Annotated in this window: 110 protein-coding genes and 8 tRNA genes (1 of these 118 cut by a window edge); 74 read left to right on the top strand and 44 right to left on the bottom strand. The window is 36.0% G+C overall.

Annotation, left to right across the window (positions count from 1 at the left end; genetic code table 11):
• Window positions 1-175: 175 nt before the first annotated feature.
• The 4 genes from EG339_RS05680 (at window position 176) to EG339_RS05665 (ending at window position 1759) form a co-directional block, all read left to right on the top strand.
• Window positions 176-1420: a bifunctional folylpolyglutamate synthase/dihydrofolate synthase gene (locus tag EG339_RS05680; protein ID WP_123869258.1), complete on the top strand. Its 1245-nt coding sequence runs from the start codon at window positions 176-178 to the stop codon at window positions 1418-1420.
• 49 nt (window positions 1421-1469) lie between these two features.
• A tRNA-Val gene (locus tag EG339_RS05675) sits at window positions 1470-1544 on the top strand.
• A 33-nt stretch (window positions 1545-1577) separates the two neighbouring features.
• Window positions 1578-1652: transfer RNA gene (locus tag EG339_RS05670), tRNA-Val, on the top strand.
• A 32-nt stretch (window positions 1653-1684) separates the two neighbouring features.
• Window positions 1685-1759 (top strand) — tRNA-Val (locus EG339_RS05665).
• 47 nt (window positions 1760-1806) lie between these two features.
• Here EG339_RS05665 and EG339_RS05660 read toward each other — a convergent pair.
• From EG339_RS05660 to EG339_RS05640, 5 genes are all read right to left on the bottom strand, one after another.
• Window positions 1807-2691 carry a glycosyltransferase family 2 protein gene (locus EG339_RS05660; RefSeq protein ID WP_123869257.1) on the bottom strand — a complete coding sequence of 295 codons (885 nt, stop codon included), beginning with the start codon at window positions 2689-2691 and terminating at the stop codon, window positions 1807-1809.
• A 4-nt stretch (window positions 2692-2695) separates the two neighbouring features.
• A complete protein-coding gene (locus EG339_RS05655; RefSeq protein ID WP_228458804.1) occupies window positions 2696-3661 on the bottom strand; it encodes a glycosyltransferase family 9 protein in 966 nt (321 codons plus the stop codon).
• 2 nt (window positions 3662-3663) lie between these two features.
• Window positions 3664-4083 carry a SufE family protein gene (locus EG339_RS05650; RefSeq protein WP_123869256.1) on the bottom strand — a complete coding sequence of 140 codons (420 nt, stop codon included), beginning with the start codon at window positions 4081-4083 and terminating at the stop codon, window positions 3664-3666.
• Window positions 4084-4179: 96 nt separating this feature from the next.
• Window positions 4180-5292, bottom strand: coding sequence for a glycosyltransferase family 4 protein (locus tag EG339_RS05645; protein WP_123869255.1), 1113 nt, complete (start codon window positions 5290-5292; stop codon window positions 4180-4182).
• Window positions 5292-5516: a uroporphyrinogen decarboxylase gene (locus tag EG339_RS05640; protein ID WP_123869254.1), complete on the bottom strand. Its 225-nt coding sequence runs from the start codon at window positions 5514-5516 to the stop codon at window positions 5292-5294. The genes EG339_RS05645 and EG339_RS05640 overlap by 1 nt, the downstream gene beginning before the upstream one ends.
• 215 nt (window positions 5517-5731) lie before the next feature.
• Between EG339_RS05640 and EG339_RS05635 the strand changes: the two genes are divergently transcribed.
• Complete coding sequence (locus tag EG339_RS05635) at window positions 5732-8266, top strand: ATP-dependent Clp protease ATP-binding subunit (protein WP_123869253.1); 2535 nt, start codon at window positions 5732-5734, stop codon at window positions 8264-8266.
• Window positions 8267-8581: 315 nt separating this feature from the next.
• Here EG339_RS05635 and EG339_RS05630 read toward each other — a convergent pair whose 3' ends face one another.
• A complete protein-coding gene (locus EG339_RS05630; RefSeq protein ID WP_123869252.1) occupies window positions 8582-9109 on the bottom strand; it encodes a hypothetical protein in 528 nt (175 codons plus the stop codon).
• 201 nt (window positions 9110-9310) lie between these two features.
• On the opposite strand from EG339_RS05630, the gene mnmA reads away from it, so the two are divergent.
• Window positions 9311-10498 carry a tRNA 2-thiouridine(34) synthase MnmA gene (gene mnmA, locus EG339_RS05625; RefSeq protein ID WP_123869251.1) on the top strand — a complete coding sequence of 396 codons (1188 nt, stop codon included), beginning with the start codon at window positions 9311-9313 and terminating at the stop codon, window positions 10496-10498.
• 84 nt (window positions 10499-10582) lie between these two features.
• Here the strand turns inward: mnmA and EG339_RS05620 are convergent, their stop codons facing one another.
• Both EG339_RS05620 and EG339_RS05615 read right to left on the bottom strand, forming a co-directional pair.
• Window positions 10583-10936 carry a hypothetical protein gene (locus tag EG339_RS05620; protein WP_123869250.1) on the bottom strand — a complete coding sequence of 118 codons (354 nt, stop codon included), beginning with the start codon at window positions 10934-10936 and terminating at the stop codon, window positions 10583-10585.
• Window positions 10937-10957: 21 nt separating this feature from the next.
• Window positions 10958-11665, bottom strand: coding sequence for a glycine-rich domain-containing protein (locus tag EG339_RS05615; protein WP_123869249.1), 708 nt, complete (start codon window positions 11663-11665; stop codon window positions 10958-10960).
• Between the two features lie 112 nt (window positions 11666-11777).
• Here EG339_RS05615 and EG339_RS05610 point away from each other — a divergent pair, with 112 nt between their 5' ends.
• Both EG339_RS05610 and EG339_RS05605 read left to right on the top strand, forming a co-directional pair.
• Window positions 11778-12674 (top strand): hypothetical protein, encoded by an 897-nt coding sequence (locus EG339_RS05610; protein WP_123869248.1) that lies wholly within the window; start codon window positions 11778-11780, stop codon window positions 12672-12674.
• Between the two features lie 135 nt (window positions 12675-12809).
• Window positions 12810-14078: a DUF6051 family protein gene (locus tag EG339_RS05605; RefSeq protein WP_123869247.1), complete on the top strand. Its 1269-nt coding sequence runs from the start codon at window positions 12810-12812 to the stop codon at window positions 14076-14078.
• A gap of 46 nt (window positions 14079-14124) precedes the next feature.
• On the opposite strand, the gene EG339_RS05600 is transcribed toward EG339_RS05605, so the two are convergent.
• From EG339_RS05600 to EG339_RS05560, 9 genes are all read right to left on the bottom strand, one after another.
• Window positions 14125-14868 (bottom strand): LytR/AlgR family response regulator transcription factor, encoded by a 744-nt coding sequence (locus EG339_RS05600; protein WP_123869246.1) that lies wholly within the window; start codon window positions 14866-14868, stop codon window positions 14125-14127.
• A gap of 56 nt (window positions 14869-14924) precedes the next feature.
• Window positions 14925-15197, bottom strand: coding sequence for a 2TM domain-containing protein (locus EG339_RS05595; RefSeq protein WP_123869245.1), 273 nt, complete (start codon window positions 15195-15197; stop codon window positions 14925-14927).
• 20 nt (window positions 15198-15217) lie between these two features.
• The gene (locus EG339_RS05590) at window positions 15218-15505 is read right to left on the bottom strand and encodes a 2TM domain-containing protein (protein ID WP_123869244.1); all 288 of its coding nucleotides are present in this window, start codon (window positions 15503-15505) and stop codon (window positions 15218-15220) included.
• A 326-nt stretch (window positions 15506-15831) separates the two neighbouring features.
• Complete coding sequence (locus EG339_RS05585; protein WP_123869243.1) at window positions 15832-16401, bottom strand: methyltransferase family protein; 570 nt, start codon at window positions 16399-16401, stop codon at window positions 15832-15834.
• A gap of 93 nt (window positions 16402-16494) precedes the next feature.
• Entirely contained in the window at window positions 16495-16803 is a 309-nt protein-coding gene (locus EG339_RS05580; protein WP_123869242.1) for a 2TM domain-containing protein, read from the bottom strand.
• Window positions 16790-18121: a 2TM domain-containing protein gene (locus EG339_RS05575; RefSeq protein ID WP_123869241.1), complete on the bottom strand. Its 1332-nt coding sequence runs from the start codon at window positions 18119-18121 to the stop codon at window positions 16790-16792. Before EG339_RS05575 ends, EG339_RS05580 begins: the two co-directional genes overlap by 14 nt.
• Before the next feature lie 196 nt (window positions 18122-18317).
• A complete protein-coding gene (locus EG339_RS05570; RefSeq protein WP_123869240.1) occupies window positions 18318-18974 on the bottom strand; it encodes a hypothetical protein in 657 nt (218 codons plus the stop codon).
• Window positions 18975-19021: 47 nt separating this feature from the next.
• A complete protein-coding gene (locus tag EG339_RS05565) occupies window positions 19022-21268 on the bottom strand; it encodes a TonB-dependent receptor (protein WP_123869239.1) in 2247 nt (748 codons plus the stop codon).
• Window positions 21269-21461: 193 nt separating this feature from the next.
• Window positions 21462-22364 (bottom strand): AraC family transcriptional regulator, encoded by a 903-nt coding sequence (locus EG339_RS05560; RefSeq protein WP_123869238.1) that lies wholly within the window; start codon window positions 22362-22364, stop codon window positions 21462-21464.
• 217 nt (window positions 22365-22581) lie between these two features.
• Between EG339_RS05560 and EG339_RS05555 the strand changes: the two genes are divergently transcribed.
• Window positions 22582-23085 carry a superoxide dismutase family protein gene (locus tag EG339_RS05555; protein ID WP_123869237.1) on the top strand — a complete coding sequence of 168 codons (504 nt, stop codon included), beginning with the start codon at window positions 22582-22584 and terminating at the stop codon, window positions 23083-23085.
• A 56-nt stretch (window positions 23086-23141) separates the two neighbouring features.
• On the opposite strand, the gene EG339_RS05550 is transcribed toward EG339_RS05555, so the two are convergent.
• Window positions 23142-25271, bottom strand: a complete 2130-nt coding sequence (locus tag EG339_RS05550) for a carboxy terminal-processing peptidase (RefSeq protein ID WP_123869236.1) — start codon at window positions 25269-25271, stop codon at window positions 23142-23144.
• Window positions 25272-25609: 338 nt separating this feature from the next.
• On the opposite strand from EG339_RS05550, the gene EG339_RS05545 reads away from it, so the two are divergent.
• On the top strand, window positions 25610-25780 hold the full coding sequence (locus EG339_RS05545; protein ID WP_117590580.1) for a lmo0937 family membrane protein: 171 nt from the start codon (window positions 25610-25612) through the stop codon (window positions 25778-25780).
• 315 nt (window positions 25781-26095) lie between these two features.
• Complete coding sequence (gene surE / locus EG339_RS05540; protein ID WP_123869235.1) at window positions 26096-26884, top strand: 5'/3'-nucleotidase SurE; 789 nt, start codon at window positions 26096-26098, stop codon at window positions 26882-26884.
• A 193-nt stretch (window positions 26885-27077) separates the two neighbouring features.
• On the opposite strand, the gene EG339_RS05535 is transcribed toward surE, so the two are convergent.
• From EG339_RS05535 to EG339_RS05525, 3 genes are read right to left on the bottom strand one after another with little or no spacing between them, the layout of a single operon-like run.
• Window positions 27078-28481: a radical SAM protein gene (locus tag EG339_RS05535; protein WP_123869234.1), complete on the bottom strand. Its 1404-nt coding sequence runs from the start codon at window positions 28479-28481 to the stop codon at window positions 27078-27080.
• Window positions 28482-28499: 18 nt separating this feature from the next.
• Window positions 28500-28727, bottom strand: coding sequence for a hypothetical protein (locus EG339_RS05530; protein ID WP_123869233.1), 228 nt, complete (start codon window positions 28725-28727; stop codon window positions 28500-28502).
• Window positions 28724-29479, bottom strand: coding sequence for a prolipoprotein diacylglyceryl transferase (locus EG339_RS05525; RefSeq protein ID WP_123869232.1), 756 nt, complete (start codon window positions 29477-29479; stop codon window positions 28724-28726). Before EG339_RS05525 ends, EG339_RS05530 begins: the two co-directional genes overlap by 4 nt.
• A gap of 61 nt (window positions 29480-29540) precedes the next feature.
• Here EG339_RS05525 and EG339_RS05520 point away from each other — a divergent pair, with 61 nt between their 5' ends.
• The gene (locus EG339_RS05520) at window positions 29541-30578 is read left to right on the top strand and encodes a GMP reductase (protein ID WP_123869231.1); all 1038 of its coding nucleotides are present in this window, start codon (window positions 29541-29543) and stop codon (window positions 30576-30578) included.
• Between the two features lie 81 nt (window positions 30579-30659).
• Here the strand turns inward: EG339_RS05520 and fabG are convergent, their stop codons facing one another.
• The 4 genes from fabG to EG339_RS05500 form a co-directional block, all read right to left on the bottom strand.
• Window positions 30660-31403, bottom strand: a complete 744-nt coding sequence (gene fabG / locus EG339_RS05515) for a 3-oxoacyl-[acyl-carrier-protein] reductase (protein WP_123869230.1) — start codon at window positions 31401-31403, stop codon at window positions 30660-30662.
• A 172-nt stretch (window positions 31404-31575) separates the two neighbouring features.
• The gene (locus tag EG339_RS05510; protein WP_123869229.1) at window positions 31576-33048 is read right to left on the bottom strand and encodes a WG repeat-containing protein; all 1473 of its coding nucleotides are present in this window, start codon (window positions 33046-33048) and stop codon (window positions 31576-31578) included.
• 45 nt (window positions 33049-33093) lie between these two features.
• The gene (gene rsmI, locus EG339_RS05505) at window positions 33094-33768 is read right to left on the bottom strand and encodes a 16S rRNA (cytidine(1402)-2'-O)-methyltransferase (RefSeq protein WP_123869228.1); all 675 of its coding nucleotides are present in this window, start codon (window positions 33766-33768) and stop codon (window positions 33094-33096) included.
• 2 nt (window positions 33769-33770) lie between these two features.
• Entirely contained in the window at window positions 33771-35252 is a 1482-nt protein-coding gene (locus EG339_RS05500; RefSeq protein WP_123869227.1) for a hypothetical protein, read from the bottom strand.
• Between the two features lie 61 nt (window positions 35253-35313).
• On the opposite strand from EG339_RS05500, the gene EG339_RS05495 reads away from it, so the two are divergent.
• From EG339_RS05495 to EG339_RS05470, 6 genes are all read left to right on the top strand, one after another.
• Window positions 35314-35901, top strand: a complete 588-nt coding sequence (locus tag EG339_RS05495; RefSeq protein ID WP_123869226.1) for a thymidine kinase — start codon at window positions 35314-35316, stop codon at window positions 35899-35901.
• 181 nt (window positions 35902-36082) lie between these two features.
• Window positions 36083-38527 carry a bifunctional UDP-N-acetylmuramoyl-tripeptide:D-alanyl-D-alanine ligase/alanine racemase gene (locus EG339_RS05490; RefSeq protein WP_123869225.1) on the top strand — a complete coding sequence of 815 codons (2445 nt, stop codon included), beginning with the start codon at window positions 36083-36085 and terminating at the stop codon, window positions 38525-38527.
• A gap of 2 nt (window positions 38528-38529) precedes the next feature.
• Window positions 38530-40686, top strand: a complete 2157-nt coding sequence (locus EG339_RS05485) for a patatin-like phospholipase family protein (RefSeq protein WP_123869224.1) — start codon at window positions 38530-38532, stop codon at window positions 40684-40686.
• Window positions 40687-40690: 4 nt separating this feature from the next.
• On the top strand, window positions 40691-41116 hold the full coding sequence (gene ybeY / locus EG339_RS05480) for an rRNA maturation RNase YbeY (protein ID WP_123869223.1): 426 nt from the start codon (window positions 40691-40693) through the stop codon (window positions 41114-41116).
• 141 nt (window positions 41117-41257) lie between these two features.
• Entirely contained in the window at window positions 41258-43120 is a 1863-nt protein-coding gene (gene mnmG, locus EG339_RS05475) for a tRNA uridine-5-carboxymethylaminomethyl(34) synthesis enzyme MnmG (protein ID WP_123869222.1), read from the top strand.
• Window positions 43121-43372: 252 nt separating this feature from the next.
• A complete protein-coding gene (locus tag EG339_RS05470; RefSeq protein WP_123869221.1) occupies window positions 43373-44194 on the top strand; it encodes a class I SAM-dependent methyltransferase in 822 nt (273 codons plus the stop codon).
• Between the two features lie 937 nt (window positions 44195-45131).
• Here EG339_RS05470 and EG339_RS05465 read toward each other — a convergent pair.
• The gene (locus EG339_RS05465) at window positions 45132-47030 is read right to left on the bottom strand and encodes a hypothetical protein (RefSeq protein WP_123869220.1); all 1899 of its coding nucleotides are present in this window, start codon (window positions 47028-47030) and stop codon (window positions 45132-45134) included.
• A 395-nt stretch (window positions 47031-47425) separates the two neighbouring features.
• Complete coding sequence (locus tag EG339_RS05460) at window positions 47426-48616, bottom strand: phosphoglycerate kinase (RefSeq protein ID WP_123869219.1); 1191 nt, start codon at window positions 48614-48616, stop codon at window positions 47426-47428.
• Window positions 48617-49257: 641 nt separating this feature from the next.
• Here EG339_RS05460 and rpiB point away from each other — a divergent pair.
• The 7 genes from rpiB (at window position 49258) to tsaB (ending at window position 56275) form a co-directional block, all read left to right on the top strand.
• The gene (rpiB, locus tag EG339_RS05455) at window positions 49258-49692 is read left to right on the top strand and encodes a ribose 5-phosphate isomerase B (RefSeq protein ID WP_045492160.1); all 435 of its coding nucleotides are present in this window, start codon (window positions 49258-49260) and stop codon (window positions 49690-49692) included.
• Window positions 49693-50218: 526 nt separating this feature from the next.
• Window positions 50219-52372: a ribonuclease R gene (gene rnr, locus EG339_RS05450; RefSeq protein ID WP_123869218.1), complete on the top strand. Its 2154-nt coding sequence runs from the start codon at window positions 50219-50221 to the stop codon at window positions 52370-52372.
• Between the two features lie 261 nt (window positions 52373-52633).
• On the top strand, window positions 52634-53320 hold the full coding sequence (locus EG339_RS05445; protein ID WP_123869217.1) for a LysE family translocator: 687 nt from the start codon (window positions 52634-52636) through the stop codon (window positions 53318-53320).
• On the top strand, window positions 53317-54246 hold the full coding sequence (locus EG339_RS05440; RefSeq protein WP_123869216.1) for a S66 peptidase family protein: 930 nt from the start codon (window positions 53317-53319) through the stop codon (window positions 54244-54246). The genes EG339_RS05445 and EG339_RS05440 overlap by 4 nt, the downstream gene beginning before the upstream one ends.
• A gap of 34 nt (window positions 54247-54280) precedes the next feature.
• Window positions 54281-54652: a YraN family protein gene (locus tag EG339_RS05435; RefSeq protein WP_123869215.1), complete on the top strand. Its 372-nt coding sequence runs from the start codon at window positions 54281-54283 to the stop codon at window positions 54650-54652.
• Between the two features lie 112 nt (window positions 54653-54764).
• Window positions 54765-55514: an SDR family NAD(P)-dependent oxidoreductase gene (locus EG339_RS05430; RefSeq protein WP_123869214.1), complete on the top strand. Its 750-nt coding sequence runs from the start codon at window positions 54765-54767 to the stop codon at window positions 55512-55514.
• 86 nt (window positions 55515-55600) lie between these two features.
• The gene (gene tsaB / locus EG339_RS05425) at window positions 55601-56275 is read left to right on the top strand and encodes a tRNA (adenosine(37)-N6)-threonylcarbamoyltransferase complex dimerization subunit type 1 TsaB (protein WP_123869213.1); all 675 of its coding nucleotides are present in this window, start codon (window positions 55601-55603) and stop codon (window positions 56273-56275) included.
• A gap of 52 nt (window positions 56276-56327) precedes the next feature.
• Here tsaB and porW read toward each other — a convergent pair whose 3' ends face one another.
• From porW to EG339_RS05405, 4 genes are all read right to left on the bottom strand, one after another.
• A complete protein-coding gene (porW, locus tag EG339_RS05420) occupies window positions 56328-58916 on the bottom strand; it encodes a type IX secretion system periplasmic lipoprotein PorW/SprE (protein ID WP_123869212.1) in 2589 nt (862 codons plus the stop codon).
• Between the two features lie 145 nt (window positions 58917-59061).
• Window positions 59062-59625, bottom strand: coding sequence for a Maf family protein (locus EG339_RS05415; RefSeq protein ID WP_123869211.1), 564 nt, complete (start codon window positions 59623-59625; stop codon window positions 59062-59064).
• A gap of 8 nt (window positions 59626-59633) precedes the next feature.
• A complete protein-coding gene (locus tag EG339_RS05410; RefSeq protein WP_076352872.1) occupies window positions 59634-60152 on the bottom strand; it encodes a KdsC family phosphatase in 519 nt (172 codons plus the stop codon).
• Window positions 60142-60894, bottom strand: a complete 753-nt coding sequence (locus tag EG339_RS05405; RefSeq protein ID WP_123869210.1) for a Rossmann-like and DUF2520 domain-containing protein — start codon at window positions 60892-60894, stop codon at window positions 60142-60144. The genes EG339_RS05410 and EG339_RS05405 overlap by 11 nt, the downstream gene beginning before the upstream one ends.
• Window positions 60895-61077: 183 nt before the next feature.
• On the opposite strand from EG339_RS05405, the gene EG339_RS05400 reads away from it, so the two are divergent.
• The 20 genes from EG339_RS05400 to EG339_RS05305 all read left to right on the top strand — a co-directional run bounded on the left by EG339_RS05400 (window position 61078) and on the right by EG339_RS05305 (window position 77069).
• On the top strand, window positions 61078-61629 hold the full coding sequence (locus EG339_RS05400; protein WP_123869209.1) for an RNA polymerase sigma factor: 552 nt from the start codon (window positions 61078-61080) through the stop codon (window positions 61627-61629).
• Between the two features lie 17 nt (window positions 61630-61646).
• The gene (locus tag EG339_RS05395) at window positions 61647-62195 is read left to right on the top strand and encodes a hypothetical protein (RefSeq protein WP_123869208.1); all 549 of its coding nucleotides are present in this window, start codon (window positions 61647-61649) and stop codon (window positions 62193-62195) included.
• 9 nt (window positions 62196-62204) lie between these two features.
• The gene (locus EG339_RS05390; RefSeq protein ID WP_123869207.1) at window positions 62205-62720 is read left to right on the top strand and encodes a hypothetical protein; all 516 of its coding nucleotides are present in this window, start codon (window positions 62205-62207) and stop codon (window positions 62718-62720) included.
• Window positions 62721-62817: 97 nt separating this feature from the next.
• The gene (locus tag EG339_RS05385) at window positions 62818-63834 is read left to right on the top strand and encodes a hypothetical protein (protein WP_123869206.1); all 1017 of its coding nucleotides are present in this window, start codon (window positions 62818-62820) and stop codon (window positions 63832-63834) included.
• A 114-nt stretch (window positions 63835-63948) separates the two neighbouring features.
• Window positions 63949-65745 (top strand): translation elongation factor 4, encoded by a 1797-nt coding sequence (lepA, locus tag EG339_RS05380; protein WP_123869205.1) that lies wholly within the window; start codon window positions 63949-63951, stop codon window positions 65743-65745.
• 140 nt (window positions 65746-65885) lie between these two features.
• Window positions 65886-66581: an NUDIX hydrolase gene (locus EG339_RS05375; RefSeq protein WP_123869204.1), complete on the top strand. Its 696-nt coding sequence runs from the start codon at window positions 65886-65888 to the stop codon at window positions 66579-66581.
• A gap of 234 nt (window positions 66582-66815) precedes the next feature.
• The gene (locus tag EG339_RS05370; RefSeq protein ID WP_123869203.1) at window positions 66816-67358 is read left to right on the top strand and encodes an NADAR family protein; all 543 of its coding nucleotides are present in this window, start codon (window positions 66816-66818) and stop codon (window positions 67356-67358) included.
• 30 nt (window positions 67359-67388) lie between these two features.
• Window positions 67389-67934 (top strand): prolyl hydroxylase family protein, encoded by a 546-nt coding sequence (locus tag EG339_RS05365; protein WP_123869202.1) that lies wholly within the window; start codon window positions 67389-67391, stop codon window positions 67932-67934.
• A 72-nt stretch (window positions 67935-68006) separates the two neighbouring features.
• Complete coding sequence (locus EG339_RS05360; RefSeq protein ID WP_123869201.1) at window positions 68007-68342, top strand: hypothetical protein; 336 nt, start codon at window positions 68007-68009, stop codon at window positions 68340-68342.
• Between the two features lie 2 nt (window positions 68343-68344).
• Window positions 68345-69199 carry a hypothetical protein gene (locus tag EG339_RS05355; protein WP_123869200.1) on the top strand — a complete coding sequence of 285 codons (855 nt, stop codon included), beginning with the start codon at window positions 68345-68347 and terminating at the stop codon, window positions 69197-69199.
• 45 nt (window positions 69200-69244) lie between these two features.
• A complete protein-coding gene (locus EG339_RS05350) occupies window positions 69245-70315 on the top strand; it encodes an adenylosuccinate synthetase (RefSeq protein WP_123869199.1) in 1071 nt (356 codons plus the stop codon).
• An 80-nt stretch (window positions 70316-70395) separates the two neighbouring features.
• Window positions 70396-70872 (top strand): macro domain-containing protein, encoded by a 477-nt coding sequence (locus EG339_RS05345; protein WP_123869198.1) that lies wholly within the window; start codon window positions 70396-70398, stop codon window positions 70870-70872.
• Between the two features lie 6 nt (window positions 70873-70878).
• A complete protein-coding gene (locus tag EG339_RS05340; RefSeq protein ID WP_123869197.1) occupies window positions 70879-71469 on the top strand; it encodes a DUF4291 domain-containing protein in 591 nt (196 codons plus the stop codon).
• A gap of 10 nt (window positions 71470-71479) precedes the next feature.
• Window positions 71480-71908: an ADP-ribosylation/crystallin J1 gene (locus tag EG339_RS05335; protein WP_123869196.1), complete on the top strand. Its 429-nt coding sequence runs from the start codon at window positions 71480-71482 to the stop codon at window positions 71906-71908.
• A 52-nt stretch (window positions 71909-71960) separates the two neighbouring features.
• A complete protein-coding gene (locus EG339_RS05330) occupies window positions 71961-72647 on the top strand; it encodes a Sir2 family NAD-dependent protein deacetylase (protein ID WP_123869195.1) in 687 nt (228 codons plus the stop codon).
• Window positions 72647-73618 carry an ADP-ribosylglycohydrolase family protein gene (locus EG339_RS05325; RefSeq protein WP_123869194.1) on the top strand — a complete coding sequence of 324 codons (972 nt, stop codon included), beginning with the start codon at window positions 72647-72649 and terminating at the stop codon, window positions 73616-73618. Before EG339_RS05330 ends, EG339_RS05325 begins: the two co-directional genes overlap by 1 nt.
• Entirely contained in the window at window positions 73590-74132 is a 543-nt protein-coding gene (locus EG339_RS05320; protein ID WP_123869193.1) for an RNA 2'-phosphotransferase, read from the top strand. Before EG339_RS05325 ends, EG339_RS05320 begins: the two co-directional genes overlap by 29 nt.
• 78 nt (window positions 74133-74210) lie before the next feature.
• A complete protein-coding gene (locus tag EG339_RS05315) occupies window positions 74211-74957 on the top strand; it encodes a metallophosphoesterase (protein WP_123869192.1) in 747 nt (248 codons plus the stop codon).
• 30 nt (window positions 74958-74987) lie between these two features.
• Window positions 74988-75245: a hypothetical protein gene (locus EG339_RS05310; protein ID WP_123869191.1), complete on the top strand. Its 258-nt coding sequence runs from the start codon at window positions 74988-74990 to the stop codon at window positions 75243-75245.
• Window positions 75246-75347: 102 nt separating this feature from the next.
• The gene (locus EG339_RS05305; protein ID WP_123869190.1) at window positions 75348-77069 is read left to right on the top strand and encodes a M14 family metallopeptidase; all 1722 of its coding nucleotides are present in this window, start codon (window positions 75348-75350) and stop codon (window positions 77067-77069) included.
• A gap of 59 nt (window positions 77070-77128) precedes the next feature.
• On the opposite strand, the gene EG339_RS05300 is transcribed toward EG339_RS05305, so the two are convergent.
• Window positions 77129-78010 (bottom strand): cupin-like domain-containing protein, encoded by an 882-nt coding sequence (locus EG339_RS05300; protein WP_123869189.1) that lies wholly within the window; start codon window positions 78008-78010, stop codon window positions 77129-77131.
• Window positions 78011-78506: 496 nt separating this feature from the next.
• On the opposite strand from EG339_RS05300, the gene EG339_RS05295 reads away from it, so the two are divergent.
• Complete coding sequence (locus EG339_RS05295) at window positions 78507-81284, top strand: TonB-dependent receptor (protein ID WP_123869188.1); 2778 nt, start codon at window positions 78507-78509, stop codon at window positions 81282-81284.
• A 53-nt stretch (window positions 81285-81337) separates the two neighbouring features.
• Here the strand turns inward: EG339_RS05295 and EG339_RS05290 are convergent, their stop codons facing one another.
• Entirely contained in the window at window positions 81338-81835 is a 498-nt protein-coding gene (locus EG339_RS05290; RefSeq protein WP_123869187.1) for a DinB family protein, read from the bottom strand.
• Between the two features lie 210 nt (window positions 81836-82045).
• Between EG339_RS05290 and EG339_RS05285 the strand changes: the two genes are divergently transcribed.
• The 7 genes from EG339_RS05285 to EG339_RS24450 all read left to right on the top strand — a co-directional run bounded on the left by EG339_RS05285 (window position 82046) and on the right by EG339_RS24450 (window position 88096).
• On the top strand, window positions 82046-82945 hold the full coding sequence (locus EG339_RS05285) for a GLPGLI family protein (protein ID WP_123869186.1): 900 nt from the start codon (window positions 82046-82048) through the stop codon (window positions 82943-82945).
• 183 nt (window positions 82946-83128) lie between these two features.
• On the top strand, window positions 83129-83335 hold the full coding sequence (locus EG339_RS05280; RefSeq protein ID WP_066694840.1) for a FeoA family protein: 207 nt from the start codon (window positions 83129-83131) through the stop codon (window positions 83333-83335).
• Window positions 83335-85368 carry a ferrous iron transport protein B gene (gene feoB / locus EG339_RS05275; protein ID WP_123869185.1) on the top strand — a complete coding sequence of 678 codons (2034 nt, stop codon included), beginning with the start codon at window positions 83335-83337 and terminating at the stop codon, window positions 85366-85368. Before EG339_RS05280 ends, feoB begins: the two co-directional genes overlap by 1 nt.
• A gap of 410 nt (window positions 85369-85778) precedes the next feature.
• Window positions 85779-86018, top strand: a complete 240-nt coding sequence (locus EG339_RS05270) for a DUF4421 domain-containing protein (protein WP_262706900.1) — start codon at window positions 85779-85781, stop codon at window positions 86016-86018.
• 70 nt (window positions 86019-86088) lie between these two features.
• Complete coding sequence (gene glmM / locus EG339_RS05265) at window positions 86089-87471, top strand: phosphoglucosamine mutase (RefSeq protein WP_123869183.1); 1383 nt, start codon at window positions 86089-86091, stop codon at window positions 87469-87471.
• A 43-nt stretch (window positions 87472-87514) separates the two neighbouring features.
• Window positions 87515-87916 (top strand): Crp/Fnr family transcriptional regulator, encoded by a 402-nt coding sequence (locus EG339_RS05260; protein ID WP_228459706.1) that lies wholly within the window; start codon window positions 87515-87517, stop codon window positions 87914-87916.
• Window positions 87917-88096 carry a cyclic nucleotide-binding domain-containing protein gene (locus EG339_RS24450; RefSeq protein WP_228459705.1) on the top strand — a complete coding sequence of 60 codons (180 nt, stop codon included), beginning with the start codon at window positions 87917-87919 and terminating at the stop codon, window positions 88094-88096. It begins immediately after the preceding gene.
• Between the two features lie 235 nt (window positions 88097-88331).
• On the opposite strand, the gene EG339_RS05255 is transcribed toward EG339_RS24450, so the two are convergent.
• Together EG339_RS05255 and EG339_RS05250 are read right to left on the bottom strand one after the other, a co-directional pair.
• The gene (locus EG339_RS05255) at window positions 88332-89252 is read right to left on the bottom strand and encodes an ISAon1 family transposase (RefSeq protein WP_228459753.1); all 921 of its coding nucleotides are present in this window, start codon (window positions 89250-89252) and stop codon (window positions 88332-88334) included.
• 37 nt (window positions 89253-89289) lie between these two features.
• On the bottom strand, window positions 89290-89643 hold the full coding sequence (locus EG339_RS05250; protein ID WP_123868712.1) for an ISAon1 family transposase N-terminal region protein: 354 nt from the start codon (window positions 89641-89643) through the stop codon (window positions 89290-89292).
• Between the two features lie 210 nt (window positions 89644-89853).
• Between EG339_RS05250 and EG339_RS05245 the strand changes: the two genes are divergently transcribed.
• Together EG339_RS05245 and EG339_RS05240 are read left to right on the top strand one after the other, a co-directional pair.
• Window positions 89854-90825, top strand: a complete 972-nt coding sequence (locus tag EG339_RS05245) for a quinone oxidoreductase family protein (protein ID WP_123869181.1) — start codon at window positions 89854-89856, stop codon at window positions 90823-90825.
• A gap of 209 nt (window positions 90826-91034) precedes the next feature.
• A complete protein-coding gene (locus EG339_RS05240) occupies window positions 91035-92417 on the top strand; it encodes a tetratricopeptide repeat protein (protein ID WP_123869180.1) in 1383 nt (460 codons plus the stop codon).
• Between the two features lie 55 nt (window positions 92418-92472).
• On the opposite strand, the gene EG339_RS05235 is transcribed toward EG339_RS05240, so the two are convergent.
• From EG339_RS05235 to EG339_RS05225, 3 genes are all read right to left on the bottom strand, one after another.
• On the bottom strand, window positions 92473-93351 hold the full coding sequence (locus tag EG339_RS05235) for a DMT family transporter (RefSeq protein WP_123869179.1): 879 nt from the start codon (window positions 93349-93351) through the stop codon (window positions 92473-92475).
• Entirely contained in the window at window positions 93338-93991 is a 654-nt protein-coding gene (gene aat / locus EG339_RS05230; RefSeq protein WP_123869178.1) for a leucyl/phenylalanyl-tRNA--protein transferase, read from the bottom strand. Before aat ends, EG339_RS05235 begins: the two co-directional genes overlap by 14 nt.
• Window positions 93992-94054: 63 nt before the next feature.
• On the bottom strand, window positions 94055-94432 hold the full coding sequence (locus EG339_RS05225; protein ID WP_123869177.1) for a DUF3127 domain-containing protein: 378 nt from the start codon (window positions 94430-94432) through the stop codon (window positions 94055-94057).
• A 178-nt stretch (window positions 94433-94610) separates the two neighbouring features.
• On the opposite strand from EG339_RS05225, the gene EG339_RS05220 reads away from it, so the two are divergent.
• From EG339_RS05220 to EG339_RS05195, 6 genes are all read left to right on the top strand, one after another.
• Window positions 94611-94692 (top strand) — tRNA-Leu (locus tag EG339_RS05220).
• A gap of 4 nt (window positions 94693-94696) precedes the next feature.
• Window positions 94697-94772 (top strand) — tRNA-Gly (locus EG339_RS05215).
• 6 nt (window positions 94773-94778) lie between these two features.
• Window positions 94779-94862, top strand: a tRNA-Leu gene (locus EG339_RS05210).
• A 124-nt stretch (window positions 94863-94986) separates the two neighbouring features.
• Window positions 94987-95071, top strand: a tRNA-Leu gene (locus EG339_RS05205).
• 48 nt (window positions 95072-95119) lie between these two features.
• A tRNA-Leu gene (locus tag EG339_RS05200) sits at window positions 95120-95203 on the top strand.
• 160 nt (window positions 95204-95363) lie between these two features.
• On the top strand, window positions 95364-96068 hold the full coding sequence (locus EG339_RS05195) for a hypothetical protein (RefSeq protein ID WP_123869176.1): 705 nt from the start codon (window positions 95364-95366) through the stop codon (window positions 96066-96068).
• A 21-nt stretch (window positions 96069-96089) separates the two neighbouring features.
• On the opposite strand, the gene EG339_RS05190 is transcribed toward EG339_RS05195, so the two are convergent.
• Window positions 96090-96755, bottom strand: a complete 666-nt coding sequence (locus tag EG339_RS05190; RefSeq protein ID WP_228459704.1) for a helix-turn-helix domain-containing protein — start codon at window positions 96753-96755, stop codon at window positions 96090-96092.
• A gap of 129 nt (window positions 96756-96884) precedes the next feature.
• On the opposite strand from EG339_RS05190, the gene EG339_RS05185 reads away from it, so the two are divergent.
• From EG339_RS05185 to EG339_RS05125, 13 genes are all read left to right on the top strand, one after another.
• Window positions 96885-97250 carry a hypothetical protein gene (locus EG339_RS05185; protein WP_123869175.1) on the top strand — a complete coding sequence of 122 codons (366 nt, stop codon included), beginning with the start codon at window positions 96885-96887 and terminating at the stop codon, window positions 97248-97250.
• 42 nt (window positions 97251-97292) lie between these two features.
• Window positions 97293-98708 carry an aminotransferase-like domain-containing protein gene (locus EG339_RS05180; protein ID WP_123869174.1) on the top strand — a complete coding sequence of 472 codons (1416 nt, stop codon included), beginning with the start codon at window positions 97293-97295 and terminating at the stop codon, window positions 98706-98708.
• Window positions 98709-98720: 12 nt separating this feature from the next.
• Window positions 98721-99206, top strand: coding sequence for a GNAT family N-acetyltransferase (locus EG339_RS05175; protein WP_123869173.1), 486 nt, complete (start codon window positions 98721-98723; stop codon window positions 99204-99206).
• A gap of 316 nt (window positions 99207-99522) precedes the next feature.
• Complete coding sequence (locus tag EG339_RS05170) at window positions 99523-100230, top strand: response regulator transcription factor (protein WP_123869172.1); 708 nt, start codon at window positions 99523-99525, stop codon at window positions 100228-100230.
• Window positions 100231-100233: 3 nt separating this feature from the next.
• On the top strand, window positions 100234-101637 hold the full coding sequence (locus EG339_RS05165; protein WP_123869171.1) for a sensor histidine kinase: 1404 nt from the start codon (window positions 100234-100236) through the stop codon (window positions 101635-101637).
• 516 nt (window positions 101638-102153) lie between these two features.
• Window positions 102154-102648 (top strand): hypothetical protein, encoded by a 495-nt coding sequence (locus tag EG339_RS05160; protein ID WP_123869170.1) that lies wholly within the window; start codon window positions 102154-102156, stop codon window positions 102646-102648.
• A gap of 30 nt (window positions 102649-102678) precedes the next feature.
• Complete coding sequence (locus tag EG339_RS05155) at window positions 102679-103506, top strand: YoaK family protein (protein ID WP_123869169.1); 828 nt, start codon at window positions 102679-102681, stop codon at window positions 103504-103506.
• 247 nt (window positions 103507-103753) lie between these two features.
• Window positions 103754-105550 carry a DNA mismatch repair endonuclease MutL gene (mutL, locus tag EG339_RS05150; RefSeq protein ID WP_123869168.1) on the top strand — a complete coding sequence of 599 codons (1797 nt, stop codon included), beginning with the start codon at window positions 103754-103756 and terminating at the stop codon, window positions 105548-105550.
• Between the two features lie 5 nt (window positions 105551-105555).
• A complete protein-coding gene (locus tag EG339_RS05145) occupies window positions 105556-106284 on the top strand; it encodes a rhomboid family intramembrane serine protease (protein WP_123869167.1) in 729 nt (242 codons plus the stop codon).
• A gap of 9 nt (window positions 106285-106293) precedes the next feature.
• Window positions 106294-107289, top strand: a complete 996-nt coding sequence (locus EG339_RS05140) for an endonuclease/exonuclease/phosphatase family protein (protein WP_228459703.1) — start codon at window positions 106294-106296, stop codon at window positions 107287-107289.
• Between the two features lie 74 nt (window positions 107290-107363).
• The gene (locus tag EG339_RS05135) at window positions 107364-108335 is read left to right on the top strand and encodes an endonuclease/exonuclease/phosphatase family protein (RefSeq protein WP_123869166.1); all 972 of its coding nucleotides are present in this window, start codon (window positions 107364-107366) and stop codon (window positions 108333-108335) included.
• Window positions 108336-108339: 4 nt separating this feature from the next.
• The gene (locus tag EG339_RS05130) at window positions 108340-108702 is read left to right on the top strand and encodes a hypothetical protein (protein ID WP_123869165.1); all 363 of its coding nucleotides are present in this window, start codon (window positions 108340-108342) and stop codon (window positions 108700-108702) included.
• Between the two features lie 27 nt (window positions 108703-108729).
• Window positions 108730-109140 carry a hypothetical protein gene (locus tag EG339_RS05125; RefSeq protein WP_123869164.1) on the top strand — a complete coding sequence of 137 codons (411 nt, stop codon included), beginning with the start codon at window positions 108730-108732 and terminating at the stop codon, window positions 109138-109140.
• 43 nt (window positions 109141-109183) lie between these two features.
• Here the strand turns inward: EG339_RS05125 and EG339_RS05120 are convergent, their stop codons facing one another.
• The 5 genes from EG339_RS05120 to ftsA all read right to left on the bottom strand — a co-directional run.
• Window positions 109184-110698 (bottom strand): GH3 auxin-responsive promoter family protein, encoded by a 1515-nt coding sequence (locus EG339_RS05120; RefSeq protein ID WP_123869163.1) that lies wholly within the window; start codon window positions 110696-110698, stop codon window positions 109184-109186.
• A gap of 105 nt (window positions 110699-110803) precedes the next feature.
• Window positions 110804-111214, bottom strand: coding sequence for a BrxA/BrxB family bacilliredoxin (locus EG339_RS05115; protein WP_123869162.1), 411 nt, complete (start codon window positions 111212-111214; stop codon window positions 110804-110806).
• Window positions 111215-111670: 456 nt separating this feature from the next.
• The gene (locus tag EG339_RS05110) at window positions 111671-112117 is read right to left on the bottom strand and encodes a GatB/YqeY domain-containing protein (protein ID WP_123869161.1); all 447 of its coding nucleotides are present in this window, start codon (window positions 112115-112117) and stop codon (window positions 111671-111673) included.
• A gap of 94 nt (window positions 112118-112211) precedes the next feature.
• Window positions 112212-114113, bottom strand: a complete 1902-nt coding sequence (gene ftsZ, locus EG339_RS05105) for a cell division protein FtsZ (RefSeq protein ID WP_123869160.1) — start codon at window positions 114111-114113, stop codon at window positions 112212-112214.
• Window positions 114114-114204: 91 nt separating this feature from the next.
• Window positions 114205-115343, bottom strand: partial view of a cell division protein FtsA gene (ftsA, locus tag EG339_RS05100; RefSeq protein WP_123869159.1) — the 3' portion only. The gene runs 247 nt beyond the window's last position; 1139 of the gene's 1386 nt are visible here — the last part of the coding sequence; its start codon lies beyond the right edge, outside the window — the gene reads right to left on this strand; its stop codon occupies window positions 114205-114207.

Raw genomic sequence — 115343 nt, 5'->3', positions numbered from 1 at the left:
GATGTTTATTTGTTTTTAATGGTCATATAGAATCGTGTGATGTCATCAGTATTTGTGATTGCAATCATGGCGATTTCATATTAAGATTTTTCCCTATTAGACGAAGTAAATATAAAAAAGTTACAGATTGAAAAAAATAGTTTCATTTTAATAAAACTTTTGAGAATTTTGTATCATGACAAACGAACAATATCAGGAAGCTATCGACTGGCTTTTCGTGCAGATGCCCAACTATCAGATAGATGGGCAGAAGGCTTATAAACCGGGACTTGACAATATTACAAAGCTTTGTGCTTACTTTGGGAACCCTCAGGATAAAATAAAATGTATCCACATTGGAGGTACCAATGGAAAGGGATCTTCCAGCAACATGCTGGCATCTGTCCTTCAGGAGGTAGGTTACAAAGTAGGCTTATATAATTCCCCGCACCTTATTGATTTTACAGAACGTATTAAGGTAAATGGTAAAAACTGTCATAAAGAGTTTGTCTTTGATTTTATTCAAAAACTTAAAAATATCCCGGAGGATATCCGTCCATCTTTTTTTGAATTCACCACCATTATGGCTTTTGAATATTTTTATCAGCAGCAGGTAGATTATGCCATTATTGAAGTGGGATTAGGCGGAAGGCTGGACTCTACAAATATTATAAAGCCTCTGGCTTCTGCAATTACAAACGTGCAGCTCGATCATCAGAATATATTAGGGGACACGATTGAAGAAATTGCAGCAGAAAAAGCCGGAATCATTAAAAAGAGTGTTCCAATTATTTCGGGAGATGAAAATGAAGCTGTAAAAGCAATCATCAGAGAAAAAGCAATGAAGGAAGAGGCTTCTTTTATAGATGCTACCCTTCTTCATACTGACCTTGCTTCTGACCTGAAAGGAAATTATCAGAGAAAAAACATCCGTGTGGTTCTGTCTATCATTGAGGAATTAAGAAAACAAGGCATCAATATTACAGATAAGAATGTTGAGAATGGTTTATTGAATGTTCACAAAAATACAGGATTCATTGGACGTTGGTTTGAGTTCTCAAAAGACCCGCTTACGATCTGTGATACGGGGCATAATCAGGCAGGATTAGAGTATGTTTTTTCTCAATTAAACTCTATTAACAGGCGCAAGCATGTCATTTTGGGATTTGTAAATGATAAAAAAATAGATGAAGTGATGAATTTACTTCCTGAAAATTCTGAGTTTTATTTTGCCAAACCATCTATTAACAGGGGAAGACACCCTGAAGATTACGAAAAACTTCTTCAGGAAGCGAAAATTTTTTATAAAATTTTTAATTCCGTACAGGAAGCGTATCTATCTGCAAAAGAACGATGTACAAGTGAAGAAATGATTTTTATTGGCGGAAGCAACTTCATTGTTGGAGATTTTTTAGAAAAAAATTTAGAGTTTAAAGAATAAGTTGTATATTTGCACCACTCTAAACGAGAAAACAACAAAAAAGTCTAGAGGGTTCTTAGCTCAGTTGGTTCAGAGCATCTGGTTTACACCCAGAGGGTCGGGGGTTCGAATCCCTCAGGACCCACAGAAAAGGAAACGAAACCTTTAAAAAAAATTCGGGTTCTTAGCTCAGTTGGTTCAGAGCATCTGGTTTACACCCAGAGGGTCGGGGGTTCGAATCCCTCAGGACCCACAGAAAGGAAACGAAACCTTTAAAAAAAATTCGGGTTCTTAGCTCAGTTGGTTCAGAGCATCTGGTTTACACCCAGAGGGTCAGGGGTTCGAATCCCTTAGGACCCACAAAATCTCTCAGATTTCTGGGAGATTTTTTTATTATTTTCTGTAATTTATTTCATCTTTCTTGCCAACACATTCAATTTATAGAAATCAAAATACCGTATATTCGGATTTCCTGAAAGAAGATTAGTTCTTATTTTTTCCTCCAAAATCTTGTAAATAGAGAGAAACAGAGGAATAAGCCCCAACCGCTTCAATATTACAGCAGCCTTATACACTTTAATATCTTTAATAAAGGCTTTGTTTATTGGATTTTTTGAAAGCCTGAATAAAGACTCCATCCCTATTTCTGCTTTACCCAGAAAAATGGCATTATTAGTATCATCAATATGAATAACAGGGTTAGCCATTGCCAGGAATTTTACTTCATTTTGTTCCAGGAGTTTGGCGAAAACGAAATCTTCGTATCCATATTCCGTCAGCGTTTCATCAAAAGGAAATTTTTCAAGAATTTTTTTTGAGATAATAAAATTCACGGTTTTAAATAGTGCAAAATCATAAGACCGGTTGCCAGAAAAGATTTCTCTTTCCACAGAATACCTGTTTCTGAGAGTTGATGCATATTTGGGATCAATTGTAAAACTGCCGTAAATAAGTTCTAAATCCGGATGTTTATTTATTTCAGATATGTAATTCCACAGAAATCTTTTTCCGGGAATTTTAACGTCGCAATCAAGGAATAAAAGATATTCCCCCAAAGAATATTGTAGAAAAAGATTGCGAATCCTGGAACGTCCGATATTTTTATTCAGGAAAACCAGCTTTTCCACCTGGTCCTGAAGTTCTTCGTTAATTGATTTAAAAGCGGCATCAGAAGCATCATCTATCAATATAATTTCAGCATCAATTTTCTGACTGTCAATTTCCTTTTTTAAATCAAAAACCAATTCACGGACATCAAAATTATAGACAGGAATGCAGATTGAAAGTTTCATGATGTCAGATTTTCTCAATAACCTTCTGAATAGTAAACTCTTCAAGACAAGCCCAGTCTCCTCTGTAACATTCTTTATCCCCAAAAACTGAACACGGCCTGCAGGAAAGATCTTTTACCTGCACCACATCCTCTTCACTCTGCCCGAATCCTAAAAAACCAGCGTAAGGATGCGTTTCACACCAGATAGAAACACATCGGGTTCCCATAAGGCTTGCCAAATGCATATTGGCGGAGTCCATAGAAATCATGACCTCCAGTTCTGAGATCTTCTGAAGTTCTTCTGTAAGGCTTAATTTTCCGGAAAGACTTTTGGTATTAGGGATTTTACTTTCCCAGGATTCAAGGGTTTCTGTTTCCTTTTTCCCGCCTCCAAAGAAGTATACTGTATGTTTTTGAGCCAACAGCCTTGCCAGTTCAAATGATTTCTCCAGCGGAAGCATCTTTCCTTTGTGCTGTGCGAAAGGCGCAAAACCAATTCCTGATTTATGCTCAGAAACCGGTCTGAGTTTTTGTGAAAGCTCCACTTTAAAGCCCATTTCCCGGAAAACATCTGCATACCGTTCAACTGTTTTCTTCAATTGAACCTTATTCAGATTCCAGACATCGGTAAGATGTTCTTTTTCTTCTTTTCCTTTATCTATTTTGAAGACCTTCAGCCCTTTTCTTCTATAAATCCTATCCAGAATCTTGGTTCTGATCACATCATGAAGATTGGCAATATAGTCCGGTTTGAATTCTTTAATTAACTCATCGCCCAATTTTCTCAGCCCAAAAAAGCCTTTATAGTCATCAACATTAATTCCTTTAAATATAACATTAGGAATACCTGCAAACAAAGCTTCAAAATTCTTTCTGGAAACCATGACGATCTCTACACCTGGATTTTGTTCTAAAAATTCCTTAAAAACAGGAACTGTCATGGCAACATCTCCAAATGCAGAAAAACGATATGCTAAAATTCTGGTCACGATTATGATTTCAGCTGGTAAGCTACTGCGTAAAATTTGATCTGTTTAGTCATGGCCATCAATCCATTAGCCCTGGATGGGGAAAGAAATTCCTGCAGTCCGATCTCTGAAATGAATTCAAAATCAGAATCTAAGATTTCCTGGGTAGAATGCCCACTGTAAATGCTCACCAGAAGAGAAACAATACCTTTTGGTAAAATTCCGTCTGAATCTGCATTAAAGAAAAGTTTACCATCTTTAAATTCAGCATCTATCCAAACCTTACTCTGGCAGCCTTTTATGAGATTTTCCTCTGTCTTCTTATCGTCCGGAAGTCCTTTCAGTTCTTTTCCAAGATCAATAATATACTCATACTTCTGCTCCCAGTCGTCAAGAAAAGCAAATTCGTCAATTATTTCCTGCTGTTTTTCCTTAATGGTCATTTTAATCAAATTTCTTGTGCAAAGATAGTAAATTATGCATTAGACCTAAAGCCGTAAACCATAAGTCATTTTCTGAATATTATATCATGAAACAGTCTATCCCTTAAAGCCTGATGCATTAGAAGCCTTCCGAAAAACCTGCAATAACTTTATTTCTTCATTTTCCCAGCGAAGCACCTTAGCTGCCTTTTCCAACTCCAGCTGATAATTACCCCTTCCTTTTGCCAATACTTTGTTTACAGCTGCGGCAATATTTTCCGGCTGGTGATCTTTGATTAGTTCACCAACATCAAACTGATCTTTAATATTCTTAAGTTCGGGAAGATTGGAAAGGATTAAAGGAACCCTGGCCTGAATACAATCCAAAACTTTATTAGGTAAAGAATACAGGTAGCTTTCTCCTCCATTTTCTTCAATGCTCATCCCACAGTCGGCAGTTAATGTTACCTTTCTTAAATCTTCAGGCTTTAATTTTCCCAGGAACTGAACTTTATGCTCAAGCTTCTCCCTTATCACAAGCTCTTCATATTCTTTTTTTCTTGGACCATCGCCTGCAATTTTCAACTGTACATGATCCAGATAATGCATGGCAAGGATTACTTTATCAATTCCCCTGAAAGGATTGACAGCACCTTGGTATAAAAGTATTTTAGGATTATTTTCAGGAAGATCATCAGTAAAACCTATCTCTCTCGGAGCATTTTGAACAATTACCGGATCTATGCCATATTTTTTTTCAAACCATTTTCCATAGCTTCCACTTGCGGTAATCATCCATTTTAGGTTTGGAATAACAGTCTTTTCAACATACCGCCACAGCTTTTGTGACATTTTACCCTGAACAGCAGGCATTTCCGAAAAAATTTCATGGCTGTCAAAAACCAATGGAATATTCAGTTTCCGCGCAATAAGATAATTAGGGTATAACGCGTCAATATCATTGGCATGAAGAATTGTATTCTGATCTGCTTTTTTTTTAAGTATGTGGTACAGCTTCCAGTTAAATTCAAGATAAGCTGTCTTCAGACTTTTTGAGGCCAGATGGATACGTGAGAATGAATATGGGCGCTGTATTTCTTCCGCTCCATTCCAGTCATTTCCTATCAAATCAATTTCATAGCCATTTTCATATAAAGTACGGCATATCTTTTCAATACGCTGGTCTGTATACAAATTACTGAAGGCGGATATGATGATTTTTTTCTTCATTAAGCTTTTTTCCCAAGCAATAAATGATAAACCTGAATAAAGCAGATAAGTCCGTTCGGAATGATAACCGGCCATAATGGTCCGCTAAAGAAGCCATAAATGACAAAACAGATACATCCGATCATGTTAACAACTCTGATCTTTCTTACATCTTTCAGAATGAAACTCAATACGATAAAAACTGAGGCTGAGTATCCGATATAAGTGGTAATTTCAGGATTCATTGAGATTTTTTAAGGATAACAAACTTAATCATTTTTAATAAGATAATAAATTTTTTTCTGCCAATAAAATCATTTAAGAATAACAAACTTAATCATTTTCAATAAGATAATAAAATTTTTTCTGCCATAAAGTCATTTATTGATTTTTGGTAAAATATTTGTAATTTAGATAATGAATAAATGGCAATGTTGCTTTTATTCTAATGAGATATATTATGGATTATAAGTTTTCACAAGGTTTGAGCCAGGTGTTCAAACAAAGCAAAAGCGAAGCTAAGAGGCTGAAAAGTGAATTTCTTAATACAGAACATCTACTTTTAGGTATTATAAAAACGGAAAACTCTGCAAAAGAAATCCTTCAAAACCTCAATGCGGATTTAACACAAATCAGAAGAAAAATTGAAACTCTAAATACAGCAAGTCTTAATCCTATTTCTGAGGAGGTTACCAATATTTCTTTCACCAAAATGGCAGATCATGCTATTAAACGTGCGGAGTTAGAATGCCGACAGTACAAAAGCAATGAAATTAATACCGTTCACCTGCTTTTAGGTATTCTATATAAATATGAGGATCCTACTTCAAATATTTTGGGAGCTTATGACATCGACTATGAAGGTGTTTCAAGAGAGTACCAGACTATGCTTAAAAATTCCGGGCAGTCACCACAAATGAGTGCTTATGATGACGATGATGAAAGAGAGGAATTTGAGCAAATGAGAAAGCCTACGGGAAATTTAGGCTCTGCAAAAAGCAAAACTCCTACATTAGACAACTTTGGTAGAGATTTAACATCTTTAGCAAGGGATGGAAAATTAGACCCTGTAATCGGACGTGAGAAAGAAATTGAGCGAGTATCTCAGATCTTATCCCGCAGAAAGAAAAACAACCCGCTCCTTATCGGAGAACCTGGAGTTGGTAAATCTGCGATTGCGGAAGGATTAGCTTTAAGAATTCAGCAGAAGAAAGTTTCCAGAGTTCTTTACGGAAAACGTGTTATTACATTAGATCTTGCCAGTTTAGTGGCAGGAACTAAGTATCGTGGCCAGTTTGAAGAAAGAATGAAGGCGATCATGACTGAACTTGAAAAAAATAGGGATGTTATCCTATTCATTGATGAGCTTCACACTATTGTAGGAGCTGGAAGTTCTACAGGAAGCTTAGATGCATCCAATATGTTCAAACCCGCGTTAGCAAGGGGCGAAATTCAATGCATCGGAGCTACTACTCTTGATGAATACCGTCAGTATATTGAAAAAGACGGAGCTTTAGAAAGAAGATTCCAGAAAGTAATGGTGGAACCTACTTCTATTGAAGAAACCATTCAGATTCTGAACCAGATCAAGGATAAGTATGAAGAGCACCACAATGTAATTTATACCCCTGAAGCTATTGCAGCGTGTGTCAATCTGACATCGAGATATATTACAGACCGTTTCTTGCCGGACAAAGCTATTGATGCAATGGACGAAGCAGGATCAAGAGTTTATATCAAAAACATGAAAGTTCCTACCGAGATCATTGATTTTGAAAAGAAAATTGAAGAGATCAAGGAATTGAAGCAAAAAGCTGTAAAAGCACAGGATTATCTGGAAGCAAGAAAGCTTAAGGATGAAGAAGAACGTCTTCAGATGGAGCTGAATGCCGCTCAGGAAAAGTGGGATAAGGATGTAAAAGAGAAAAAAGAAACCGTAACTGAAGAAAATGTAGCAGAAGTGGTTTCTATGATGAGTGGAGTTCCTGTAACAAAAGTTGGTAAGAATGAACTTGACAAACTAGCCAACATGGACGGAAAGCTGAACGGCAAAGTAATCGGCCAGGAAGACGCTGTGAAAAAAGTGGTTAAGGCAATTCAAAGAAACAGAGCCGGTCTTAAAGATCCAAACCGCCCTATCGGTACATTTATCTTCCTGGGTACAACCGGAGTTGGTAAAACTGAGCTGGCTAAGGTAATGGCCAGAGAATTATTTGATTCTGATGAAGCATTGATCAGAATTGATATGAGTGAATACATGGAAAAATTCGCTGTTTCAAGATTGGTAGGTGCTCCTCCGGGATATGTTGGATACGAAGAAGGTGGACAGTTAACTGAAGCTGTGAGAAGAAAGCCTTATGCTGTGGTTCTTTTAGATGAGATTGAAAAAGCTCATCCGGATGTATTCAATATCCTGTTACAGATCCTTGATGAAGGTCACGTTACAGACAGTTTAGGCAGAAAAATCGACTTTAGAAATACTATTATCATTCTTACTTCCAATATCGGAACAAGAGATCTTAAAGATTTCGGAGATGGTGTAGGATTCGGAACATCTGCTAAAAAGTCAACTTCAGATACAAGAGCAAGAAGTACCATTGAAAACGCCCTTAAAAAGGCATTTGCTCCGGAATTCTTAAACAGAATTGATGATATCATTATCTTCAACTCTCTTGTACAGGATGATATCAAGAAAATTATTGATATTGAACTGAATAAACTGTATGGCAGACTTGAAAAATTAGGGTATAAAGTGGAATTAACGGATGAAGCTAAAGACTTTATTTCTGAAAAAGGTTGGGATAAAGACTTCGGTGCAAGACCATTGAAACGAGCTATCCAGAAATACATTGAGGACTTATTGGCTGAAATGCTCGTAAATAAACAACTTAATGAAGGAGAAACTGTAGTTCTTGACCTTAATGAAGCGAAAGACGGATTGGTAGGAAAAACTTCCAAACCTAAGAAGTCTTCAGCTGCTGAGAAATCTTCTTAATATTAAATAAATAATTAAATTTCAATAAAAAACACCGGGAAATTCCCGGTGTTTTTGCTTTGATATAGGTTTGGACTAAAGCCAATTTGATGTTATCTTTTTTGTAAGATGAGCTAAATTCCATCTCTATGAATACTAACATTGTAATGGTTAACATTATCTGCGTTATCTGGAAAATCTGCGAGATTAATATTTAAACATAACAGTTTTTGTTTGAAACGCCAAGGCGCAAAGATTTTTAGATGCGCTACGTTTTTAAAGCGCGAGGATTTTATCTCCGATAAAATTTAATCCTGCTGAGTTTCTCAATAACGACTAAAGCCCTACCACAAACCCAATATTCGGGACTAAACCATTTGAAAATACACTTGAATTTTCTTTCCAGAGTACATTATACATTAAACCGATCTGCATAAAGGAATTATTCCCGATTCTCTGCATATATCCGCCACCAAGGTATAAGGCATTTTCTTCTCTGTTGTATTTATAATCGTAATATTTGTCTTTATAATTGATAAAATAATGCTGAAAATTGGCACTTAAATAAAATGAACGGGCAATATAATAATTGGCAAAAGGCCCAATTCCGAACATGGTGGATCTATAATAATCTGAAGTCTGCCAGGAAACACTTCCCACAGCTCCGGCTTCAAGATCTTCAGTAAGGCGGTAGCCCACTCTTGGTGAAGCCTGCAGATAGAAAGAACTGTTACTTCCGAATCCAAGACCTATTCCACCTCCAAAAGTCCATCTGTTATTTTCTTGTACCGGCGTTCCTATTGAAACCTGGGAAAATGCAGATCCGGAAACGATCAGCATTATGGAAATAATAAACTTTTTCATATTTAAATATTTTATTTTGTTCTAAAATACACCATTCGTATCATCCTATTTTTGATGTTGAAAACTTTATGATGCTGGTGTTTATATTAATATCGTTTTTATCAATGTTTAAAATTATGGTTTTTTTACGAATTTATTAGTTGTATTTTTGCCGCGTCAAACTAAGAACTCCCGTTAAGAGTTTCGTAAAATTGAAATATAATGAAAATAGTAGTAGGCCTCTCCGGAGGTGTAGACTCCAGTGTTACAGCATATTTGCTACAACAGCAAGGTCATGATGTGGTGGCTTTGTTTATGAGAAACTGGAATGATGCTTCGGTAACCCTGGAAGATGAATGTCCGTGGATCGAAGACAGTAATGACGCTTTGATGGTAGCCCAGAAATTGGGAATCCCATTTCAGGTAATTGATATGAGCGAACTTTACAAGGAACGTATTGTAGATTATATGTTCGCTGAATATGAAAAAGGACGCACCCCGAATCCCGATGTTTTGTGTAACAGAGAAGTAAAATTCGATGTTTTTATGAAGACAGCCATGTCTTTAGGAGCTGATAAAGTAGCTACAGGACATTATGCCAGAGTACATTCTACTATCGATGAAAATGGAAAAGAAATTTTCCATCTTCTGGCCGGAAAGGATAACAATAAAGACCAGTCTTATTTCCTTTGCCAGCTAAGCCAGGATCAGCTATCAAAAGCATTATTTCCTATCGGAGAACTTACCAAGCCTCAGGTGAGAGAGATTGCAAAAGAAATTGGGTTGGTAACGGCGGATAAAAAGGATTCTCAGGGATTATGTTTTATCGGAAAAGTTAGCCTGCCGCAGTTTTTACAACAGCAATTGAAGCCAAACGAAGGAGAAATTGTAGAAATTTTCAAAGATTCTCCTCTATTTGCTGAAGAAACTCCTGAATTTTCAACGAAAGAAGAAGAATTACAATTCTTATCAAGGAAAATCAATTATAAAAAAGCTGACGGAAAAGTCATTGGAAAGCATCAAGGTGCGCAATTTTTCACGATCGGTCAAAGTAAAGGATTAGGAATAGGCGGCCATAAAGAAAGTTGCTTTATCGTCTCCAGAGATATGGAAAACAATATTCTCTTTGTCGGAGAAGGAAGTCATTTTCCGGGGCTTTATAAAAAGGCCCTTAAAATAGACAATTCTGAGCTTCACTGGGTTCGTGAGGACCTTAGACTTCGAAATGGAGAAACTATGGAAGTAATGGCCAGATTCAGATACAGACAGCCTTTACAGAAAGCCACTCTTTATCAGTTTGAAGATGCTTTTTATATTGAATTTGAAGAGCCACAATCTGCTATTGCTGAAGGACAGTTTGCTTCATGGTATATTGATGAAGAACTGATTGGAAGCGGGGTGATTTCTTAATGCTAATTTATAAGAATCAGACAAAATAAAGAGTAATATTTAATGAATAATATAAGCCCGAAGCACTTTGTTTCGGGTTTATTTTTATTGCTTTATTTTATCATTTAATTTCCAACTCATCAGCAGAAATACAGCAATTGATTCCGCCATCAATATCATAACTAAAAAGCCAATTGGTTTTCCCAATATAATCCCACGTATCAGCTTTATGATCCCAACACCCAAAATAAGTATCGTAAAATAAATTGTAACCCGTGAAATTATTTCTTTCCGTGATTTTACAATAAAAATGGAGATGTAAAATCCTACAATCAAAATTGAATAAAATTTTAAAAATTCCGTCCCTTTCAATGGTATCGGATTGAATGTCTGAAATTCAGCAACAAGCCATATACAACTTATTACAACAGGGATAGAATGGATGATTAACTTTTTCATGATTTATTTTTTTTACTTATTTTACCCGCCACATCCTCCGCAACCGCCACACCCTCCACCGCAGCCCCCACCGCCACTACAACTGCTTCCACCACAGCTTGAATCAGAATTCCCATCATTCTTATCTTTAAACTTTTTAATGGATGCTATAACACCTCCAAAAACAAGAATTCCTACGAAGGAAAAGAAAATAGAACCAATAGTTGTTATCACCTCTCCAAGGCAGGACGTAAGCAGCAAGATCAGCATCAGGAACGGTATAAACTTCCCTATTCGCAACTTATTTTTTGTTTTATCAATAGTATTTCTATTCAGCCAAATATCCCTGGGAGCTTCAGCCTGAAAGATATCCTGATAACTTTTCAAGGTGTCTGTAAACCAATTCTGATGTTTAAGCTTTTCATTGAACCCTCCTTTTGAAGGATGATGATGTAATGGCCTTTTTAAAATTTTCGGGCAGAACTCTTCCCAGTAATTCTGAGTATAAATCAAATGCAGATGCCAGACTTTATCTACGATTTCACTTGGAGAAGCTCCTTTGGGAAGAATGCAGCAGAGGTAGACAAACTTTTTATATTCTTCTATGGCCTTTCGGGTAAATTCCAGACTCCAGTTCTCTTCTTTTGCCAGTTTTTTCGAAAAAGGGAAATCAGCATCAGAAGCATCCAGCGAAAACCCCTGAATTCTGTTCCAAAGGGATTCATCTTTTAATAACATTTTTGTTTCCATTGTTTTCTTTTGTTTTTCTACTCAAATATCAATGGATTTTGCAATATAAAAGTCTTTCAAAAATCTTATTTAGACTGATAAAAATCTTAAATTAGTCTTAGAAAATCTAAATATGAAAAAAGATGATATTCTACATCTGGAGAAACTGATGAATTTCTTAAGCCGGCAGTTTTTAAAGAAAAATCATTGGGAAGATGTTACCAAAACCGAGTGGTCATACATTTGTGCTGAGCTTAATGAGCTTATTATCACGGAATATTCAGAAAAAGAAATAAAAAAGAAACCTGATCTTCTGGGAAACAATTATCTTTATGAACATCTGATTATCAATAAGCTTAAAAAATTCAGACAGAATGAAAATGCTGTTCTAAGCCGCCCTAATCTTGCCAAACTCAGTCTGATTGTTAAGGTGTTAGGATACTCAAATTATATTGATTTCATCAATTCCAATACGGAATCATTCAACTTTAATGATCTTAAAATTGATATGAATAATGTGAAGCCGAATATAACTCTCTTAGAACGTCTTGTAGGCTGTTGGTACTCATATAACAGGAATCTTCCGGAAAATCCGACTCAGGCCCGGGAAGACAGGATCTGGCGTTCTGCTATGGAAATTTACAAGTCTGAAACTACCGGCGAATATTTCATCGAAAGAAGCGGCGGAGATCACCATAAGTATTTCGGAAAGGTAACTGCATATTCAGATTATGTATTTATCATTATGAACAGCAATACTTTTATCAGACAGAGGCATTTTATATCAAGAATAAAAGATAGTAAGGAAAAGCTCAAAAATCCGGATTATAAACTGCATGAGCTCCATTTCATCAGCACCTGTATCAGTTTTAATCAGGAACCGATTGCCCTGTTTGAAATATTCCTGAAAGCTGACAGAAAAAACTTTATCTCAGATTCCATAAGCTTTCCTATTGACAGTGATGAAATTCCGGAATCTATCCTTAAGCAGCTTGAGGATACCGAATCCAACAGAATTGATTACAGATAGTATATGGTTTTTTCATATCATCCGAAGCAAATTGAATCTTATGCCTAGGATACTTTTAACCTTTAAAAACCAATACTTTACCACAATAATTGATTAATTTCAATGTTTTAAATATGAACCCTCAATGATTTTGCTATGGAATATTATGAATTGTATGATGTTTTGAAAAGTCATTTTGATTCCAGAAAAGGGATTGTGAAAATCAAGGACCTGAACGTAACCATTGAGTCTATTCCTTTTGAATCCAGAGTATGTCATCTTGCATATGGTTCCGATAATACGGATTGTACTGAACATCATCATCCACTGAAGATTAATGAAAATGCTTATCTGATATATCATCAGCCATCAATAGACATCAAGGATTTTGATATTGAATGCAATAAAAGGTTTGAGTACCATATTCTGAAAAGAGCTGATGTAGAAACTGCCAATGGCTGTATTATCTTTTTCCATGGGCTGAATGAAAAGAAATGGGACAAATATCTTCCATGGGCTTATGAACTGGCTCAAAAAACCGGAAAAGCGGTTATATTGTTTCCTATCGCCTTTCATATGGACCGTGCGGAAGCAATTTGGAGTGACCGCCATCAAATGACAGAAATTGTTAAGTTCAGAAAGGAAAAATACCCGGAAAACACTCATTTTTCTTATGTAAATGCTGCCACAAGTTCCAGGCTGGAAGCTCATCCTCAAAGAGTCTTCTGGTCAGGACTGCAAACTTATTCAGACATCATTGAAGTAGTGAAAGATATTAAAAGCGATAAGATTAAGGGTATTTCTCCGGACGCAAGTCTGGATCTTTTTGGATATTCCATTGGCTCATTTCTTTCCATGATTATTAAAATGGCCGATCCACATGGCTTTTTCACCCAATCTAAAGTTTTTTGTTTTTGTGGCGGCATGACCATTGACCGGATGTTTCCGATTTCCAAGTATATTATGGATTCTCAGGCTACCATTAAAATGCAGTCTGTTTTTACAGAGCTGTTAAGTTCTGACTTTAAGTATGATAACAGGCTGAAACATTATCAGGATGATGAGCTTCATCCACAGGAAAGCTGGTTTAAAAAGATGCTCAGGTACAATTATTTCCAAAAAGAAAGGGAAGAAAGAATTCATGAGATTCAATCCCAGATAAAAGCTTATGTATTGGAAAAAGACAGCATTGCGCCTCCCATGGAAGCTTTAAATACTTTGCGGGGCGGTTACCGAAACATCAATGTAGATGTTGAAATAAGGGATTTCCCCTTTGATTATTCCCACATGGTTCCATTTCCTCTGACGCATAAACACAAAACCGAAATAACGGAAGCATTCCATCAGTTTATAAAATCGGCCAGTGATTTTTATTCCCGGCCATCAGGAGTAGAAAATGGAGAGGAGAAGCCTGAAAAGAAGTAGAATAAGATCCATGGTTATATTTTTTGGATACAAAATATGAGCTGTTTTAACTTACAAGCCAGTCTTTAAAGTCTTTAACACGGTCACGGCTTACCGTAATTTCTTCCTGGGGTTGAAATTCAAGGTCTACTTTATAATACGGTGAAGTATGGATATTTTTGATATAATCAGAATTAATGATAAACTGCCTGTTAACACGGAAAAATTTTTTATCATCCAGAATATCCGCCAGTTCGTCCAAAGTAAAATCTGATGGATAAGAACGTTCATCTGTCTGAAGGTATACGATCTTATTCTCACTGAAAAAGCAACTTATTTCCTGGGTCTGGACAATTTTCAGATTGTATCCTATTTTCACCAAAACCCTTGAAAGAATAGATTTTTCTTTTCTTATCAGCTGTTTGATATCCTGCGACCCGATATCGCTATTGGAAGGCAGAAAAGACTTAAACTTCTCAATAGCTCCGGAGAGATCTTCTTCAAGGATTGGTTTCAGCAGATAATCTATACTATTCAGTTTAAAGGCTTTTAGGGTATACTGATCAAAAGCTGTTGTATAAATAATAAAGCCTTTGGTGGGCACTTTTTCAAAGATATCGAATGACAAACCGTCTCCAAGAACAATATCAGAAAAAATCAGCTGCGGATGTTCATTTTCAGAAAACCAGGCTACTCCCTCTTCTACCGATTCTATTTTAGCAACCACCTCAATATCAGGAAAACTACCTAACATTCTCTCTAATTTCCTTGAAGCAGGTTTTTCATCTTCAATAATTACAGTCTTGATCATTGAGCTAATAGTTTTAGTTTTAAAATTGGAAATAAAATTAGATAAAATAATCAGATTTAAAAGTCTATTGCTTTTTTATTTTTTTGAGTTTCTTTTCTCATCATTTCTTTTTCCCATTCATCATTAAAAATAAATAGAGAGACCGCTTTTATTCCCAGGAAAAGTGCCCAGATAGCTAAAAATAAATGACCTCCAAATATTCTGTAATGCAATTCATCATTAAACCAGTCATTTCCAATAATAATTGCTGATACTATTCCGAACCATATCAGGTTTTTATAGAATTTTTTTAATTGCTGAACTCTGTTATATGCGTTGTTATAATCCATGATATATTGTTTTTAGATTGTTATAATGTTTTTGTTTTCCCTTTCTCTTCAGCCATCAATTCTCTGATCTTCTTCTCTTCCCAATTTTTTCCAATTCCGAAAACATTCACTGCGTGAAATACAATTCCTATTCCCCATCCAAACATTGGCCATAAGAACCATAAATATCCAGGGGCAGTCATAAGGTTTAAAAAAGCAAGAAACGGAATAACAATACAGAAGGACGTAAGGTTTCCGTAGAATTCTTTCAGATCTTTTACTCTTTTAGATGCTCTTTCGTAAGCTGTTGTTTCTTTAAAAGTTTCCATTTTTTTATTTTTTAAAGGATTAATTGTTTTTTCTTGATTCAAATGTATGGCGGAAAAGCACCTCAAATCAATTTTATATGACCGAACGGTAGATTAAGCTTCCCGAATGGTAAAAAATATAGGAGCAATGAATTCTCTGAATTTAAATAGTATTGAATTTTGATTTTACCTGTTGCTAAATGCAAGGATGTAATAGAATTTAATGATATATGGATATACACGAAATCAAAGATTTTATGACAGCCAGAACTGGTTTTTGCTAAAAATGCACAAACAAAATTATTTGTGCATTCCTCGTATTAAAGCAATTCTTACGCGTAAGAAATTTAGTAGATAAACGGGATGAGTTTCTTTGTTGTTTTCCTGTATTCAATATATTCTTCCCCAAATTGTTCTATGAGAGCCTGTTCTTCAATTTTAATTCTGTAAGCAAAGGCTAAAAACGGCGGAACAAAAGCTAAAATAAGTGACAGCCAGTTATTGAGATACAATCCTAAGCCCAATGAGGTAAGCAGGGAAAAAGCATAGGAAGGATGTCTCAAATACTTATAAAAACCTTCTTTTTTGATCTGATGATCTTCTTTAATAGTTACATCTACGGTAAAATATTTCCCTAAGGATCTAATGATAATAAACCTGAAAATAATACCCATAAGAATAAACATTTCTCCTACATACATGATCCAGTTTTCATGAATAATGGGTAAAATGGTAAGATTGGAAATGGTTACAGCTGCTGCAATGGAAAAAGGAATGGCCAGCCAAAGAATATTAAGAGTAGACCTGTCTTTTCCTTTTTTGTCATTCTTGCCGGATTTCAGGACGTTTTTATAAAGAAACTCACTGAGAAACCATGCAATCATGGATATTATATAAAGAATCTGTAAAGCTTTCATCTTGATTAATATTTAAATTGTTTCAGAAAAAAACAGGAAAACAAAAGGCTCCAATACCATCTTTGAACAAAAGCAGTTTTTACTCTCTTTATCCTACAAGTTTTTTTTCTCTTTTTCCATCAGTTCTCGGATCTTTTTTTCTTCCCAATTCTGCAGGTAACCGTTTTTTGAAAGGAAAACGGTAGCAGCATGGGCCAATAAGCCAACACCCCAGAATGTGAGTGTAAAGAAATTTTTGAACTCAAAATAGCTTTCTCCAGGCTTTAAATGGCTATAATTGTAAAAAACAATCATTACATTCACCGCAATGTAGACAAATAAATGAGCATAAAAACCTCTTAACTTTTCAACATATCTCCTGGCTTTCTGATATTGAATATCATTTTCGTCAAATCTTTCCATCGTTATTATTTTTTTGATTGTTCATAATTTCACGGATCTTCTTTTCCTGCCATGATTCTCCAACACCAAAAACCTGAAATGCATGAGAAGCCACCCCAATCCCCCACCCGAACACCGGAAACCAAAACCAGTGAAATGAGCTTTTGGTGAAAATATTAATAAAGATCAGGAAAGGGATCACTATACAGTAAGAAATCAGATTAATATAAAAATCTTTGATCTCTTTCATTCTCTTCTGGGCTTTCTTATAAGCTTTAATATCATCATCCTGTTTTTCACTGACAATATTAGGCTTATCAACAAGCATTGGAAGCTTTACTTTAAAATAGTCTTCAGATTTTTCTATAAAAACATTCCTTTTTGTAAGCAGAGAATAGCGTTGTACAATATTTGCCAATCCGATCCCGGAACTTTCTTTGATCTGTTCCCTGACCTGTAAATTGTTTTCAATGCAAAGGATATCATTTTCTGCGAATATTCTGATGACCAGTGGTTTTGATGATGTAGCAAAATTATGTTTAATACAGTTCTCCAAAAGAAGCTGCAAAGATAAAGGCACAACAAATTTCCGATAATCCTCTTTCTTAACGTCAAAAATAAAATCAACACTGTCTTCAAACCTTGTTTTTAAAAGATCACAATAGGTTTTGGCAAACTCTATTTCATCTTCCACCGTTACCATTTCTTTATCCTTTTGTTCAAGTACATATCGGTAAATCTTTGACATTGAAGCTGTAAACTTCTGGGCCTGATTGGGATTTTCATCAATCAATGAGCTTAGAACGTTTAAAGAATTAAAAAGAAAATGAGGGTCCAGTTGGTTTTTTAAGCTTTCAAATTGGGCATTCGCTGATTTGGCAATCAGTTTCTGCTCTACCACTTCTTTTCTGGAAGTCTTTTTTAGTTCCTGCATAAAACTTTTTGCATGAAGGAAGGAAGAAATAAGCAATGCAACATTAATGGTAAACCAATTGGCAAAGTTATATTTTCCGGAAAAATATTCTTCAGTAGTAGCGGCTTTCTGGATCAGCACAAAATTGATGTAATTACAAAAATAGACCAATATGACATTGACAATAATAACAGAAATAATACTGATTACCGCCCTTTTGGATGTTTCTTCAGACCAGGGAAGTTTTTTATTGAGAAAACTGTTCAGCAATCCATTTCCTCCTCCCAATATAAAAGTGTACAACAGGGAAATAAATATGGTTAATACAAAGTTTTCCAGATTTTTCTCTTCCGTAAAAGCAAAAAAGAAAAACATGGAGACAATGAATGAGATCCAAAACATGGTTTTAATATCCTTACGTTTCATGATGGGTTTTCTTGATTCAAAAATAGTTTTTATTAAAGGTATCAAAAATTATTTCTTACCGAAGGGTTGGTTTTTATTACTGAACTGCATCATTAGACAAAACTTTAAAAAATTATCATATAATCCTGATTCTTTTTGTTTTTAAAGTATGAGTTAAAGACATAAAAAACCTCCATTTTGTGAAGGTTTATTTCTATTATTTCTTTTCCTCAGATAAGCTTAAAAAATATTCAGCTTCTCCTCTGCCCCAATTTGGATCTATAGCAGTTTTAGGTTTATAGGCATTAAATTTTGAGAGTGCTTCTTTAAACATTTCTATTCCTTTACTTTTACTTCCTCCGTACTGTTCCGGGGTAAAATAAGTGTCTTCTGCTTTAATAAGAGCAATTCTAGGGTTAGCTGGATCCAGCTTTTCAGCTCTGATAAGTTCTTCAGATGCTCTTGCCCCGTCTGTCATAAAACGTTGCTGAGGATTCACCATCATTCTAAGTGAATATGCCATTTTTTTTAACAGATGGATCTCTGCATTATCTGCTCCGGCAAGATTTTGAGCAGTTCCCAGGTATTTTTCTGCCTGTGAAGCCACCGCATCCAGATCCTGGGTATTTCCATTTCTCATCATTATCCTTCCTTTTTGGATCTGAGCTAATGCTGCATAATAAGGTGGAAGCCATTGTGAACTTTCCTTACTTCCTATTCTCTGGAAGTCATTAGACAAGGTCTGGAAATCCTCCGGGGTTTTACAGGTTTCAATTTTTGCGACTTTTTCAGTCATTATTTTTTCATAATCTGCCTGTGCAAAAGCTGTTAAACTCATTAAACCTAAAGCGAAACTTAAAATGTATTTTTTCATGATATTAAATTTTAAAAGTTAGTTGTTGTTTATTCGAAGTTATGTTTTTATAAGTTATTATTAATTGCGTCCTCTGTTTTATCTACTCCAAAGCTTATAAATGCTCCTATAAAAACAAAGGTGTTTACTGGTGGAACTACAGCGGAACTTCTTGATCCGTTGGCTGAAAAGTTATATCCGTATACATTTTTAGATCCCAGCACATTTGAAATACTCAATACAAATACGGGAAATGCTTTTGCGTCTTTTTTTCCAATAGCAGGAAGATAATTAAAACTGATATTCAAAGCGTTATAATCTTTTAACTTCCCTTCATTTCTGGTATAATTATATGCTTTTCCATCTTTGATTTCAGTGGCAATATCATAATAAGGACGGCCTTTCGCATAAGTATAAGATAGGTTTACTCCTAATTTCCATTCCGGAATGAATCTTTTAACTACTGCAGAAAGGGTATGTTCTGCTGCAAAACCAGGTTTTAAACTTGCAGGATAATTGATAAAATCTCTTTTTGAATCCAGATAGGAATATGTTAACCAGTAATCTATATTTTTAAATGTTTTTTTATTGTCTCTCCAAAACACCTCCAGCCCTTTTGCGTAGCCGTATCCGTCATTATTCAATGCTGTCTGAACCTGCTGATTCTGCTCTTTTCCGGGAAGAATATTAACTGTTTTGATTAGCTGGTCATATTTTTTATAAAATGCCTCAAAACGCAGACTTTTTCCTTCCGAACTTCTCTGAAGCTGAAAAATATAATGCTGTGACTTTTGAAAATCCAGTTTTGCAGGCCCATTGATGTACTTGCTTTCAGGATTCTGATAAAAGATTCCATAAGCTACGTTAGCGGTCCATTGATCTGCAAGACGGTATGCCAGCGCAAAACGGGGTGCTATATTACTTCTCCCCAGATAAGAGGAGTTTTCTGCCCTTAATCCGATCTTTGCAGATAATGCATTACTGAACCCAAGGTCTGTTTCTACGAATGCTGCAGAAATTAAATCTTTGTAATTCTTCTGAATGTTCTCAAAGTTTAGATTTTCATCGGTATTATTCAGTTCAAAACCACCCCTTAAAGCACTGATTTTATTAATTTTTCTTTCAAGAACCGTTTTAAAATTAATATAGTTTCCATCATTCAGTAGTCTGCTGTTTCCACTTTCCACTCCGTTGGTTTCTCTAGAAAAGTTAAGGTCTGACTGATTATACGAATAGGAACCATTAACGTTGAGAAGATATTTTCCGAACTTTTGCCTGAAGGACAGATTATGATAAGTAGTTTTGCCTTTTAATCTTACCAGTCCGAACTTATATTCAGGCTCCAGGCTTTCTGTTTTCACTCCCATTTTATTGGAATTATACATACCATAATATTTAAAAAATCCTCCTGATTTTGTTTTGAATCTAAAATTGAAATCACTGTTGAATCCCTGAGGAGCATCAATAAAATCGGTATTAAAATTAAAAACCTTCTGCATCAGGCTTAAAAGCGAGTATCCGGCTGAGGCTCCAAAGGAATAATTTTTCTGAGCTACTAATTTTTGAAATCCTGCATCTAAAAAGATGGGAGAAACCCCAATATTATATGAGCTTTCGTCCGGAAGATCCACACTTTCCAGCATCAATACTCCGGAAAGAGCCTGCCCATAAAGTGCAGAATAACCGCCACTTGAGAATATATTCCCTTTGAAAAGTGAAGTATTAAATTGATCTCTTCCCGCAATTCCGGGTACGGAATTAGAAAAATAGTTATTGATAAGGCTTCCATCCATAAAGATTCTAGACTCTGCTCCTGTACCTCCCCGGATGAAAAGTCCTCCGGACTCTCCTACCTTCTGAACACCCGGAAGATAATTTAATGCAGAAGATATCTGACCGTCAGATCCGGCTGTAGTATAAATATCAATGGGACTCAATAATGCAGTTGCCCTCTTTCTGTCACTTGCTTCAATTGAACCCGCAGAAACCACAACTGCTTCAATTTCACTGATCTGTTCTTTAAGGTCTGCATCAACAATAATATTTTGATTTTCAATATTTACTATTTTTACCACTTCTTCATATCTGGGATGGGTAAAAGTGATCTGGTGGCTTCCTTTTTCTAAGGTTTCGAATGAAAAATTACCCTGCGCATCAGTAGTAGCCCCATCATAAGTATCTTTCAATGTAACGTTTACTTCACTTACTCCTTTGCTTTTAAACATAACCCTTCCTGAAATCTTTGTCTGGGAATATCCCAATGCAAAGGCAATTAATGCTATCAGAAAAAGTATCTTATGTCCTTGTGTTTTCATGGTTATTAATTTCTGGATCAAAAGTAATCTGAAAAATGCCCTTGTGTAAAAAAATTATTACTGAAGGGCATACTTTTGTTACTGAATGGTAAAAAGAATGAAATTCAGAAGAAGACTGGAAGTCACTCTAAGTTACACACATTCATTTTGCTTCTTTCTTCAGCTCTTGGCAAGCCTTTTATTGAGTATTTAATTACTGGATCGGGATACAAAAATCCACGAGCATTTTTCCTTCAGGGTGATCTTTAAAGTTGGAATGATAGATTTCAAACGGGAAGGTTCTCCTCATGGAATAGTTATGCTCATTCATCCATAGAAACAATGAAACCCAGCATTGTTCAAAATCGTTGAGTGTAACTTCGCCACTTCCGACAATAAATTTTCCGGCTTCTATGGTTTCCGAAAAAATTTCTCCTGCCGGATCTTTCAGTTTGTCATCTAACAGCATACAGGCATGAATTCTTACCTTATCAGCTGGTGTTACTTTAAAGCTGTCATGATATACAGAGATCATTTTTACATGGTCTGCAGGAAACAGTTTCTTCTTTTTTGCCCAGTCTACAAGTACATTGTAAGCCGGCTCTACTCCGGCAATACCCAGGCTCATTACTGCAGCCAGATTCATTTCCGGCATTTCTTTTATTTCAATTTTTAAATTCATTGTTGTCCAATTTAACAGGTTTTCAATAGTGCAAATATATTGGCTGAAAACCGTATCAATTTGTCCGTTCTTGCTTTGTGTTTGTAAAATTTTGTGAAAGACTTCGGGAGCCGTTTTACGGAATTCTGAAGGTGATAAACCGTAGTATTTTTTAAAGGTTTTACTGAAAACAGAAGGATTGGAAAAACCAAGGTTAAAGTAGATTTCCTTCATTTCCATATCCTTACGGACAGCCAGAAGAAAAGCACTTTTTTCGGTTTTTTTCCTGATAATATAATTCTGAAGGGTTTCTCCTGTAAGAAGCTTGAATATCCTGTGAAAATGAAAAGGTGAATAGGCACTGATCTCTGCAATTTTTTCCAGAGACAGATCAGCATCAAGATTTGCATCAATGAATTGTATGGCTTTTACAATCCGTTTTTTGTATTCTTCCAAAATAAAAAATGTAGAGTTCCAAAGGTACTGATCCTAAGTATATGTAAGTTGTCTATTATTGCTTTTTTGCAGATTAGAGGTTTCTTATTTTTGTTGAGTGTAATAATGCTTTAAAAGCACCACACCAGATATTCTTACAGAAAAAAGGTATGATCATAAAGTGTTTTGGAAAATCTTTTTTAAATTTAGCATAAATATCACTTTAAATCATTTAAAAATGAAAGTACAAACACTAGCATTATTGGCAGGATTTGCATTTTTGGCAGCTTCATGCGGAACTACAAAGACGTATGCCGTAAATGCCAAAAGCGGAACTCAGACAGGTGGAACAGCTAAGTTTACCCAACAGGGAAATGATGTTATCATGAAACTGAATGTAACGAATCTTACCCCTGGAATCCATGCAGTACACATTCATGAAAAAGGAGACTGTTCTGCAGCAGACGGAACCTCTACAGGCGGCCACTGGAACCCATCTAAGAACGATCACGGAAAATGGGGGGCTGAACATTTCCACATGGGAGATATAGGAAATTTAGTAGCTGATCAGAACGGAACGGCAGTTTTAACCTTTAAGACAGATAAATGGTGTCTTGGGTGTACAGATGAATCTAAAAACATCATTGGAAAAGGCCTTATTGTACATGCAGCAGCTGATGATTTCCATACCCAGCCTACCGGAAATGCAGGCGGAAGAGTGGGATGTGTAGAAATTAAGTAATTAGCATTTTACACAATAAAAAAACCGATAATTTTCATTATCGGTTTTTTTATGTTTTATGATTTAACTCCCATATCTGATACAATATTCATTGCTTCCTGCAGATAAAGGTCTTTTTTAAGATTCTTGATCCACATTTCGGATTTCTTTTTGAAAGCTTCATCTTTTTTCTCTCTTTCAATCTCACTTGGATACATGATAAACAGCAATCCGTTCTCAAATTTAGTCAGTACTTTGAATTTCTCAATCTGAGATTTTCTGTGTTTCATCACATCATTGAATTTATTGATGTTCAGCGTAATGGTTTCCTCTTTATCCAGCTTTTCTCTCCATTGGGCAGATTCTAGCAGAAGCTGGTAGTTTTTATTCTTAGCCATTCTGTCTGCGCTTGCTTTTTCAAGAGCCTGAATATTAAAGTAGTTCAGTTTTTCAAATTTAGTAGCCGGAATTTTATCCCAAGCCAAAGCAAAATCGTCATAACGCTCTCCTACTTCTGCATATGTAAAGAAATCTTTCATCTGAATATCTGAAACAATTCCTTTTCTCTGTGTAGATTCCCCTGTAATTCTATAGAACTTCTGAATCGTCAGTTTTAAAGATCCGAAATCATCTTCAGTATTCAGGAATCTGTTCAGGTCAACAAAAGTTTGAACGGTTCCTTTTCCAAAAGACTGTGGAGAACCGATCACCATTGCTCTTCCATAATCCTGCATTACACCTGCCAAGATCTCAGAAGCTGAAGCAGAAAGTTCGTTCTGCATAATCACAAGCGGACCGGTCCAGATCGGAGTTTCATATTTATTCTTCAGGGTCTGTATTTTTCCGTTTCCGTCTTTCACCTGTACATAAGGTCCGGCATCCATGAAAAGCCCCATAATATCCCCTACTTCCGTTAGCGATCCACCACCATTGTTTCTAAGGTCAAGAATAATTCCTTCTATATTCTGAGCTTTAAGTTTAATAATCTCATTTTTAATATCATCAGAAGCATTTCTTCCTTTTGAGTTTTCAAAATCTGCGTTAAAGCTTGGAAGATTGATAAATCCGTATTTCTTACCATTAGGAGCATTTACAACAATACTTCTTGCAAAAGTATCTTCAATGGCAACCTCTTCACGGATCATAGTTACATCCTTAATTGTTCCGTCTTTTTTCTGAACCGTTAAAGTAACAGGAGTTCCTTTTTCTCCTCTGATTAATCTTACGGCTTCATCAGAAAGCATTCCTACTACATTTACAGCATCATCCTTTGGTTTAGATTTTACTTTCAGGATCTTATCTCCTTCAGAAAGCTGCTTGGATTTCCATGCCGGAGCGCCAATAGTGAGGGCTCCAAGATAAAGGTTCCCTTTTTTCTCCTGAATCAAGGCTCCGATACCAATCACTTTTCCGGTAAACTGAGTATCAAAGTCTTCCTTATCTTTTGGAGAATAGTAGTTGGTGTGCGGATCAAATACTTCGGTATAGGCATTCATATACACAGTAAACCAATCCATTTTCTTTCTCTTTTTGAATCTTGTGAAGGTTTCTTTCACAAGGTCTTTTACCTCATCCGTTGCTTTTTTGATCTTCTCATCCTGAGTAAGGATTTTCAGCTTGATGGTATCATTTAATTTGTACTTCTGAACAGAATCTTTCTTCTCTTTCTGAGCTTCTTCTTTACTGTTCATTGATTCAACTTCCTGAAGGATGTTGTATTTGATGAACTTTTTCCATTCGTTATACTGTTCCTGCTTATTGGCAGGTACTTTTTTAAGTTTTGGCTCCAGGGTAAGGGTTTCTTCTTCCTGAAGGTTAATGGGCTTGCTGAAAATGTCCTGAGTAATCTTATCGATCTCGTCCACTCTTTGGTAAAGCCTGTCAATCGTAAGTTTATAGAAACTCAGATCACCCTGATTGATATAGTCGTCAAGCTTGGTTTCATGCTTGCTGAATTCATCCATATCAGACTGCAGGAAGTATCTTTTGGCAGGATCTACCAATTCGAAATAGTGCTTATAAACATCTTTTGAGTAGGCATCATTGATAGGCTTCGGACTATAATGCAGGTAAGAAAGAGTGTTTTTTACGCTCACCATTATTGTCTGCATCTTTTCATCATCGTTCTTCGGCGAGTTGAAGCAAAACATTAGACTGGTTAATGGAATTAGGAGTAAAAATTTATTCAGTTTGAAATTTTTCCACATAAACTGTCTTTATTTATTAATTTTTTGAAAAATAAGTATTGTAATAAGTAGCAATAATTTGCAGACTGTTACAAACGATCAAATTTAATACCTTATTTACAAATATCGGGCAGTTTTAAGAATTTTTATTCAATAAGACCATTATAATTTACCCACTGAACTCTTCCCCCATCATAAAACACGGAGTGAATAGGCTTTATTCCTTCCACCTTCAAAAAAAATAATCTTCGAAAAAGTCTTCTTAAAAATTCATAAAGAGATACCACAAAAAATAATTTCAGTGCATAAAGGCACAGAATATGCTGATATTTAAACAAATCACTTTAAAAAATATTATTATGAGAAGCTTATTATGGTTAATCGCAGTCATCTGTATCGTTGTATGGCTTTTAGGAATGCTGGGGATTGTCCCTGGAATCAGTACAGGGTATTTAATACATATCTTACTGGTAATTGCTATTGTTGTTATTCTTTATAACATTATTACAGGCAGAAAACCGCTGGAATAATTAAAAAATGAATAATAACTGATAATGATGTTGATATCTTATCTTTAATTTCAATGCTGGATCATTGAAATGAGGAAAGATTTATGTTAACTTCAAATGTAAATTTAATCTTCAAAACTTTTTTCTTCCGGTACCCAGTTTTCTTTTCTACCTAAAATACAGATTGTTTGTTGATTAAATTTAATCAGCCAATCATAGTTATTGTGTTTTATTGCGTCTTATTTTTAACTACATTTGATGTGTTGAAAAGTTCTCTGTGTTCAATTCTCAAATGAACAGATTGTACTGCATTTGTATAAAAAATTAAGATAATATATGGAAAGACCGCTTATTCTGGTTACTAATGATGATGGAATTACAGCACCCGGTATCAGAAATTTGATCAGTTTTATGAACGAAATCGGAGAAGTAGTGGTGGTAGCCCCTAACTCTCCCCAAAGTGGTAAAGGCCACGCTATCACCATTAATTCTACGCTAAGCTACGAAGAAGTTACCCTTGATGGTCCGCAAACAGATTATTCCTGCAGTGGAACGCCAGTAGACTGCGTAAAAATGGCCCTTGATAAAATTCTGAAAAGGAGACCTGACATTGTGGTTTCAGGGATTAATCATGGTGCTAATTCGTCTATTAATGTAATTTATTCAGGAACCATGTCTGCTGCTGTAGAAGCAGGAGTGGAAGGAATTCCCGCCATTGGCTTCTCATTGCTGGATTTCAGTTGGGAAGCAGATTTTACCCAAGCTAAAGAGTTTATTCAGAATATTGTAAGAAGAACTCTTGAAAACCCAATGCCGAAAGGAATTGTTCTGAATGTGAACATTCCTAAGCTTCCTGCATCTGAAATAAAAGGGGTAAAAGTCTGCAAACAGGCCCACGCGAAATGGGAAGAAAGCTTTGATGAAAGGATAAACCCACATGGGAAAAAGTATTACTGGCTAACTGGTTACTTCAACAATATGGATGATTCTGAAGATGCTGATGAAACAGCTCTTGCTAACGGATACATTTCTATAGTTCCCGTAAAGTTTGACCTTACTGCGTATGAATACATGAAAACGTTGGAAGAAGTCATGGTTTTTGACACTGTAAAAGAGTCTAAATAATACTGTTATTTAAAAATAGAAAAGCGTGAAATTTCATTTCACGCTTTTGCTTTTTTATCTCTCGCAGATAGATAGGGCAGATAACTCAGATTTCATTTATACGTAATCATCTGTGAAGATCTGTGTCATCTGTGGGAAAATTAAATTCTCTGATTAACCACAGATTTTCGCAGATGAGCACAGATAATTATGCTTAAAACAGCACTTTATCTTCCTTCCTTAGTTCTTCTAAATAGCTTTTCTTATCATCACGGTAGAAAAGGTTCATGGTTTCAAACGGAATTAATTTCAAGTCTTTATTAACAATATGGACACAAGATTTCTTCACTGCTCTTACATCAAAATCATGGGCATCCATAAAGTTCATAATAATAATCCTAAACAGATTATCATAATCCAGATTCGGGGCAGATACTTCCGGAAGACAGCAAAGTAACTGATTAACCTTAGGTTTTACTTTATCTACAGAAATACCGGTACTGAAGATATCCAGTAATTGCATATGGAGGCCTGTATCCTGTTCGTAAACGATGGTATTTTTGGATTCATTATTCAAAAGATCGGCAGGATTGATATACCTTGTTAAAGGAATAATTTCTCCCTGAAGCTTTAAGATATATCCCATCGCCAAAGCATCCGGATTACACGGAACCGGAATAATATCATCAGAGTTTAAAAGCGGAAACTGATTCAGGATTTCCTGTCTTACTTCAGTTAAAGTGATCTTCTCATGGGCAGAATCTTCCCTGTTTCTTCCTGCAATTTCTACCGGCTGGAAGGTAATTCCTCTTACACATTTCTGTTTTAAAGCAAATTCAATGATCTTTCCGATCTCATCAATATTTTTATCTTTTTGAAGAACAATTACCAGGGTGGTAGAAAGATTCAGCTCATTCAGTTTTTCCAAAGCTTTCATTCTTACAGATGTCAGGTCTTTTCCTCTGAAATCTTCCAGAACTTCCGGTTTAAAAGAGTCAAACTGAAGATATACTTCAAATTCAGGAGCATAGGTTGCCAGCTTTTCTGCAAACCCCGGATCATTGGCAATTCTTATCCCGTTGGTATTCAGCATCAAATGTTTAATGGGTTTTGATTTGGCAATATCCATAATTTTGAAAAACTCCGGATGGATGGTTGGCTCTCCGCCACTGATCTGAACAACATCAGGCTCTCCTTCATTGTTGACAATCACGTCAAACATTGCTTCAATTTCCTCCAAAGTTCTGTGACTTCCATAATGTGGAGAAGACATGGCATAACAGGTTGGACAGGTAAGGTTACAACGGTCTGTAACTTCTACGATGGAAAGGCAGCTATGCTGCTCATGATCTACACAAAGTCCGCAATCATAGGGACATCCATATTCCACATCTGTTCCGAAATGAAGAGGCATTTCCGAGGCTTTGTTATAGTTTCTTATATTCTTGTAATAATGAACATCAGAAGCAATTTTTGTTTTGAAAAAGCCATGATCCGGACATCTTTTGGTCATGAAAACGGTTTCGTCTTCTATAATAATCTTCGCTCCTACCCTTTTCAGACATTCCGGGCAAAGACTGATTGTATAATCGTAATAGGTATAGTTTCTTACTGGCATAATTAATTCTTAAAATGCTTATCCACAGATGTATCCGCTGATTAATCCACAGACCAGTAAACAAATAACAAGAGTCTGTATAAACTGTTTTCTGCTGAATTTCCTGTTATCCTTACTTTCATAGATCAGCTTCACAATAAAGGTAACAATAATAGAAAAAAACAGAGCACCTATAATCATCGCACCAATGATCATGACCACCAGGCCAGTAAGGTCACCAACTTCTAAAAGTGTTAAAGGTTTCATCTTGAATATTTTAAATATGTGGTTTGGATATTTTTAATGGTATAAATGTAGTAAATAATTACACAAATACATGTAAGCTGAATAGTACCCAGATTTCCTGCAATTTCCACCCTTGGTTTAATGAAATCTAAAAAGAATCTGAATATAAAATAACTTAGCATAAAGATCTGAAAAAGAAATCCTGAGGGATATTTCTTCTGTTTCTGAATATATTTTAATACCATCCAAAGACCAAACAAAAAAACGATCTCATACAAAGCAACAGGATGTCTTAAGTATTGATCTCCCAAGTGCATCCCAAAAACAGAATCTGTGGGAATACCATAAGTTTCTTCATGAATTCCTGTAAGAAAACAGCCAATTCTTCCGATAATTATAGCTAACATTAAGGGAAAAACAATTAGATCTCCCGTACTTTCTTTATGTCCGACTAATTTTTTAGCCAGTTCCACTCCCAGTAACCCAAAAGCCAGCCCTCCAACAATGGTATTGCTTGACCAAAATTTCTGAAAGCTGAAGTTTTCAAACATGGTGTAGGGGTTTTCCAGATTCCCAATGAATTTGGAGCCGAACAAAGCTCCGGCTGTTGCTCCTATCAAAACTGCTGCGGAAGTATTGAACGTTAACTTCTCCGTTGATCTTTTTTTAAGATAAAAATAATACCTCATGCCCAGAAACATTCCAACCGCCTCAAAAAGAGGATGTGCAAGAATGGTTTGACCGAAAATATGAAAGGTTACAGGAAAATCCATTGCTTCAAAAATAATCCTTTTCAGATTATTTACTACCTTTATTCTGACAAATAATTACAAAATGCGCATAGAATACGACATAAAACTAGGGTTTAAGGATGTAATGTTCCGCCCTAAGCGTTCTACATTAAAATCCCGTTCTGAAGTAGATCTGGAAAGAGAGTTTATCTTTAAACATACTAAAAAGAAGTGGAGCGGAGTACCCATTATTGCAGCTAATATGGACACTGTAGGAACTTTTGAAATGGCTGTTGAACTGGCTAAAGAAAAGATCATTACTGCTATCCATAAGCATTATACTCCTGAAGAGTGGGATCAGTTCCTGCAAAACCAGCCTGAAAGTATTCATCAGTATATTGCTTTAAGCACTGGTACCGGAAAAGCGGATGAAGAAAAGATCAGGCTCATCCTTGAAAAGCATCCAAAAATTGAGTTTCTCTGTATAGATGTTGCCAATGGTTATTCTGAGCATTTCGTTGATTTTGTAAAGACCGCAAGGGCTAATTTTCCTGATAAGATTATTATTGCCGGAAATGTAGTTACCGGAGAAATGGTAGAAGAACTTCTTCTGGTAGGCGCAGATATTATTAAAGTTGGAATAGGCCCCGGTTCTGTATGTACAACCCGTGTAAAGACAGGAGTTGGATACCCTCAGTTATCTGCCATTATTGAGTGCGCTGATGCTGCTCATGGCTTAGGAGGTCACATTATTGCAGATGGAGGCTGTAAGGTTCCCGGAGATGTTGCCAAGGCTTTTGGTGGCGGTGCCGATTTCGTCATGTTAGGTGGCATGTTTGCCGGTCACGATGAGAGTGGTGGTGAAATGATTGAAGAAGATGGTAAAAAATACCGTTTATTCTATGGAATGAGTTCAAAAACAGCTATGGATAAACATTCTGGAGGAGTAGCTGAATACCGTGCCTCGGAAGGAAAAACCGTAAAAGTAGTGTATAAAGGTCCGGTTTCAGAAACGGTAAAGGATATTCTAGGTGGGGTACGCTCTACCTGTACATACGTAGGAGCATCCAAACTTAAAGAGCTTTCTAAAAGAACTACCTTTATCAGGGTTCAGGAGCAAGAAAATCAAGTCTTTAACTGATAATTTTTTCTGCAGATTTTAGTTAGAAGTTTGCAGTAATAAAAAAGAGGCTGCACGTATTGTGCAGCCTCTTTATATTTCTTACATCAACATTCCTCCGTCTACATTTAATGTCTGACCAGTAACGTATGATGCCATATCACTTCCGAAGAATACACAGGCATTAGCAATATCTTCCGGCTGCCCTCCTCTTTTCAAAGGAACACCTTCTCTCCATCCCTGAACTGTTTTCTCATCCAGTACAGCTGTCATTTCAGTTTCAATAAATCCAGGAGCAATAGCATTACATCTGATATTTCTTGAACCTAATTCTAATGCCACAGATTTTGTAAACCCGATTACACCTGCTTTGGAAGCTGCATAGTTAGCCTGCCCTGCATTACCTTTTACACCCACTACTGAAGTCATATTGATAATAGATCCGGATCTGGCTTTCATCATCGGCTTAATAACCGCTTTTGTAAGATTGAAAACTGAATCAAGGTTTACTTTAATTACCTGATCCCAGTCTTCTTTAGACATTCTCAATAATAAGTTATCTTTTGTAATCCCGGCATTGTTTACTAAAATATCAATCTGCCCAAACTCCGCCATTACTTCCTCTACCAATTTTTGAGCAGCATCATAATCTGATGCGTCAGACTGATAACCTTTAATTTGGGTTACAGAACTTAAAGCTGCTTCTAATTCTTTAGCTTTGTCTACAGAACCGGCATAAGTAAATGCTACTTTAGCTCCCTGTTGAGCATACATTTCAGCAATACCCTTCCCGATTCCTCTTGTAGCTCCGGTAATTAGTGCTACCTTTCCTTCTAATAATTTCATATCTCTTGACGATTATTTTTTTATAACTTATTCAGCCATTGAAAGCTGACTTGCTTAGTATTATAATTCTTTTTCAGAATTAAACGGTTTGCAAAGATATTATAAATTGTTATTCAACACATTGAAAACATGAAAATACTGAACTTTTTTTTGTTGCTTTTCTATGATTTTACTACAGTTCCGTTATCTCATTTCTAAACCTGGTGAAATAAATTAAGTCTGTTTTCTTATCCTTATTCAATTTTAAAACTTCCTTCATCCAGGTATATTTATCATAAATAATTTCAGTTAAAGGCTCGTTCTGAAAATTTAAAACTCCATATTTTCCATCTTTCTTTACAACAATTTCATTTTCAAAGTTTTCGAAAGCAATAATATCTTCATAAGAAAACGGAACAATCTCTGTTCCTTTCCCATCCAGAATACCATAAAGATTAGCATTATTCATACAGACAAGCGGTTTTGAATACTCATTCAGGATGGTAAAGTATTCAACATCCTGGTTCTTGATCAGTTTAACATCCTTAAGTACAACCGCAGATTTGTTGTTGGCTGAAAAACGGTAATATTGATCCTGTCTTCTGATAACCACATTATCAGGATAAAAACCGATAACCTGATCGCCTTCATTCAGTACATTTTTGAGCTCTTTGTCCAAAAGCTTTTCTTCGTTTCCTTTTTTAAGATAAATAAAATCCTTTCCTGATATTGTAAAGTTTTTAATAAAATCATATTCCAGAGGAATTACGGTATCCCCCTGTAAATCTACAATCCCCGATTGCTCTGATTTATCATCGTAAATTTTAAAAAAATGATTGGATAATGCGTAAAGATATTTAAAGCTGTTAGGATAAAGCTTTTGGTCTTTCTTATAAAAAACAGTTGTTTTATTGTTTTTTTTGAGATAAATATATTCTTTTTTACCAAAGTACTCCGGAGTGATATCGTTATATATTTCTTCAGCAATGATATGGTCTTCAACATCAATCAATCCATACTTTCCAGTTGCTTTATTTTGGGTAATCAGATAAGGATACCCACTCATATCTACCACATTCCTTGAAAGCCGATGCAAAGTCTGTCCATTTTTCCCTATGATCTCACTTTGATTTTCTTCATTACTGATGAGAACTTTTCCATTTTCAAAGCTGTAATCGTCTTTAAATTCCCTTTCGCTAAGCTGCTTTCCGTCAAAATCGTACAGGAACCATTTTTTATCCTTTAAAACAAAGAAGGCTTCTTTCCCGGCAAACCGGATCTTATCTGAATCCGGAATAATAAGTTTTCCATTGTAGTCATAAACAGCTTCTTTTCCCTGCCTGGAAGCAATAATACGTTCTTTGCTCCACCAGGGAGTATTGAAATCCTGATATTCAAAGGGAACCAGTTCATTCCCTTTTTCATCAATAATTGCAGATTTCCTTCTGCCACCTTCTTCAGAATAAAGAATGAACCTGTTTTTAAAAATATGGAAAATTCCTCCTTTTTCTGATGATTCGAAGGTGATATTCCCTTTAGTATCTACAATGCCTTGTTTTTTGGAAACAGGGTCATAAGCTATTCCGAAGCCGTCAGAATACGAACTTACCTCCTTCCCGGTCTTTTTGGAAAGAAGAACCTTAGTGTATTGGTTAGTTTGTGCCATACAAACTGTAGAACACAATACAAAAATTAGCTTTTTCAATTAAAATCAAATAGAATTGTTGACAATAAGAACAATCTCTCCTTTTAAAGTTTTACTCTTAGAAAACTCAATTAACTCATTGATTGTTCCACGCTTAGTTTCTTCAAATTTCTTGGAAATTTCACGGCTTAGGCTTGCTTTGGTGTTTTCACCGAAGAATTCTTTGATCTGCTCTAATGTAGTATTGATCTTATGCGGGCTTTCGTAAAGCACAATGGTTTTCTTTTCTTCGGCAAGCTGCTTTAGCTTGGTTTGTCTTCCTTTTTTTTGCGGTAAAAAACCGGCAAATAAAAATTCATTATTTGGAAGCCCGGAAACCACTAAAGCCGGAATTAAAGCTGTAGCCCCGGGAAGACAGATCATCTCAATATTGTTATCTGCACCTGCTTTAGCCAATAAATATCCGGGATCTGAAATACCAGGAGTTCCTGCATCAGTAATGATCGCGATATTCTGACCATTTTTTAGGTCTGCAATTACTTTCTCCGTTGCCTGATGTTCATTGTGTAAATGATAGGATTTCAAAGGCTTGGAGATTTCAAAATGTTTTAAAAGTATTCCTGAAGTTCTGGTGTCTTCACATAAAATATAATCAACATCTTTAAGGACATTTACTGCCCTGTAAGTCATATCTTCCAGGTTCCCAACGGGTGTGGGAACAAAATATAGGATTCCGCTCAAAATTATAAGAATTTATTTTCCACCAATATCCAAAGTCGCTGGGCATATTCATCCACTTTATTCCATTTTCTTTCATAATAAAGATCGCTCAGGTATTCCTTGGCTTCTTCCAATGTTTTGAACTGGTTCAGATGGGCCACTGTTTCATTCAGATCTGCCTGGCTTCCTTCAAACAGCATTTTTGAGAAGGCAATCCGGTCATTCAAGTCCAGTTTAAACTCTGGTTTTTGCTTTTCAGCTTCCATAAAATTGGTAGGAATATTAGATTTCAGGATACTCCCTGTATCTTCTTTAACAGGTTCAGGCTGGCTTTCTTTTGGAAATTCTCTTTCCAGCGGATCATCATCAAACAGGGACTGAACAGCTTTCAACCCTCTGATATTGGCTAATTTTATTTTTTTCTCCTGATGATATTTATCTAAATTTTCAAAACTCTCATCAGAAGGATGTCTATCTGTTTCCTCGGGAACAGGTTTATCTATTTCAACAATTTTTCTTCTGTCATATACTTCAGCGAGAACATTTTCTTCCTGTTTTTCCTCTTCAGAATGGTCATTTTTAATATCGTTCACAATATTTTCAACGTTGGAAGTTTCTGTAGCCAGCTCTCCCTGTTCCAAAGAGATATTGGAGGCTACAAATTGCTCTTCATTCTCTTCAATAAGAATTTCATCGTCAAGCATTTCAGTATCAAAAATACTTGGAATGGTTTCTCTGACTTTATTCTCCTTGGTTTCATTTGCTTCTACAAAATCTGCCTGTTTTTTAATCTCAGCTTCATCATCGGCATCTATTTCATTGAGCTGATTATTGAAGATCGCTTCTTCTTCTGTCACTTCATTTTCAAACATATCTTCATTGATATCTTCATCTGAATCAGGGTGTGCATCTGCAAGAATTTTCTCTTCATCCACAAAACTTAAAACAGCTCCATCCGCAATAGAATGTTCATTTTCATCAATTTCATTCAGTTGATTATTGAAAACAGCTTCTTCTTCCGTTACATCTGCAGAAGCCGGAGTATGAACATTTCCAACAGATCTTTCTTCATTATTTTCTGCTACAAAGCTTATAATATTTTCATGGAATTCATTTTCAACAATTTCATTAAGCTGATTATTAAAGGCTTCTTCTTCATCAGTTTCAGTGATAAAACTGTCATTTTCATGCTCATCAATTTCGTTCAGTTCATTGTTAAAAATAGCTTCTTCTTCCGTTACTTCATTTCCTGAATCGTGGTGATGATCTGCCTCACCGGAAGTAAAAAAAGCAGAATGGCTGTCTGAATTCAGCACAGATTCTTCTGTAATGAAATATTCAATGTTTTTCTCCAGCAGTTTCAAAAAAGAAATCCTGTTAGCAAGCTCATCCACAAGATCTTGCTTGGAAAGTAATTCGTCTACGTTATTTATTTTGTCAAGATTATCAATGATATTCTTAGACTCAAATAAAATCTTTTCCTTTAAATCTTGGATATTTTGCATGATAAGATTCTTATTAAAATTGCTTACTTTTGATGTTGAAAATATACGGCTAATTTAACAAATGTTTTTAGAAAATACAATTAATCATTCCAAACAAAGTGGTTGGATGGAAGTGATTTGTGGCTCTATGTTTTCGGGTAAAACCGAGGAGTTGATCCGAAGATTACGTAGAGCAGAAATGGCAGGACAGAATGTGGAAATCTTTAAACCGAAACTGGATATCCGGTATTCTGAAGAGGATGTTGTTTCTCATAATCAGAATAAAATACGCAGTACCGCAGTAGACAATCCGAATGAGATTCTTCTGCTGGCATCCAACTGTGATGTGGTGGGAATAGATGAAGCACAGTTTTTTGACGAAAGCATTGTAGATATAGCGAATCAGCTGGCCAACAGCGGCATAAGAGTTGTAATTGCAGGACTAGATATGGATTTCCTGGGACGACCTTTCGGGCCAATGCCCAATTTGATGGCTACTGCAGAATATGTTACAAAAGTGCATGCTATTTGCAAGAGAACGGGTAACCTTGCCAACTACTCTATGAGAACCTCACAGGGAGACAATCTGGTAGAGCTGGGTGAAACCGAAAGCTACGAAGCCGTAAGCCGAAGGGTTTTTATTGATGAAGTTCTTTCAAAAAGAAAGTAATTAATTGAAGTAAAGACTCAAAACCATAAAAATATTCACTCATATAATATAAATGAAAAACGAAAAAGCAATACTGTAAAATTTCAAAAGGAGATCTGCTTAAAACAATGAGCTCTTCTGCCCTCTTTGCAATTTTACCCTTTTGCAATTTCGTATAAAAAATAAAGCAGAAAGGGTACCAATGAACTATACAGTACAACAAATTGCAGAGATCACCAATGCTGAAGTTATTGGAGACAAAACTTTAGTGGTTAAAAATATTGCCTATGACAGCAGGATTATTTATTCAATAAAGAATACCGCGTTTATTGCGATCAATACACATAAAAATTCTGGTGAAAAGTTCATTGAAGCTGCTATAGACAGGGGAATCAATATTATTATTTCCGAACATCACTATCCGCAGTTTGAAAATATAACATGGATCATTGTCAAGAATTCTGTGGATTTTTTACAACAATTAGCCAAGTATCACTATGAGAATTCTCATTTACGATCCATCGGAATCACAGGAAGTAATGGAAAAACCATTTTAAAGGAATGGCTGTACCAGTGTTTATGGAATGAATTCCCTACTGTTAAAAGCCCGAAAAGTTTTAATTCACAGATAGGGCTTCCCCTTTCCCTTCTTCAGATTAATAATTCTCATCAGCTGGGAATTTTTGAGGTGGGAATTTCTCATCCGAATGAAATGGAAAAACTGGAACATCTTTTCCATCCTCAGATCGGACTGTTAACGCATATCGGAACAGCTCACGCAGCTAACTTTTCTTCTGAAGAAGAACTGATTGATGAAAAGATCAAACTTTTCAAAGATTCTGAAGTGATCATTTATAATGGTGACCATTCTCTGGTAGATGAGAAAATAAAAAAATTATACTCAGATAAAAAATTAATCTCTTACGGGTTCAAAAAAGAAAATCAGGTCTTCATCAAAAAAAATATTAAGAATGAAAACATCGTTGTTGATTATTTTGGGGAAGAAATCAGTTTCCCTGCTCATCAGAGAGACGAATCAACGTTAACCAATGCTACAGCGCTTATCTCAGTTCTTAAGGTCTTGCAGGTCGAAAATAAAAAGATCGTTGAAAAAATCAACCTTTTAAAGGCCGTCGAAATGAGGCTTGAAGCAATCGAAGGAATTAAGGGCAATATTATCATCAATGATTCTTTCAACCTTGACCTTGATTCTCTGAAAACTGCCCTTCAATTTTTAAAGGAGTATAATAAACCGAAAAAATCTCTGGTATTAACAGACATCGTAGGGGTGAATTCCAATTCCCAGGAATTGTATGAAGAAGTTTCAGAATTGGTTAATGAACAAAATTTTGATTCTGTATTCCTGATTGGTGATGAAATTTCAAATTTTAGTGAATTATTTAAATCTAATACCTATACCTTCATTGATACCAAAGAACTGATCGAAAGTAAACATCTTTCCGAAATAGAAAATCAGATCATCCTTCTTAAAGGAGCCAGAAAATTTGAAATTGAAAAATTAAAAGATATTCTGGAACTCAGAAAACATGATACCGTTTTGGAAATTAATCTGAATGCTATTCTTCATAATATCAATTATCACAAATCACTGCTCAGGCCAAAAACGAAAATGATGGCTATGGTAAAAGCCAATGCCTACGGTTTGGGGAGTTATGAAATTTCAGAATTCCTGCAACACCATCACATCGATTATCTTGGTGTAGCATTTGCGGATGAAGGTGTAGAGCTTCGTAAAAAAGGAATCACCACTCCTATTGTTGTGATGAATCCGGAACAACACAGCTATCAAACTATCATAGAATATAACCTGGAACCTGAAATTTACAGCTTCAGGGTTTTAGAACTTTTCTATGAAGCTGTTCAAAAATCCGGGTATGATAAAAAATATCCAATTCATATCAAACTCGAAACGGGAATGCACCGTCTTGGGTTCAAAGGTTTTGAGCTGGATCAGCTGAGTGAAACTTTAAGTAGAAAAAATCTTAAAGTTCAGAGTATATTCAGTCACTTGTCCTCCTCAGATCTACCTGAAGAAAAGGAATTTACATTAGATCAGTTAAAGACATTTGATAAGAACTCCAGCCACCTGATCGAAAAACTGGGTTACACTCCTATCAGGCATATTTTAAATTCATCAGGAATTACAAGCTACACAGATCACCAATATGATATGGTAAGGATCGGTATCGGAATGCTTGGAGAATCTCCGGATACTGAAATTCAGAAACAATTACAGTCTGTGGTAAGTTTTAAAACCGTAATTTCACAGATATCAATGGTTGAAGGAGGTGAGTCTGTTGGATACAGCAGAAGATTTAAAACAGATCATCTTACAAAGATCGCTACCGTACCGGTTGGATATGCTGATGGTATTCCAAGACTGATCGGCAACCAGGTTGGAAGTTTGGGTGTACATAAAACACTAGCTCCAATTGTTGGAAATATCTGCATGGATATGATGATGATTAACGTGGAAAATATCCCCAATGTAAAGGAAGGCGATACGGTAACCGTCTTTAATGCAAAACCAACTTTAAAAGAGTTTGCAGGCTACTGCAAAACGATAACCTATGAAGTATTAACATCCATTTCGCCTCGGGTGAAACGGATCTATATAAAAGATTAACTATGAGAAAGCTCCTGATTCTTCTTTTCATATTCCCATTACTGTGGATCCAATCTCAGGTAAAAAAAGACCTTGTGATTCCGAAGAATGCCAAAATAGGACTATCGCTTGCCGGTGGTGGTGCCAAAGGTTTTTCACATGTAGGAGTACTTAAAGTATTAGATTCATTAGGAGTAAAAGTGGATTATATTGCCGGAACCAGTATGGGTGCCATTGTAGGTGGGCTGTATGCTTCCGGATATTCTGGTAAGGAAATAGAAAAAATCGTGATGGATACGGATTTCTATTCTTTAATTATGGATCCGAAATCCAGACAGGAAGCCAGCTTTTTCAATAAATCTGTAGACAAATATCTTTTATCCATTCCATTAAAGAATGGTAAAATTACACTTCCCTCTTCCATCAGTACCGGCCAGAGAAATGTTTATCTTTTAAAGGAACTTTTTAAAAATGTTTCCAATATTGAAGACTTTTCCAAAATGCCGATTCCATTTTTATGTGTTGCTACAAACCTGGAAAGCGGCAATATGCAGATCTTCGAAAAGGGAGATCTTGTACAGTCAATAATGGCCAGTTCTGCCTTCCCTTCCTTAATGGATCCTGTCAAAATCGGTGACAGTATTTATATAGATGGAGCGATGACGGTAAACTACCCGTCAAAGCCGTTAAAGGACAGGGGAATCGATATCGTGATTGGTGTAGACCTTAACCAGGATCTATCCAAAAGAGAGGATTTAAACAATATTATCTCAATTCTGAACCAGGTTATTGATTTCGGCATCAAGAGGGATACCAGAAAGCAGTATAAATATACAGACATCAATATTAAACCTAACCTTAAAGGAATGTCTGCCACAAGTTATGATGACAAGAAAAAAATTCTTGACAGTGGTTATGTAGAAGGTTTAAAATACTCCCATGTCCTTGACCAATTGCCTAAGCGGTCATTTGACCGTCTCAGACAACGTGTAAACCCTATATATTCCAATGTATATAAAATAGACAGTATTTCTATAGAAGGAAGTAAAATTTACGGCAAAAACTATACTTTAGGGAAAATGGGACTACGCCTTCCTTCCCTGCAAACTTATGGAAGTATCAATAAAATGATTGATAAACTTGTTGCTACAAACAACTACAAGTTCATTAACTATGATATTGTACAGGAAAACGACGCCAATTACTTAAAGCTTTATGTTACTGAAGATGATGCCAGACATTTTCTAAAGTTCGGATTACATTATGATGAAGTTTTTAAAACAGGTCTGCTTCTGAATTATTCTGCAAAGAGACTTTTATTTAAAAACTCCAATCTTTCTGCAGACCTGGTGGTAGGCGATAAAGTAAGGTACTATTTGAATTATTTTATAGATAACGGATATATTCCCGGATTTGGACTTTATTCTTCCGGAATGAGCTTTGACCTGAAAAACGCGGATAATAATATTATTGATAAATGGGAATGGACAAGGAATGAGGCTTATATACAATCTGTATGGAAAGATAAATATGCCATTGGTGGTGGTATTAGCCATGACTATTTTAAGGCTGAAATTAATGGTGATAATAAGCGTTACAGCCGATTCTTAAATCCATATGTATTTCTGAAGACCGATACGCAGGATGATAAGGAATTCCCCACAAAAGGAGTCTATTTTGCAGCTGAAGGAAAGGTTATTGACCTTTTAAAATCTGAAGTTGAAAAAAGAATCGTTCAGATAAAAGCAGATTTAAAAGTCAATATTCCGTTGGGAAAACAGTTCACCTACCGTCTTAATTTATTTGGAGGAGTGACCCTTGGAGAAAACCTTCCACTCTATTATCAATACAGATTGGGTGGAATATTCGAACAGAATATTATCAACTTCAAGCGATTTGGAGGTTTTTACTTCGCCCAGCTACATACCAATAATGTGATATTGGCGTCCAATGACCTTCAGTTCAGGTTTAATAAAAACTATTTTATCAGCGGAAATTTTAGCTTCGCTAACCTATCCAATGATATCAAATTTGAGGATGCAGTTAAAGTAAATTATAGTTCGCTAGGCATCACGGCTGGATATAAATCTCCTTTCGGGCAGATTAAAGTGAACTTCAGCCACTCACTTAAAAATAATCAAAAAGGCATATTCAGTGTTATTTTAGGACACTGGTTTTAATACAATGATACAATTCTTTTACGAAAATTTACCGGAATCGGTAGATACAGATTACAAACAATGGCTGGAAGATTTAATTCTTTCAGAAGAAAAAAAACTAGGAGAAATCAACTACATTTTCTGTGATGATGAATATCTTTTAAAGATTAATCAGGATTATTTACAGCATGATTATTATACGGACATCATCACTTTTGATTATGTAAAGGGGAAAACAATAAGCGCTGAGATTTTCGTATCTTTGCAACGCATTTCTGATAACGCCTCTACCCTTTCCCGAGATTATGAAGATGAATTAAGAAGGGTTTTAGCCCACGGAATCTTACACCTTATAGGCTATAAAGATAAGACAGAAGAAGAGGAAAAAGAGATGCGGAGAATGGAAGATCTGTACTTAGCCAAATATAGAGATTTAAAGGATCAAAATTAAATAATCACTTAAAGTCCGATATCTAAAGTACTCAATTCTAGTAATAATATCAATTTATCTAGAGTGCATTCTCCAAAAATGTTTCACGTGAAACATTAACAGTTAAAGTGAAGGTTTAAAGGTTAAACAGCAAGATATAAAATGATTTCAGAAATATATGACGTAATTGTAGTAGGTGCAGGACACGCAGGTTGTGAAGCAGCAGCAGCAGCAGCCAACCTGGGTTCAAAAACACTATTAATTACAATGAATATGCAGACCATCGGACAGATGAGTTGCAACCCGGCAATGGGTGGAATCGCAAAAGGACAAATTGTAAGAGAGATTGACGCAATGGGTGGATACTCCGGAATTGTAGCAGACAAATCTGCCATCCAATTCAAAATGCTTAATCTTTCAAAAGGTCCTGCCATGTGGTCCCCAAGAACCCAGAATGACAGAATGCTTTTTGCCGAAGAATGGCGACTGGCTTTAGAAAATACCCCTAATCTTGATTTCTTTCAGGATATGGTGAAACAACTGGTTGTTGAAAACAATAAAGTAACCGGAGTAATTACTTCCCTGGGAATTGAGATCAAAGGAAGATCTGTAGTTCTTACCAACGGAACTTTTCTTAATGGATTAATTCATGTTGGAGACAAACAGCTAGGAGGTGGAAGAATGGGTGAACCAAGAGCATTTGGTATTACAGAACAATTAGTAACTTTAGGCTTCGAAGCCGGAAGAATGAAAACCGGTACTCCACCAAGAGTTGATGGAAGAAGTTTGGATTATTCAAAAATGGAAGAACAGAAGGGAGATGAAAATCCTCAGAAGTTCAGCTACCTTGATACTCCGAAATTGACAAAACAATTAAGCTGTCATATTGTATATACTAATGAAACAGTACACGATATTCTTCGCGAAGGTTTTGACAGAAGTCCAATGTTCAATGGAACAATCCAAAGTTTAGGCCCAAGATACTGCCCAAGTATTGAAGATAAGATTAATCGTTTTGCTGAAAGAAACAGACATCAGCTTTTCGTAGAACCTGAAGGATGGAAAACTGTTGAGATCTACGTAAACGGATTTAGCTCTTCCCTTCCTGAAGATGTACAGATCAAGGCGATGAAACATATTCCAGGATTTGAAAATGTAAAAGTTTTCCGTCCGGGGTACGCTATTGAATATGACTACTTCCCTCCTACCCAATTGAAGCATACTTTAGAAACAAAATTGATTGACAATTTATATTTCGCAGGACAGATCAATGGAACAACAGGATATGAAGAAGCAGCAGGCCAAGGTCTGATTGCAGGAATCAATGCTCACAATAAAGTGCATGAAAAAGGCGAATTTATCCTGAACAGAGATGAAGCGTATATTGGAGTACTTATTGACGACCTTATTACAAAAGGAACAGAAGAACCATACAGAATGTTTACTTCACGTGCCGAATACAGACTTCTATTGAGACAGGATAATGCAGATATCAGATTAACTGAGAAAGCATATCAGCTAGGATTGGCAAAAGAAGAAAGATTAAGAAAAGTAGAGTCTAAAGTATCTGAAAGTCAGAAACTTGAAGAGTTTTTGCGCGAAACTTCTTTAAAACCAGGTGTAATTAACCCTATTTTGGAATCTATTGAAAGCAGTCCTGTAGACCAAGCCTATAGAGCAGCTCAGATTCTTACCAGACCTAATATGACTTTAGAAAAACTTGATGAAATTGATTTTATCAAAGAAGCTTCTTCTCAATACAATGATGAAGTAAGGGAACAGGCTGAAATCAATATAAAGTACAAAGGTTATATTGAAAAGGAAAAAGAGAACGTAGCTAAATTAAATCGTCTGGAAAATATTAAAATTCCTGAAGATTTTGATTATGCTAAGCTTTCCAGTCTTTCCGCAGAAGCAAAACAGAAGATGTCTAATGTACGGCCTAAGACCATTGCACAAGCAGGGAGGATAAGCGGTGTTTCTCCAGCTGACATTAATGTTTTACTCGTGTATTTAGGACGTTAAAATAAAAATGTTTCACGTGAAACATTTCTTACAATAAAAATGAAAATTAAGGTATTTATTAAGCTTTTAAAAAGTTGATGAATATCTTAATTTTTTAAGTTATATACTAATATCTCATGTCATTTCTACAAGAAGAACATATTTATAATAAACTCTTTTCCCTTTATAAACAAAGTTCAAAACAAGAAATGACATAATAGAATCTAAATCGTATATACTACTATTTATTAAATATAACAGATAGCAAATTCAATGAAAATAAAAGATCATTTTCTTTCACAGGAAATATTTGAAATTAAAGAAACAGAAACAAAGGGAGTATACAAAACCTACCCTATCCCATCCAATATTTCCAAATACTACGAAAGTGAAGATTACATTTCTCATCACCAGGATTCCGGAAGTCTGAAAGAAAAATTATACAAATTTCTTCAGTCTTTTAATCTGCGGTACAAAAAAAATATTCTTGTTGAAAGAATTCAACAAGGATCAAAAGTATTAGACTATGGGTGTGGTGCCGGAGAATTTGTAAAGTATATAGAAAATGATTTTGAAACGTTCGGTTTTGAACCTGATGCAGATGCAAGAAAAGCAGCACAGGGGAAAATTACAAAAGCAAAGATTCTGGATGATATTCAAAAGATAGAGGACAAAAGTCTGGATGCAATTACATTATGGCACGTATTTGAACACATAGAGAACCAGGATGAGATACTCAATATTTTTCACTCGAAATTAAAAGATAAAGGGCTTCTTATTATTGCTGTTCCTAATCCTACTTCTTATGATGCCAAACATTATAAAGAATATTGGGCTGCCTATGATGTACCGAGACACATCTATCATTTTTCTAAAAACGGAATGGAAAATCTGATTTCAAAAAAACCAGATTGGAAAATGAGAAAGATCAAACCTTTGATCCTTGACTCGTACTACATCTCTATGTTAAGCGAAAAATATAAAAAATCCCCCCTATTCTGGCTAAAAGCAAGTATCTATGGAACAATTTCGAACATAAAAGCCTCTTTTTCGAACGAATTTTCAAGTTTGATATATATTATCGAAAAAAGATAGATAATCGATTTTTAAGCCATTCCTGAAGGTCAATTTTCAGCATTTTACTTTATAAAGTTTAAAAACTCAGGGAATTTACTCTGAGTTTTTTTTTGAAAAATATGAAACATATGTTAATCTCAATTTCATTTTAAAAATTGATTTTAAAATTGTACTGTTAATTTTGTTTTGACTCCCCTACTCCACATTTAGCAAAACTGAATTTTTTGAAAATACTCAATCATCAAAAAAAATGACATAAGCCCCTAAACAAATAACCTTTGAGAAAGGATAGAAATTGGTTCAGAAAAGAGAAAATTCCGTTTCAAAATCATAATTCTAACAAAAACACCTCATTTACGAGCTCAATTTTATTCTATATATAAATACTCGGAAAATAATAATTTTTAAATTTTTAACCCTTTTCTGAAGGCCAAATTTGAGCTAAAAAAATTTTCTTTTGTATTTTATTTCTTTAAAAGCTTCATTGAAAATAAACATATTCGATAAAAAATAAAATAGCTAAAAAAAAATAATCCCATGAAAAAATTAACATGTGATTTCAATATTTAAGAATATGGGAAAAACGAAAATAAATTGAACTCAAATTATTTCATTAAAAAATTGAATGCACACAAAAATTTAAAAATTAAACAATCAAAATCAAGTATTCAAACTCAATCTACAAAACTTAAATCAATAGAATTCAAAAAAACAAAGAATAATGACAAGTTAAACTTTTGATTTGCAATAGAAAATAACAAGAAATAAACACTACGAAATAAAAAATAATATTACAAGAAAATATTGATAAAATACAAAGAAAAATAATCAAAATAAAACCAAATAAACAGGTTTAATCATTGATAAACAAGATAATACATTTCAATATTTAAAACATGAATAAAATCAAAATATATCACAATAAAAAAGACTGGATGATCTCCGGTCTTCATTATTATAAATTAATAATCAGGTTACTAACTAAATCTGGATTCCCTGAGAAAACAGAAGAAGTCATATTATCAACTTTAAATTTTATATCCCCTGTTCCACCAGCACCAAAAGTATGTGCATTAAAGAAAAGTTCCGGAAAAGGATATGTTGGCTGGATAGTATACATCCCTCCTACTCTCTTATGACTACTAGAAAGCACAGGACTGATTAAAACTGATGCACCAGCATTAATACTAGGCACAGGAGTGTTCACAAGAGATACAACGTATTTAGCCTTATTGGATGGGTCTGCCAAAAATACTGCAGAGGGTGTAAATTCAACTTTTGGCTGATTGGAGATGTAAATATTATCTCTTAATGTTGTAGATTGAATGATATCACTGTTAATTACAATTAAATTTTCAAGAGTATCTGAGACCAGTGCAGTAGTATTATCTGATATTAAACAGTAATTTAATTTTCTTGCATCAACATTCAGAATTTTTGAAGAAGCAGTGAAACTATTCCTCGAAATATTAATAAATGAGTAGTCTACATATTCTTTATATGGTGGATCAGCGTAAGTCAAATTCACTCCTAAAGAATGTCCAATAAAATGGTTATCACAGATTACTAACGATTCTGTTTCACAAGAAACCCCTATGGCAAACCTGGTAGGAATATCAGGATGTTCTATATTATAAAGAATATGTGAAACATTATTTTTAACAGTAATTCTTTCACATTTTCCAAACTTATTTTCAATGATTAATAAGGATTGCAACCCATTATATAATAGTGACTTACCTTCAACATGCCTATGTTTAACATTATTTGAAGTAATAAAAACATTAGAAGTAACACAATTTTCAGTACCCCATATATAAACTGCACCACATGTTACTTCAGCTATATTATCAGAAATAGTAATGTTATTAATAGGTCCTTTTTCATTATGATTACCAACCACAAAGTTCATTCGCACATAATTATAAACCTTATTATTTGAAAATGAAGCGTTACTACTATGAATTTCACATGCACAACCAATTAATCTCATCTGTTCATTTCCAATAAAAACGTTATCATGAACCGATAAAAAATTGGCGTTCCCATAAATTGTGGAATGATCATTATTAATAGTCTCAACACTTTTAACTAGATCTTCAAAAATACAATTTTGAATGGTTACTTTACTTCCATTCTCTCCCCAACCAACTGCAATACATTGGCTTAAATCACCATTAGTCCAGTATAACCCATCTATATCAACATTTGTACAATTTCCACCTTCAAAACCAATTCTTCGCATATGGGAACTTCTCATTTGTGAAAGTTCTCCGTTGAAGTCAATAATTCCCCTTCCTCTCATTGTTATATTAAACAACGGTAAAAATTTTGAAGGAGTTGGGTGATTTAATCCTGAAAAAAGAATAAATTTTTTATTATCAAAGAATTCCCCTAACTTGATAACACTATAGTCCTCAAACTCTATATCTAAATAAGATTTTAAATCAAAAATATTCGAATGTATTTGTGTAAATGCATTATCAGTGTAAGAATTAACAAGAAAATGGCCGCTGGGAAAAATAAGCTTAAGTCCTAATTGAGAGCTAATATCAAATGCTTTTTGAATAAGAGCTCTTTGGTCTACTGTATATGAAGATCTTACTCCAAATGTTGTTACATAAACTCTTTTCGTAGAAAAAACTACTGTATTCACATAATAATCATTTCCCCTCGAGCGATAAATAATTTCATCATTTAACACCCTGGAATCATCAGGAACAAGCAAGGTGCCATCAATCCAGGTACTTACTTTTTTAAAATTAACATTCTCTCCAGTAAAGCTATCAATAAGCTGAACAAGGTCATCATTGGGAGCCGGATTTCCTACGGAAAAAAATTCATTTGTATACATCTTTAAATTGTAATTTAGTATGGCAAATGTATTTCCTGATAACGTCAAAACTTGACGTATAAAATAATTTTTTAAGACCTAAAATTCACATTGCAAAAAATTCGCAGTCATTATAAAATTCAAACAAAATAACTAATAGTATTTAGGCAAATTTATAAGATTAAATGCTGCAAATCTCTCAATTTTATTAGATCAAAAACATAAGTTTTTCTTTATTGGCCAGTATAGAAACGTAACTTTCAGTAAATCAAAATATATTAATTTAATATAACTTAAGGTTATATCAAAAACTTATAAAATGCTAACACAATTCAGGATTTCTCAATGAAAATACAAGCATAAAAAAGCCTGCTAATAATATTAGCAGGCTTCAAAATATTGAATTTTATTCTCTATTAATTGTTAATAGCAGCTACGCCAGGAAGCTCAAGTCCTTCAAGACTTTCAAGCATTGCTCCACCACCTGTAGAAACATAGCTTACTTTATCTCCGTATCCGAATTGCTTAACGAATGCAACACTGTCACCACCTCCTACTAAAGAGAAAGCTCCCAATCTTGTTGCTTCAGCAATACTGTCTCCAAGAGCAACTGTTCCTCCGGCAAAGTTTGGCATCTCAAAAACTCCAATAGGACCATTCCAAAGAATTGTTCTTGAATTTAATAATACATCGTTGAACTGATCTCTTGATTTAAGACCAGCATCCAATCCCATCCAACCTTCAGGGATTGCATAGATATCAGCTTCTTTTCTTTCAGCATCATTATTAAAACTTTCAGCAATGATTGCATCAGACGGAAGATATACTTTTACTTTATGTTCCTTAGCTTTTGCTAAGATTTCCAATGCTAAAGGAAGTTTATCTTCTTCTACTAAAGAGTTACCAATTTTTCCTCCCAAAGCCTTAATAAATGTGAAGGCCATTCCACCACCAATAATTAAATTGTCAACTGCAGGAAGAATATTTTCTATAATGGTAATCTTAGTTGAAACCTTAGATCCTCCCAAAATTGCAGTAACTGGTTTTTCGCCACTTTTCAAAACTTTATCGATCGCCTGAAGTTCTTTAGCCATTAATAAACCGAAGAATTTAGTTGATGGAAAAAATTTAGCAATTACAGCTGTAGAAGCATGTGCTCTGTGTGCTGTTCCGAAAGCATCATTTACATATGCATCACCCAACTTAGAAAGTTTCTCAGCGAACCCTTCATCTCCTTTTTCTTCTTCATTGTGAAAACGTAGATTTTCCAATAATAAAATCTCACCCGGCTTCAAATCAGCAGCAGCCTGTTCAGCTTTCTCTCCGATGCACTCATCAACAAATTTCACTTCCTGTCCCAGAACATTTGAAACCTCACTAATAATATGTTTTAGAGAAAACTGGTCTTTCACCTCTCCTTTTGGCCTTCCAAGGTGTGTCATTAAAATAACAGAACCGCCATCCTTAAGGATTTTTTCAACAGTTGGTTTCACTGCAACAATTCTGGTATTGTCAGTCACATTCAACTGGTCATCCTGAGGAACATTGAAGTCAACTCTTACAAGAGCTTTCTTATCTTTAAAATTGAAGTCGTTAATTGTTTTCATTTTTATTTTCAGATTTTTTTTCTAAAGTTTCATGGTCTTCCTTCCGGCCCAGTTTAGATTTCAACAAATCCGGCAAAGGCAATTCCACAAATTTCTTTGATTTTTCGTTTCACAAATGTAAGGTTTTAAACTTTTTCAACAGATTGATCGAAATAAAAGTTTTCAAAAACTTTCCCCGAACCCAATCACCCATTAATCAACAAATCTTTTCTCTTTAAAAAAATAATAATGTAGTTGTTGTTATGTATTGTTAGTAACGGGGATAAGTTTTAGGCATAAAGTTTATAATACTCAACTGGTACACAATTCATAAATAACTCACATTGTAAAACTTTGTAAACCTGCATATTCACTCACTTATTCACAATTGTTGATAACTTTGCCAACAACGCATTATTAGTTATTTTATTATGGAAAAAGCTGGGGATAGCTTGAGAAAAGATCTGGAAAGTTGTGGGAAAAACTTTCGGAAAGATTTTCTATTACGAAATAATTTCATCTTTAAAAATAGAAAGTTGAAAAAAGTTTTCCACACTTATTAACATACCTTTTCACAATTAACCCACGGTTTACTAACACGAATTGTTATTATTCTTACCTTTGTAAGGAAATAAAATCTAAAAAAGCTTAATAAGAGTATTATGAAAAGAAAAATTGCTATTGCAGCGGACCATGCAGGCTATGAATATAAGGAGATTGTTAAAAACTATCTTTCAGAAAAGTTTGAAGTTCAGGATTTTGGAACGTTTTCCACAAACAGTGTGGATTATCCGGATTTTGTACACCCTGCTGCAACCTCTGTGGAAAACGGGGAAAATGAGTTGGGAATTCTGATCTGTGGAAGCGGAAACGGAGTTCAGATCACTGCAAACAAACACCAGAAAATCAGATGTGCACTTTGCTGGATGCCGGAGATTGCAACACTGGCAAGGCAGCATAATGATGCAAACATGATTTCCATTCCGGCTAGGTTTATATCAAAAGAACTGGCAATTGAAATTGTAGACAAATTTCTTTCAACAGAATTTGAAGGTGGAAGACACCAGAACAGAGTAGATAAAATTGCTGTTTGCTAAAATATACTGAGGCCTGTAATTCAATTGCAGGCCTTATTTATTTTTTATTTGTACATTTGCAGTGTTCAATAGAATTTATTATTCTATACTTCTCCTGAACCTTTGTAATATTTTAAAAATATTTTAAAGAAGGTTTTCTCTTTTCTTCTCCAGATTTGTATTAAATTTATACAAAACTAAAGCTTCCGTTATAAAGTAGATTTAGATAAAACAAGATTAAATTAAACATTAAGGTTTGATGAAATAAAAGTGTCTGCGGTTTTATTTTTTGTGATAAGTTGCTTTAACCTGACAGAAACAAAAAGTAATAATATGTTAAAAAACTGAAAGAGCTTTTAAAAAAATATACACAATAATATAAAGATATTGAAAGTCCTGGTATAGATTTTATAGCTTTGTCTAATAAACCGAATAAATATACAACAGGATTTTGCAATAAAGGCTATTATTTTGAATCCGGAAATTCAGGAATTAATGAATTTTCACTTTCAGTGAGATAGCAGTTAGTAATTTAAAAAAAATTAAAATGCCAAAAAAAAGAAAATATATAAGTCATAAAAATGATTTGAAACTGATGGAAATCGGAAGATTGATCCTTCGTTTCATGAATGCAAATTCATCAAAAATTTATAATTATAAGCAGATTGCTGACGGGATCGATTATAAAAATCCAAGACAGAGAGAACTTGTGATTCAGGCGCTGCATAAACTTCAGGGATCTGAAAAGATCAAAGAAGTAGAAAGAGGAAAGTATATCGTAAACCTGAAAATTGCAGGAACGCTAACTGGGGTTATCGATTTTAACCAGAGTGGAAATGCTTATGTAAATGTAGAAGGATTGGAAGATGATGTCTTCGTTCACGCTAAAAATGTTAAGGATGCCCTGCAGGGAGATAAGGTTCTTATTATAACTTATCATTATAAAGGAAAGAAAGTGGAAGGGTCCGTTTTGGAGGTCTTGGAAAGAAACAGAACAGAGTTCGTGGGGACTTTTCAGAAGGTGGCTCACAAGGATTTCGGGTTTGTGGTTTGTGATAAAAAATCAATCAATACAGATATATTTATTCCAAAGACAAAATTCAATAATGCTCAGGACGGAGATAAGGTAGTTGTAAAGATGACGGAATGGAAACCTGGAGATAAAAATCCTGAAGGAGAAATTATACAGGTATTGGGTGCTCCGGGAGAACATGAAACGGAGATCCACTCTATTCTTGCAGAATATGGTTTACCTTACGAATTTCCACAGGAAGTGGAGCTGGATGCTGATAAAATTGACAGAAGAATTACCGATGAAGAAGTAGCAAAGCGTTGGGATATGCGTAATATCTGTACGTTTACTATTGACCCTAAGGATGCAAAAGATTTTGATGATGCTTTATCGATTAGAAAACTGGAAAACGGAAACTGGGAAATTGGAGTTCATATTGCAGACGTATCCCATTATGTAGTTCCGGGAACCATTCTTGACGATGAAGCATATCAGAGAGCAACTTCAGTATATTTAGTAGACAGGGTTGTTCCGATGTTGCCGGAAGTGTTGAGTAATGATGTATGTTCACTTCGTCCTCATGAAGATAAATATACCTTTTCCGCAGTTTTTGAGCTGAATGATCAGGCAGAAATCCAGAAACAGTGGTTTGGAAGAACGGTGATTCATTCAGACAGAAGATTTACGTATGAGGAAGCTCAGGAGCGTATTGAAACCGGCCAGGGAGATTTGGCCGAAGAAATCAATGCTCTTGACAGATTGGCGAAAATAATGCGTAATGAACGTATCAGAAATGGGGCCATTACTTTTGACAGAAGTGAAGTAAGGTTCAATCTGGATGAAAATAATGAGCCGGTTGGGGTATACTTCAAAATCAGTAAAGATTCCAATCATCTGATTGAAGAATTTATGCTTTTAGCCAATAAAAAAGTATCCGAATTTATCTCGTTAACCAGAAAAGGGGAAATTACCAATAATACATTTATCTACAGGGTTCACGATGATCCGGATCCTGCCAAGTTGGAATCGTTAAGAGATTTTGTGTCTACTTTCGGTTATAAGATGAACTTAGCCAATACCAAGAAAGTTGCAGAATCTTTGAATAAGCTTCTTCATGATGTAAAAGGAAAAGGAGAAGAAAACATGATTGAAACCCTTGCGATGAGAAGTATGAGTAAGGCGGTATATTCTACGGAACCCATAGGCCATTATGGGCTTGGATTTGCTTACTATACCCACTTCACCTCTCCTATCCGACGTTACCCGGATTTGATTGCCCACCGTCTTCTTCAGCATTATCTGGATGGAGGAAAATCCCCAAGCAAACAGGAACTGGAAGAAAAAGCAAAGCACTGCAGTTCTATGGAAAGACTGGCAGCTGATGCAGAAAGAGATTCCATTAAATTCATGCAGGTGAAATTTATGGAAAAACATTTGGGTGAAACTTTCACAGGTGTTATTTCCGGAGTTGCTGAATTTGGATTCTGGGTAGAAATTCCGGAAAACGGAGCTGAAGGTCTTATTAAATTAAGAGATTTAGTGGACGATTCTTATATGTATGATGCAAAAACACATGCCGTATATGGTGTAAGACACGGAAATAAATACCAACTTGGAGATCAGGTTCAGATCAAAGTAGTAAAAGCAAACCTGATCCAAAAACAATTGGATTTTAAGATTGTTGAGTAAAATCAGAAATAAAAAATAATCATAAAAAGAGGGTATTCCGAGACAGGGATACCCTCTTTGTTTTAGCAATTTAAAAATAGTATTTTAAACTACATTTGTTTATCCATACTATTATAATTTCCTTTTCGCAGCTTTCTGCTTCCTCTCGAAAAACTCAGACAAAATAAAGTTGATATATGACATCTTTATTGAATAATTAAATCATAAAGTATAACTTTGTATAAAACGGAATGAAATCTTTTTCATTTTAAAATTGACTAAATGCTTGAACTTGTACTATCTGCCATTATTTTAGGATTCATGTTGAGTCTGGTTTTTATAGGACCTATATTCTTCCTGTTAATAGAGACCAGTTTCTCAAGAGGCCCAAAACATGCCTTATCCTTGGATCTTGGAGTGATTACTGCAGATTTACTGTGTATTGTAGCAGCCTATTATGCCAGCGCAGATATTGTTACCCTCATAGATAAGCATCCGGGGTTCTACAGGATCACTTCTATTCTGATTTTTGTTTACGGGATCGTGATGCTGGTTACAAAAACTAAAATGCATATGCCTGGCGAAGATAAGATCATTAGCCAAAACTATATAAAAACCTTTTTTAATGGTTTTTTCTTTAATCTTTTAAATGTTGGAGTCATCCTTTTCTGGCTGGTAACGGTAATTTCGGTAAGGAATCAATATCCGGACACCAGCAGTTTTATTTTATATATAAGCATTGTCATCGGAACTTACCTTAGTATTGACCTGGCCAAGATATTCCTGGCCAAGCAGTTTCATGACAAGCTTACCCAGAAGCTGGCCAACCAGATCAGAAGAGTTGTAGGTGTGATTCTCATTATTTTCAGTTTCTTTATCTTCCTGCAAAGCTTTAAAAAGTTTAATCAGTTTGACAGACAGCTGGAGGAAGCCGAGAAAAAAGAAGTCAAATATCAACAAAAAAAATGAAAAAAATTATCTTTCCAAAAGCTCTTAAAAAAGGAGCTAAAATAGCTGTTATATCTCCCGCCGGAGCCGTAGATGTTCCTCAACTTGAAAAGGGATTAGATTTAATTAAAAGTAAAGGATTTGAACCTGTTTTGGGTGAACATCTTTACACAAAATTTTCAAACGGATATAATTACGCCGGAACAGAAAAGGAAAGAATAAAAGATATCAACTGGGCTTTAAATGATAAAGAAATTGCTGCTGTCTGGGCTTCCAGAGGTGGTTACGGATGCCAGCACCTGATTCAGCATCTGAAGCTGAAAAACTTTATAGAGAATCCGAAATGGTATATTGGGTACTCAGATAATACTGTGATCCAAAGCTATCTGCTAAAAAAAGGTTTTGCTTCCATTCATGGACAAACCATTAAAACATCCAGTTTCGGAGTTACTGATGAAAGCTATGATCTGATCTTTGATATTTTAAAAGGAAAAGCGCCTAAATACAGCCTAAAATCTCATCCATTAAATAAAAAAGGGAATATTGAAGGTGAATTGGTTGGAGGGAATTTGGCGCTTATTTATGCCCTTCTGGGGACCAAATATTCTTTCGACTTTAAAGACAAGATCTTATTCATAGAAGATATCGGAGAAAACTTCTATGCTCTTGACCGTATGATTATGAGCCTTGAACTTGCTGGAGTTTTTAATAAGATCAAAGGATTTATCGTAGGCGGAATGACTAATATGGGTGACGAAAAAGACAATAAAGATTACGAAGCCAGTTTTGATGCGTTTGCCTATAAACTGATCTCGGAAAGGATTTTAAAATATAAATTCCCTGTAGTATTCGGTTTTCCGAATGGGCATATCAAAGATAACAGACCACTTTTAATGGGTGGAACCGTTAAGGTTAAAGTTGATACTAAAGTTAAGGTTGAGTTTTAAAGTACTACTCTACTTTACTCCTTAAAAAATTGAAATGGCTGATCATAATGACTTTGGAAAGATTGCTGAAGATATAGCTGCTGATTTTCTCCAGAAAAACGGGTATAAAATCCTGACCAGAAACTTCAGATTTCAGAAGGCAGAGATTGATATCATTACCGAAAAAGATGATCTTATCATTATTGTTGAAGTAAAGGCAAGATCTACGGATGTCTTCATGCTGCCCCAGGAAGCGGTTACCAAAACAAAGATCAGATCCATTGTCCTGGCAGCCAACCATTATATGGAAGAATATAACAAGCAGAATGAAGTGAGGTTTGATATCATTTCAGTTTTGCCGGATGAAAATAAAAATCTAGTAATAGATCATATAACCGATGCTTTTCAGGCATTCGATGCAAATTAAAATACAATAATGAATGTATCAATAATAAGAGCTATCAATGTAACAATATATATCAGGTATCGGTAAATTGTTATATTGCTACATTGCACATTCAAAATAAATAATCAGTTTTATGAAAACAATATTAATCACCGGAGCTACTTCCGGTATCGGTAAATCCACTGCAGAGCTGCTGGCTAAACAGGGGAACAGGATTATCATTTGTGGGAGAAGAAGTGAAGTGCTGGAATCTTTAAAAGAAGAATTACTACAATTTACCGAAATATTTAGTTTAAGGTTTGATGTAAGAAATCTGGATGAGGTAGAAACAGCGATCAATTCACTTCCTGAAGAATGGAAAGATATTGATGTTCTGATTAATAATGCCGGTAATGCACATGGGCTTGATCCACTCTCATCAGGAAAGACAGATGACTGGGATTCTATGATTGACGGAAATGTAAAAGGACTTCTTTATGTTTCCAAGATGATTATTCCGGGAATGAAAACTAAAAATTTAGGTCATATTGTAAATATCAGTTCTGTAGCAGCAAGACAAACTTATGCCAATGGAGTGGTATACTGTGCTACCAAAAAAGCAGTAGACGTTATCTCTGAAGGAATGAGATTAGAGCTTACCGAATTTGGAATCAAAGTAACCAATATACAGCCCGGAGCTGTTGAAACGGATTTCTCATTGGTAAGATTCAAAGGAGACAGTGAAAAAGCGGCAACAGTATATTCAGGGTATGAGCCATTGAAAGCTGAAGATATTGCAGATGCCATTGCATACTGTATAAATGCTCCGAAGCATGTTACCATTGCAGATATATGTATTTATCCGAGCGCTCAGGCAGAACCAAGGACAATCTATAAAAAATAGTCTCAAAATAAAGGACTAAATTTGCAGAAAATTTTAAGAGTAATTTTGCATGTATGCAAGGTTGCCTTATAGCTTAAAATAAGAAAATGAAAATTCTATATCTTGAAACATCATCTAAAAACTGTTCGGTAGCCGTATCAGATAATGAAAAGCTGCTGTGCATATGTGAAGAAGTTTCCGAAAACTATAAACAGTCTGAAAGTCTTCATACCTATGTAGAATGGGCATTGGAAGGAGCAGGAATTTCACTGAAGGACATTGAAGCCGTCTCTTTGGGCAAAGGACCTGGTTCTTATACCGGATTAAGGATTGGGGCAGCCTCTGCAAAAGGGTTCTGTTATGGATTGAAAGTTCCGTTTATTGCAGTTAATTCTCTTGAAAGCATGATAGAGCCGTTTTTAAGCCAAAACTATGAACTGATAGTGCCATTGATTGATGCAAGGAGAATGGAGGTTTATACGGCCGTTTATGACGGTTCTACGGGGGAAGAAATCTCTGCAACTGAAGCAAAGGTTTTAGATGAAACTTCTTTTGAAGAATTCAGAGATAAGAAAGTGATCTTTGTAGGAGACGGAGCGAAAAAAGCTAAAGATATTTTAAACCTGCCTAATGCAGAGTTTAGAGAAGATATTTATCCATCTGCACAACATTTGATTAAAAAGACTCTGGAGAAAATAAAAAATAAGGAATTTGAAGATATGGCTTATTTCGAGCCTTTTTATCTTAAGGACTTCCATGGGGTAAAGAAAAAAGGTTCATAAATAATCTGGAAAATATATGAAAAAAGCGAAGAGATCATCTTCGCTTTTTATTTTATTGTTTTTGTGGTCCATCCGGAACATTCTTGTTTCTTAATTTAGGTTTCTCAGGTTTTTGTTGTGGATTATTGTCCATATTACCTGTCGGGATAGACTGTGCCTGCTGATCAGAATTATTGATTTTTAATTTTCCCTGGCTGTTAAGGTTTCCATTAGCTCCATCCGGGATATTTTTGTTTTTATTGGCAGGTGGGGCAGGAGAGACCTGCTCTTGAGGGATAGCATTCCCTTTATTATCCGTAGCCTGGAAGCTGAGGTCACTTTTCAGATAATTCAGCATCTCTTTAGCTCGTATGCCTTCCGGTGTTTTGGAATAGTTTAATGCAATCTGTTCAAGTTGGAGGATCATCACTTCCTTTCCGCTTGCTTTTCCTGTATTAAATGCATTTAAAAGATATAATTTCGGCACTAATGCATCTTTCGGATACTTCTGGATTGTTTGATCAATAACTTCTTTACTTTCTGTAAATTTCTCAGATTCATACAGGGCGTAGGCTCGCTTATATTCATTTTCAACTTCCTCTGTTGATTTTACAAATGAATTGTTTTTAGGATTTCTTGCAAATTCAGCGTAAGAAGTATAAGGATAATCAGCTAACAGGATTTGTTTTGCCCTTTCAGCTGCCTGTGGAGTTTTTTCATAATTCATGGCGAAAATCTCATACAATGCCTGCAGCATTACTTTTTCTTCCGGTTTTACATCTACAAGATCATACAAAGTTTTGGTAGCCAGTGGAGTATTGGTAAAATAATTCTGATACATAATACCAAGTCCCAAAGATGCAGTATCTCTATCCTTTTTAAGCTGTGCCAGTTTTTCCTGGTTTGTTGGAATCTGTTCAATGTAATAAGCCGGTTCAAAACGTCTCGGATTAGGAGCGGCAGTTACCCCAAGAGCTTCACTTTTCATATCTTCAATAGAAGCCATTTTCTTGGAAAAACGCCAGTTATCGGAAAGGGCTCTCTCTCCCCATACCTGCTTAAATGAAGAAGTTCCTTTACTTACTGTTCCGGTATTGTTGAAGTAAAAACCTTTTGTAGTGACTCCAAAATCTTCAAAAGAATTAGAATTATTATTAGCAAAAATAGAATTTGCATTATAATCCCCGGTGTCAAAACCTTTGTTTCGTTCTGCGCGTTTTCTTTCCTGTTCCTCTTTCTCTTCTTTAATCTTTAATTTGGCAATATATTTTGAGAAGAAATCAGTTCTTTGGGCATTATCCATCTTAGCCAAAGAAAGAATACTGTCATTCTTTTTGATCAGATAATAGTTCTTAGAGATCTTTTTGATGTAAGCAGACTGATCCTTTAATAGGATTTTTGAAGGCTCATAGGTCATTACGGCAAGAGCAGAATCATAATAAATTCCGGCGCCAATATAATCGTTCTTTTCAAGATAGCTTTTCCCTATTTCATAATACGCCAAACCACGGATTTGAGGGTCAGAAACCTTTTCAAATAAAGATTTTCTGAAGAACTGCTGCGCTTCATCGTGTTTTCCTGCTTTATTGGCCATTAGCCCTAAAGCATAGTAAAATTCATTTTTTCTGGAGCCATAAGTTCCTTTTTTACTGATCCCTTCCAGATAGTGTTTAGCACCATTATAATCTCCCTTACCATTGAATGTTTTAGCAATGGCAATCTGAGATTTTACTTCAAATTCAAAATCATTGGAATATTTGTAGGCAGCCGTATAGCTTTCTCTTGCCCTATCATTTTGTCCAAGATTTTCAAGAACCTGACCTCTTAAATAGGCAATTCTGCTCTTGAGTTTTCTGTTTGAATTTAAATCATAAGCCACATCAAGTTCTTTGGCTGCATCTTCTTTTTTTCCTGCATCCAAAAGAGATTCTGCGTAATAAATGCTTAAAAGCTTGGCGTAAGTCTTATTGATTCCGTCACTCTTTAGCTTGGCAAAAGTCTCATGAGCCCTGTGGTAGTCTTTGATTTTATCATAAGCCACCCCTTGGTAAATTCTTGCCAGTGGAATCCTTTTATCATCCTTCATATGAGTGAAGACATAGTTGAGAGCATCCAGTGCTTCCAACGGCTTATTTCTATAGATTCTGGATTGCGCAAGGATAATATAGGCATCAAAAATCTGTTTGTTTTTTTCTTCTCCGTTTCTGGTAACAGAATATTTGTTAATTGCCTTTAATGCTTTTGCTTCAGCAATTTCCAGGGTTGTTGCACCTTTGTTTGCAGCTGCTTCATCAGGATTGGCAGAATCATTTACAGGAGCGCCTGGCATATTCGGAATTCCGGAGTTTCTTCCGGATGGTCTGTTCACAACCTCTGCCATTTTCATGGAATTCTCTGCAAAAGCTGTTGATTGTCCCAAATCACTTCCTAAAGGCTGTTCTTCGAATGTTAGAATTGGAATATAAGGAGCATAAAAATTATCCTTATGGCCCTTATCTCTGGCTGTAAATTCGCTGTTTAATGCATCTTTGGCATTAAAAAGGGTGTTGTAATATGTGGAGAATCCTTTCAGGAGTTTGGAACGCTGCTCTGGCTTCTTTGTTTTGGTAGCACAAGAAGCAATGAGGCAAATCACTAAAAGGAACAATATATTCTTTTTCATTATTCAATATAACTCGCTAATCTGCTTTTTATTATCAGCAGTTTGATGATTTTGTAAAAATAATAAAATTTTATAATGAATAATATTTATATTTCTTCCGGAAATATTTTATTTCATCTTTGTGAGGTCACTGCCGATATGATTTTTAAATAAAGGAGATTTCTCTTAAAATTTTGTAAACAAGATGGGTTGGAAGCCCCATAATGGTATAAAAACTACCTGTCAGGCTTTTGATCTTGGCCATTCCCAGCCATTCCTGGATTCCATAGCTTCCTGCTTTATCAAAAGGTTTGTAATTTTGAATATAATATTGGATCTCCTCATCAGTGATCTCGTTAAACGTAACATCAGCAACATCAGTTTCCGTAAAAATCTTATCTGCAGTCTTAATGGTAATTCCTGTGTAGACCTGATGTGTTCTTCCTGAAAGGCTTCTAAGCATATTGCAGGCATCGGTTTCATCAGTGGGTTTACCCAGAATCTTTTGATCTATGGCCACAACAGTATCTGCTGTTAGCAAGACTTCATCAGCAGTAAGATTTCTGAAAGCATCTGCTTTTAGTTCAGCCAGATAAGCTGCTGCATTTTCTATTTTAATATGCTCAGGAATAATTTCCTCGCAGTCAATTTTTACCACTTCAAATTCAAAACCGAGGCTGGAAAGCAACTCTTTTCTTCTTGGTGATTGGGACGCTAAAAATAATTTCATAAATGCAGTTATACAGATTGGGTATTATCATCATGCCAGTTCCCCTGAACTTTCATTACCTGTTCAATAACATCACGTACAGCTCCGCTCCCGCCTTTTTTCGGAGAAATATAATCAGAAACTCCTTTTACTTCAGGAACCGCATTTTCAGGGCATGCTGCAATCGCAGAACTTTCCATGATATGAATGTCCGGAAGATCATCTCCCATGGTCAGAATTTCCTCATTCTTAAGGTTGTATTTCTTTTTAAAATCTTCAAAATCCTCAATTTTATTATGAGACTTCGGATAATAATCCTGAATACCAAGATAATTGATTCTGTGTTTTACCATTTCATCGTTCCCTCCCGTAATAACTCCTATTAAATAATTGTTTTTTAAGGCTTTAACTACTGCATAGCCATCCAGTACATTCATTACCCTGCACATATTTCCTCCAGGCATCAGATAAACACTTCCATCTGTAAAAACACCGTCTACATCAAATACAAAGGCCTTGATATCCTTTAATTTCTCTTTATAACTCATACATTTTTTGAATAGAATGATTCATTGTCTTATAAATGTTAAGACTTTCTACGTTTTGTAATAATTGCTCATGTAATTCCAACACCCTAAGATCATTTCTTACTGCCGGCCCCGTTTGAGCTATTTTAGGCTCTATCTCATGGATTTTCTGAACCGTTTCATCAATTAACGGTAAAAAATAACTGAATGGAATGTCCTGTGAGTCTGATATCTCTTTAGCTCTTGAAAAAAGGTGATTCACAAAATTGCAGGCAAAAACTGCTGTCAGGTGAATATACTTTCTTTTTTCATGAGTGCTTTCCATTACATTTTTTGAAATTCTGGAAGCAAGCCCAAAAAGGGTTTTTGTATCCTCCTCATTCTCAGCCTCAATGAAAAACGGAATCTTTTCGTATTCCAGTTCTTTGGATTTTGAAAAGGTCTGTAACGGATAAAAACTGGCCTTTCTGTATTCCCCGTTCAAGGTTTCCTTTGGAAGTGAACCTGAAGTATGGGCAACCAGACAGTTCTTTTTGTCAATCATTTTTGAGACCTCTCCTACAGAATTGTCACTTACACAGATGATATAAAGATCTGCATCTATCAGATGTTCCGTAGAATAAGGAATACTAAGTTCTTCAGAAATATTACTCAATTCTTTTTCGTTCCGCCCAAAGATCTGAGCAAGAGGAATGCCCTTTAAACCAAAGGCCTTTGCCATATGGTAAGCCACATTTCCGGAACCGATAATTACAATTTGCATCTAACAAATATAAGATTTTAAGCTGAGCCGGGAAAGGAAGAAAAGGTGCAGAAACTCTAAACTTAAATACAGGCACGTTTATTGCGTAACTGTCTCATATTATTTTTAATATTTAAACTGAAAATTGAGTATTTAATTTAACTTTCAGTTATTTTTGTAATCCAAAACAGTGAAAGGCATCTTATGAAGATTAAGGACGCGGAAATTATTTCGTTGATGCAGAATCCACGAACACAGAATGAAGGTGTTCGTGCCTTGATGGATGCCTATCAAAGCAGATTGTACTGGCACATTAGAAGAATTATTGTGGACGGAGATCTTGCCCAGGATACTTTGCAGGAAACTTTTATTAAAGCTTATCAGAATTTTCATCAGTTTAAAAACGATAGCCAGCTGTATACCTGGCTGTATAGAATTGCAACCAATGAAGCATTGCAGCAGGTTAATAAACTGAAGAAAATGCAGAAAACAGATGAAGATCCCGAGTATCACATGCAGAATCTTGTAGCCGATAATGTGGAAGGAGATGCTGAAGAAATACAGATTTTATTGCAGAACGCTATACAAAGCCTGCCGGAAAAGCAGAAGCTGGTATTTATGATGCGGTATTATGATGATTTGCCCTATGAAGAAATCTCTAAAATTGTAGATATGTCCGTAGGAACTTTGAAAACAAATTATCATTATGCCAAACAGAAAATAGAAGATTATATTAAAGAAAATTACGAAAGATAATTTTTGAGAAAACAAAGATGAAAGAGTTCGACATAGAAAAACTAGAACGTAAAAACATTTACACAGTCCCTGAAAATTTGTTCGAAAATATTCAGGAGAGGGTTATGAATGATATAAAGCCGGAGCAAAAAGTACCAGCACCGGTCTTTAAGTTAAACTGGATGTATGCCGCTGCCGCGTCACTCGCTTTGATCTTTGGAGTAACTTTTATTATTAATTCCAATAATGATTCGGTTGATAAAAACCTGAATTCAAAAGAGGCATATGTTCTTCATAAAGGAGAACCAGCAAGTGAAGCAGAGATTGCTTATGAAACATTAAAAAATGATTTAACTTCTGTTGAAAATAATAATCAAACAGTTGGAAATCAGAAAAATAATACTTCTTTCGCTGCGAAAAGTGAGGGAGCAAATGAAAAAGAAACTGTTTCACAAAAAATGGTGAAGCCTGTAACCAAAAAAGAGGAAACACGGATGAATGAATATCTGGACTCATTCTCTAATTCTGAAATTGCAGAATTGGCGAGCAACTCTACCCAGGATGTTTATTTAGACTTATATAATTAATAAAGAAAGATGAAAAAGATACTATTGACGTTTTTTATTATTTATGGTTTGGGTCTTGGCTTAAATGCTCAAAGAACCGATTATGACTGGAAAAAGATGGATCCTAAACAAAGAAAGGAAGTCATCAATAATCTTTCTCCTGAAGAAAGAAAGGAACTTCTTAAAAAATTCAGGAATAATATGATCATGGATAATCTGAATGTGGATCCGGGAGATAAGGCAGAGTTTACTCAGCTTTATAACGAGTATCTTGACAGTCAGAAACAGATAAAAAGTCAGTTTGATCCAGGCTTTAACCCTGAAACATTATCAGATGAAGAAGCTAAAGCTAAATTACAGCAAAGCTTTGAAATAGGGCAGAAGCTTTTGGATAACAGAAAAAAATATGCAGAGAAAATGCAGCAGGTAATTCCCTGCCAGAAAGTTCTGAAGCTGTTTCAATCTGAGGGAATGATGAGAGATAAAATGAACGAAAGAAAACCTCACGGAAACAATAATGCTCCGGGACCTAAACAAAACCCATAATAGTTTATTTTTTTAATGTTGGACGGCTCTTACAAATCTTTTTTGTGAGAGCCGTTTAATTTTGCCTTTAAATCTGTACTTTTGCCTGAAATTATTCATGAAAAAAGTATTTTTCTTCTTAATGATAGCGGTTTCATTATCCGCACAGAAAACAGAAGTAGTAGAACTGAAGCAAAGTATTAAAGACCGAAAAGGAAACACAAAAGCAATAACAGTTATTGACAACAGAGCAGATAAAGAAATAGGAAATATACCTTTTTGTAAAGAAACCTTTACTCTTAAATTTGCCAATGATGATTTGAAAAGTTATATTGAAGATTGGTTTTCAAAGGATAACAAAGCAAAAGGTAATAATGATATTGTTTTAATGCTGGAAGATTTAAAGGCTTATAATGAAAATCCGGAAGAGAAAACTTCCATGACAAAAATTAAGTTTAAGTTTTCAAGTTTTATCAAAAGAAACAATAAATATTACTTTCTTAACCGTACTCAAAACGTTATCACCTCCGATTCTAATTTCCCTAAATATATAGCAAGCCAGATATCCAATGTTGTAACCGGAATAATCAAGGAATCTTATGTGAGTGTACCTTTAAGAAGCGCAATGTCTGAAGAAGACTTAACGAATTACGAAAAATATGTTACCGGGAATTCTCCGCTTTTTGGCGGCACGGAATTAAAAGATGGAGTTTATAAAGATTTCAGATCATTTTATGAGCAGAAGCCTGAACCTAATTATGTTACGGATAAAAATAAAAAAGGAAGAGTAACCCATATTAAAGATATTAATGCAGATGTAAACAACGAGATCATTGGTAATGAAGAGGTATTTGGATATATAGAAAATGGTAAAGCTTACAGATCTACCCCGGCAGGATATTTAGAAATGATAAGAGATGAGAAAGGCTTTTATGTTGTTGCCACTAAAGCAGAGCTTTTTCCAGCCAATAATGGAAATGGAGAGATGATTGGAGCCATGGCAGGAGGAATGATTGGAGCATTAATTGGTGCAGCCATTGACTCCGGGTCTAATAGAAGAGGTAAAAATGTTGATACTTCAGATATACCAAATGTATATATGGATTCATTAACCGGAAAATATATTTTTGAATAAGACACTCTTTGTCTTTAGATTTTACCGGTTATTTTAAATAAATTGATACAATAAGATGATGAAAGACAATAATCTCTCTCTTTTTTTTATCTTTGCAAATTACAAGATTCTTAAATGAAAAACATACGAAATTTTTGCATAATCGCCCATATCGACCACGGTAAAAGTACCCTGGCAGACCGTCTTCTGGAGTATACAAACACTGTTACGCAAAGAGAACTGCAGTCTCAGACGCTTGATGATATGGATTTGGAAAAGGAACGTGGGATTACGATTAAGTCTCACGCAATCCAGATGGATTATGAATATAAAGGAGAAAAATATATTCTAAACCTGATTGATACACCGGGACACGTTGACTTCTCTTATGAAGTTTCCCGGTCTATTGCTGCCTGTGAGGGAGCGCTTCTAATTGTTGATGCTGCTCAGAGTATTCAGGCACAAACAATTAGTAACCTGTATTTAGCATTGGAAAATGATTTAACAATCATTCCGATTTTGAATAAAATTGACCTTCCATCTGCCAATCCTGAAGAAGTAACTGACGAGATCATGAATCTTATCGGATGTGAATATGAAGATGTATTAAGGGTTTCCGGAAAAACAGGAGAAGGAGTTCACCATTTACTGGAGCAAATTGTTGAGAGAATTCCTGCACCGGTAGGAGATCCTGAAGGACCGCTTCAGGCCTTGATCTTTGACTCTGTTTACAACCCGTTCAGAGGAATTGAAGCTTATTTCAAAGTAGTAAACGGCAGCATCACGAAAAATGAAAAGATCAAATTTTTTGCTACAGGAAAAGAATACGGAGCAGATGAGGTGGGTACGCTTAAACTGAAGCAGGTTCCAAAGAAAACAATTGAGTGTGGTGATGTAGGATATCTGGTTTCCGGGATCAAAGATGCCCGTGAAGTAAAAGTAGGTGATACCATCACTTCTTTTGAGAAGCCGGCTGCAGCTCCTATTGATGGATTTGAAGAGGTAAAGCCAATGGTATTTGCCGGTATTTATCCAATTGATTCTGAAGATTTTGAAGAATTAAGATTTTCTTTGGAGAAATTAAGACTGAATGATGCTTCTTTGGTTTTCGAACCGGAAAGTTCTGCTGCCCTTGGTTTTGGATTCCGCTGCGGGTTCTTAGGAATGCTTCACATGGAAATCGTACAGGAACGTCTGGACAGAGAGTTCAATATGAACGTTATCACCACAGTACCGAACGTATCTTATTTTGGATATACTAAAAAGGAACCGGAAGTTCCTATTATGATCAATAACCCATCTGAAATGATGGATCCTTCCACAATGGATAGAGTTGAAGAACCTTATATTAAGGCTTCTATCATTACAAAATCAGACTTTGTAGGAGCTGTAATGACTTTATGTATTGAGAAAAGAGGAGAAATTGTTAACCAGAGTTATTTAACATCAGAAAGAGTTGAATTAATCTTCAATATGCCTCTTGCTGAAGTTGTATTTGACTTCTATGACAGATTAAAATCAATCTCAAAAGGGTATGCATCATTCGATTACCACCCAATCGGATTCAGAGCTTCCAAACTTGTAAAAATGGATATCCTGATTAATGGTGATATGGTAGATGCTCTTTCATCTTTGATCCACGACAGTAATGCTTACCACATTGGTAAGAAGATGTGTGAAAAGCTACGTGAGCTGATCCCGAGACAGCAGTTTGATATTGCTGTTCAGGCAGCATTGGGGACAAAAGTTATTGCTAGAGAAACCATTAAAGCCTTAAGAAAAGACGTTACCGCAAAATGTTACGGTGGGGATATTTCCAGAAAGCGTAAGCTATTGGAAAAGCAGAAAGAAGGTAAGAAGAAAATGAAGCAGATCGGAAGGGTAGAAGTGCCACAGTCTGCGTTTATGGCTGTATTAAAGCTTAATGACTAATTTAAAATAGAAACCGTTTCAATTAAGAAGCGGTTTTTTATTTTAATAGCTAGAAAATGTTGGGTAAACAAAATATAAGATTATAAGCATATAATAATATTTATTCATAATTTTGTGTATTCGTAACGCAAATTAATTTTATGGAGTCTCCAAAAAAATTACAGGATATCAAAGTAGCGGTAGATGCCGTTATTTTTGGGTATTTCGATAAAAAAGACCTTCAAATCCTTTTAATCAAAAGAAATATTGAACCTTTTAAAGGCGGCTGGGCTCTTCCGGGAGGGCTTGTTTTAGATGATGAAAATCTGGATGATGCCGTAAAAAGAGAACTTTATGAAGAAGCAGGTATAAAGCCTGATTTTTTAGAACAACTCTATACATTTGGTAATGTTGGCCGCGATCCTAGAAATAGGGTGGTTTCTGTAGCATATCTGGGGCTTGTAAACCCTTCTTATCATGAACTGTTTGCAGATTCCGATGCAGATGATGCCCAATGGTTCAGTGTAAACCAGCTTCCCTCTTTAGCTTTCGACCACAAAAATATTATTGATATTGCCTTGAAAAGGCTTCGTACAAAAATTCAATATCAGCCTATTGGCTTTAATCTCCTTAACGAAGAATTCCCTTTTTCAGACCTTGAAAATCTTTATAAAACGATTGTAGGGCAGGAAATAGACCGCAGAAACTTCCGTAAAAAAATCATGAGCTATGGATTGCTTAATGAAACCAATAATGTTAAAAAAGAGGGAAGCGGAAGACCCGGAAAACTCTTTACCTTCAATCAGGAAAAGTATAAGGAACTCGAAGAACAGGGGTTCTATTTCGAAATCAAATAGTTTTTAACCACAAATCACACATTTAAGAAGATATAGTAAGAAGTTATATTCAATAGAGACGGACTAAGGTCCGTCTTTTTTATATTTAAGAATTCCATTGTGTCATTAATATTTTATAATAGATAATTTTTTATTCTGATAATCAGTGTTTTATATTTATTAGTGTAAAAATAACGCAAATAAATTTGGTGTATAAAATGATATTGTATTACATTTGTGTAGAAATAACGCAATATGAAATACACCATACAAAATATTAAAGACAGATTTCAGAAAAAACAAAAGATAAAGTTTTTATTTTTCTGGGGACATACTGTGAAGGATGAGATTACCAAGTCATGTTTCAGCCAATGGTTTACAGGAAAGTTTGAAGAAAACGGGATTGTTTACAAAACAGCAGAACACTATATGATGGCCGGTAAAGCGAGATTATTCAATGATGCTGAAATTTTAGAAAAAATCTTACAGGCATCCACTCCTAATCAGGTGAAAGCTTTGGGAAGGAAAGTTAAAAATTTTGATCCGAACGTTTGGAATGAACACAAATATGAAATTGTAAAACAAGGAAACCTTTTAAAGTTCTCCCAAAACAATAAATATAAAGATTTTCTTTTATCAACAGGCGATAAAATCCTGGTAGAAGCCAGCCCTTATGACACTGTTTGGGGGATCGGAATGCTGGAGACAGATCCAAGAGCAGAAAATCCTTTATTATGGAATGGAGAAAACCTTTTAGGATTTGCTTTAATGGAAGTCCGGGATGAATTGAGAGGATAAAAACACAATAACCAACACAAAATATTGATCATGGAAAAAATAGAACTGCATCCACAGGTATTTCTGATTGAAGATTTCCTGTCAGAAGCTGAATGTGATGATTACATTGCCTTATCGGAAGGGAAAACCTTTGAGGAAGCAAAAATAAATGTGGGTGGACGGCAGATGATGAGTAAAGGAATCCGGAACAATGACAGGCTGATGATTTTCGATAATAAAATGGCTGAAAATCTTTTTAGAAAAGCCTCTGAATTTCTTCCTCAGGAACATGAGAACTGCAACCTTTTAAACTTTAATGAAATGTTCAGAGTATACAAATATTCCCCGGGACAGCAGTTTAAAATGCACCGGGATGGAAGCTATATCAGAAATGAAAAGGAAAAAAGTTTCTATACATTTTTAATTTATCTGAATGATGATTTTGAAGGCGGAGAAACAGAATTTGAAAACCTTTTCACAGTAGCTCCTAAAAAAGGTACTGCACTAGTTTTTTATCATCCTTTAAGACACGAAGGAAAAACACTGATTAGCGGATTAAAATATGTTTTAAGAACCGATGTAATGTATTCCTGTTAAAATGAATGCAGGAATGATGTATAACTATGCTCTTTTTAATTAGCGTAATAATAACACAAAAAATGCTCAGATATGGAAGATGAATTGAAACCAAGATTTGTCGAATCATTACAAAGAAACAATGATCAAATCAGAGAAGATCGTGCGCAAACGATTGGAGAAGATTCAGAACTGATCTACAGACGTAAGGTAGAAGACATCGAGTTGAAAATAAAAAGACTTGAGCGTGAGCAGGAAGGACTTATTGATATTAGCCCTTTGGACAGAAACAGTTTGACTTTTGCGGATTTTAATCCCGAAGCATTCGTTCAGAAAGACATGGAATTATCATTAACAATCAGAAATCTGAATATTCAGTTAGAAATTACCAGAAAGAGATTTGAATATTTATTTGGAAAAAAATATTAATCATGGGAAGTACAAGATACGATATAGACGCTCGTTATGACAGAGCTAGTAAAGCAGGTTACGGAACAAAATCCGCAAGTGAAATTTTCACACAGAATGCCAAAAGACAGGCACACCCGTCAATGATTCCAAACGGAATTTCCTTCAGGGAATCCAGAGATTCTGAAGTACATCCTAATTCAGTTCCTATTATTCTGGGATTGGATGTTACCGGAAGTATGGGCCATATACCTTACGAACTTATAAGAGAAGGCTTGCCAAAACTGATGGGTGGCATTATCCAGGGTGGAGTTCCTGATCCTGCATTGCTTTTCCTGGGAATAGGAGATCATGAATGTGACAGCTATCCGCTTCAGGTAGGGCAGTTTGAGTCGGGAGATGAAGAACTGGATATGTGGCTTACCCGTACTTATATTGAATCCGGCGGTGGCGGAAATGCTGGTGAAAGCTATCTTTTAGCATGGTATTTTGCAGCATTTCATACCAGAACGGATGCCTTTGAAAAAAGAAATCAGAAAGGCATATTGTTTACTGTTGGAGACGAACCTTGCCTGAAAGTACTTCCGGCATCGGCCATCAGGGAAATAATGGGCTCAGGGCAACAAACCTATACTCATTATGAGCTGTTGGAAGAAGCTCAAAAAAGATACGAGGTATATCACATCAGTGTTTTACATTCCGATCAGGCGGTAAGGGCAGACAGAGGCTGGAAAGAGCTGTTGGGGCAGAATTGCATATCAATAGAAGACCACAGAGACATTCCGGAGGTTATCAAAAGGATTATCTGTGAAAAGTTTAAAGATAAAACCTTTGGAACACCAAACCTGAGTGGATTAGACAACATACCAATGCTTTAAATTACAGATTTGCCGATAGAGCAATAATTTTAAATAATGTCAGACATGAAAAAGGCGCAAATAGTTATAGGATTAGGTTTCGGAGATGAAGGAAAAGGAATTACTACAGATTTTCTGGCTCAGCAAAACCCTGAGTCTGTAGTGATCCGGTTTTCTGGAGGGCAACAGGCTGCTCATACCGTTATGATGGATGGAAGGAAACATATTCATTCCAGCTTTGCAAGCGGAGCTCTTCGCGGATTACCGTCTTATTTTACGGAACATTGTACTATTCATCCTCAATTTCTGTTCAATGAAAGAGAAGAATTAACAGCAAAAAATGGAAGTACAGAGCTTCACATTCATCCTTTAGCCAAGGTAACCACGCCTTTTGATGTCTGGCAAAACAGGAACAATTCGAAGAACCTGGAACACGGAACCTGCGGAAAAGGAGTAGGCGCCACTATGAAAAGAAATGAAAGCCCTTACAAACTATTCGCCATTGATCTTATTGCACCAAAAGAAATGTTGACAGAAAAACTGAAAGGAATTGCTTATTACTACGGCTTTATGGATGAAGATGAGATTAATGAACAGATCAATCCTTTTTTAAAAGTTATTGCTGAAATAGATTGGAAGATTGATGATTACAGTTATCTGAATTCATATGAAAACCTTATTTTTGAAGGCAGTCAGGGCATTTTGCTCGATATGGATCATGGTGTTTTTCCGAATGTAACCTATGCTCATACCACATCAAAAAACGCTTACGATATCTGTAATAAACTTCATATTGAAGACATTGAAATGTATTACGTGACCAGATGCTATGCAACCCGCCACGGAAATGGCTGGATGAGCAAAGAAAAAGAGCTGACGCTGAAAAACAATGAAGAGGAAACCTGTACTTTTAATGAATATCAAAAAGATTTGAGGTATGGTGATTTGGATTATAAACTGCTGAATTATGCCTTAAAACTGGATGGAGCCTATGTAAATCCAACAAAAAAGAATTTAGTGGTAACCTGTTTAGATCAAATGGATGAGGAATTTGAGTTTGATAAGCTGGAAATGAAATTTGATACCCTTTTCGGATCTTTTTCTCCTTATTCAAAAGATTTTAAAAGACTGATTTAATACTGAATACAGAGGTTTTAATCTTATATTTAAGGGAAGGATAAATGATGAGGCAAACAATGGAATTTGGAAAAGAAACAATGAAAACGATACACTATTTAAAAGGAGATGCTACAGTTCCACAGGCAAAAGGAATAAAAATCATTGCTCATATCTGCAATGATCTTGGAGGCTGGGGAAAAGGCTTTGTACTGGCCGTTTCCAAAAGGTGGAAAGAACCGGAAAAAGAATACAGGAACTGGCACCGTTTCAGAAACGAAAATAATTTTGGGCTTGGAGAAATCCAGATCGTACAGGTAGAACAATACATGTATGTAGCCAATATGATCGGCCAGAAAGGAATGAAAACAGGAAGGAACGGAGTTCCAGTTCGATATGAAGCTATTGAAAAATGCCTGGAAACATTAGCCAAAGAAGCGCTGGAAATCAATGCAAGCATTCATATGCCAAGAATTGGCTGCGGGCTGGCTGGCGGAAAATGGGAACAGATAGAACCCATCATAGAAAGAACCTTACTGAACAAGAATATTGAGGTGTATGTCTATGATTTTGATTAATAAGCGATGAAAGAATTTGAAATAAGAGCAGATTATACCCGTGATACGATTGTTGTCTATCAGGCTTACAATAAAGCCATTGCAAAGGCTGCAGTAGAAAACCAAAAGTTCAGTGCTCCTTTTTCATTCAGCAGGATGACGTGGATTAAGCCTTCTTTCCTATGGATGATGGAACGAAGCAATTACGGACAGAAATCAAATCAAGAATATACCCTTGCGATCCATATTAAGAGGGAAGCATGGGAAAAAGCACTGGAGTTAGCAATTTTAACCTCGCCTGAAAAAAGAGTGTATCCCAATCCAAAAACCTGGGAACAAGAGTTTGAAAATGCCAAAGTATATGTACAGTGGGATCCTGAAAGGAATATCAAGGGAAACAAGCTGGAATATCGTTCCATTCAGGTGGGTATCAGCCGCTATCTGATAGAAGAATTTAATGAAGACTGGATTGTCAAAATAGAAGATTATTCACCCCTGGTAAAAAAGATTTTAACCCTTACCAAACAGGGAGAATATGATAAAGCAAAAAAACTGCTGCCCATAGAGAAAATATATCCTTTACCTCGTGAGATTGCTCGCAGGATTGGATCAAATTAAGATGAATAACATGAAAACAACAAGATTGTACAGACCGGTAGGAGAAAAGGAAATGGTTCTTATCATTGAAAACGGATATAAAAAATTTCCGCCAAGACTGGAATGGCAGCCCATCTTTTATCCGGTACTGGATGAAAACTATGCCTCAGAAATAGCTGAGAAATGGAATACCAGGGATGACTTTGGAAATTATCTTGGTTTTGTTACCCGGTTTGATGTTTTAGAGGAAGTAGCTCATCAATATCCGGCACAGAATGTAGGCGCCAGAAATCATAATGAACTCTGGGTTCCTTCGGAAGAGCTGGATGCATTCAATCAGGCCATTGTTGGTAATATAGAAGTTATCAAAGTATTTGTAGGAAACGACTTTAAAGGGTCTTCAAATAAAGAAATAGAAACCCTGGTGAATGCTTTAAAAATAACTACCACAAATCCATAGGATGGTAAAAAACATTAGTGGTCAAAACAATGTACACACAAAATTTAAACCAATGAAAAAACTAACCATATTAAGCGGAGCAGGAATCAGTGCTGAAAGCGGAATACAAACCTTCAGAGACGGAGACGGTCTTTGGGAAAACCATAATGTAACAGACGTGGCCAGCCCCGAAGGCTGGAGAAAAGACAGAGCTTTGGTATTGGAGTTTTACAACCAGAGAAGACGTCAGCTGCATGAAGTACAACCTAATGAAGCCCACAAACTAGCGGCAGAGCTGGAAAAATATTTTGATGTTCAGATTATTACCCAAAATATTGATGATCTTCATGAAAGAGCCGGTTCTACTAAGATCCTTCATATTCATGGAGAATTGTTTAAATCATGTTCCAGTAACAATAAAAGACTGGTTTATGAACAAAAAGGAGATATCAATATTGGCGATAAAGCTGAAGATGGAGCTCAGTTAAGACCATTTATCGTTTGGTTTGGGGAAGACGTTCCTTTATATCAGGAAGCAAGAGAAATGGTAAAAGATTCAGATATTTTACTGGTAATAGGAACCTCATTACAGGTTTATCCTGCGGCCGGATTAATTCATGATATTAAAGATGATTGTCTTTTGATTGTAATCAATCCTAATGAAACAGGTTTTGGCTACGGACAAAGAGCGGTAGTGATGAAAGAAACAGCAACACAGGGAATGAAACTTTTATTTGATAAACTGGTCAACCTAGCCTGATGGAAAATAAAGTAAAAGCAGGAATTATGGGGGTGTGCATTGGCGATGCCTTCGGAGTTCCTGTAGAGTTTAAAGATAGAGATTATTTAAAGCGATTTCCTGTAACTAAAATGCTGGAATATATGTCCTGGAATCAGCCCAAGGGAACCTGGAGTGACGATAGCTCTCTTACGCTTTGTCTTGCAGAAGAACTTACAAAAGGTTATGATCTGGAAAAAGTCGGACAAAGCTTTGTACAATGGGTGAAATATGGCCATTGGACTGCCCATGGAAGTCTTTTTGATATCGGAGGAACCACAAGACACTCCATCGCAAGAATAATCAAAGGAGAAAGTGCAAGGTTTTCAGGAAATGTTTTTGAAGAAGATAATGGGAATGGTTCTTTAATGAGAATTCTTCCCTTAGCTTTTTATCTTGAAAATGAAGAGGACATTCAGAAGCTATATCAGACTGTAAAGGAAGTTTCAGCCATTACCCATGGCCATTTCAGATCTGTTTTTGCCTGTTTCATCTATGTTATTTTTGCCATTCAATTGCTTAAAGGGAAGAACAAAAGAGAAGCATATGAACAAACACGAAATATCACTTTAAAATATGCTGAAGAGCAAGGTTTTAACCCAAAAGAAATGGAACTTTTTAATAGGATCTTAAAAAATGATATTTCCGGATATGCTGAAGATGAAATAAGAGGAAGCGGCTATGTTCTCCATAGCCTGGAAGCCTCTTTATGGTGCTTTTTAAACTCAGAAAGTTATTCAGAAGCTGTATTGAGAGCGGTAAATCTGGGTGAAGATACAGATACCACAGGAGCCATAACAGGAGGATTGGCCGGAATTTATTATGGTTATGAAAATATTCCTAAGGAATGGATTGGCGAGCTGGTGAGAAAGGATGATATTGAAAAATTATGTGAAAAACTATATTTAATTAAAACACAAAACAATGAACGAAATAGAAACCAAAAGAATTAGTAAATTTTTAAGCCTTATTCTGCGGCACCAACCTGAAACTATCGGTCTTAAGCTGGATGAAAATGGATGGGCAGATGTAGAAGAATTGAGAGAAAGATCAGCGAAAAAGAAAGTATATTTTTCTCTGGAAGAATTAGATGAGGTGGTTGAAACCAATAATAAAAAGAGATTTGCCTTCAATGAAGATAAAACAAAGATCAGAGCCAGTCAGGGGCATTCTATCAATATAGATTTAGCCCTGGAAGCATTACAGCCTCCCGATTTCTTGTATCACGGAACTGCAGAAGCCAATATTTCTTCCATTTTAGAAAAAGGAATTGAAAAAAGAAGTCGTCAGCATGTACACTTAAGTGCTGATAGAGAGACTGCTACAAAGGTTGGAATGAGACATGGTAAACCGATAATTCTGACCATCAGAACCGGAAAAATGTATGAAGACGGAATTGCTTTCTACCTTTCTGCCAACGGAGTCTGGCTCACAGAATTTGTAGACCCGAAATACATTTCAAAGTGATAAAAAAACAACAGTGTTAAACTAAAAAGCCATTATTTTAAAGATAATGGCTTATCTTTTCATCAACGAAAGTAGACTATGAGCAGAACATTAGTTATAGGTGATATTCACGGGGGATGTAAGGCACTAAATCAGGTACTTGAAAGAGCCGGGGTTACCCCGGATGACAGATTGGTTTTTCTTGGAGATTATGTGGACGGCTGGAGCGAATCTTCCCTGGTTATTCAGACCTTGATAGAACTTTCCGAAAATCACCAATGTATTTTCATCAAAGGGAATCATGATGTTTGGTGTGAAGATTGGCTGACCCGTGGAGAAGGGCCTGGAGTCTGGCTTTCCAATGGAGGAAAAAGTACGGTAGATAGTTATGAAAACTATTCTCAGGAAGATCAGGAAATCCATCTTGAATTTTTTCAGCGTATGAAAAGCTATCATGTTGACGATCAGAACCGGTTGTTTATTCATGCCGGATATTCTTCCATGCATGGCCCGGAAAAAGAAGTATATTCCAGCAATTACCGTTGGGACAGAACCCTTTGGGAAACAGCTGTAGCCATGGATAAAAAACTAGCCAAAAACTCTTTACTATACCCCAAAAGACTGCTTCTTTACAAAGAAATATTCATCGGTCACACACCAACGCTGTATATCGGAAGTAAAACCCCTGTCAACAAAGCCAATATCTGGAATATGGATACCGGGGCAGCCTTTACAGGAGCCTTATCCATCATGGATATTGATACCAATGAATTCTGGCAAAGTGATCCGCTTCCATCCTTATACCCTACAGAAAAAGGACGGAATGGTGATATGCTGAACAGATAATATATATTCATAACACAAAAAAATCTTCCAATGAAGAAGAACATTTACGAATCATTAACGGATGAAGAACTCATTAAAAAAGGAAATACAATTAAAGGAGTTTCTATAGGTTTCGGAGTTATTTTTTTACTAGGAATCATAGCCTTTATTGTCCTTCTGGTGATGAAAGGAGCTAAAGGCTTTCCCTTTGCTGCATTCACTCCATTTATAGTTATGCCGGTAACGATGACGCCTTTACTTATTAACCTGAATCTGGTGAATAGAGAAATCAAATCAAGGAATCTTTAATTTATGATTGTAAAGAAAGCAGAAAAATAATAGAATGATCTTTATATTGTTTTCCCGGCAGGATCTTATTGACTAATTTTAAATCCCGAAAATATGTTAATAATGAAACTGAAATATCTGCTTATCCTGAGTTCATCCCTGGTTTTTGGTCAAAAAACGTTTCAGACCCCTTTTGAAAAAGGAAATGGTAACCAAACTGTTACTTATGATGAAATGAACACATATTACCAGGATTTGGTTAAAAACTTCAATACCATTCAATACCTTAAAAAAGGAGAAGATGACAACGGAAAACCCATTTATGTGGTTGTGTATAATCCTTTTCCTGAAAAAGATCCTGAAAAACTAAGAAAAGATAAAGCCATTCTCTTTATCAACAACGGAATTCATCCGGGAGAACCTGACGGAATTGATGCCACCATGATGTTGATGAGAGATCTGGCAACAAAAAAGATCAAAACTCCTCAAAATTTTATCATAGCCGCTATTTCAGCTTATAATATCAGCGGTATGCTGAACAGAGGTTCATATTCAAGAGCCAACCAGAATGGGCCGGAACAGTACGGTTTCAGAGGAAATGCAAGAAACTATGACCTAAACAGGGATTTCATTAAAGCAGATTCTAAAAATGCCAGAAGTTTCCAGGAAATCTATCAATGGCTGAAACCTGATGTTTTTATTGATAACCATGTCAGTAACGGTGCCGATTATCAATATACGTTTACCTATATATCAACCTTTAAAGAACGCCTGGGGAATATATTAGGAAATTACTTTTACAACGATTATCAGGCTAAAAACCTCGATGATATGAAGAAATTAGGCTACGAAAGTACTCCTTACGTTAATATTCATGGTGATATTCCGGAAGTAGGTTTCGCTTCGTTCGAAGACTCTCCGAGATATTCTACAGGGTATACCACTTTGTTCAACTCTTTGGGAACAGTTCCTGAAACTCACATGCTGAAGCCCTATGACAAGAGAGTAGATGCCACCTACAAATATATGCTGGTTAACCTGCAAAACCTGGATAAAGATTATCAGAAAATAAAACAGCTTCGTATAGAGAACCTTAAGCAGTATCAGGCCGGGAAACAATACGGAATCCGCTGGAAAATTGACTCTGCCAAGTACACTACTATGGATTTTAAAGGGTATGAAGGGCAATACAGGCCAAGCGATATTTCCGGAAAACCAAGACTGTATTATGACAGGAATAAACCTTTCACAAAGAACATAAAATTATTCAATACAGCAGTTCCTACAGGATATATTACCATTCCAAAATACTATGTGATCCCACAATCTCAATATAGAGTTATTGAAGAGTTTAAAAGAAACGGAATTCAGATGAAACCAATGCAGGAGGACAGCACTATTGCTGTAGAATCTTACAGGATTAAGGATTTTAAAACGGTAAAAAATCCTTACGAAGGACATTATCTACATTATGAGACCACTGTAGATGTGAATAAAAAGGATCAGAAATTTGCCGCTGGAGACTATATTGTTTCTACCAGCCAGCCGGGGGTAAAATATATTATAGAAACCCTTGAACCTGAAGCATTAGATTCTTTTTTTAACTGGAATTTCTTTGATGGTATTCTGGCTCAGAAAGAATATTATTCAGCCTATATTTTTGAAGATACTGCTGCAGAGTTGCTGAAGAAAGACCAGAAACTTAGAGAAGCTTTTGAAGCAGCAAAGAAATCAGACCAAAAGTTGTCAGAAGATGGCGCAGCCCAGTTGGATTGGGTATACAGGCATTCTCCTTATTTTGAAGAAAAAACTTTCAGGCAGTATCCTGTGTATAGAGTATTGTAAGTGTTTGTAAATGAATATTTAAACTATAAAAAAGACGTTTCATTGAAACGTCTTTTTTATTATCTTGGTAAGCCTCTTTTTAAAGCTATTTCAGCTCTTTTAATAGCTACTTTCTCTTTCCAGTCCATGTATTTCTTTTTGAAATTAGATTTCATGATATCATCAAATTTACGCTGTACTGTAAGGTTCCATAAAGAATGAGCCTTTACTGCCCATGATTTATCCCAGGCTCTTAATGAGATAGAGAAAGATCCGTCAAGATATTTCATCCAGTGCCACCATCCTGTAGGCATAAACAAGGTGTCACCATGCTCAAGGAAGCATTCAATACCTTCTACACCATCCAGTGCAGGGAATTTCGTGAAATCAGGGTTTTCAATATCATAATCTTCCAATGCATAGGTTGCATAAGGGATCTGGTACAACCTTTCTTTCCATTTATAATCAAAAAGAATGATATGCTTCCTTCCGTTGAAGTGCGTATGGAAAATGTGCGCCATATCTATATCGAAATGTAGGAAGGTTACAGATCCTTTTCCACCAAAGAACATATTCGGATATTTATCAAGGAAACCGCCCATAAGCTCTTTAGGAGAAATATAATCTTCCAGAAGTTTGGGAGCATATTTTATCGGGTCAAAAAGGAAAATTCTAAGATCAGTAGGTTCTCTCTTAATAAGATCAATATAATCTCCGAATTTCATTTTGGCTGCAGAAGCATTGATGGGAGCAGAAGGATCTGCCTTTGAGCTGTCATATAACGGGACCTCCACGTCTCCTACAACCTCCTTCATATATTCCATTGTCCATTTCTGGTAAGCAGGCCACTTTTTTGCCATATTTTTGATGACAACGGGCCTTCTTGGCTTTAGATATTTTTCGTAGAATTCCTCTTTAGAAATATCGTCTACAACATCTATAGGCTTTAAAATAATTCCCATTTTGTAAATTTTATGTTACAAAATTATTAAATAAATATTTATGTACCAGTGATTAATTTTTTTTTAATCTATGATTCAAATCAGATTTTACTATTTAGTCTAAATAAAAAATGTTAACAAATAGTAGTATCTGAGCATTTTTTCAATATTCTTATTAATCCCAAAAATGCTCTTATAAAATACTTACAGGATAGAAGCATATAAAAAACCATTCAGAATAGAATAGATTCCTTTTATTAACAGACGATTTCCATAAAAATATATCAATTAAAGAATAAAAGTTATTTGACTGTTATCAATTCAATATCCGGAGATATATTTTTAGATTCTATTTTTGTAAAACAGATCAAGTTTGAATAGAAGTATTTTTTTCTTTTAAAGAAAACAGAATAACTATTTTTATAGTGATAAGATTTAACTTTACATCCAAAAACAAATCTTTAAAGAAAGTGTAACGAAAAGCTACAAAGATTAACTAATTACTCAAATAGTGAATATGAAAAAAAATATTTCCTTATTTCTGACGCTTTCTATGGTCGTCTTCACCTTCGCACAGAAAACAATTTCCGGAAAAATTACAGATGACGATGGGGTAGCTATACCCAGTGCGAGTGTAACCATTGAAGAACCTGGTAAAGATGCAATTCTTGCTTACGGGATTACCAATTCCAAAGGCGAATACAAGGTAACCTTTACATCTCAGGAACCCAATGTGGATCTTAAAGTGAAGGCATTTAACCAAAAACCGCTTACAAAGCAGATTAGCAACAGTGATCAGACCCTTAATTTTAAAATGCAGTCTGAAGCTACAGAAATTAAGGAAGTACAGCTGAAAACCAAAATGATCACCGCAAGAGGAGATACCATTTCCTATGATCTTAAGGCTTTCAACAGTAAAAATGACAGAACCCTGGCGGATGTGATGAAGAAAATTCCCGGAATTGAAGTGAATACAGACGGAACAATTCTCTATCAGGGTAACGCGATCAATAAATTTTACGTTAATGGGAAAGATCTTATGGAAGGTGGTTATGGAACCATTAACAATTCTCTGCCAAAAGATGCCGTACAGAAAGTGGAGGTCCTTGAAAATCACCAGCCTGTAAAGATCCTTCAGGATAAAGTACCTTCAGATCAGGCAGCTATCAATATTAAGCTTAAAAATTCTGTAACCATGACTGGCCGCGGCGAAGTAGGGTCCGGTTTTGGAGATCCCTGGCTATGGAATGTAAAGCTTACACCTATGTTTTTCGGGCAGAAAAGCCAGTGGGTAGTGAATTACAAAACCAATAATATGGGTGAGCAGGTGGAAAACGAAGGGAATATTTTGGCATTTGGAAACGGATGGGAAGGAAAAAGAATTAATGCATCACAAAACGACTGGCTGAATGTTGAAAAAGCAAATACTCCAAATTTACCGGTTAAAAGATATTTGTTGAACAATGTTCATTATCTGTCCGTAAACTATCTTACAAATATTGATAAAAAGAAAGAATGGGAGCTGAAGGTTAATGCAAATTACACCAACAATGCCGTTGAAAGAGAAGATTATAATGAAACCACTTATTTTCCAACCAATCAGAGACCACAACAGTCTACGGTGATAATGAGTACAAAAAATAATTTTTATACGGATAAACTAAAAGGTGAATTGATCTTTACTAAGAATGCCAAAAAAGGGTTCTTCAAAAATACAACAAGCTTCAGCCAGTTCTGGAACGCAGACAGGGCTTTTGCAGACAGAGCGGGAAGATCAGGAAATCAGTCTTTGGAATCTCCTACATCATCCTTCCAAAACTCATTGAGTACTATTATTCCATGGGGAGAAAAAATGGTTAATTTCAAATCCTATATCAATTATCAGGATGATCAGCAGACGTTGAAAATAGATCCTGCAAGCTATTTACAGTTGCCATACAAACTTCCAAAAGCAAATCCGAATGATCCGAATGAAAAAGATCAATATGGTATTGTATATTTTGCCCCAGGAACTTCAGCATTACAACAATTCAGGCTAAAAACTTTAGATACTTCACATTCTGCAAATATCAGTTTTTCTACAAAAGGATGGACATTCACTCCTCAAGTAGGATTGGATTTCTCTACAGATAAACTTAATACCAACTTTGATGGGCAGGCAATTCCAAATCCTTCTATTCCGAATGACGTTCCGCCAAATTTCAACAGTAGTATTTATGAAAATAACCTGAAATTTACAGAAATTGTTCCTTCGGCTTCGGTAGGTATTAATTATAAATCTGAAGCCTGGAGTATTTTTGCTAATTTTCCAGCAAATTTCAACAGTATTAAAGCTGAGGATAATCTTAGAGGGGTTTCAAAATCATTAAATAAAACAACATTTACTCCTAATGCATTTATTCAGTATTCATTTGCTTCATTTTGGAAAGCAAGTCTGAATGGAAACATCAGTAATAATTTTGGAGATATTCAGACGGCTTATGCAGGATATATGTTATTAAGTCCAAGAGGATTTAATGTGATGGATCCAAACAATCCAATCCCTCAAACAACTTCAAAAAGTGCAGGTTCAAGAATTGAATATAGAAATCCATTAAACAATCTATTCTTTAATGTAAATTATTTATTAAGCGATAGTAAAAGAAATCTGCTTTCCTCTCCAATTTTGGATGTGGCAACAGGTTCCACCTTAATTCAATACATTGAAAGAGAAAACCACTCAAAAAGTAACAAATTCAGTGTTGAGGTTGGTAAATATTTTCCAAAATTCAAAACCAATGCTTCTGTAAGCTTTGGAAATACATTGTCAAAATCCGATGCATTCTTGGATGACACTCAATATTTAAGCAAAAACAATACACAGACCTACGGATTTAAGTTCAATAATACCTATTTCAGCTGGGCCAGTATAGATTATACCCTTAATTTAACAAGAAACAAACAGGATAATATTGGTTTAAGTGCCAATCAAAGCAGACTTGGGGTCAATTCAGGGTTCAATCACAATTTGGCAGTTTACCTCTACCCATTAGAAAACCATACGGTAGGATTTAATTGGGACCAGGTGAATACAAGTGATGGAATTAACAAATACAAGAATGCATTCTATGATATTTCGTACCAGTTTTCATGGTCTAAAAAGAAAATTGATTTTGAAATTAAATGGTTGAATATTGCCAACAGAAAATTCTTTGAAACCTATAATATCAACCAAACAACGAACAGTTCTTCTTACACGAAGATACAACTCCGTCCAAGCCAGGTAATGCTTACTGTAAAATTCAACTTTAAATAAATAAAAACCAATCCAGCCGGATTGGTTTTTTTGTTGAGATATATAATGGTTGATTAAAAAGCCTGATGATCAGCAGAAGGGCCATAGCTTCCGGGTAGAGGAATGTCATTGATCCTGTAATACACACCCAATTGGGCTCTGTGATGAGTAATTTGATTCAAAGCATGACGGATGGATTCATATTTAGACCATTTCGCGAGCTCCTCACCATTATTTTTCAGCGCCCAGGTTTCATTAAGGTTATTTTCCGTAGCATTTTCAAGAGCTTCTTTTCCAAATTTAAAATTCTTGTCGAGAGTCTGAAGGAGATCTGCTCGTGTAGAAAGTTGCTTGGGCTGATAATCCCCGCTGCCAAAATCAAGTTCTGAAGTACTGAGCATAGTATTAGGCCATTCAAATATTTCAGCAATGTGGGTGGCCAGAGGCAGCATTTTCATACTTTTTTCATGAGGGGCAAAGTTATTTTTTTCTTCAGGATAAGTTTCAAAGAATTTTCTGGTGGTCTGGTATTCAGCTTCCAGCTCATTTTTAAATTGTGATAAAGTATCCATAATATTTTGTTTTTGAAGACATTAAAATTAAAAATTTTAACGCTGAAAATGTTGTAAGAGAATCATAAATTTTGCAGTCTCCTGTAGAAGCCATCCATTTAAGAAAATAGGAAGGTGTAGAATTTCGACAATAAACTCAACTAAAAAATAAATTGGAAAAAAACTGTAACAAATTTTCAAAAGTGATTACTAATTAACAAAACTTGAGAAATGAAAAAGCTATTTTCAGTATTTCTTATCGCACTTTTTGCCTTTGCTAATGCTCAGGATAATAAAGAAACAGCCAATAGGTTCTTTTATGAGCTTACTTTTAAGCCCAAAAAAGACTCTGCAAAGCTGGATAAGCTGATTACGATTTTGGATATTACCCCTAAAAAGTCTATTTATCAGGATTATACCATTCCTTCACAGGATTCCATTATCAAACTTGCTGTAGAAGAAATGGAGAAATCAAAAACCTGGAAGGATATTTCGAAGCTCATCAGGATGCCTAAGTTTGCTTACAAGATTGTAAAAACATATCCGGAAATGAAACAACAATACATCGATAGGGTAAGCATGAATTTATTCGGATATGATGATCCTGTTAAGTTTACCTGGAATATTCAGCCGGAAAAACAAAAAATAGGGGAATACAACACCCAGAAAGCTACTACAGAATACGGGGGAAGAAAATGGACTGCATGGTTCAGTTCAGATATTCCCTTTCAGGATGGTCCTTATAAATTTTATGGTCTTCCAGGCTTAATTGTGAAGATTGAAGATGATGAGAAAAATTACTCATGGATGTTGAGTGGGAATAAAAAGATAGAAAACTACGATGAACTGTCTTATTCGGATAAGATCAACGCGAAATATGGAGTTTCCAATACTGTAACACCTACTACCAAAGAAAAATTTGATAAAGCTTACGCAAGCTTTAAACAGGATCCAATGGCAGAAATCCGTCAGAAAGTATCTCCGGAAATGATGAATATGAAGATGCCGGGATCTGATGTAACCATTGGAGATGCATTGAAAAGACAGGAAAAAATGACCAAGGATTATTTTAATGCCAATGATAATCCTATCGAAAAGGTACAAGCTTCTTCAGATAAAAAGAAAAAATAAGCATTCATATCAACTAAATTATATTCCGAATCAACCCAGGTACAGTAATGTATTTGGGTTGATTTTTTTTATCACAGAAACGTTATTTAGATTAAATTTAAATAGCGTATATTTGCACTACAAAAAATCAGGGCTTTGAAAGAGAAAGAATTACATAAATTAAGTGGATTTCCTAAAAACAAGATGGGAAAGATATTGGGATATGATAATGACCATCTTAAAATGCCCAATAAAATTATTGAAATGGGGCTTCTTCCGGAGACCTCATTCAGAATTTTGTACCAGGCCCCATTTAATGGGCCAATGTATGTGGAATTTGGAGCAGAGAAAAGCCGGATTGCTCTTCGTGAGGAAGAAGGAGATTATATCATTGTTGAAGAATTGAATTAATGCAGGCAAATAATAAAAAACAGATACTTTTAGTTGGGAATCCTAACGTAGGGAAATCAACGGTTTTTAATGCGCTTTGTAATAAAAAGCAGAAAACCGGAAACTATGCCGGTGTTACCGTTGCAAGCCATTCTGGAAATTATACGCATAAAAATGAAGACGTTGAAGTGATTGACCTTCCCGGTTCCTACAGCGTTTATCCAAGTTCAGAAGATGAAGCTATTTTCTCAAAATACCTTCTTGATGAGCAGAAAAACTATGCCGGAGTGGTTTATATTCTTGAAGCATTAAGCTTAAAAAGAGGCCTTCTTCTGTTTCAGCAGATCCAGGATCTTGGAATTCCGATGATTCTGATTGTTAATCAGATTGATCAGGCAGAAAGAAGAGGGATTACAATAGATATTCAGAAATTTTCTGAGGCATTAGGGATTACAATTATCCAGACCAATGCCAAAGAGCAGATTGGGATCAATGATGTGAAAGATGCTGTTTATAGCAACGAGTTTGTAAAAACAGATAAAGTATCTTTTGAAACTCCGAATGAGCACAGGGATTTCATTCAAAAAATTGTATCTCACAAAGGTTTTGATAATGAGTATAAAGCCTGGATGAGCCTTTCTTTGGGAACAGACCTTGGCAGAATAGAATCTGTAATGGATCAGATTAATGCTTCTGAAGCTAAAAGCTTGGTTCCTAAAAGGCTACAGGTTCAGGAAACAGTTAGGAGATACCAGAATATAGATAGGGTACTAGAGAATGTGATCTCCAAAAAGCCCCAGTTCAAAGAGCTCCTGACAGAAAAACTGGATAAGGTTTTGGTACATAAATTCTGGGGGTATGCGGTTTTCTTGATGATCCTGTTGGTGATCTTCCAGAGTGTTTTCTTTCTGGCAGAATATCCGATGAATTGGATTGATGGGTTTTTCTCATGGTTGTCGGCATTTACCAGTGAGCATTTGCCGGAAGGGCCTGTTAATTCACTGATTTCTAACGGAATTATTCCGGGAATCGGAGGTATTGTAGTTTTTGCACCACAAATAGGTATTCTACTTTATTTCCTTTATTTATTGGAAGATTCCGGATATATGGCCAGAGTGGTCTTTCTGATGGACAGGATCCTTCGTCCTTTTGGGCTGAATGGAAAAAGTATTGTTCCCCTGGTTTCAGGGACTGCCTGTGCAATTCCCGCCGTTATCTCCACAAGAAATATTGAGAACGTTAAAGAAAGATTGCTGACAATATTGGTAACACCATTCATGACGTGTTCTGCAAGGCTTCCGGTATACAGTATCATTATCGGACTAATCATTTCAGAAGGATCCTTTTTAGGAATAAAATATAAGGCTTTGGTGCTGATGGGAATGTATCTGTTAGGCTTTTTAGTAGCCTTATTTTCCGCATCAATTCTTAAAAGATTTATTAAAGATAAAGGGAAAACCTATTTGGTAATGGATCTTCCTGCTTATAAAAAACCGCTTTTCGGATATGACTTTAAAATGGTTTTGGGTAAAGTATGGGATTTTATTACAGGAGCAGGGAAAATAATCTTCATTGTAAGTATTATTATCTGGGTTTTAAGCTATTTCGGACCTAAACAAAAACCTGACCAATTTGTTGCTGCAGATGTTCATCTGGATCATTCTTACCTTGCCAAAATGGGGAAAGGAATAGAACCGATAATTGCTCCGCTGGGCTACGACTGGAAAATGGGTGTAGGGATCCTGACGAGCTTTGTAGCCAGAGAAGTATTTGTAGGTACCATGTCAACACTCTACAGCCTTGAAGATGATGCTCCGGAAGTAAAAGTGATAGATAAAATGAGAAGAGATGTAAAACCAAACGGGGAAAAAGTTTTCAGCTTTGCAACCGGGATTTCCGTACTTCTTTTCTATGCATTTGCAATGCAGTGTGTTTCTACACTGGCAGTAGTCTACAGAGAAACCAAAAGCTGGAAATGGACTGGCTTCCAGGTGGCTATGATGACAGGTTTGGCATATTTTGTGTCGATGATAGTATATCAAATTTTAAAGTAATGGATTCTTCATTAATTTTTCAATATGTACTCGTTGCGTTAATAGTAGCATTTGCCTGCTACTCTTTATTCAAAGTACTTAAAAAGAATTTTGCGCCTAAGAAATTCAGTTCCAAAAGATCTGCTTGTGATAAAGACTGTGGCTGCTCTTAACATAGCTTCCACCTGATAATTAAAAAAAATGTAGTATTTTCATTTTTTTAATTTAAAATATTCAGATTGAGTCTTAGAAGTACAGGATTTGCTGTATTATGGAGAGATACCGCAGATATTAAGTCTTATGCGGATCAGGTGATGATCCGTGCCCAATATTGAAAGTTATATTTTTACAGAAGGGGAGGAAGAAATGCAAAGCAGCGGATATTTTCTATCAACAATAAAACAAAAGTTTCCTTATCCATAGATTATAGGATGATAAGTGCAACCTTATCATTTACCCCCAAATTTTTCTCGGGAAATAAAGATAATGATCTGAAAGGAAACAGTTCTTATACAGACTTCAGCTTCAGATTTTTCCCTAAAAGATTTATCCAGACTTTTTATTACAAAAATGTAAAAGGCTTTTACATTGAAAATATGCAAGAAGTTGCACCACCCAGAGTGGTAGAGAATACTTATGATAAAATCCAAAAAAAGATCCCTGTTTTATAAGGTGACTGTCTTTTTAAGTATCTTTGTTTCGCATAAATTATTACACTAATCAATAAGAAATAAAAACAGAATGTCGTTAATAAAATCTATTTCGGGAATTCGCGGAACCATAGGTGGAAAAGTAAATGATAACCTAACCCCACTTGACGTGGTAAAATTCGCTTCTGCATTCGGAACATGGCTTCAGAATAATAAAAATAAAAAAAACTTAACCCTTGTCATCGGAAGAGACGCAAGAATCTCAGGACAGATGGTTTCTTCACTGGTTACAGCAACATTACAGGGGCTGGGAATCAACGTGGTTGATCTAGGCCTTTCCACAACACCTACCGTTGAAGTAATGGTTCCTGAATTGAAGGCAGACGGAGGAATTATCCTTACTGCATCCCACAATCCAAAACAATGGAATGCCCTTAAGCTTTTAAATGAAAAAGGAGAATTTATCAGCGGTGAAAATGGAGCAGAGGTACTTGCTTTGGCAGAAAGTGAAGATTTCAACTATGCCGAAGTGGATGATCTTGGAAAATACGAAACAAGAAATGATGCTTTCGATATCCATATTCAGCAGATTCTCGATTTACCAATGGTAGATGTTCAGGCTATTAAAGCTAAAAATTTCAAAGTGGTACTGGATGCTGTAAATTCTACAGGAGGAATTGCCATTCCTATGCTGTTAGATAAATTAGGTTGTGAAACTGTTAAATTATACTGTGAACCAACAGGTCATTTCCCACACAATCCTGAACCGTTGAAAGAGCATTTGGGAGATATCTGTGAACTGGTGAAAAAAGAAAATGCAGATTTGGGAATCGTTGTGGACCCGGATGTAGACAGATTAGCGCTGATTGATGAAAAAGGCGAAATGTTTGGCGAAGAATATACATTGGTAGCCGTTGCAGATTATCTGTTACAACATAAAAATGGAGTAGCTGTCTCTAACCTTTCTTCAAGCCGCGCTTTGAGAGACGTTGCCCAGTCTCACAAATCAGAATATTTTGCAAGTGCTGTAGGAGAAGTAAATGTAGTAACACTCATGAAAGAGAAGAATGCGGTAATTGGGGGTGAAGGTAACGGAGGAATTATCTATCCTGATCTTCACTACGGAAGAGACTCCCTTGTAGGAGTTGCCTTATTCCTTACTCATCTGGCAAAAGAAAATAAAACAGTTTCCGAATTAAGAGCAGGATATCCGAGCTATTTCATGGGAAAAAAGAAAATAGAACTTACTCCTGAAATTGATGTAGACGCAATCCTGAGCAAAATGGAGAAAGAATATGAGAATGAAGAAGTATCTACCGTGGACGGTGTTAAAATAGACTTTGAAAACAACTGGGTTCACCTTAGAAAATCCAATACAGAGCCAATCATCAGAATTTATACAGAAGCTAAATCTCAGGAAGAAGCAGATAAACTGGGAGATGATATCATTGCCAAGATTAAAAGTTTAATTTAAATAAATCATAAGAACGGGCTAGCTCCGTTCTTTTTTTTATCCGATGTTTGAACATATCAAGAACAGATTTCCCCTTCCCAAAGAGAAATGGAGAAAATTCATAGGAAACTTTGAACGGATGGAAGTACCTGCCAAAACCCTGCTTTTGAATGAAGGAGAAGTCTCAAATAACGCATTCTATCTGGAAAAAGGAATTGTGAGAGCCTGGTATAACAATGACGGTAAAGATGTAACTTTTCAGTTTTTCCTGGAAAATACTATGTTTTCCTCGTTGGAAAGCTTTAAAAAAGGACTTCCCAGTATGGTTTCCTTTGAAACGGTAGAACCCTGTATTTTATATAAAATTACAAAACCTGATGTAGAAGCATTTCTGGAAGATGTATATGAACATCCTGAGCTCAGAACCTTTTTTATGGATGCCCTTTTTGAGAGAATCTTCGACTAGATGAAGCATTTCTTTTCATTTATAAAAGATACACCACAGCAAAGGTATATTCAGCTCGCTCAGCAAAAACCGGAAATCATTAAAAGAGTTCCCCAGCATTATATTGCTTCATATTTGGGAATTACAACAGTACATCTCAGCAGGATAAAGAGTAAAATATTGAAAGAAAAGCTTTATTAAGCGGGAAGCAGGAGGATGGAAGAGATAAGTTTCTGGCAGTCGATATGCCGGTATACATTTGCTGTTCAAATAAATTATTTTTTACCGCAACAGACGCAAATTTAAAAAGAATATTAAAAAAATGTCCGCAAAGGTGTTTCACTCAGCAATGACAACTTTCTTAGCTGAACAAATATCCCTGCGCCCGAAAAATAAAGTGATACAATAATCGGGGATCAAGCGCAAAAGTTGGGGACTAGGCAAAAAGTTTAGCTAATCTGAAGATAAAAAAGGTTCTGTCTTTTACTCCTCTGAGCTGCATTCTGAAGTTTTTTATTTTCGCATTGAAAGATTCAGCAGCAGCATTGGTGCTTCTTTGATCAAAGTAGTTGAGAATATTTCTATAATGATTCATTATTGTTTTTCTTAAGGTAGAAAAAGATTTAAAATCTGCTTCTTCCACATTTCTAAACCAATGGGCCAGTTTAGTCATTGCTACAGATTTCGAAATATTTTGGTTATAAATTTTTCTAAGTCCATCAGTCAATTCATATGCCTGTTCCAGATCAGGATACTGGGTAAAAAGGATCGAAGCTCTTTGTTTCTGGGACAGAGTCCATTTCTCACGGCTTTTATATAGTAAATACCTGCTTCTTGCCAGGAGCTGTTTCCGGGTATCTCCGTTTGCAAAAACTTCTGTTTCAGCTGAGTGACTGTTAAAAGGATTGTTTTCCATTTCAATAGCCTCCCAGCGATGCCTGATCCTGATCTCCTGAAGGGCCTCTATGGACAGCTTCTGAACATGAAAACGATCAATAACCTGTACTGCATCAGGAAAGCAGCGTTGGGCAATACGTTTCATGGAACCCGCCATATCCAATGTAATTTCGTTTACCTTCATCCGAAGTTTTCTGCTGATCTTCAAAAGATGTGTGATGACAAAATCACTTTGGGTACCTTTTATCATAGCAACAATACTTCCTTTTCTCCCTTTTGCTTTTTTGGAGGTAAGAACGGTATAAAGTTCTCCATCAGATAATGCTACTTCGTCTAAAGATAAGGAGGCTGAGACATTTTCAGGGTAAATGATCCAGTCCTCTGCGTGCGGTTTTTGTTCCCAGCTATGATATTCGCTGAGATTATTCTTGTATTGCCTCTGGAAGGTCTTGCCTTTGATCCCGAAAAATTCTGCTATAACTTTTAGGGGAAGAGCTTTAGTGTCGGCTAATTTTTTTTAAGAAGCCTGCCAAATCCTTTGTCATCCGTGTGCCTTTCGCTACAAGCTGCCAGTCTCTCTGAAGGATCTCACCGGAGGATTTATCTGTCCATCTTCTTCTTTTCACATGGAGCTTTACGATTTTACCCCGTAATGGATAATCATCTACAATGATTTCAGGTAAAAAGCCCTTGGATTCAAATCTCCTTTCTTTAAATTCATGGGGAATACTATTTCTTTCTTCAAAATAAATATGAAGTTCTGCATCATGAGTTTCTGCTTTGAGGATATCAAAGTGCTCTACTAAAAATTCCGGAAGTAATAATTTAAGAAGGTCGTGATCGCTTAACATGATGCAAAGATAAAACTACTTAACATTCCCCCCAACTTTTGAGACTGAGCCATAATCGGTTTGTAATCCTTGCATTTATTATCCTTTATCAGTATTGATGGTCTTCAATAACTTCCAGCCTCCTGCTTCCATCTTCCTTCCTAATTGATAACAAATGTTATCGTCTGCCCATCTCCCTGCTTCCTAATTTTGTACAAAAAATATAAAACAATGAAAGCAGCAGTAGTATTTGAAAAAGGAGGTATTCCTCAATATACAGATTTTCCCGAACCGGAAATATCAAGTAAAAACGAAGTTATGGTCACTGTAAAAGCAGCGTCCATCAAAAATCTAGATAAAGCAAGAGCCGGTGGAAAACATTATTCTACAGAAAAAGGAGCCCATCAGCCCACAATTGTAGGCACAGATGCAGTAGGCTATCTTGAGGACGGATCAAAAGTTTATTTCTTCAGTAAAAAGGGAACTGTTGCGGAAAAAGCCATTGCCAATCCGCAAATGATGGTACCTATTCCTGAAGGGCTGGATTTTTCTGTAGCAGCGGCTCTTCCTAACGCGGTAATGGGCTCGGCAATGGCATTAAAATTCAAAGCTGGTATACAGCCGGGAAGCGTTGTCCTTGTGAATGGAGCCACAGGAATTACAGGTAAAATTGCGGTTCAGATAGCAAAAGTGTATGGAGCCGGGAAGATTATTGTTACGGGGAGAAACGAAGAATCCCTGCAGAACCTTCGTAAATTAGGTGCTGATGAGGTTATTTCCCTGCAGTTAAGTGATGAAGATTTTAAAAGGAAGATAAAGGAACTTCATAACGAAGCACCTGTCGATATTATTATCGATTACATTTGGGGACATTCTGTGGAACTCATTTTATCAGCATTTAAAGGTGACGGAACTTTTTCCCATAAAACGAAACTCATTACTGTTGGCGGGATGAGCGGTGATATCATCCAGTTATCTTCACAGATTCTAAGAGCAACAGATATCCAGATTTCTGGATCGGGATTGGGAAGCTGGACCGAGGAAGAATCTGCTCTTTTATTTTCAGAAATTATTCCCGAAATGTTTCAGGCTGCCGCAGATGGAAAAATAAAGATAGAAACCGAAAATGTTGATATAGAAAATATCGAAGCGGCATGGAATGCTGAGATACAAACAGGAAAGAGGCTTGTAGTAAGAATTTAACCCCAATTTCCGTTTTTTTATCCACAATCCTTTTATCGGTTTTCTTTTTTTACTATTTTTATAATAGAAATTTATGAAATGGATAATTCAAAAAAAAGTTGCAACTTTGCATAAATATTTGAATATCAGTTTCAGATATATTATTAATTAATAAAGTTTGCCGAGGTCTGTAAGGAAATTCAGGCATTGGGCTGACGAAGAGGACACTATTGGAAGAGTATTTTGGAAATGAACTTGTGAAAAAGTTCGAAGAAATGATGGAAAACAATGACGAATTCTACTTCGATACCGAGGAGTTGGAAGATATCATTGTTTATTATTTGGAGCTGGGTGATTTTAATTACGCTGATATGGCTGTTAATTATGGGCTGAAGCTTCACCCCAATTCATTAGATATCAAGATCAAAAGACTTGAAATTCTTCTGGAATGGGAAGAATATAATACGGCGAAAGAGCTTATAGACGAACTGAAAGGTTCATCTATGGAAAATACAGACTTTTTAGTTTGTTACGCCAAGTATTATTCGAACCTGGGTAACCCTAGAAAATCCATTGAAATCTGTAAAAAAGCCCTTACGCTGGAGGAAGAAGAAAACTTCCTTCACAACTTTATTGCAGATGAATATGTAAATCTGGGTGATCCCTTCAACGCTCTTAAACATTACAGAAAAGCACTTAAAGAAGATCCTTCAGATGAATATTCGCTGGAGAATGCAATGGTGTGTTTCAGTGATCTGAATAAGAGTGAGGAGGCTATTGCCTTTCTTAATGAATATTTGGACGAATTCCCTTATTCCGAAACCGCCTGGTTTGAATACGGGCAATTCTACTTCAACAGAAAGAATTTTGATGAAGCTATAAAAGGATACGACTATTTATTGGCCATTAATTCAAATTCTGTAGGAGTATATGCTAATAAGGCAGCTTGTTATGAAGCTTTAGGACAATATCAGAAAGCAATTGATACGTATGAGGAAATGCTTGAACTTGAATATACCAAAGCATTCACATACTATAAAATCGGATTGTGTAATAAAGCTTTAAAACAGCCCATTTTAGCTTTAAACTCATTTCAGAAATCGCTTAGAGAAGACCCACAGTTTTATCTGGCCATGATGGAGCAGTCTTATCTATATGAAGAAATGGGTGGTATGTCTGAAGCCCTTCATTTTGCTAAAGAAGCAACACAGCTGAATGAAAATAATCTTGATTATCAGAAAAGATTAGCATTCCTGTTTATTGATTCAGGGAAATTTGAAGAAAGTCTTTCCTGTCTTAAAAAGCTGGTAGATGCTGAACCGTCAAGGTTTTACAATTGGTATGCCTATTCAGAAGTGTTAATGCTTGTTGGGGAATATGAAGAAGCTGTTACTGTTTTAAATGCAGCAATCAGGCATCATAACAGAGCAGAATTATACTACCAGTTAAGCAACTGTTTTTTCAACCTGAAAGATCAGGATAAAGGAATAGAATCGCTTCAGAAAGCTTTGGAGCTGGATCCGTCCCTGGTAAAGGATATGCAAAAAAAATATCCATTTATTAAGGAAGAAGTTAAAAAGGTGAAGGTAAGTAAAGTGAAGAAAAAGAACTAAGTGTATACTAAATAAAGTTGAAAGCCTGCAGAAATGCAGGCTTTTTTATTGTTTATTATTTTTTTGGATTACTTCTTAAAAAGATTAGCCCGGCAATAATAATTCCTGCTCCAATAAATTGCATAACCGTTAGCTTTTCACCATCAATGATTCCCCAGATAATAGCTACAATAGGCATGATAAGAGTAACTGTTGAAGCAAAAAGCGGGGAGGAAACCTTTAATAGCCTGTAGTTCATAGTCATAGCAAGTCCGGTTCCAAAAATAGAAAGTAGACTTACAAACATAAGTCCAAGCATATTGTCCTTAGAAAAACTGAATTCAGAAAAGAATCCCGTACTGGCAAGAGCGATAACGGAGGGAAAAAATAAAACAAAAGAAAAGATGAAAGAAGATAAAACTACGGAAGAAACCTCCATAAGTTTTGATTTCACCGTTGTTGTACTCATAGCATAGCATAAAGTAGCCAGTAACAGCAGTAAAATTGGGATCATTTTCAATTCTCCGCTGTCGCCTCCTCCAAAAGCCAGGATACAGACACCGGTAAAGCTTATGAGCGTTCCTGTGATTTGTTTTTTCGTTGTTTCAAACTTCCATACCAAAGCACCTACGATAATAACGAATATAGGCATCATAGAGTTGATGATCCCTGCAATACTGCTTGAAACTTCCTTTTCTGCGATCGGGAAAAGGAACATGGGAATAAAGTTTCCGGTTAAGGCAGCCAGAATAAGCCACTTTATATGTTTTTTCGGGAAAAGTTTATAATTGGAAATAGCAATAGGAAGCAAAATAATACCAGCAATAAGAACCCTCAATGATCCTACCTGATACGGATTGAAATGATCCAGTGATTTTTTGATTAAAATAAAAGAAGATCCCCAAATAATGCTTAAGGTGGCCAGAAGAAGCCATTTTTCTTTATCTGCGTTCATTGTTCTCGTGTAGGATTTTTAAAAATTCTTTCTTCGGAATCATCTTGGCGCCAAGACTCTCCAGGTGTTCAGTATGAGACTGACAGTCAATTAATTCAATCTGATCTTTATTGCTTTCCACAAAGTGAATAAAGCCGGCTTTTGAAGCATTGCTGACTTTTGCGAACATGCTTTCGCCACAGAATACATTTCCGATCTGTAAGCCGTAAAAGCCACCTACCAATTCTTCATCCTGCCACACCTCAATACTTCTGGCCAGGCCATATTCATGAAGTTTGATGAAAGAATGCATCAGTTCATCAGAAAGCCATGTTCCGGATTGTCCTTTACGTACAGCCTGCTGACAGTTTCTAATGACCTCTCTGAAATTTTTGTTCTCGGAAAAAGTAAAAACATTTCTGTTTAATAGCTTTCTCATTGATTTTGAAACCTTTATTTCAGCGGGTACTAAAACAAATCTCGGATCAGGGCACCACCACAGAATTTCCTCTCCCGGATTATACCAGGGGAAAATCCCCAATTGATAAGCGAACCAAATGCGTTCTATAGACAGGTCTCCACCGTAGGCAATAAGCCCGTCATGTCCATCATATACCTCAGGATCAGGGAATGAAATCTCGTTTTCGTCTAGTCGGACCATTTTTTTAGAAAAAAAATCCTACTTTATAAGAAAGCAGGATTTATATTTGATTTAATTCTTTAATTAGAAAGGTAAATCATCATCATCATCTCCGGCAAACGGATTCTCATTAGAAACAGGAGATGCTGATTGCTGAGGCATAGCCTGAGTAGGTTCTGATCCGTTATCAAAAACTTTTTCTACTCTCCATCCTGTAATAGAGTTGAAGTATTTCGTTTCACCTTGTGGAGAAATCCATTCTCTACCTCTGATATTGATTCCTATCTTTACATTTTCACCTTCTTTAAGGTTATCTAACAAACTAATTTTATCAGATAAAAATTCTATGTTTATCGGCTGTGGATACTGTTCCTGGGTTAAAATAACCAATTCTCTTTTTTGAAATCCACTTGCAAAAGTTTGAGTTTCAAAAAGTTTCTTTACCGTTCCTTGTAATTCCATATCGTAATTATTAACGTTGTAAAAGTAAGAAAATGAAATGTAATAATAGGTGCCACTGAAAAAAAAACTGGAAATTTTAATTTTTTTCTCGAAAAAGTTTGGAGGTAAAGGAAATTGTCCTATATTTGCACTCACAAAAACGAAGCAAGCTCTTTAAAACTTACAATACAAAAAACCAGCGGATGTGGTGTAATTGGTAGCCACGCCAGACTTAGGATCTGGTGCCGTGAGGCGTGGGGGTTCGAGTCCCTTCATCCGCACTATGCGAAAATAGCTCAGCTGGTAGAGCACAACCTTGCCAAGGTTGGGGTCGCGGGTTCGAATCCCGTTTTTCGCTCCACACCATGCCCTGGTGGTGGAACTGGTAGACACGCAGGACTTAAAATCCTGTGCCTCTTTTGGCGTGCGGGTTCAAGTCCCGCCTGGGGTACAAAGCCCTCTGTATTTCGTTACGGAGGGTTTTTTGTTTTTATAGAGAGTGTTCTTTAATTAGAATTTCTTATATTTGTAAGAGAATAGATTTTGAATCTGTGGAAAACAGATCAATATAACCGGCGGATGTGGTGTAATTGGTAGCCACGCCAGACTTAGGATCTGGTGCCGTGAGGCGTGGGGGTTCGAGTCCCTTCATCCGCACCAACAAAAAGTAGGATTTGCTTTCAAATCCTTTTTTTGTACCACACACCGGCCCTGGTGGTGGAACTGGTAGACACGCAGGACTTAAAATCCTGTGTCCGCAAGGACGTACGGGTTCAAGTCCCGTCTGGGGTACAAAAACCCTCTGTATTCAAAATACGGAGGGTTTTTTGTTTTTCAATGGAAATATTTTTTGTTGCCTTTATATTGAATTCATTATAATTTTAAAATATTCTACCCAAAAGAGAAACAATAGAATGTCTTTTGGTACATTTGCTTCAGAAAAAATAAAACCATGAAATTATCCAATACTATTGTAGTCGTAAGCATGATAGCTGCTTCTAACCTATTATTCTCACAAACATCCAGCGAAAACAAAGCCAAAGAAATTATTGAAAAAGCCATTCAGGCAGAAGGTGGGAAAAAGCTTCTGAGCAGTATAAAAACGCTTTATACCAAATCTGAAACGGTGATGGACGGGCGAAATGTGAATTGGATCACAAAGGAAATGGTACCCAATAGAGGAAGTTTTGAAATTGAATATCAGGGAAGAATTGTTTACAGATCGTGGTTTGATGGAAAAACAGGCTATGAATTGGTAAACGGAGAAAGGAAGGTTGCTGACCAGGCTGAATTTAAGGATAAAGCTGACAGAAAGTATATCATGAATGGACTTGTTTATACAGATCCCAAGCTATATAAGATTGAACTTATTGAAGAAAATCCTGATAAGATGTATTATAAAATAAAGGCCACCTATGTAACCGGAAAAGTGACTTACCTGTACTATGATGTAAAATCATTTTTTCTGAATAAAGAGGAAACGGTGGAAAATGGTGAAAAGAATTCTTTTTCAACGGTTTTACAAAGTGATTATAAAAAATTTGGTGAGCTTTGGTATGCTACTAAATCGACTTTTATTTCTGAAAGTGGAAATCAGGAAGTTCGTCTTGTAGATTTGTACTATAATAAAAATATTGAGGAAAAAGATTTTAAATAAATCTTTGACTGAATTTCGTCATTACTTATTTTCCAGTTTCTCCAGTCTTTCGAAAATGCTTGTGAAAATATTTTTTTCGGCAGTGGAAACATGTCCTACAATTTTATAAAGATCCGGGCTTTCAGTATTGGCATATTCTAAATTTCCATTAGTGTATGCCAATAAATGATAACTTGGATCTCTTTTAAGATCAGCTTTATTCAAGAACAGGATATCTCCATAATGATAAGGAGAAAGCAATTGCTTTTCCGTTGTAAATTCAAATACCAGATCTACAGATGCTAATATCTTTTGAATAATAGCGCTGTTCTCCGGATTATTGCCCCGTAAATTTTGTGGTTCTTTTTCTTGATGAGTATCCATTTCTGGAAAAAGCATCAGTTGATTAGTTTCTGAAACACTGGCTAACTGGCTTTCGTGAAGAGTTTCCGTCAGGAGTTTATCCAGATCCAGACTAAAATGATTGGCCACTTTGAGAATGGTCTCAATCTTTGGTTCTGCCCGCCCTTCTTCATAAGAACTTATTACTCCTCTGTTTAAATCAAGTAAATCTGCAAATGTCTTTTGGCTCAATCCTTTTACCTGTCTTATTTTCTTGATGTTAGCCCCAAATAAGCTCATACTGTCCAATATTTTTTGCAAAGATAGGGCGTATGAAGCATGGTTGCTAAAAACATTTGCAAACATGGTTTCAATTCTTTAAACCTGTGAAAGATAAAATTCCACAGACAAAATCTGTACCCATAATAATGTATAGTTCTGTATCTGTATCCAAAATTAAATACTCCATAATTTTGTTTAGCTAAAGAATAAAATATGGAAACAATTGTTCAACATCAGAAACAGTTTCAATATGCTGAAGCTTATATATCAGACATGTTGGTGCTTAAAAATATTTTTCTGGAAACACAGCATCTGAAGTTTGCAGATCAAAGTTTCGGGCTTCCTTTTCTTTTGGCTAAAAATGTGGATAAGGTCATTGCTTTTGCCAGTCTTATCGTAAATGAAAAGGATGAGATCTCTTTTAAAATCTATGATAAAAGCAGGATGACAGAATCCGAAAAGAGAAATTTCTTCTCCCATGCCGAAAGATATTTTAAAAATAATAATACCCCTAACTTCAATGATCCGGCTCAATTGAAGAGCAGTATCAATAGTATGATCAGATGGCTAAATCCGTAATAAAGACGGGAAAATTGTACATTTACTTAAAACACTGGTTCTATGTCTAAAGATGTTTTGTACCTTAAAATAGCCAATTCTGTCACGGAGCAGATCAAAAGTGAAACCCTTCAGTTTGGAGACAGGCTGCCTTCTCTGAGAAGCGCCCAAAAGCTGTATAATGTAAGCCTGAATACCATAAAACAGGCCTATATGGAGCTTGAAAGCCGTTCTCTGGTAGAATCACGGCCTAAATATGGTTACTATGTAAGCCAGTCTTCCCAACGAAAACTGGCACTGCCTTCTGTAGCACAGATGAAACATTCGGAAGAAGAAAACACTCCTCAGGACCTTTTTGATAAAGTATTCGGTACAATAGCCGGTACGGATGTAACGCAGTTTGCTTTGGGAATTCCGGGGAAAAGCCTTCTTCCGGTAGCCAAGATGAAGAAATGTATGATTGATGTTGTAAAAAAGAAAAGTGACAGTGGCGTCAATTACGAGTCGGTGCAGGGAAGTGAGCAGCTTCGGCGGGAAATTGCGAAATGGTCAATTGTAATGGAAGGGAAAATTACAGAAGATGACCTGGTGATTACTTCCGGTGCGATGAATGGTGTTTATCACTGCCTGATGGCAGTTACGAAACCCGGAGATTGTGTGGCAGTAGAAAGCCCTGTATATTTCGGCATTCTGCAGGCCATTCATTTATTGGGACTGAAAGCAGTAGAAATTCCTACCCATCCTCTTTCCGGTGTGGATCTGGATGCTTTGAAAAAAGTGCTTCCAAAGCTTTCTGCATGCTGTTTTGTAGTGAATTACAATAATCCGTTAGGGTTTCAGATGCCAGATGAGAATAAAAAGCAACTGGTAAAAATGCTTACCGAGCATAATGTACCCCTTATTGAAGATGATGTTTATGGAAATATCTATTTCGGAGCAGGAAGACCAAAGCCCTGCAAATTTTATGATGAAGCAGGAATGGTGATGTGGGTGGGATCAGTTTCCAAAACACTGGCTCCCGGCTTTAGGACAGGATGGGTGGCTCCCGGAAAATTTAAAGAAAAAATTATCCGCCAGAAATTGGTCCAAACGGTTTCAAGCCCATCATTATTTTCAGATGTGATCTCTGATTTCCTTGCGCATGGAAGGTATGATCATCACCTGAGAATGTTCAGGAAAAAGCTCTATGCCAATTATCTTCAGATTCAGAAATCAGTGGCTGAATATTTTCCGGATAATACTAAAGTTTCTGAACCGAAAGGCGGATTTATGCTGTGGCTGGAACTTGATAAAAGAATATGCACTGAAGATTTATACGATGAAGCGGTAAGCCAAAAGGTAAATTTTGCTCCGGGAAGAATGTTTTCGCAATATAATCAGTACCAAAACTGTATGAGGCTAAACTACGCCCTGGAATGGACAGACCGTGTAGAAAGTGACCTTGAAAAGTTGGGGAAAATGATAAAAAACAGAATTTAATAAATTAAAGCGATGAATGATAACAAAAATGAAGTACAAATTGTAGCCTATAAACCTCAATATAAAGAAGCCTTTAAGGCATTAAATGAAGAGTGGATCAAAGCGTTTTTCATAATGGAAGCAAGCGACTATAAACTGCTGGATAATCCTGAAGAATATATTTTGAATAAAGGAGGGCACATTATCTTTGCTTTGCTGAATGGTGAGGTAGCAGGAACTTGTGCATTGGTAAAAACAGATGATAACCCTCTTACTTTTGAACTTTCAAAGATGGCAGTAAGTCCTAAAGCCCAGGGAAAGAAATTAGGATACCTGCTGGGAAATACTTTAATTGAAAAAGCGAAAGAATTAAACGCTGAAAAACTCTACCTCGTAACAAATTCTATCCTGGTTCCGGCTATTAAGCTTTACGAAAAGCTTGGCTTTATGCATACTTCCGTTAGCAATGCCGAGTATGACCGTGCAGATGTTCAGATGGAGATGATCCTCAATAAATGAGAAAAATATTAGAGCAAGGATAGGAATATCTTGTTCTAATATCCAAAGTTTAATTTAATTGCTTCACTGTTTTACTTCCTGATAAAAGCCTTCGCTACAGATTTGTTTTTTTGTTTTCAGAAGCACTTTGTTTAGGTAATAATGCGATTACTGATGAGTAAACCCCTTGCGTACTTTTTATAACCACCATCCTGAAATTCTTTGCTGCTGTTGCGCTAAACCACTTTTTCCTTTTAAAAAGCTATTCCCTCAAATATGATGAGTTTGCCCATCCCAATAAAATTTCCCTATTTTTGTAAAACTCCTTATTTCATTTATGAAAAAAATAATCCTCATCGAAGACGAAACAAGTGTAGTATCTTTTATTAAAAAAGGACTTCAGGAAAACGGCTATGAAATTTCCGTTGCTTTTGACGGGCGCACTGGTGTACAGCTGGTACAGGGCAATGATTTCGATTTGGTGATTTTGGATATTATGCTTCCGGAAATGAACGGATTGGATGTCTGTAAGGAGATCAGAAAAACCAATAACAGTGTTCCGATTCTATTCTTAACAGCTCTGGGAACTTCTGAAAATATTGTTTTGGGATTGGAAAGCGGTGGTGATGATTATTTAGTGAAACCTTTCAAATTTATTGAATTGGTAGCGCGTGTAAAATCTCTACTGAGAAGAAGTCATAATAACATCCCACAGGAAATTATTGAACCAGAACCCGATAATAAACATGTATTTCAATTTTCCGATTTAACAGTAAATGATTATACTAAAAAAGTAACCCGTGCAGGAGAAGAAATTACTCTTACTTCTACAGAGTATAAATTATTGCTTTACTTTCTTAATAATCCTGAAAAAGTGATTTCCAGAGCTGAGATTCTTGATGCTGTGTGGGGAGTAAACTATGAATTGGGAACCAATGTAGTAGATGTTTATGTGAATTATCTAAGAAAGAAACTGGATGACAGGGATGATAATAAATTGATTCATACCGTAATAGGAATGGGTTACGTTCTTAAAAAAGCATAATGAATGTTTAACAGAGTGATTACAAATCAGACCAAAACGATGGTACTCTTAATGTTGGTTTTTACCGCCATTATATTGTTGTTCAGTGGTTTGGTTTATTTTTCAATTGTTAACTTTTCTCACCAGAGGTTCTATGAACTTCTAAAGATCCGTACGGCTACCATTGTTCAGATAGAAAAAAGTAAGGACCATCTGGATCTTCCGGAAAATTATATTCTCAGCAGCCTGAATGATGAAGAGCTTCCTATGGAAAAAGACTATGTTTTTGCCGTTCCAACAGACTCTAATTTCAGAAAGATCTCTCAGGAAGTTCATATTCCGGATTATTTCTTTAAAAATATCCTTAAAAAAGGAGAGGACAATTATAATGATAAAGAATTCTACTATATCGGGCAGAGCTTTAAGTATGATGATAAAGACTATATCGCCATTGCTTCAGCCAAAAATCATTATGTGATCTACTATCTTGGTTTCCTGAAAAGAACACTGCTTACCTGTATTGTGCTTTCTTTGTTCTTCAGTATGATCTTCTCGTTTTATTTATCGAAAACACTCTTTAAGCCAATTCTTAAAATTACCGGGAAAGTAAAAGAGATCAGTTCTGAAAATCTTCATCTTAGATTGGAGCCTCAACCGGATAATAAAGAGCTTAATGAATTGGTAGATACCTTCAACGATATGCTCAACCGTATTGAAACCTCTTTTGAGACCCAGAATCATCTGATAGGAAATGTTTCCCATGAGTTGAGGACTCCTTTAACTTCCATTATGGGAGAGGCAGATGTTGCCCTTTCCATCAGCAGAACACCGGAAGAGTATAAAGAAACGCTGGAAATTATCCTGGATGAGGCTGAAAAACTGGATAAAAAGATCAAGGCACTTCTCATGATTGCCCAAACCGGATTTGATGGTAAGATCCAGAAAATGGATAAAGTAAGAATGGACCAGCTACTCTGGGATGTTATTGAAACCCTGAGGAAAATTGATTCCAGAAATAATATCTATCTGGATATCAGTATGCTTCCGGATAACCCTAAAAAATTAAAAGTTCAGGGTAACGAGCAGCTTCTGCATCTGGCTGTTGCCAATATCATCAGTAATGGCTGCAAATATTCCAACTTCCAGCAGGTAAGAGTATCATTGGGGGCTACGGATACCGATGTTTATATCATTGTAAAGGACAACGGGATCGGAATTCCGCAGCAGGAAATGAACAAGATCTATGATCCTTTTTTCAGAGCTTCCAATACCAATAACTATGAAGGGTACGGAATAGGGCTTCCATTGGCAAGGAATATCGTAAGAATGCATCATGGAGAACTGATTGTTACATCCAATGAAAACCAGGGAACTACAGTGCAGATGCGTTTTCCTAACTTTTACAGCACACAGAAAGAAACATTATAAAGCTGAAAATGCTTTGAAAGAATCTTTATTGCTAAAAATCTAAATTCCTCTGTTTTTAATCATTTTTATATTAGCCTATAAGTTTATTTGGTTATGCGGTAAAAAATTAAACTACATTGGTAAATAGAGTGTTGCTTTAAATATTTGCTTGCTGAAAATCTTTGATTTCTTGCGCCTTAAAAGGAGTTTATTATTTATAATCTTTGCGCCTTTGCGTTTCTCAAAAAATATTCATTATGTTGGAGAAACGCAAAGGCGCAAAAGAATTTTATATGGTATGTGTTTTTAAGGCGCAAAGATTTTATCTGCGATAAAATTTAATAATTTCATTTTATTTAATTGTTAATGAGTGTGTTAAATGTTTTTGTTTACTTCGTATTAAGGTCTCTTAACAATTTTCTAATCTCATTTTAATCTCTTTAATGACATTTTAATTCCGTTCCAAAGAACTTCTAATCTGGTCGTTCTAGTTTTGTATCATCAAAAAAGATAAACACAATACAAAATAATAAGAACATGGCTAAAACAATTTTAATTGCAACAGATTACTCTCTTGAGTCATTGAATATATTGAAAAAAGTACTGAGAGAAAAAGATGCTTCTGAAGATCAGAACCAATATAATATCCTGCTGGTTTCGGGATATGATTCAGGAGATTCTATAAGAGATCTTTTATTTAATACAAAGACAACGGTTTTCAATAAGATCAGGCCCGCAGAGTTCTGTGATGGCTATGAAATCATCAAAAACAAGTATCCCCATTTAGTTAATAAAATTATCTGTGACATCTTTACAGGAAGCTTCCAGAGAACCTTCAATCAATATGTAGAGGCCAATAATATTGAAGAAGCTTACTATTCTACAACTATTAAAAGCAAAGGGAAAGGAAAATTTGACCTTGTTCCTTATATCAAAAAATGTAAAGCGCTTCACTCTGATGAAATTACTCTTGAAATTAAAGAAAAGTTTCCGGAAAGAGGAAGGCTGGCAGAGATCTTTGTAGAGGTCTAATTATTATCATTATCATTAAAAAGATTAAAAATGTTAAGAAATTATAGTAACAGCAGAACATTGGGAGACAATATCAGGTTGGGGACGCTGACTGCCTTTACCGCAGGTACTATAAATATTGCATCCCTCCTTATATTTCTCTCTTTTACATCAAATGTAACAGGTCACTACGCCATTCTGGCAGCTGAAATCAGTAAAGGGAACTGGTCTCAGGTAGCTGTAATGGCAAGCTGGATCTTCTTGTTCTTCTTCGGAAGCTTCCTGTCCAACTTCATCGTGATCAATTTCAATAAGAAAAGCAAGTACTTTGCCCACGCAATGCCTCTTGTACTGGAAATACTATGTTTGTTCGGGGTAGGTGTATATGGGCAATTATATTATCAGAAAACGCTGGAGGAAACGGAAGTTCTGGTAGCAATAATGCTTTTTGCGACTGGGCTGCAGAATGGTTTAACGGCAAGTATTTCCAACTTCTCCGTGAAAACAACCCACCTTACAGGAACAACCACCGATTTGGGAATTCTGGTTTCCATGTTTACCCAAAAGAAATACAGGAAAAACGGTGAACTAATAGGAAGGGCAAAATTGCTCATGAGTATTATGGTGGCTTATGTATTAGGAGCAGTATTCTCAGGGTTAACTTATTATTATCTGGAATTCAGAGTATTCTACGTCATCAGCGTGTGTCTTATGATCGTAATCGGATATGATGCCTATAAAATTCATGTAAGGCATTTCAATACAAAATACAGATACAACAGGATTTATAAAAAACCGAATCTTCTTGCTTATCTGTATGAAAAGATCCATGGGGTCCCTAAAAGTAAAAAGAATAGAAAACTGGTCTTTGAAGACTAGGATTAAATACCTGGTGCAGGGTAAATATCACTATTAATTTTTTGTATAAACTAGCTGGTTCAATCCTCTATTGGTAGAAAAACAATGGGGGATTGTTCTTTATTGAATGCCAATATCGCAAACAGTTTGGAGCAGAATTTGCAGAAAGCTGTAATGTTGAAATGTTGATAATTAAATATTAATTCCCGTTTTTAATGTTTTAATTCCCATTTTCATTGACTATTTTTGTAAGTTGATTTACGTTTTTATGTCAGATATTATTCAGCTTTTACCGGATCATGTAGCCAACCAAATTGCGGCAGGAGAGGTGGTGCAGAGACCTGCATCCATCGTGAAGGAACTTTTGGAAAACGCTATAGATGCAGATGCAACGAAGATTGAACTGATCATCAGGGATGCCGGCAAAAACCTTATCCAGGTCGTAGATGACGGAAAAGGAATGTCCGAGACAGATGCCAGGCTTGCCTTTGAAAGACATGCTACTTCCAAGATCAGAGGAACAGAAGATATCTTTAAGATCGCAACAAAAGGTTTCCGTGGGGAAGCGTTGGCTTCTATTGCAGCCGTTTCACAAGTTGAGCTGAGAACCAAGCAAAAGGAGGCTTCCATTGGAACCAACATATATATTGAAGGAGGAGTTTTCCAGTTTCAGGATCCGGTTCAGACTGCTGAAGGATCAAACTTCCTGGTAAAGAATCTTTTTTATAACGTTCCTGCCAGAAGAAAGTTCCTGAAGAACAACAATATTGAATTCAGACACGTCATTGATGAATTTCAGCGTGTTGCATTAGCTCATGAAGGTTTGGAATTTTCTCTTTTTCATGATGACGAAGCCGTTTTCAGGTTAAGAAAAGGAAGTCAGATGCAGCGTATTGTAGATGTTTTCGGAAGAAAATTACAACCGCTTTTAATTCCCATTAAAGAAGATATTATCTGGTGTAAACTTCACGGATTTGTAGCCAAACCTGAAGGTGCCAAAAAAGCAAGAGGCGAACAGTTCCTTTTTGTTAACGGAAGATATTTCAGGAGTCCATATTTCAATAAAGCGGTGCAGGAAGCCTTTGAAGGACTGCTTCAGCCTGGATATGTTCCGTCATTTTTTCTTTATCTGGAGCTTGATCCGGAGAAAATTGATGTCAATATTCATCCGCAGAAAACAGAAGTGAAGTTTGAAGATGAACACCTTATTTTCGCTTTACTTCGCTCCACTATCAAAAGATCACTGGGAATCTATAATGTGTCTCCAAGCCTTGATTTCGACAGAGATCCGGAATTGGATGAAATGATGAACAAACCCATCCCAAGCAAAAGCAACGGAGGTGGAGGCGGTGTTCTAAAAATGCCTGAGATTATTGTAGACAGGGATTATAACCCTTTTTTAGAAGAAAAAAATGTGGTGCATCCTGAAGAAATCCAGAATCTTACAGAAATGTACCATCAGAATATTACAGCAGAACCTTCAAAGATTAATCTGTTTGAAGATGAAGATTTTGATGAAGATCTGATGAGGTTACCCAACGGATATTGGCTGTTCAATAAAGGGGATGTCACTTTGATGTTAGACCTTGGAAGAATGCACAGATTACTGGTTGCAGAAAATAATAAAACCACCAGAAAATCAAATACAAGTACAAACAGCCACGCCTTGCTTTTTTCTCTTGAGTACCATATGAACGAAATTGAGAAAAGTAAATATGAAGCCATCAAAAAATACCTTCCTGAACTTGGGTTTGACATGAAAATTGCTCATGAAAGTGTGTTAAGGATAGATTCACTTCCAGAAGGACTGAAAGAAACACAGGCGATGAAATTCCTGGAAAACCTTTTTGAGATCCTGGATTATAAAACGGAAGACGAATTTATGCAGTACTATCATAACCAATGGAGTAAAATGCAGTCGAAGTCAAGATTTGACTTTATTTATAAAAAAGATGCGGAACAGGTAATTAAAGACTTTACAGCACTAGGGTTTCCTGAGTTTTTACCGGATGGGAAAAGATGCTTTTATGAAGTTCCGTTTAATGATTTTAAAAACAAATTTTAAAAAGTATGTTTAACAATATACCGCCAATTACAAGAAATATTATCATTATCAATGTGATCGTATTCATTGTTACTTCTTTAATGGGAAATCAGGTAATTGGCTATCTTGCCGGGTTTTATCCCTTTTCTCCTTTCTTCCATTCATGGCAGGTGATTACCCACATGTTTATGCATGGAAGCATTATGCATATTTTATTCAATATGATGACGCTTTTTAGCTTTGGTCCTATATTGGAACAAACTCTGGGAGAAAAAAAATATCTGATCCTGTATTTCTTAAGCGGTCTGGGCGCTTTCTTCCTGTTTAATTTATGGAATTTTGTTGAAGCTCAGCAGCTTTCCAGCGAATTACAACAGCTTGGGTTTAATGTAAACGCCTACTTGTCCGGAGCAAGTGTTCAGTTTGCAGGAAATGCTGATGCTATTCTGAAACAGAAAGAATTATTGGAGAGTTTAAAAGCAATTGTAGCCACACCAATGGTAGGTGCTTCTGGTGCTATTTTTGGAGTAGTAGCTGCATTTGCAACATTATATCCTGACTCAAAAATCGGAATTATGTTTATTCCGGTTCCGATAAAAGTGAAATACCTTTTGCCAATCGTTATCGTGATTTCTGTTTATCTTGGAATTTCCGGAAACGGAGGAGGTATTGCCCACCTTGCCCATGTTGGCGGAGCTTTGGTTGGCTGGCTTTTGGCAAGAAACTGGAAAAAACATTTATATAGATTCAATTAATCATTTTCTGTGAAGATTTTCAGACTTATTATATTGATCCTGCATGTAGGAATTCTTTTCCTCTTGCTGGGTTCACTGTTGAATGCCTATGTCCCGCCTAAGATATTTCCTTGGTTTGATCTGCTTTCTTTAGGGTTCCCGGTTCTCATTATCCTGTATATTATCTTAACCGTGTTTTGGGTATTCAGCTGGAAGAAAAGAGCATTCGTATTCATGCTTATTGGGTTGGCATTTATTAATCCCGTAAAAAGATGGGTTAATTTTTCCACTGAGAAAAAAGAGAGTTCCGGTGATATAAAGATTGTATCTTTCAATATAAAAGCAGGGCTTATGGGGAAAGAAGAGATTCAGAATTACCTCAAGGCCCAGGATGCTGATGTTATTCTTTTGCAGGAAGACGGAGGTCTGGAATATCCAACACTAAAAAATTATCATAGAACTCAATCAAACGGATTTTTAACCATTTTGACGAAGCATAAACTATCCAATGAAAAGCTGATTTTTTCTGAAGATGGGGGATTACCAAGTGGTCTTCAGGCAGATATAGAAATAAATGGCAGGTCCTATAGATTTATTGATGTTTATCTTTATCCGTTTCAGTTTGAAAAAAAGATGGTTAAACTAAATGGGAATACTGAAGAAAATGAACAAAAAGTAAAAGGTGTTGTAAAAAAATTAATCCCTACTTTCAAAATACATCAGGATCAGGTAAAGAAAATTCGTACGGGTATCGAAAATTCACCATACCCTGTTATTATAGCTGGAGATTTTAATTCCGTTCCGAATTCTTATGAATATTATCATTTAGCCGAAGATCTTGAAGATGCATTTATGACGGCCGGAAGAGGAAGCGCAACCAGTTTTCATGACTATAAATTTCCAATCAGAATAGATTATGTTTTTTCCTCAAAATCATTAAGGGCAACTTCGTATGTTGTTGACCGTTCTGTCAGTATTTCAGATCATTATCCCATTATTGCTGAAATTTCTTTGAACGGTAAATAATCATAAAAATAGTTAAAATTTGATCGCTTGGTAGAGTTTTTGCTTAAAAAAACGGGTACCAAGAATGTTTTTTCATGAAGTCGAATCAGATATTACTATTTATACATATCACTGTTGCTGTTTTACTGCTGTGCACATTGGGGAATGCATGGGTTCCGCCTAATATTTTGGGGAATCTTAATTTACTTTCTCTTGGTTTCCCCTATCTGATATCTGCGCACATTCTTCTTACTTTGGTATGGATTTTCAAAAAAAACAAAATTGCTATTGCTTTTGCACTCGGAACATTGCTTTTTTATAACCCGATCAGGAGATGGGTTAATTTTTCTCCTAAAACAGATAAAGTAAAAACAATACGGGATATCAAAGTGCTTACTTTCAATGTAAAATATGGTGATTACGGATGGGATAAGGTCAAAAACTATATCAAAGAACAGGATCCCGATATTATTCTCGTACAGGAAAAAGATACTAACCGTGCTTTAAGACAGGATCTGGTAAAATATCCTTCAGTCATTTTAAAAACAAAGCATAAAATCTTAAGACAGGCAGAAATTATAGAAGACAAGTCAAGAGGGAATTCTTTCTATGCGGATGTGGACATTAATGGAAAAATCATCAGAATTGTAAATGTTTACCTGGAACCTTTCCGGCTTCAGAAAACAATGTTTACCAAGCTGGATGCCATGGGAATAGGCAACTTATCTACGCTTCTTTCCCACATGATTCCTACTTTCCAGGCTCATGAGGATCAGATTAAAAAAATCAGGAAAGCCATTGATTTTTCTCCTTATCCTGTTATTGTAGCCGGAGATTTTAATTCTGTTCCCAATTCATATGAATATTATAGCTTGGGAAAAGACCTCCAGGATGCTTTTTTAACGGCAGGAAAGGGAAGTGCTTCCAGTTTTCATGATTATAAAATTCCTTTGAGAATTGATTATATCTTCAGCTCAAAATCAATCATTCCGCTAAGTTATAAAGTAGATCAGTCTGTGAAATTATCGGATCACTATCCTGTAATTGCAGAATTTCTGCTAAATTAGTTCCATGAAAAATTTATTGTCTGCCATTTTCATTGTTGTACTTCTTTTAACGGCTTGTTCCAAGAAGGAATCTTCCGGATTTGCCGCTGAACAGGATTTGAAAATCCATTATGACACAACGGCTGTTGATTCTTTCTCAAATGGCGCTGTAACCGTAGATATTGCCCGTAAGATCAGAATGTCTTCGCCTCAGTATCTGGATTCTGTAAAACAGGCTAAAAAAGCTCTTGAAGAAGAACAGAAAATTAAAGCAGAACTGGATAAGGAAAATAAAAAGAAAGAAGAGGAAGAAAAGAAAAAGACAGATGCTGAAAAGAAGAAGAAAGCCGTAGAAGCATCACCTTCCACTGAAGCCCAAGCCCAATAAACTAAAAAATCTTTAAAAATATACAATATGAAAAAACAAATTCTTGCAGCAATTGCGATCTCCCTATTCACTGTTGCCTGCACAAAATCAACAACAAAGACAGAACAGGTAGAAAATGCAGATGGAACCGTTACTACTACAACTACAACGGTTTCTGAAACATCTCCTATGGTTGACTCTGCAAAAGTTAATGAGGCTAAGGAAAAAGTTGATGCAAAATTAGACCAGGCCGGAAATAAAATAGATGATGCTGCTCAAAAGGCTAAAGATAAAATAGATGCTACTGCAGATAAGACAAAGCAAGATCTTAATAAAGCGGGACAGGATATAAAATCTGGAGCCCAGGAAGCCGGAAAAGATGCCAAGGAAGCCGCAAGAAAAGGGGCTGAGAAAGTAGAAGATGCCGCTAAAAAATTAAAAGAAGATTTGAGCAAATAAACTAAAAACCCGCAACTGATTTTCAATGCGGGTTTTATTTTTTCTATTTATTAAGTTCTAACAGCGGATCTAAATATTCCCGGTCATTGCTTAATCTAGGTACCTTATTCTGGCCGCCAAGCTTTCCTTTAGACTCCAGCCAATGATAAAAAAGGTTTTCTTTAGCAATATGAACGATTGGTCTTCTAAGTGTGATATTATTGTATCTTTTTGCTTCATAATCCGAATTGATTTTCTTTAAATGCTGATCAAAAGCATCAATAAAATTCTCCAGATTATCAGGATGCTGGCTGAATTCAAAGATCCACTCATGGGCACCGCTTTCATTCTCTTTCATAAATACCGGAGCGCCGGTAAAATCTGTAATCTGAGCGCCGGTGAGCTCACAGGCCTTAGATAAAGCAGATTCTACATTGGTAATCATTAATTCTTCTCCAAAAGCATTGATATAATGCTTTGTTCTTCCCGTTATCTTTATCCTGAAAGGATTGATAGATGTAAATATTACCGTATCGCCAATAAGGTATCTCCATAGCCCACCATTGGTAGTGATAACCATAGCATAGTTTTTCCCGATCTCCACGTCTTCAAGGCTTACCACTTTAGGATTTGAAAAATGGAACTGATCCATTGGAATAAACTCATAGAATATACCATAATCAAGCATCAGAAGCATTTCATCACTGTTGGATCTGTCCTGTATTCCGAAGAAGCCTTCCGAAGCATTGTAAATTTCGTAGTAATTGATGCTTTTTCCGATGATCTTACGGTATTGTTCTCTGTAGGGCTTAAAACTGATTCCACCGTGAAAAAACACCTCCAGATTAGGCCATAGTTCTGAAATATTCTCAACATTGGTCTCATTCAATACTTTCTGCAGAAGAACCATCATCCAGCTTGGAACTCCAAGGATGCTTCCTACATCTTCATTTTTTACTTCTGAAGTAATAGCTTTAAGCTTGCTCTCCCATTCGCCCATTAAAGAAACCTTCTTGCTGGGGGTGGTGGTAATTTCTACCCAAAACGGAAGATTATCAATTAAGATAGCGGATAAGTCTCCAAACTTCGTGTTAAAATCTGCATATAGCTCAGAACTTCCGCCTAAACGTAAGTTTTTGTAATTAAAAAGCTGATTTTCAGGATGATTGTTTGCGTAGATGGAAACCATGTCCTTTCCTGCCTTCATGTGGCAGTATTCAAGGCTTTCTGCAGAAATAGGGATGAATTTGCTTTTAGCATTCGTTGTTCCGGAAGATTTAGCAAAATGCTTAATGAGTCCCGGCCAGCTTATATCTTTTTGTCCCTGTCTTGCTTTTTCAATATAAGGCTCCATTTCTTCGTAGGTAACAATAGGAACTTTATTCTTAAAGTCCTGATAGCTTGAAATGGAGTTGAATCCGTGCAGTTTACCATATTCTGTATCTTCCGCATGAAACAGCTGGGAAAATAGTATACCCTTCTGAGTCTCAATAGGATGATCCATAAAATTCTGAATCTGGTCTATCCTTTGGCGGATGAACCAGTTGACTACAGTATTAAAAAGTGCTTTGGTTGCCATTCCAACAAATATAATGATATTTGAATGTTTAGAGAATTTTTTGTGGGGATAAATAAAAAAACCGTTACAAAATCTGTAACGGTTTAATATCTAGTTTATTGTTTCCTAGCAATACTCATCATAAGCAGCCTGAAGGTTGGCAGCAATTGCACCTGCAGGATTTCCTTCAATGTGGTGTCTTTCCAGCATGTGAACCAATTCTCCATCCTTGAAAAGTGCTACACAAGGAGAGCTTGGCGGGAACGGAGCAAGGTGTTTTCTTGCTTCCACTACAGCCTCAGTATCATAGCCTGCAAATACAGTTGTTAAATGATCTGGTTTTTTATCTCCTGTTAAAGAGTATACTACTCCCGGTCTTGCAGCACCTGCAGCACAGCCACATACTGAGTTGATAACCAATAATGTGGTTCCAGACTGTTTCAAAGCATCTTCTACCTGAGCAGGGGTTGTTAAATCCTGGAAACCTTTATCTGTAAGTTCAGCCTTCATAGGCATTACTAAATCTGTTGGATACATATATTTTGTTTTTTATCAGTACAAAGTTAAGCAATTCTTTACGTTTGTTCAATATATAATAACTATGAATGGTTTAGGCATATAAAATTAACTGAATATTAATATTACAATAATATTCATAAAAATGTGAATTAAAATTAGGAATAATGAAATATAATTATTAAATTTGAAATGATTCTGAAAAACAAGCGACCATGAAAAAAACATTTAAGGCTTTCCCTCAAGCAATCAACCACTTAATACTTTCTGAAATATGATCGTATCTAAACTCTTTTAAAGTTTTTTGAATCAAAACGGACCAATTGACTTTAGTATCCACAAAAAATGAAGCCCGGAACTCAACAGTTCCGGGCTTCTTAATCAAATCGATATGCAAAGGTTGTATATCCTTAGTTATGGAATGGGATGGTGTTTATGGAATTGAAAATAAATTCTGATTCCGCAACTCCGATCACATTATGAAAGAAGCTTTTTAGCCATCTCAGAAATGCTTTTTCCATCTGATTTACCGGCTAATGCTTTTGAAGCAGCTCCCATTACCTTACCTAAATCTTTAATAGATTCAGCTCCGGTTTCTGAAATTATCTTTTTAATTTCTGTTTCCAGTTCTTCTGCAGAAAGCTGTTTGGGTAAAAACTTTTCAATTACCTTCATTTGTGCTTCTTCTACTTCGGCAAGATCCTGTCTTCCCTGAGCTGTAAACTGCTCAGCAGAATCTTTACGCTGCTTAATCATTCTCTGAAGAATGGCAATTTCCTGCTCTGCAGAAACTTCGGCACCTCTGGCTTCTGTCTGCAAAAGAAGGATCTGAGATTTTACAGCACGAAGGGAATCCAGGGCAATCCTGTCTTTCTCTCTCATCGCTGTTTTTATGGCTTCACTTATTGTATTTTCTAAACTCATGGTTTCAAATTTAACAATGTATCAATGTAACAGTTTACCAATGATTGATTAGTATATATTGTTACATTGGTACATTTCTACATTGTTATATTAATTAGTCTACATCTTTATTTAAAAATCTGTTTTCTCTGATCTGCATAGAACCGTTGTTGTCAGACATATACGTGTTAATGTTCTGTTCTGATGCATTGGTTCCGTCAATAGAGATATTTTTTCTCTTGAAAGCAGGAATAGATTCGAATTCACTCGTGCTGTCAAAGCTTTGATAACGGGAATTGAATTCTTTTAATTTATTTCTTCTTTCCAATATTCTTTCCTGATCAATTGTTTTGTTTACGAAAGTGAATTCTGATTCTTCAGTTTTTGGAGTTTCAATTTCTTTTTTTGTTTCAAAAGCAGGTCTTGTTTCTGTTTTTGGCTCTTCTTTCTGATAGAAGGTTTCGATCTTCTGCGCTGGTTCTGCTACGGCGCTTGCCGGAGCATTAAATTCTGCTTTTGGCTGTCCGAAATCTGTCTTAGGCTCATTTCTGACAGGTTCATTCACAAAGAAATTGAATTCAACCGGTTTCTCCTGTGAGGAGGTGTTGCTGAATACGTTTCCAGATTGAGGCTCTTCTTTTTTATTGTCAAAATCAAACGAAAAAGACTGAATTTCCAAGTCATTAGGATCTTCTTCTTCATCAATAGAAAGCAAGCTGTATTCTTCCTGTCCGTCTTCGTTTCTCCATCCCTGTTCAGGAGTGTTTGCAGCACTTTCTTCTTTATCAAAGAATTTTATTTCTGTTCTGATTTCCTCTTCTTCAATAATCATTTTTTTTTCGGTAGAAGTCACATTGAATGGAGTATCGTGGTCTTCATCATCCAATCTGAAAAGGTTTTTTCCACCGAAATCATGTGTTACTTCAGGTGCAGACTCTCTTTCTTCTCTTGTTTTAAAAGGAGAGGATTTTGGGGTTTCTAAATTATCATTAAGGCTGATTCTGATCTTTTCAGTAGGACCTGCAAATTTCTTATTCTCATTAGAGAATCCTGTAGCAATAACAAGTACGCTTACGGCATCTCCTAATTCCTCATCAGCACCCACCCCGAAAATGATATCTGCTGTATTTCCTGCTTCTTTCTGGATGTGATCCATGATGATACCGATTTCGTCCATGGTAACTTCTTCCGCACCGCTTCTGATCAACAATAGTACGTTTTTAGCACCTGTAATTTTGTTGTCATTCAATAGTGGTGAGTCTAATGCTTTCCTTACCGCTTCTTCAGCTTTATTTTCACCTGAAGCAGTACCTGTAGACATTAGAGCTGTTCCTGAGTTCTGAAGTACAGATTTAGCATCTCTAAAGTCAATGTTTACATCAAAGTAACCTGTAATAACTTCTGCCATTCCTTTAGCGGCATTGGCTAATACTTCATCAGCTTTGGAGAATCCCTGTTTAAACCCAAGGTTTCCGAATTGCTGTCTCAGCTTATCATTGTTGATTACGATAAGTGAGTCAACGTTATTTTTTAATTTATCAAGTCCGTTTTCGGCCTGTTCCAGTCTTCTTTTTCCTTCAAAGCTGAAAGGCACGGTAACAATACCTACGGTTAAGATTCCCATGTCTTTTGCTACTTTAGCAATTACAGGAGCGGCTCCGGTACCTGTACCACCACCCATTCCGGCAGTGATAAACACCATTTTCGTGTTCTGGCCCATAGCGGCTTTGATATCTTCAATACTTTCAATAGCAGATTTTTCTCCTACTTCAGGATCAGCACCTGCACCAAGACCTTCCGTGATAGAAGTTCCCAGTTGAACTTTATTGGCAACAGGGTTATTATCCAGGGTTTGAGCGTCTGTATTACAGATCACGAAATCAACCCCGTGGATCCCTTTTTCGTACATGTGTTTTAATGCGTTGTTTCCTCCGCCTCCTACACCGATTACTTTTATGATGGATGAATTTCCCTTTGGTAGGTCAAATGAAAATCCTTGTGAACCTATATTTTCCATAACTATACTTTTAATAATTATAATTGATCATTGACTGATGATAATTGATAAGGAAAAGATCGTTTATCGCTTATCATTCATCATTTATAATTTACTCTACTTCTTCAAAGAATTTTTTTACTTTTTCCATAAGCGACTGCCCGAAAGTCAGTTTAGCTTTTCTGTTTTCCTGTCTTTCATCTGCAGCCGGCTGTTCCTGAACCGGAGCTGAAGTCTGCTGAATAGGTTGTACAGTTTCTGACTTTACAGGAGCTGCTTCAGGCTTAGTTTGCTCTTTTACAGCTTCTTCTATATCTTCAACAGTCTGTTTCTTATCCCTGATCTTCAAACTCTCCATCAGTAATCCAATAGACGTAGCAAATTCAGGGCCTTTCAGGTACTGATTTTTATCGTTGGCGATATATTCATTTGCAAAACCGATTCTGCTGTCAAAACCTGTGGTATAGTTCGCCAGCTGTCTAAGGTGCTTAAGATTTGATCCACCACCCGTAAGAACGATTCCGGCAATCAGTTTTTTCTTCTGTTCAAAGGCTCCGTAAGCTTTAAGCTCGGTATTAACCATTTCCAGGACTTCTTCTACTCTTGCATTGATGATCTGAGCAAGGGTTTTTAAAGAGATTTCCTTATCTGGCCGCCCATGAAGTCCGGGAATTGTTACAAAAGTACTGTCTTTTTCCAATTCTGGAACAGCTGAACCGAATTTTACTTTTAATTGTTCGGCATGTTTTTCAATAATGGAGCATCCTTCTTTGATATCTTCCGTAATAATACCGCCTCCGTAAGGGATCACGCAGGTATGACGGATGATATTATCTTTGAAGATCGCAATATCTGTGGTACCGCCGCCAATGTCTACAATAGCTACTCCGGCTTCTTTCTCTTCTTTGGTAAGAACAGCTTCTGAAGAGGCTAGTGGCTCTAAAGTAAGGGCCTCCATTTCTAATCCGGCTTCGCGAACGCATCTTGCAATATTTCGGATGCTTCCCATTTGCCCTACTACAACATGGAAGTTGGCTTCTAAACGTTTTCCGTGCATTCCTACAGGTTCCTGAATTTCCCCTTCGGAATCCACTTTATATTCTTGTGGAAGTACATGGATAATTTCTTCTCCAGGAAGCATTACCAGTTTCTTGACCTGATCTTTTAATGCTTCAATGTCATCATCTGTGATGAATTTATCCGGATGTTCACGCATAATATAATCAGAGTGCTGCAGAGAACGGATGTGTT

The organism is Chryseobacterium bernardetii (assembly GCF_003815975.1).
GTDB classification, from domain to species: domain Bacteria; phylum Bacteroidota; class Bacteroidia; order Flavobacteriales; family Weeksellaceae; genus Chryseobacterium; species Chryseobacterium bernardetii.
This window is presented reverse-complemented; position numbering and strand designations above follow the sequence as displayed.

Excerpts from the sequence above, each read along its gene's own strand:
- EG339_RS05680 (WP_123869258.1), top strand. The coding sequence starts at position 176 with ATGACAAACGAACAATATCAGGAAGCTATCGACTGGCTTTTCGTGCAG.
- EG339_RS05660 (WP_123869257.1), bottom strand. The coding sequence starts at position 2,691 with ATGAAACTTTCAATCTGCATTCCTGTCTATAATTTTGATGTCCGTGAA.
- EG339_RS05650 (WP_123869256.1), bottom strand. The coding sequence starts at position 4,083 with ATGACCATTAAGGAAAAACAGCAGGAAATAATTGACGAATTTGCTTTT.
- EG339_RS05645 (WP_123869255.1), bottom strand. The coding sequence starts at position 5,292 with ATGAAGAAAAAAATCATCATATCCGCCTTCAGTAATTTGTATACAGAC.
- EG339_RS05640 (WP_123869254.1), bottom strand. The coding sequence starts at position 5,516 with ATGAATCCTGAAATTACCACTTATATCGGATACTCAGCCTCAGTTTTT.
- EG339_RS05635 (WP_123869253.1), top strand. The coding sequence starts at position 5,732 with ATGGATTATAAGTTTTCACAAGGTTTGAGCCAGGTGTTCAAACAAAGC.
- EG339_RS05630 (WP_123869252.1), bottom strand. The coding sequence starts at position 9,109 with ATGAAAAAGTTTATTATTTCCATAATGCTGATCGTTTCCGGATCTGCA.
- mnmA (WP_123869251.1), top strand. The coding sequence starts at position 9,311 with ATGAAAATAGTAGTAGGCCTCTCCGGAGGTGTAGACTCCAGTGTTACA.
- EG339_RS05620 (WP_123869250.1), bottom strand. The coding sequence starts at position 10,936 with ATGAAAAAGTTAATCATCCATTCTATCCCTGTTGTAATAAGTTGTATA.
- EG339_RS05615 (WP_123869249.1), bottom strand. The coding sequence starts at position 11,665 with ATGGAAACAAAAATGTTATTAAAAGATGAATCCCTTTGGAACAGAATT.
- EG339_RS05610 (WP_123869248.1), top strand. The coding sequence starts at position 11,778 with ATGAAAAAAGATGATATTCTACATCTGGAGAAACTGATGAATTTCTTA.
- EG339_RS05605 (WP_123869247.1), top strand. The coding sequence starts at position 12,810 with ATGGAATATTATGAATTGTATGATGTTTTGAAAAGTCATTTTGATTCC.
- EG339_RS05600 (WP_123869246.1), bottom strand. The coding sequence starts at position 14,868 with ATGATCAAGACTGTAATTATTGAAGATGAAAAACCTGCTTCAAGGAAA.
- EG339_RS05595 (WP_123869245.1), bottom strand. The coding sequence starts at position 15,197 with ATGGATTATAACAACGCATATAACAGAGTTCAGCAATTAAAAAAATTC.
- EG339_RS05590 (WP_123869244.1), bottom strand. The coding sequence starts at position 15,505 with ATGGAAACTTTTAAAGAAACAACAGCTTACGAAAGAGCATCTAAAAGA.
- EG339_RS05585 (WP_123869243.1), bottom strand. The coding sequence starts at position 16,401 with ATGAAAGCTTTACAGATTCTTTATATAATATCCATGATTGCATGGTTT.
- EG339_RS05580 (WP_123869242.1), bottom strand. The coding sequence starts at position 16,803 with ATGGAAAGATTTGACGAAAATGATATTCAATATCAGAAAGCCAGGAGA.
- EG339_RS05575 (WP_123869241.1), bottom strand. The coding sequence starts at position 18,121 with ATGAAACGTAAGGATATTAAAACCATGTTTTGGATCTCATTCATTGTC.
- EG339_RS05570 (WP_123869240.1), bottom strand. The coding sequence starts at position 18,974 with ATGAAAAAATACATTTTAAGTTTCGCTTTAGGTTTAATGAGTTTAACA.
- EG339_RS05565 (WP_123869239.1), bottom strand. The coding sequence starts at position 21,268 with ATGAAAACACAAGGACATAAGATACTTTTTCTGATAGCATTAATTGCC.
- EG339_RS05555 (WP_123869237.1), top strand. The coding sequence starts at position 22,582 with ATGAAAGTACAAACACTAGCATTATTGGCAGGATTTGCATTTTTGGCA.
- EG339_RS05550 (WP_123869236.1), bottom strand. The coding sequence starts at position 25,271 with ATGTGGAAAAATTTCAAACTGAATAAATTTTTACTCCTAATTCCATTA.
- EG339_RS05545 (WP_117590580.1), top strand. The coding sequence starts at position 25,610 with ATGAGAAGCTTATTATGGTTAATCGCAGTCATCTGTATCGTTGTATGG.
- surE (WP_123869235.1), top strand. The coding sequence starts at position 26,096 with ATGGAAAGACCGCTTATTCTGGTTACTAATGATGATGGAATTACAGCA.
- EG339_RS05535 (WP_123869234.1), bottom strand. The coding sequence starts at position 28,481 with ATGCCAGTAAGAAACTATACCTATTACGATTATACAATCAGTCTTTGC.
- EG339_RS05530 (WP_123869233.1), bottom strand. The coding sequence starts at position 28,727 with ATGAAACCTTTAACACTTTTAGAAGTTGGTGACCTTACTGGCCTGGTG.
- EG339_RS05525 (WP_123869232.1), bottom strand. The coding sequence starts at position 29,479 with ATGGATTTTCCTGTAACCTTTCATATTTTCGGTCAAACCATTCTTGCA.
- EG339_RS05520 (WP_123869231.1), top strand. The coding sequence starts at position 29,541 with ATGCGCATAGAATACGACATAAAACTAGGGTTTAAGGATGTAATGTTC.
- fabG (WP_123869230.1), bottom strand. The coding sequence starts at position 31,403 with ATGAAATTATTAGAAGGAAAGGTAGCACTAATTACCGGAGCTACAAGA.
- EG339_RS05510 (WP_123869229.1), bottom strand. The coding sequence starts at position 33,048 with ATGGCACAAACTAACCAATACACTAAGGTTCTTCTTTCCAAAAAGACC.
- EG339_RS05500 (WP_123869227.1), bottom strand. The coding sequence starts at position 35,252 with ATGCAAAATATCCAAGATTTAAAGGAAAAGATTTTATTTGAGTCTAAG.
- EG339_RS05495 (WP_123869226.1), top strand. The coding sequence starts at position 35,314 with ATGTTTTTAGAAAATACAATTAATCATTCCAAACAAAGTGGTTGGATG.
- EG339_RS05490 (WP_123869225.1), top strand. The coding sequence starts at position 36,083 with ATGAACTATACAGTACAACAAATTGCAGAGATCACCAATGCTGAAGTT.
- EG339_RS05485 (WP_123869224.1), top strand. The coding sequence starts at position 38,530 with ATGAGAAAGCTCCTGATTCTTCTTTTCATATTCCCATTACTGTGGATC.
- ybeY (WP_123869223.1), top strand. The coding sequence starts at position 40,691 with ATGATACAATTCTTTTACGAAAATTTACCGGAATCGGTAGATACAGAT.
- mnmG (WP_123869222.1), top strand. The coding sequence starts at position 41,258 with ATGATTTCAGAAATATATGACGTAATTGTAGTAGGTGCAGGACACGCA.
- EG339_RS05470 (WP_123869221.1), top strand. The coding sequence starts at position 43,373 with ATGAAAATAAAAGATCATTTTCTTTCACAGGAAATATTTGAAATTAAA.
- EG339_RS05465 (WP_123869220.1), bottom strand. The coding sequence starts at position 47,030 with ATGTATACAAATGAATTTTTTTCCGTAGGAAATCCGGCTCCCAATGAT.
- EG339_RS05460 (WP_123869219.1), bottom strand. The coding sequence starts at position 48,616 with ATGAAAACAATTAACGACTTCAATTTTAAAGATAAGAAAGCTCTTGTA.
- rpiB (WP_045492160.1), top strand. The coding sequence starts at position 49,258 with ATGAAAAGAAAAATTGCTATTGCAGCGGACCATGCAGGCTATGAATAT.
- rnr (WP_123869218.1), top strand. The coding sequence starts at position 50,219 with ATGCCAAAAAAAAGAAAATATATAAGTCATAAAAATGATTTGAAACTG.
- EG339_RS05445 (WP_123869217.1), top strand. The coding sequence starts at position 52,634 with ATGCTTGAACTTGTACTATCTGCCATTATTTTAGGATTCATGTTGAGT.
- EG339_RS05440 (WP_123869216.1), top strand. The coding sequence starts at position 53,317 with ATGAAAAAAATTATCTTTCCAAAAGCTCTTAAAAAAGGAGCTAAAATA.
- EG339_RS05435 (WP_123869215.1), top strand. The coding sequence starts at position 54,281 with ATGGCTGATCATAATGACTTTGGAAAGATTGCTGAAGATATAGCTGCT.
- EG339_RS05430 (WP_123869214.1), top strand. The coding sequence starts at position 54,765 with ATGAAAACAATATTAATCACCGGAGCTACTTCCGGTATCGGTAAATCC.
- tsaB (WP_123869213.1), top strand. The coding sequence starts at position 55,601 with ATGAAAATTCTATATCTTGAAACATCATCTAAAAACTGTTCGGTAGCC.
- porW (WP_123869212.1), bottom strand. The coding sequence starts at position 58,916 with ATGAAAAAGAATATATTGTTCCTTTTAGTGATTTGCCTCATTGCTTCT.
- EG339_RS05415 (WP_123869211.1), bottom strand. The coding sequence starts at position 59,625 with ATGAAATTATTTTTAGCGTCCCAATCACCAAGAAGAAAAGAGTTGCTT.
- EG339_RS05410 (WP_076352872.1), bottom strand. The coding sequence starts at position 60,152 with ATGAGTTATAAAGAGAAATTAAAGGATATCAAGGCCTTTGTATTTGAT.
- EG339_RS05405 (WP_123869210.1), bottom strand. The coding sequence starts at position 60,894 with ATGCAAATTGTAATTATCGGTTCCGGAAATGTGGCTTACCATATGGCA.
- EG339_RS05400 (WP_123869209.1), top strand. The coding sequence starts at position 61,078 with ATGAAGATTAAGGACGCGGAAATTATTTCGTTGATGCAGAATCCACGA.
- EG339_RS05395 (WP_123869208.1), top strand. The coding sequence starts at position 61,647 with ATGAAAGAGTTCGACATAGAAAAACTAGAACGTAAAAACATTTACACA.
- EG339_RS05390 (WP_123869207.1), top strand. The coding sequence starts at position 62,205 with ATGAAAAAGATACTATTGACGTTTTTTATTATTTATGGTTTGGGTCTT.
- EG339_RS05385 (WP_123869206.1), top strand. The coding sequence starts at position 62,818 with ATGAAAAAAGTATTTTTCTTCTTAATGATAGCGGTTTCATTATCCGCA.
- lepA (WP_123869205.1), top strand. The coding sequence starts at position 63,949 with ATGAAAAACATACGAAATTTTTGCATAATCGCCCATATCGACCACGGT.
- EG339_RS05375 (WP_123869204.1), top strand. The coding sequence starts at position 65,886 with ATGGAGTCTCCAAAAAAATTACAGGATATCAAAGTAGCGGTAGATGCC.
- EG339_RS05370 (WP_123869203.1), top strand. The coding sequence starts at position 66,816 with ATGAAATACACCATACAAAATATTAAAGACAGATTTCAGAAAAAACAA.
- EG339_RS05365 (WP_123869202.1), top strand. The coding sequence starts at position 67,389 with ATGGAAAAAATAGAACTGCATCCACAGGTATTTCTGATTGAAGATTTC.
- EG339_RS05360 (WP_123869201.1), top strand. The coding sequence starts at position 68,007 with ATGGAAGATGAATTGAAACCAAGATTTGTCGAATCATTACAAAGAAAC.
- EG339_RS05355 (WP_123869200.1), top strand. The coding sequence starts at position 68,345 with ATGGGAAGTACAAGATACGATATAGACGCTCGTTATGACAGAGCTAGT.
- EG339_RS05350 (WP_123869199.1), top strand. The coding sequence starts at position 69,245 with ATGAAAAAGGCGCAAATAGTTATAGGATTAGGTTTCGGAGATGAAGGA.
- EG339_RS05345 (WP_123869198.1), top strand. The coding sequence starts at position 70,396 with ATGAAAACGATACACTATTTAAAAGGAGATGCTACAGTTCCACAGGCA.
- EG339_RS05340 (WP_123869197.1), top strand. The coding sequence starts at position 70,879 with ATGAAAGAATTTGAAATAAGAGCAGATTATACCCGTGATACGATTGTT.
- EG339_RS05335 (WP_123869196.1), top strand. The coding sequence starts at position 71,480 with ATGAAAACAACAAGATTGTACAGACCGGTAGGAGAAAAGGAAATGGTT.
- EG339_RS05330 (WP_123869195.1), top strand. The coding sequence starts at position 71,961 with ATGAAAAAACTAACCATATTAAGCGGAGCAGGAATCAGTGCTGAAAGC.
- EG339_RS05325 (WP_123869194.1), top strand. The coding sequence starts at position 72,647 with ATGGAAAATAAAGTAAAAGCAGGAATTATGGGGGTGTGCATTGGCGAT.
- EG339_RS05320 (WP_123869193.1), top strand. The coding sequence starts at position 73,590 with ATGAACGAAATAGAAACCAAAAGAATTAGTAAATTTTTAAGCCTTATT.
- EG339_RS05315 (WP_123869192.1), top strand. The coding sequence starts at position 74,211 with ATGAGCAGAACATTAGTTATAGGTGATATTCACGGGGGATGTAAGGCA.
- EG339_RS05310 (WP_123869191.1), top strand. The coding sequence starts at position 74,988 with ATGAAGAAGAACATTTACGAATCATTAACGGATGAAGAACTCATTAAA.
- EG339_RS05305 (WP_123869190.1), top strand. The coding sequence starts at position 75,348 with ATGAAACTGAAATATCTGCTTATCCTGAGTTCATCCCTGGTTTTTGGT.
- EG339_RS05300 (WP_123869189.1), bottom strand. The coding sequence starts at position 78,010 with ATGGGAATTATTTTAAAGCCTATAGATGTTGTAGACGATATTTCTAAA.
- EG339_RS05295 (WP_123869188.1), top strand. The coding sequence starts at position 78,507 with ATGAAAAAAAATATTTCCTTATTTCTGACGCTTTCTATGGTCGTCTTC.
- EG339_RS05290 (WP_123869187.1), bottom strand. The coding sequence starts at position 81,835 with ATGGATACTTTATCACAATTTAAAAATGAGCTGGAAGCTGAATACCAG.
- EG339_RS05285 (WP_123869186.1), top strand. The coding sequence starts at position 82,046 with ATGAAAAAGCTATTTTCAGTATTTCTTATCGCACTTTTTGCCTTTGCT.
- EG339_RS05280 (WP_066694840.1), top strand. The coding sequence starts at position 83,129 with ATGGGAAAGATATTGGGATATGATAATGACCATCTTAAAATGCCCAAT.
- feoB (WP_123869185.1), top strand. The coding sequence starts at position 83,335 with ATGCAGGCAAATAATAAAAAACAGATACTTTTAGTTGGGAATCCTAAC.
- EG339_RS05270 (WP_262706900.1), top strand. The coding sequence starts at position 85,779 with ATGATAAGTGCAACCTTATCATTTACCCCCAAATTTTTCTCGGGAAAT.
- glmM (WP_123869183.1), top strand. The coding sequence starts at position 86,089 with ATGTCGTTAATAAAATCTATTTCGGGAATTCGCGGAACCATAGGTGGA.
- EG339_RS05260 (WP_228459706.1), top strand. The coding sequence starts at position 87,515 with ATGTTTGAACATATCAAGAACAGATTTCCCCTTCCCAAAGAGAAATGG.
- EG339_RS24450 (WP_228459705.1), top strand. The coding sequence starts at position 87,917 with ATGAAGCATTTCTTTTCATTTATAAAAGATACACCACAGCAAAGGTAT.
- EG339_RS05250 (WP_123868712.1), bottom strand. The coding sequence starts at position 89,643 with ATGTTAAGCGATCACGACCTTCTTAAATTATTACTTCCGGAATTTTTA.
- EG339_RS05245 (WP_123869181.1), top strand. The coding sequence starts at position 89,854 with ATGAAAGCAGCAGTAGTATTTGAAAAAGGAGGTATTCCTCAATATACA.
- EG339_RS05235 (WP_123869179.1), bottom strand. The coding sequence starts at position 93,351 with ATGAACGCAGATAAAGAAAAATGGCTTCTTCTGGCCACCTTAAGCATT.
- aat (WP_123869178.1), bottom strand. The coding sequence starts at position 93,991 with ATGGTCCGACTAGACGAAAACGAGATTTCATTCCCTGATCCTGAGGTA.
- EG339_RS05225 (WP_123869177.1), bottom strand. The coding sequence starts at position 94,432 with ATGGAATTACAAGGAACGGTAAAGAAACTTTTTGAAACTCAAACTTTT.
- EG339_RS05195 (WP_123869176.1), top strand. The coding sequence starts at position 95,364 with ATGAAATTATCCAATACTATTGTAGTCGTAAGCATGATAGCTGCTTCT.
- EG339_RS05190 (WP_228459704.1), bottom strand. The coding sequence starts at position 96,755 with ATGTTTGCAAATGTTTTTAGCAACCATGCTTCATACGCCCTATCTTTG.
- EG339_RS05185 (WP_123869175.1), top strand. The coding sequence starts at position 96,885 with ATGGAAACAATTGTTCAACATCAGAAACAGTTTCAATATGCTGAAGCT.
- EG339_RS05180 (WP_123869174.1), top strand. The coding sequence starts at position 97,293 with ATGTCTAAAGATGTTTTGTACCTTAAAATAGCCAATTCTGTCACGGAG.
- EG339_RS05175 (WP_123869173.1), top strand. The coding sequence starts at position 98,721 with ATGAATGATAACAAAAATGAAGTACAAATTGTAGCCTATAAACCTCAA.
- EG339_RS05170 (WP_123869172.1), top strand. The coding sequence starts at position 99,523 with ATGAAAAAAATAATCCTCATCGAAGACGAAACAAGTGTAGTATCTTTT.
- EG339_RS05165 (WP_123869171.1), top strand. The coding sequence starts at position 100,234 with ATGTTTAACAGAGTGATTACAAATCAGACCAAAACGATGGTACTCTTA.
- EG339_RS05160 (WP_123869170.1), top strand. The coding sequence starts at position 102,154 with ATGGCTAAAACAATTTTAATTGCAACAGATTACTCTCTTGAGTCATTG.
- EG339_RS05155 (WP_123869169.1), top strand. The coding sequence starts at position 102,679 with ATGTTAAGAAATTATAGTAACAGCAGAACATTGGGAGACAATATCAGG.
- mutL (WP_123869168.1), top strand. The coding sequence starts at position 103,754 with ATGTCAGATATTATTCAGCTTTTACCGGATCATGTAGCCAACCAAATT.
- EG339_RS05145 (WP_123869167.1), top strand. The coding sequence starts at position 105,556 with ATGTTTAACAATATACCGCCAATTACAAGAAATATTATCATTATCAAT.
- EG339_RS05135 (WP_123869166.1), top strand. The coding sequence starts at position 107,364 with ATGAAGTCGAATCAGATATTACTATTTATACATATCACTGTTGCTGTT.
- EG339_RS05130 (WP_123869165.1), top strand. The coding sequence starts at position 108,340 with ATGAAAAATTTATTGTCTGCCATTTTCATTGTTGTACTTCTTTTAACG.
- EG339_RS05125 (WP_123869164.1), top strand. The coding sequence starts at position 108,730 with ATGAAAAAACAAATTCTTGCAGCAATTGCGATCTCCCTATTCACTGTT.
- EG339_RS05120 (WP_123869163.1), bottom strand. The coding sequence starts at position 110,698 with ATGGCAACCAAAGCACTTTTTAATACTGTAGTCAACTGGTTCATCCGC.
- EG339_RS05115 (WP_123869162.1), bottom strand. The coding sequence starts at position 111,214 with ATGTATCCAACAGATTTAGTAATGCCTATGAAGGCTGAACTTACAGAT.
- EG339_RS05110 (WP_123869161.1), bottom strand. The coding sequence starts at position 112,117 with ATGAGTTTAGAAAATACAATAAGTGAAGCCATAAAAACAGCGATGAGA.
- ftsZ (WP_123869160.1), bottom strand. The coding sequence starts at position 114,113 with ATGGAAAATATAGGTTCACAAGGATTTTCATTTGACCTACCAAAGGGA.